Raw genomic sequence first — 114757 nt, forward strand, 5'->3', positions numbered from 1 at the left:
TTGTCATGCAGCTCCACCGATTTTGAGAACGACAGCGACTTCCGTCCCAGCCGTGCCAGGTGCTGCCTCAGATTCAGGTTATGCCGCTCAATTCGCTGCGTATATCGCTTGCTGATTACGTGCAGCTTTCCCTTCAGGCGGGATTCATACAGCGGCCAGCCATCCGTCATCCATATCACCACGTCAAAGGGTGACAGCAGGCTCATAAGACGCCCCAGCGTCGCCATAGTGCGTTCACCGAATACGTGCGCAACAACCGTCTTCCGGAGCCTGTCATACGCGTAAAACAGCCAGCGCTGGCGCGATTTAGCCCCGACATAGCCCCACTGTTCGTCCATTTCCGCGCAGACGATGACGTCACTGCCCGGCTGTATGCGCGAGGTTACCGACTGCGGCCTGAGTTTTTTAAGTGACGTAAAATCGTGTTGAGGCCAACGCCCATAATGCGGGCGGTTGCCCGGCATCCAACGCCATTCATGGCCATATCAATGATTTTCTGGTGCGTACCGGGTTGAGAAGCGGTGTAAGTGAACTGCAGTTGCCATGTTTTACGGCAGTGAGAGCAGAGATAGCGCTGATGTCCGGCAGTGCTTTTGCCGTTACGCACCACCCCGTCAGTAGCTGAACAGGAGGGACAGCTGATAGAAACAGAAGCCACTGGAGCACCTCAAAAACACCATCATACACTAAATCAGTAAGTTGGCAGCATCACCCGATTTTCTGCGGGCTTATCTGCGTCAATTTTGCCGAGCTGCGCCAGGGCCTGCCGGGCTTCACCCCCGCCCGTTACGGGAGCGGCATCGCGCTCGCGGTCATCTCGGTTATCTGCTGGGCCTGGTATGCGCTGCGCAACGCCCGCTGGCTGCGGGAAAACCCCGACAAACACCCGATGATGTGGGCGACCGCGCAGGGGCTGGTGACGCTGCCGGTTTCACTGGCGGGTTATATTGCGGCGTGCCTGTGGCTGGCGGCGGGCGACAGCGGTTTCGCGCTGCCCTTCGGCCCGCGCCCCGGCGTGTTTATCGCGCTGATGGTGGCTATCGCGCTGTGCTGCTCATGGATTGGCGCGCTGTGCTGGAATATCGCAAGCCAGCGTCTGCCGACGGTGATCCTCGGGCCGCTGATTGTTTTCGAAACGCTGGCCGGGCTGCTCTATACCTTTTTGCTGCGCCAGAGTATGCCGCCGCTTCTCACCCTGACCGGCATCGCGCTGCTGGCGCTGGGCGTGGTGATGGCGGTGCGGGTAAAGATCGTGCCGGTAGCGGCGCGCGCCGCGCAGGAGACGCCATAAAAAAAGGCCCGTCAGTGACGGGCCTTAAGGCTCAGAAGTTTTCCCAGTTGTCGCTGCCGCCGGCCGGGGCGGCTTTCAGGCTCACCGCAGGCTCCGGCGCACTGAAGGATGACGCCTTCGGCGCGGCGCTCGCCATGCGGGACTGGGCGCGGTTGAGTTTAAACACCGCGACCGCCTCGTTCAGTTTGCCCGCCTGATCTTCCAGGGCGGCAGCGGCGGCGGCGGATTCTTCCACCAGCGCGGCGTTCTGCTGCGTCACTTTATCCATCTCGGAGACCGCAAGGCCAACCTGGTCGATGCCACGGCTCTGCTCATCGGACGCGGAGGCGATTTCGCCCATGATATCGGTCACGCGCGTTACCGCACCGACCACTTCTTTCATGGTTTCACCCGCTTCACGCACCAGCTGCGAACCCGCGTCAACGCGGTTGCCGGAGTTCTCGATAAGCGCTTTGATCTCTTTCGCCGCCTGGGCGCTGCGGCTTGCCAGCGTGCGAACTTCACCCGCCACGACCGCAAAACCACGGCCCTGCTCACCGGCGCGCGCCGCTTCCACCGCCGCGTTGAGCGCGAGGATGTTGGTCTGGAACGCGATACCGTCAATCACGTTGGTTATCTGGGCAATCTGGTTAGAGCTGGCGGCGATTTCATCCATGGTGCGCACGACGCCATCCACGACTTCACCGCCTTTCAGCGCGGTTTCCGACGCGGTACGCGCCAGCTGGGTCGCCTGACGGGCGTTATCAGCGTTCTGTTTCACCGTTGTGGTGAGCTCTTCCATGCTGGCGGCGGTTTCTTCCAGCGACGCGGCCTGCTGCTCGGTGCGCGAAGAGAGATCGTTGCTGCCCGCAGAGATTTCGCTCGCGCCGGTAAAGATGGTGTCGGTGCTGTCGCGCACGGTGCTGACCGTGCGGGCCAGCGACTGCTGCATGTCGTGTACGTTGCGCGCCAGCAGCGCCATTTCGTTATTGCCGTCGGCGTCGATAGGCTGCGTCAGATCGCCTGCGGCAATTGCGCGGATGTGCCCCATGACGTCATGCAACGGCAGCAGGAGCACGCGGCGCATCGCCACCCAGCTAATCACAATCACAGCCAGCACCAGCACCATAATGGCGGAGAGGATCCACATAATGCGCTGGTACTCGCTTTCGTTATCCTTCACGCCCTGGCTGGCCAGCTTCGCCTGCTCGGCACGCCACTCGCGGTAGACCACCTGCATCGCGTTTTGCTTCTTCTCGGCGTTCTGCTTGAACATCTCTTCAAGCTTGCCTTCCGCCAGCAGCTTGTTCATCTGCGCGAGCGTCGAAGAAAAGATGCGATACTGCTCTTCCAGACGGTCAACGAGCGGTTCATTCATGCCCGGCGTTTCCGGCAGCGCAAAATATTTATCGTAATGACTTTTCGCGTCCGCCAGCTGCGTATTGGCCGTGTTGACCAGTTCGGTCAGCTGACCGCCGTTGATCTGGTTCGCCATGCTGCTTTGCAGGCGCAGCATGCCGCGGTTCAGCGTGACGTGCGTCTGGTTGAGGCTATTCCACGCGTCGGTAAATTCCGCCACGTTCTGGCTGGAGAGTTGCGACACGTTAAAATTGTCTTTGTCGTTATTGAGCGCGCTAATAAAGATGCCCGCTGCGATAAGCTGCATCGCACCCAAAACGATCAGAACAGTAATTAAAAGGGTTATGACTTTTATACGTTTAAACATGAATGGCCTTAGTGCTGGTGTAATCTGATGTGTATCTATCGGCAGGACATTCGGATTATTTAACGCGCCAGCCCCGGCGCAGCGCGGTTTCCAGTTATTTCCTGATAGCGATCAGTAGCTTAGTCATGAAAATATTTTTGTGACGCACCTCTCATTTTAATCCCCCTCCCCGAAAGGGTTATAGCCTGTTTTTAAAGATGCATTTAATATACATCTTATATAAATGATGAGGGCACTGTTGCAAATAGTCGGTGGTGATAAACTTATCATCCCCTTTTGCTGATGGAGCTGCACATGAACCCATTCAAAGGCCGGCATTTTCAGCGTGACATCATTCTGTGGGCCGTACGCTGGTACTGCAAATACGGCATCAGTTACCGTGAGCTGCAGGAGATGCTGGCTGAACGCGGAGTGAATGTCGATCACTCCACGATTTACCGCTGGGTTCAGCGTTATGCGCCTGAAATGGAAAAACGGCTGCGCTGGTACTGGCGTAACCCTTCCGATCTTTGCCCGTGGCACATGGATGAAACCTACGTGAAGGTCAATGGCCGCTGGGCGTATCTGTACCGGGCCGTCGACAGCCGGGGCCGCACTGTCGATTTTTATCTCTCCTCCCGTCGTAACAGCAAAGCTGCATACCGGTTTCTGGGTAAAATCCTCAACAACGTGAAGAAGTGGCAGATCCCGCGATTCATCAACACGGATAAAGCGCCCGCCTATGGTCGCGCGCTTGCTCTGCTCAAACGCGAAGGCCGGTGCCCGTCTGACGTTGAACACCGACAGATTAAGTACCGGAACAACGTGATTGAATGCGATCATGGCAAACTGAAACGGATAATCGGCGCCACGCTGGGATTTAAATCCATGAAGACGGCTTACGCCACCATCAAAGGTATTGAGGTGATGCGTGCACTACGCAAAGGCCAGGCCTCAGCATTTTATTATGGTGATCCCCTGGGCGAAATGCGCCTGGTAAGCAGAGTTTTTGAAATGTAAGGCCTTTGAATAAGACAAAAGGCTGCCTCATCGCTAACTTTGCAACAGTGCCGGCAGAGCTTTCAATAGCGACGAAGATACTGTTTAAATCAGCATTCAGCCTGTCGTTGGTGTTAGCTTTAGCGGCAACGTTGCAGAACAGCTGGCTCGGGTATATGAAGTAACCTTTAGTCCTGATGGCATCGTCTTTGATGTCATCGGTAATGATGCTGTCATCAAGTGCTGCATAATGTATGCTCTCATCCCCTGCTTCCATGTAGCTGGAAAAATTCTCACTGATGAAGCGGTAGAAAAGTGCACCGAGTACATACTGTTTAAAATCCCATCCGTCTACGGAGCCTCTGACATCATTGGCAATGGCCCAGATTTGACGGTGTAGCTCTGCACGCTGCTGAAGGCTTGTCATTTTGTATCCTGTTGTATGATTCTTAAGTACTGTTATTGGCCCGATTTTATCGCAATTTCATATTGATGACAGGCTTTGTATGTCATACGTTGCACTGAGAGTTCGTTTGCCCGGTTGTGTAGCCAACACTCTTTCAGTCAGGCCAGTAGAAACGTTGTGCTGACGATAAATACTGAAGCCCCAATACTATCGGGGCTGAACGTTCAGTCGGTGAGAATTTCTTCATCCGTATCCATTGTGGATGGTGATGAATCTATTTTTGTTGTAAGAAATACCCGATTCAGCAGTCTTTGCTTCAGGGCGTTTCTTCGCTCATTGTAGAATTCCGGGAAGCGACTGAACTCAATATTGTCATCTGAAACTAACAACATTGATGGCGTATAGTTGTTTGATGAATGAGATAGCCATTGTTTCAGGGATGTATCCTGTTTACTTATATTCTGAGAGTGATTCAGTAAATGAAGATTCGGTATGGTGTCCCAGTGTTCCGGGTTTTCATAAAAGCCTAGATTTTTTGGTGAATTCGCAACATAATCTAATTTTTTAAGATATTTCTTTGAAAAATGATTTCTTGGGTGAAGGTGATCAATATGAAACACCTCGGTCGGATTCATTTCAGGGAACAGAAGATGCAATAGTGCGCGGCAACGACCTTCGCCATATCTGATATTGAGAAGGCTTTCGATGTATTCGTCGTCAAATCTGAGGTCCTTATTCGAGCCTTTATATCTGTCAATAATCTTCTCAAGAGGAAAATGAATATCTGAAAGACTATTTTTCATTACATCTCTGATGCTCGTGAGTAGCGCATCGGCCTGGCTTCCAAAGATCCCTTTCAGAAGTACCATGTAAAACCACTGGCTAATTACTGAGCGTTCATTGTGGTTTTTATTCAGGAGATTAATCGTTGTATATAATGGATATCCACTGGTTTGCTTTTTGTAAAGCCAGTAGACCACAGGAATGACTGCATTTTTAGATATCAAAGACTGTGGATTGATGCCGAATCGCCTGATAAGAATAAAGGTCTCCTTGATACAGGATTTTATTTCAGACCATTGCTGTTGTATCTTACCGACCTCCTCTGAAGTGAAGTTTTTTACTTTGAACCGGACGTCAGAGTCAATAAGCATCAGGCTGGTTTTTAAGAACCAGTCTCTTTCAATATAAAACCCCATCTCGTTGTTCTGATAAATATTTTTTGTCAGTTCATCCAGTTCTCTTCTGAAATCCCCCTGCCAGTGCGCTACCGCTATTGACATCAGTAAGTCGGAGAACTCAAGTTTTGTGCCCCCGCTGTTCGTGCGTATGAAAACATCCAGCACATGGTCAATATCCTGACTACTCTCATTGAAGTAGTGGATGATGTTCTCAGTTCTTATTTTTGTATAAAGTCTCAGCAGAGTTTTTCTGGAAAACTCACTGGAAATGAGTCCTCTTTTTTCGAGTTCTGGTTCGACAACGTTAAATAAAATATCATCCGGAGAATCATGTTGCTCGTATTTGAATATTTCGTGCAGGCAGAACCAGTGATGTTTGTTGTCTGTAAGTGAATCAGCGTATTGCTTCTCGGTGAGGAACCTGAAGTTGTACTTCATCATGAGTTCGTCGTCTGACTTAAGTGGCGCTGTTAAATCGACGTAAAGCTTTCTGGGTGGCAGGATGCGATCATCCTGTGCCGAAGGCCACCACATCCGGGGCTGTTTATACGCATACGTTCCACACAATCCAATATATAATGATGTGAGACGCTGCTGACCATCAATCACCGCCTTGAAATCATGAAATCCAGCATTTGTTGCTACGCAGGGGTTTTCTTCATTAAATCGCTGACAGTATTCTTTCAGGAATTCATAGAATTTGTAATCGTTTTTAATACTGGCACTACGGATATCCCACATCATGAAAGAGTTTATCGGGTAGTCTCGCATGATGGAATCAAACAGCAAACATATTTGACTGCTGCTCCAGACGAACTTCCTCTGAATTGCAGGCAGAAGATAGTGGCGTAAATTAATTGAATCTATCGCTTGTTTTATCGTTATTGCTTTTTCATACTGGCCAGCCATCATAAACCTCATATGTTATATTAGCTGGCCTATTTTAATTTATTGCGTGTCGGTAGTACAGTCTTTGTACAAACTAATTTATGCAATGGAAAAGCTGACGGCTCGGTTTGTGTTTTTCATTCGGGTAGACTCGCATTGCGGATGCACAAAGTGATGAAACCTGTCTTGCTATATTTTTACCGAAGTTAACAAGAAGGCCGTGCTTTATTTTTTCACCCTCTGCCCTGATGCTGATGATAAAGCTGAACTGATATACGATTACCTCAATGAGGTCATTGCCAAATGTTATAATGGCGGCGTTGTTTATTTCATGTTCATAATCCCTCAGGTCAGTGTTAAGTCTTGCGGTCGCATCTACAAGTGCGTATTCTTTATCGATAATCATAACTTTCTCACTTATCATGTTAATGTGATTTAATCATCACTAATAATATGTTGTGATTTTAATTACGATTATTCGTCTGTTTACTCCCGTAATGCATTATCTGATGAATAATGTTCATGTGGGGTAAGGCTTCCATAAAGTCAGACTGTTCAATCAGCGAAATGAGTGTGTTATCGATCTCAAACGTTGTATCCGGTAATACCTCAACCAGCCTGATTCGGGACAGGGAAATAACGAACACGCCCGATGACGTACATCCGGCAAGAAACCACTCCGCATGGCTGCAAAGCAGACGGTAGGGATGAACGGTATGGCTGACGTTTTCGTCGGTTCTGATACGCACCCGGGTCTGGTTAAGTATGGCGAGCGTCAGTCTGCTGAAATCACCGAACAGCGTGGGTTTCTGGCGCGGCTCCGGTAGCATAATCCTGTAGGGCGAGGGGCGTTCCCCGTCAAGCATCAGGCTCAGCAGTTTGGCGTCCATCGCGGGTAACAGACGGTCAAGATGCAGCAGTCTCGCCAGTATCTTCATATCCCGTTCCGTGCGGCGACGAAAGTAATGCGAAGCAAGCTGATACACGCCGTTGCTCTGTTCAATATCAAGGTACGTCAGACGGACGTTGAAATCCCGTCGCAGCGTTCGCGTCGTCACTCCAAATTCTTCTGCCAGCGTCCCGATATGCAGCTTTTCACCCTGAAACAAACGGCTCAGGATGATGGAAAGGCGGGTTGCCAGTCTGTCATGTTCGTTTTCTTGTGTTATCAGCGTCATACATCATTTCCGAATTTAGCCGGGAAATAATGCCAGCAGTAGCGGACAGGATTTGTCCGCCCTCTGAAGTTTTTTAAAGTCTGAATACCTTAAATGTAAGTGCTAAACGTCAGTATTCTCAGGTGAATAAAGATGCTTCTGGCGCATGTAGGCAATAAAAATGCAGGATGGTAGCGTCACCCGGTATGCGGGACCGGCTAAATCAATCAGCAGCCAGAGAGAACTGAGCACCCAGCCCACGGGACCGGCAAAAGCGCCCATGGTACGCGTCAGCATGGCATTTCCTGCAACGGTCAGCCCTCTGCCTAACAGGGCTTTCGCCACACCATTTGTGACAACAAGTGCCATCTGATAGGCCGCAAACCCGGATGTTTTTATCCCCGCCTGGATTGCCATGGTCAGCAACTCCGGCGTGGGGTTGCTGTAGCCTGTCTGCAATTCTTCCGCCACGGTCTTTAGCTGGTCAGGCGTCATCTTCTCAAGACTTTTCTCCAGGATCTTCATCAGCAGATTCATTTCAATGGTTTCAACACTGGATTTGTTGTTGTAGTTCACCTTCATTTTATCGCAGGCATCGGTGAGAATTTCCCGGTACAGCACCCCTTTACCCCAGCGGAGCAGCGTGGCAAAGCTGTTCGCCCCAAACGTCTGAACCTCGGCGGCAATGGCATCCCAGTAGCGCGGGTGGTTGGGCTTGTGTTTTTTATACTGAGGATCATAGGTCAGCGTTTCCGTGATGCGTGCCAGTCCGTCTTTCGGATCGCAGATAAGCACAGAAACCAGTAAATCCAGATCGTCACGATGGCAGTGGCGCAGAAACTCAAGGTCGGGGTCGTGTCGGTAGGTAGCCATATTTCACCTCATTGCAGATATTGGACCTGACAGTTTAAGGAAGCCACCGGACAGGGCTTGTCCGCCTGAAAAACAAAAAAGTAAAAAAAACCTGCCCGAAAGCAGGTTTCTGTTCACCGGATAGAGGTATAACGCGTCGGGATTACTTTCCGCGCCATTCCTTTTCCACTTTATCCGCAAAGGCATCGCACTGCCGGGCATATTCCGGGTTATACAGAAGCTCCGACTGCGAAAGTTGCATGGCGGTCATGCTGCCGTTACGGGCATTTGATTCGAGCCAGGTTCTGCCATAGGTCTTGTTCATCACCTGAAGTACCCTGTTGAATACCGGTCCGTTGATGCGGGCATTGAGATTGACGCCTTTTAACTGAAGGCCGCTGTCGCTGGTCTGGGTCAGGCGGGTGGAGTACATCGCGCAGAAGGTCGAATTGGTAATCATCTGAGCGTCAGCCTGCTCGTCGGCGAACGCGCTGTGGCTGAAGGCGGAAAGCAGAATTGCGGCGGTTAACAGTTTTAAAATTTTCATCATGTTCCCTTATGGATTGAAAAGCGGAGACAGCCTGCCATACGGAGTGGTCAGGAGATGTCCGACAGAGAAAAAAGTCAGGGTTTCAGCGAGGGAGCCAGTCGCCAGCGGTGAGGGCCAGCGGATTCCAGCACAAAGGCCAGTTGAGCGAGGTCCCGTCTTGCTGTGCGGGGAGACACGTCAAACTGCCGGATGATGTAGCGAACAGATATTGTCTGACCGTAAAACAGCACCATGGTCAGCCGGATAAGCCGTTCTCCCTGTCCGGTGACACGTTGCCTGCAACGGCTGGCTTTCATCGTTGCCATACGCGCCATCGGTCCCCTTTCTGAAAAGAATCAAGGTGTCTGGCAAGCCAGATATCAGGGCACGAATCGCCGGTAACGCAGCGGGCAGTAAACCGGTGGCAGTTAAAGTCGAGCAGGCTATAAGGATAGCGCTGACCCACTGCCGCCTTTGCCCGTTCAGCGGCCTGCGCACAACCCTGAGGCGTCAAATCCATACAGTCGGTATACACCGAGATAGCGGAGTTCCAGCCATCGAGCCGGTCAAGAAACCCTTTAGCCTTACTTTTGATAACGGTTCCATCGCCATCAAGATGAACAATATCGCCGTTACCCACATAGATACCGCTGTGTGCGGCAAGGCCAAAAAGCAGTTCGCACTGCACGATACCACCGTAAGCCGGTTCATCGACGCAGGAGAGAATGCAGTTATCGATAAAAGAATCCACGAAGTTCAGCAGCAGAAGCCGGTACATAACAATCAATTCCTTACTACGGGGGAGAGGGGGGATGCGGGGGAAACGTAGTGAACACTCAGCTTTCCCACAACGTACGGACCGTGAAAACCCCCATATCGTGGTAAGCCATAAAGTTACTTTCCCATAGCGACCAGAACTCACGGGCGTCGACATGAGAGATATCGCCACAACGGGAAAGCCACGTGTATTGTTGCGTCCAGCTCACATCGACATCTTTTTCAAGCTCAGGCCATGGATGCCCTGCATAGTGAAAATCGGTGACGTAATCGAGCTGCCAGTCTTCTCCGGCAGGGATGAGGCGTATTTCGACCGGATGCCAGCCGCCCTTTTCCGGTGAGTATTCAGGGTCACGGAAGTTAATGGTTAATCCGGTGATGGGGTGACGATGAGGCGGTTTTTGCGCGAGGATATCCAGAAGCAGTTGGGTAAACGACCGGGAGAGAGGCAACACATAGCCGCCCTGCAATATTACGGGTGATGACATAGTGAATTTCCTGATTTTTGGTTAACAGAACACAGAAAAAGCGGGGTTAGTCCTGGCTGAGCGCAGCAAGCTGCGTCATACGATGCTGCCAGTCGGCATAGCAGCGGTGCATAAAGAGTCTGCTGCTGTCCGCTTCGATAAGGCAGATATCCGGACTTCTGAGCACAGCAGCAAGAAACCCGGCGTTATTGGTGCTGCCCTGACCAAACAGTGGGCGAAATACACGGGACGGAAAGCTGTCTGGCTGCTGTTCCAGAATGGCGTGAATCGCATCAAGCGCTATCCATTCACGGGAGAACAGGCCCCCTTCGCCATTGGCGGTTAAACGCAGGGCAAGGCTTCCGGTTTCACCCTCTTTACCCAGCTCATACGTCAGCAGACCCTTACTGTGGGGACTGATTTTCTCGGCGTCCCCACTGTAGAACACGGTATAGTTTTCGGTGACGGCGGCTTCGGTAGCGATTTTTTTCTTACTCATGGTTCAGCGCCTCAATCAGGTTCCGGAGTTGAGTGATAACGGTTGTGTCCGGGAACACCAGATAGATACCCTGTCCGTTATCGCAGACGATGCCGAGCAGGAGATACCAGCCATCATCAAGCGCGGTGACGTATTCAGGGTTAGCCAGTGCCACTGCCAGCAGCGGGTCTTCGGGGAGTGTGTCATCGTGGTTGAGATGCCAGAGCAGGGTTCCCGTTTCGTTCCAGAAGGCGGTAAACAGGTCGATATCATCGACGGGTCCAAGAATTTCATTGCTGAGGGACGCCAGTGCGGAGGCGGGCAGGTTGAGAAGGGGAAGACTGGTGGGGGTCGTGAGTTTAAACATGATTATCTCCATAAGTAATTGATTCATATTGATAATATGTTTTCAAATGACTTTTAGTTACATTTTTTTTACGTTGTTTGCTTGTTCTGGATTATGCCCTTAAATTTAGTGGTGGGCTGGCGTTAAATCCCGTTTTTTTCCGATTTGCAGCATTTTGTAAGCAAATTAGCATGAGCTGTTTTAACTGAAAATGAGAGAACGCTTGCGCACAATTGCTATTGATTTTCTTACTTATTTTCTCAATCACAAAACGCCTTAAATAGTTCAAAAAACAAGCAACACCCCATAATCGATATTATTTATGGAGAGAAACGACGTTCAGGCCTGAAAGTGGGGGAGTGGCACTTTCAGGAGATTAAGGGGGCAAACAGGCCTCTTTAACGCGTGCTTTTCTCACCAAAATGTCAGAGTCGGTGATTTGCACTTCAGTATTTCTGCCAATACTATTCGCTTCATGTGCTGGCCAGCATCTAACTCAATACCCTTAATTTGTATTAATTGAGCGAGATGTATGCATTATGAAACCCGATAGTTCTTTAAACCTAATAACGCTGACAATGAAACAGAATGATGTTGATTCTGTGGATGGTCGTTTTTGTAAGTCAGCGCAAAACATCAAAACCAGCGTTGACGTTGATGATTGCTGTGTTGAACCAATGGCCCGACATCGCAGCCCAAAGAATCAAAGAGAGGCATTCACTAAAGCTTTTTTTGATGAGTGTAAAACCCGTGCAATACAAACTGGCCGGACTATCGAAGCCAGCGATACAAAATGTACCGGGCTTAAGGCTATATTCCACTCATCCGGACGCATTAAGTTTATTGTCCGCAAAAGTATTCGCGGAAAGAATGTTTACGTTGCAGTAGGAAGTTACCCTGAATTTTCCATTAATAACGCAAGGGAACATGCCTTTAAAATAATTCAGGAGCTTAAGGCTTCCGTTGAGACTTATGGTGAGCGTTTTCTTACGCACAGCAAAATAACGTTTAATGAACTTGTGGAACAGTATGTGAAATGCGTACTTAACACGGGCGTTAAGCGTTCAGCTAACACCGACCTTTCTAAGATCCGTAAATACCTGCGCCCTCTTCTCGGTGACAAAAAGCTGGCAGGTATGACGGAGGCAGATATTCTGAGCTATCTGCATAATCTCGATCTCAAGCCTGCCACCCGCAACCGCCATCTGGCGCTCATTAAAGCGGTGTTTACCTGGGCTATACGCATGGGATACATCAGCCGCTCTCCGGCGCTTTATATCAAAGCGCTGCCTGAAGTGACGTCAGATCGCCGCGCCATGGATGACTCCCAGCTTCAGCGCTGGATGGAAGTCTGTGAGTGCTGGCGTAATGGTAAACCCGATCATGAAGCCCTTGCTCTTCTCATGTTCCTTGCCCTGACGGGGCTGCGTCTGGGGGAAACCCGTCACCTTCGTCTTGAAGATGTGGACTGGAGCCGCAAGGTTATCACCCTTCGCCATACCAAAAACGGCAAACTACGCCGTGTACCGGTATGTGATAAGGCTTTCGTTCTTCTGACAGAACAGCGTCAGCATCTGGGTGATGAAGGCTGGGTATTTCCGGGCAAGGGAACCGACAATCCGGTTGCTGAGCCACGTCGCCTGCAAAAACGACTTTGTGAGGCTGCGGGTATTCCACCGTTCACCATCCATGAGATGCGTCATACCTTTGCGACAAAGCTCATTGAGAGCGGGGCCGACATTCACACCATCAAAGATTTATTGGGTCACAGCACTATCAAAGTAACCGAAATATATGTGCACAGTTCGCCCGCGCGTTACCACGAAGTCGTTAACCGGGCGATGGGGTAACAACCTTCACTCAACGGTATGGTTTTTAACTATGGTTCTGATGCACCCGTTTTCTGACGGTGGCGTAATTTGATGGTAATACACATGAATAAAAAAGTGACAACTAATGTTCCTAAGGTTTCCGGGATTAAGCGTATTCGCGTTTTTGCTGACCGCGATAAAAATTTCACCAAAATGTCGGAGGCAATTATCAGGCGTGCTGAAAAGACTGAAGTCGGTGAAGATGATATCGCTTCACTCGGTATTAGTGATGGGCTGCCACGGCATTATGTGAATACGGCTGATGGCCTTTTCTACATCGGTGGACAGAAACCTGTGCTGGTTTGCGGTACGCCAGTTGTGCCTGTCGCCCTGTTTTGCGGGAAAGATAAGGAGTCCAGTCTTGGGATTCGCCTGATGACCGGTAACGGGCTGGGTAAGTATGTTAAGGCCCTGGTGCGCTTTGAGGATATTGTTCAGAGCGGTGCTCAGGTAGTAGGCAAACTGGCAGATCGTGGATTTTGTGTTGGCTCCTCTCCACAGCAGTTTGCCCTTTTTGACCGTTTTCTTCAGCGCTGCCGGAGTTTACCGCTGCCTGTCTATCTGATGGCAGATGCGATGGGATTCGTTTCGGAGGATATGGCCTTTTTACATGGTCATGAGCCCGTTGTGACCTCTCTGACCGGGTTTGATTATCTGCTGCCGGGATTCCGCGTGCGTCCCGGACTGCACAAAGGTGGGGCTCTGGAGGAGTGGATTAACCTCATCCGGGAAAATGTCCATGGCTGGGCGCAGACCTTTGCGCTGAGTGCGTCCTTTGCTTCGATGCTTCTGGTTCCTGCCGGTATGGATGTGGGCATGTTTCATTTTCACGGCGTATCCACCACCGGTAAAACGCTTCTCCTGATGCTGGCTGCATCGGTCCATGGTGATGGCAGCGAGCCGGGTAGTGGGGGGAATGTAAATATTATTCGCTGGAATACCACGCCTAACGCGATGGAGCGCCTTCTCGCTGACTATTCCGGTCTGGTCGCCTGCGTCGATGAACTGGGTGCGAGTAATCATAAGCAACTTTCCTCACTGCTTTACAACATTACGTCAGGTACGGCAAAAGAGCGCCTGAACCGTGGCCTGACGGCAGATGAGCCGTTTAAATGGCGCATGTTTATTCTCTCCACCGGTGAGATGTCAATCTCCGAAAAGCTGGCTGAACAGAAAGCCGTGTTACAGGGAGGGCAGGAGCACAGGGCCATCAGTATGGAACTGTTGCCTGAGGATGCTCAAAAACCGGATGAACCGGTATCAGAAACACGTGCCCGTGCAGATGCACTGAAGACGGGGCTGGCAGAGGCTTATGGTTATGCCGGGCCTGCATTTATCGGCAAACTGTTATCCGGGAAAAATACGGCTGGCGGTCTTCGCACCTACGCAGAGTTTTCATCCTGGCTCCAGGAACAGACAGATGATTGCTGTAACGCACTGGAAGAGGCCCTGAGGGATGAGGGGCGTGATATTACCCGCGTTCAGCGGCGCGGACTGAAAAGATTTGCGCTGGTATGGCTGGCAGGAGAGAAGGCGCTGAAATATGGCCTTTTACCTTTCGAAAGCGATGCGGTGGCTGAATCCGTTATGTCCGCTGCACGACGCTGGCTGGATGATAACCAGAATCAGTATAACCCGGTGCGTAACATGCTGGAGGAGCTTCAGCTGACGCTGGTGACAAAAAGCAGCAGGCACTTTATCACCCTGCGTGACGAACATGCCCGATGCCCGGGAGATATGTGGGGATTCGTCCATTACAAAACCGGCGACTTCCTGATTTATGAATCGGTGTTTGAAAAGCTCTGTTCTGAAAAGGGACTTAAGACCGTTGATGTGGCCAGACCGTTAGAGCGTTCCGGTTATCTGCTTGGCGAAAGTGCCGGACACTATAAAAAAAGAGCGCTGAAGACGATGGCGCAGTCTTACTACCAGGTCAAAAAAGCGTTTCTGAAATGCAATGTGATGACCGAATTTTAACCCTGAATAAAACCATTTTGACTGAATAACAACCAATAGAAGGTGATGTATGATTTTTGAATCAGACCAGTACTATGACGGTTTTCCTCACGCTATCAGCAGCGAAAATGAAGAAAAAACCTCATTCAATGATTACGCTCTGGTTAACACACTGGCGGAGTGCCTTTATCACGGCATTTCTCGTGAAATCTTCGATGGCAGCGAGCCTGCGCTCCGGGCCGTCATTGCCAACGGTGAGATTAAATTCCTGGCTCGTTATACGCTTAGAGGGGCCTGCTATTATGAACCCCTCGGCAGGTTCCCTCGTATGTCTATTAAAGACGCGCGCGAGTGTGCACGTGAACTCTATAACAGATTTGATGATAACCGGGTGCCGGATGAAGAATATGGGGCCATCCCGTTCTGACTGATGGCTGAACAGTAAAAAAAAAGCAGGGGCACTTGCCTCTGCTTTTCTGTTATCACAAGGACGGTAGCTGAGCCGTTATCCTTTCCGCCAGTAACTGACTGGTGTTCTGTAAGCGCTGAGGATGAAGATGCGCATACCGTTGTGAAGACTGACTGCTGCGGTGCCCCAGTTGAGCCTGAACGTCATACAGTGTTCCGCCGTAGGACACGATGAGGGCGGCAACCGAATGGCGGCAGGTATGAATACACACTTCCTTGTCGAAAATTCCCGCCCGACGCACGATACGCTGAAAGGCTTTAACCGGGTTACTCAGCGGCATTCCCTGTTTTTTACCAATAAACAACCACGGATTTCCCCGCTGCGTTGGCAGCGTTCTGATTACGTCCATCGCCAGTGAGTTAAGGTGAACAATCCGTCCATAGCCATTCTTGGTTTCAGGGAGCCACAGGGTGCGTTTAACCGGGTCAACATGCTCCCACTTAGCCAGACGCAGCTCATCACGACGAAGGCCGGTCAGTAACAGCAGTTTGACATAGCGGGCAGCTACAGGGCTGGTATCGTTATCGGCGGAGAGAAAAATACGACGAATTTCGTCCTCGGTAAAATAACGCTGTCGGGCGTTGTTCTCCCTGAGTAGCTGTACCACCCTTGCCGGATGAACAGAGGTCATGCTTTGCCTTCCGGCCCATGTAAAGACGGCTTTAATGAGTACGATGACACGGTTACAGGTAGCCGCTGACAGGGAAGTACTTAACGTCTGCTGAAGGCGCAGAATGCTCGCTGGTGTGATATCGCTCAGCAGCCTCTGACCAATGGCGGGACGGATATGATCGCGGTAGCGCTGAACATCCTTTCCCCAACTGCGTTTAGCGGATTTTGCCCATGGCAGATAATGCTGATTAAAGAGTTCATCGAACGTCAGCTCCATTCTCTTGTTTTCACGCTCCTGCTTAGGGTCAGTGCCGGTGGCAAGGGAACGTTTGTGTTCTATGGCAATCTGACGAGCAAGATTGACGTCCACTTCAGGCCAGTGACCAATGGCGATGGCGCGTTTTCGTCCATGATAAAGGTAGCGTAGCAAAAACTTTTTACGACCTTCTCTTCTGCTGACCAGACACTTGAGGCCGGAAATCTCGGTGTCGCTGTATTCGGCATCGGTACTGCGTGCATCGGATGTGTTAGGGGGCAGGGATTTAATGAGCTGATTAGTAAAACGGAAGCGTTTCGGGCTGGACATATAACCTCCTGTGACTGGTTTAAAGAACGTCAGGGTTGACCCATCCCCGGTACGGCACTTTTTATGGCTAAGCTGACTTTCTGGCGTGGCGAAGGATATGCAGGTGCCACATGAGATGAATGAAGACGAGAAATGCAGTAAGAACAAGCTTTACGGTCCAGTTCTGGTCTTAATGGAAAAAACACCGGTGGGGGATGTATTCAAAAAAATAATATGTGCTTTGATTGATTTTAATTACATATATGGTCGACATTATCCAGAAATACCTTATTGGAGAGTATGTGCTTATTTTGAGAGCATGCCTCTGCATTAATGATTAATGATTAATCATTAATTTAGTAGGTATTGTTTTTTATAGGGCTACATTTTTTAATTTTGGTGTTGTAGGTTTATTTCATGATTATGTGGAATACATCGTCTTTGTTCTGACCCCCCTATCTCAGTTGATATAGTTGTTTTTTTTGGGAAGGGAGGGCTTGTGGGTTGATTTTAAATTTAATTTTCATTATCTTCTTAAGGTAACCTCATATCAAAAGGACAATGTCAATGAAGTTTTTCTCCACTGGTTTCTATGTTTCGAATGATGTTTTATTTGACGATGTATTCAATGAGTGCTTTTCTTGGATTCATGAATCACCACACACAAACTTTATACCTGCACAATTGGCGTGTGACTATCTTAGTGAAGATTTTTATGTAGAGTCAAGTAATGAAAGGATTGATGTAATTACTCATGGCAACCAAGATGTTCAGTTAGGTTGCTTCAGATATTCTAAAATTTCCGAACCACACAAATGGGTAACTGATATATCTATAAATAAGAACTTAATAAATAATACGGTATGGATCCAAGTTGAATCAAGTGTGGTTAGTCAGGAGGCTGCGTATTTAGCACCTCAACCTAAAAAACCTTTGATAGTAATTAGGTTGATAGATAAATTTTCTGGTGGTTTGGATGATGCCTTCAAAACATCAATAGAACCTGATTACCTTTCGAATTCTGAAGAGCATTTAAAGTTGGCGGCAAAAGTTATCAATGGAGAAACTGAAAACAGGCTGCCAATAATCTATGTCAGTTCGAAATATTTTTACAATGAACATCCTCATAACATTATTCCTGAGCGATTAGCAAGAAAGGTGTGTGGCATAGCTCATGTTCTAATTGAACCTCGTGAGAAAATGTTTTCAATAAAACTAAAAAGTGAGACAAATTCTAAAAATGCTTACGCAGGTGCAGTCGGAATTTACTGGCCGCGAGGACAAAATATCTCCTTTTACCGTCGGGGTGAGAAAACAGCGAAGGAGTTTGAAGATGAATTATTTGATGATGTCGTAAAAGCCACATCTACAATGGCTCCCGTCTCTGAGGGGGGATGGAGTGAAATACAAAAAAGAAGAACTAAGGATTCTATTAATACACTTAAGATTAGAGGTGAATACACAAGTGAATTGATGGGTTTGTATGAGGCCGATAATGTTGCAAAAGATGAAACAATAGAAGAACTCAAAAGTAATATATTATCTTTAGAATATCGTGTTCGAATGCTTCAATCACAAGCTTCAGCTCAAGGAAGTATAGTAATGAATGCAGGGGAAGAAACTGACTTTTTCAATGGTGAGATCAAAGATGTAATAATAGAAGCACTGAAGGTTGCTATTGTGAATACGAAAGAGGGTAGTCGAAGTAATCATATATTATCTTCTTTAATTTCCAATAACCCTCAAACTATGGAAGCAAATTCGCGTCAAACTCATTTGAAAAGAGCACTTAATGGCTACAGGAGTATGGATAAGGCAACGTCAAGGCAGCTTAAGGAACTTGGGTTTGAGTTGTCTGAGGAAGGTAAGCATTGGAAGTTAGTATATAATGGTGATTCCAGATACTCTTACATTCTTCCTAAAACAGGGAGCGACTATAGAGGATCTTTGAATGCTATTTCTGATATAAGTAATATTATTTTCTAACAAAATCTAGCCCCTTATAAAGGGGCTGGGTTATGGCTATTTTAAATCGGTAATACACATTGTTTAATGTAAGTATTACAGTTCAAAGTTTATGTTCAGGTAAGGAATTCCGATGGGGCTGAGTCATTTTTTAATGACGTGGAAAGCGGGGGATTTTGCTGATGCGAAGAATCATAAGGTGAAAAAAAGGAATATTACAGGTGGAGTAGATGGTGGAAACACCCGACTGACAAGGGGAGTTGATAACGCTGAGTTCTTCCCCCTTGCCTGAAGAGGAGTCTCCCCGGTCTTCCCCCGGGGGTAATGGAAGGTAATTTGTTGTTAAATAAAGTAAATTATGAAATCCCCCATTTCCCCCGTATTCTCTGCTTCATTATGAATAATCTTAGAGAAAGGAACCGTAGAGGACCGTAGAAAGACCGTAGCAGTGGGGTAAGGAAGAGACACATCAGAGGGTGTTGAGGTGTGTAAAAGTAACGAACATCTGCGAAAATAGCGAGAAATCCAGCAAACAAATAACGTGTTGCAACGACCAGAAATCTACCGTAGCCAGAAAAGGAAAAAGCCCCGCTTTGCAGCGAGGCCTTATGAATATTGGTGCCCGGACTCGGAATCGAACCAAGGACACGGGGATTTTCAATCCCCTGCTCTACCGACTGAGCTATCCGGGCAACGGGGCGCATTAAACCGTATTCACGTCTGTCAGTCAATCAAATTTCTGGAAACATTGTTCAACCGCTTAATATTGCGGCAATCTGCATGGTTATGCCTGAAGTTTGCACAAATCTATCCGGCAGAGGCGACGAAAACAGGTAATGCTCGCTTAGGTCAGCGCACCGCCCATTCGGCACTGGGCAAAGCGCAGGATATCTTCAGCCAGGCGGTGTGCCGTTTCGACATCAGCATGGCTACGATTAACCAGCATGCGGCTCAGGCAGCCTTCCAGCACCAGTTCCATCTGTTTGGCGACCATTGCCGGGTCGTCAACTTCCAGCGTAGTCAGCAGCTCATGGGTGAAGTCATGTGCCGCCTTTTTTTGCTGATCGGCTAACTGATGGATCGGATGCCCGGGATCGGGGTAAAACGTACAGGCGGCGATGAACAGACAGCCGGGATAGCGATTATTGCTCACGCATTCGGACAGCGCAGTGTAGCGCGCCAGTAATTTCTGCTCAGCGCTCAGCGTGTCATCCAGCAAAAGCTGACGCCGCCAGATATCCACCCGCTGGCTGAGGTAGCGTAGCGCATCGTACAGAATGGCCTCTTTATCGGGCCAAAAGCGCTGCAGTTCATCCAGAGGATAATCGATGCGTTCGGCCACCATTTCCAGCGTGGTATTGGCTATCCCTTGCACCTCAAGTAATTTCAGGGCTTCTCCCAGGACATCTTCACGTTGCACGGTATTCTCCTCCGTATTTCCTGTTGCAAGTGTCGCTCACGGTTGGCGATCGCGCAAATGTGCGCTGAAGGTCGCGGCATCCATAAAGCCCGTAACCCGAGCTTCCGGGTGCTCTTTCCCATCGGCATCAAAGAACAAGATAGTCGGCAAACCTAAAACCTGTAGATGTTTCAGGAGAGCGACATCCTGGGCATTGTTTGCTGTCACATCTGCCTGCAATAGCACCGTGTTGCCTAGCGCTTGCTGAACCTGCGGATTACTGAACGTGTACTTTTCAAATTCCTTACAGGCTACACACCAGTCGGCATACAGATCCAGCATGACTGGCCTGCCTTTAGCTTGCGCCAGTGCTTGATTTAACGCATCTACCGATGCCACCGGCGTGAAGTTAAGATGTGCCTGGGTTTGAGCATGTGGTGCGCCGAACGCCCAGTCTTGCAATGGACGCACGCTTACCAGTGCTGCGGCTAACAGGACAATCTGCACGATACGCATCCAGGCGTGCTTTGCCTGTAGGCTGGTGATGAACGCCCAGCCAAAGAACGCGACGGCTAGCAGTGACCATAAGCGAACGCCCCACTCGTCGCCAACGATACGTTCGAGTAAGAAGACGGGAAGCGCCAGAATGACAAAGCCAAAAGCGGTTTTGACATGTTCCATCCATGGGCCACTTTTAGGCAGCAGGCGGTTGCCAAATACGGTAATCAGCATCAGGGGGAATCCCATCCCCAAAGCATACAGATACAGTGTGCCGCCTCCCAGCCACATGTTCCCGCTCTGAGCGATATACAGCAAAATCGCGCTTAGCGGGGCCGTTGTGCAAGGAGAACAGATGAGGCCAGCAATCGCCCCCATCGCAAAGACGCTGCCGGGAGATCCGCCTTGCTGGCGGTTACTCATTAGCGTGAGGCGCGTTTGCAGCGATGAGGGCAGTTGCAGCGTGAACAGGCCAAACATTGACAGAGCCAGCAGCGTAAAGATGACGGCAAGGCCAATCAGGACGTAGGGATGCTGAAGCGCGGCCTGGAACTGCAAACCGGCGGCTGCAACAACCAAACCCAGCGCGGTATAGGTGAGCGCCATCCCTTGAACGTAGATAAAAGTCAGCAGCAGTGCCCGTCCGGTTGATAAGCGTTGCTTGCCACCCAGTACGATACCGGAAATCAGCGGATACATCGGCAGTACGCAAGGCGTAAATGCGATACCAATTCCGATCAGCAATGCCCACAGCGCGGAGAAGGGGAGTTGGGCCGTGGGCTGCGGTTTCTCTTGCGGATCTGCAGTGGCTGGGGCTGGCGCAGGGGCCGCCGCAGAACCGGCAGACACTTCACTTAATGGCACCGTTTTTGTTTCTGGCGGATAGCAAAATCCAGCGTCGGCGCAGCCCTGATATGTGATCGTTAATGTTGCGCCAGACTTAGCCTGATTGACCGTGATCGGGACAGTCAGCTGTTTACGGTAAATCTCACTTTTGCCGTAAAACTCATCTTCATGCCAGACGCCTGGCGGCAGTTTTACCTCAGCAATATCGGCCTGAGATGGCGTAATGTTTATCTGTTTGCGATACAGATAGTAGCCATCTTTAACCTGCCATGTGAGGTTCAGATCGTGTTGGTTTTGCTGAAAATCAAAAACAAACGCCCGATCGGCAGGAACAAACTGCGAGCGGCCAGGCGCGTCAAATAATCCGGCAAAGGTAGATGTGCTGCACAGCAGCAGGATCAGCGTAAGGATGCGTTGAGCCATGAGCGGTAATCAAAGTCTCCGTGAGTGACGGGTAAAACCAGAAGTTCAGGCGTTTGATACGGATGATGTGACTTCAGGCAATCGAGAAGGGCTTGCTGGTGTGTGACGGTGGTTTTTAAAATCATCTGGACTTCATATTCCTGTTCCAGTTTGCCTTCCCAATAGTAGAGGGAGGTCGCACCGGGTAGCAGGGTCACACAGGCAGCCAGCTTCTCCGCCAGCACTTTGGCGGCGAGATCCTGGGCGGTTGCTTCATCCGGGGCGGTACAGAGCACCACAACGGTATCGGGGATGGAAATATCCTGACTCTTTACATCAAGCATAAACACCTCGAAAGAACAGAGTAACCAGCAAAAGAATGGTCACTATACAACGGACGAGGGAAGGATGTTAGTTAAAGCGGGGTGGGGAGGAGGAACTGCAGGGCGCCCAGGCACCCTGCAGGAAAAACTTACAGCATGAAGCTGCCCAGCAAGAAGCCGAAGCAGACAGCCAGAACCACACCCAGAGTACCCGGGATGAAGAACGGATGGTTAAAGACGAATTTACCGATGCGAGTTGTACCGGTGTCATCCATCTGAACTGCCGCAACCAGAGTTGGGTAGGTTGGCAGAATGAACAGGCCAGAAACCGCGGCGAAAGACGCAACAGCAGTCAGTGGGGAAACGTTCAGAGCCAGAGCCATCGGCATCAGTGCTTTAGCGGTTGCAGCCTGAGAGTACAGCAGTGCAGAAGCAAAGAAGAAGATGACAGCCAGCAGCCACGGATGACCCTGAATTACGCTACCTGCAGTATCTTTGATCCAGTCAATGTTGTGAGATACGAAGGTATCACCCAGCCATGCAACACCCAGGATACAAATACAGGCGCTCATACCGGCTTTGAAAGTGCTGGAGTTCAGGATGGAGTCAGTTTCAACGCGGCAGATGATCGTGGTCAGCGTCGCGATGCTCAGCATGATGATCAGGATTGCGTTGGTGGTGTTCATCAGCGGTTTAGCGACCAGACCGAGGCTTGGGCTGTTGACGATCGCATATACGACGACACAAACCACGCCCAGCAGGAACAACCAAACAGAAGTTTTTGCGCCAGCTTTGATTTCAACTTGTCTTTCACCACGCAGTTCAACCAGGCCTTCTTCCAGACGCTTACGATAAATCGGGTCGTCAGACAGTTTGGAGTTGAACAGTGCAGTTACCAGGAAGGACATGACCAGAACAGCCAGCAGGGTGGACGGAATGACCACGGACAGCAGATGAATGTAGCTGATGCCATGACCTTCCATTACGGAAGACATGTAAACCACGGCTGCGGAGATTGGAGACGCCGTAATCGCAATCTGTGCAGAAACCACTGCAGTAGAGAGCGGGCGGCAAGGTTTGATCCCTTGTTCTTTCGCAACTTCGGCGATAACTGGCAGCGTTGCCAGAGAGATGTTGCCGGTACCTGCGAAGATGGTCAGGAAATAGGTCACGATAGGTGCAAGGATCGTGATGTATTTCGGGTTTTTACGCAGCAGTTTTTCAGTTTGATGAACCAGATAGTCCAGACCACCTGCAATCTGCATAGCTGAAATGGCAGCGATAACCGCCATGATGATGGAAATAACATCGAACGGGATATTACCGGGTTTTACGCCGATAGCGGCGAGAACCAGAACACCCAGCCCACCTGCAAATCCAATACCGATACCCCCAAGTCTGGCACCTAAAAAGATTGCCAGCAAAACGATGATAAGTTCTAAAACTATCATATTAGCCTTCCTTGTTGTTTAACAAGTTGATATTAAATTGTTGTTTTTAAGTAACTTCGAGTAAGAAAAAAGGCACGTCATCATGACGTGCCTTCTCCGGTACTACCCTACACGATTACTGTTCGCTTTCATCAGTATAACGTTTTGCTTTATAAGCAGGGTGCATCAGGTTCTGTGCAGAGAAGATATCGTCCAGTTCAGACTCGGTCAACAGACCGCGCTCCAGGACAACTTCACGTACGCTCTTACCGGTTTCGGCACAAATTTTACCGACGATGTCGCCGTTGTGGTGACCAATGAACGGGTTGAGGTAAGTAACGATGCCGATGGAGTTGAATACAAACGCTTCACAGACTTCTTTGTTAGCAGTGATACCACTAACGCATTTTTCCAGCAGGTTGTAGCAAGCGTTGCTCAGAATGTGAATGGATTCAAACATTGCCTGACCAATGACCGGCTCCATTACGTTCAGCTGCAGCTGACCAGCTTCAGATGCCATGGTTACAGTGATGTCGTTACCGATGACTTTGAAGCACACCTGGTTTACGACTTCCGGAACAACCGGGTTCACTTTAGCTGGCATGATAGAAGAACCAGCCTGCAGTTCCGGCAGGTTGATCTCGTTCAGACCTGCACGCGGACCAGAGGAGAGCAAACGCAGGTCGTTACAGATTTTGGACATCTTCACAGCCAGACGTTTCAGTGCGCCGTGCACCATAACGTATGCGCCACAGTCAGAAGTTGCTTCAATCAGGTCTTCTGCCGGAACACAGGCGAAGCCGGTGACTTCAGCCAGTTTCTGTACTGCCAGCGGAGAGTACTCTTTCGGCGTGTTCAGACCAGTACCGATTGCTGTCGCGCCGAGGTTAACTTCCAGCAGCAGCTCAGCGGTACGGCTAATGTTTTTCACTTCTTCTTTCAACAGTACGCTAAAAGCATGGAATTCCTGACCGAGGGTCATCGGTACAGCATCCTGCAGCTGGGTACGACCCATTTTCAGGATGTCCTGGAATTCAACAGCTTTTTTCTCGAAGCCTTCACGCAGCTGGTTCAGTGCATCAACCAGTTTGATGATGGATGCGTATACAGCGATACGGAAGCCAGTTGGGTATGCGTCGTTGGTAGACTGACATTTGTTAACGTGGTCGTTCGGGTTCAGGTACTGATACTCACCTTTCTGGTGACCCATCAGTTCCAGACCGATATTGGCCAGAACTTCGTTGGTGTTCATGTTGACGGAGGTACCCGCACCACCCTGGTAAACGTCTACCGGGAACTGATCCATGCATTTTCCGTTATTCAGGACTTCATCACACGCCGCGATGATGGCATTTGCCACACTCTTAGGAATGGTTTGCAGCTCTTTGTTGGCCATAGCCGCTGCCTTTTTAACCATTACCATACCGCGAACAAATTCAGGAATATCGCTGATTTTGCTGTTGCTAATGTAGAAGTTTTCAATCGCTCTCAGAGTGTGGACACCATAGTAAGCGTCCGCTGGAACTTCCCTGGTACCCAACAAGTCTTCTTCGATACGAATGTTGTTTAACATGTGAACCTTCTTTTTCAAGCTGCCAATGATTTGACTAAACACACAGGATATATGTGATTTCGATTGTTTCTCGACCGACGATTATCCCCTGCATCGGTCTGATACCCGAGATCATATGCTGGTTAAGGATTTCTACCGTAATCTGGATCACTTAAAGCGTGGAATTTACCCCTTATTTATTATTCTGTGAAATGGATCACCCCTTTGTGATTAACCCCAAATATTAGTGTACAAGGCACTTGAAATTTTGCTAACCACCACAATATCAAATCGATGCGATTAACATAATTTTTCGAACGGAAGTTGAACAAAACGGCTGTTATTAACAGGAGATCCCTTTGCGCTGGATACCATTGCTTGCCATTTTTCTCTATGTTTACATAGAGATATCTATTTTTATTCAGGTTGCCCATGTGATGGGCGTCCTGATGACGCTGATTTTGGTTATTTTTACGTCGGTTATCGGTATGTCTCTGGTTCGTAATCAGGGATTTAAGAACTTTTTACTGATGCAACAAAAAATGGCGGCTGGTGAAAGTCCGGCTGCAGAAATGATCAAAAGCGTATCATTGATTATCGCTGGCCTGTTGTTGGTGCTGCCTGGTTTTTTCACCGATTTCCTCGGTCTTCTTCTTTTATTACCCCCGGTGCAAAAACATCTGACGATGAAACTGCTGCCACATTTGCGTTTTTCGCGTATGCCTGGCGGTGGTTTTAGCGCCGGAACCGGCGGCGGTGAGACTTTTGATGGTGAATTTCAGCGTAAAGATGACAAGCGCGACAGCATCGAACATAAAGACGATCGTCGGGATTAAGCATCAGTATGTAGGCCGGATAAGCGTTAGCGCCATCCGGCAAAAGTGTTTATCGGCCGGATGATGGCGTCAACGTTGCCTTTTCCGGCCTGCGGGGTAAAAACAGCCACAGCCCTGCCAGCATAATCAACGCGTACAGACTCTTCCAGCCGACCATCGCCAGCAGCAACAGACACAGCAGACCGCCAATGACCGCCAGCGCGCGATAATGCCCTTTTAGTAATCGACAACCCGCCAACATGCACAGCAAATAAATCATAATAAAGATGCCGTTGGCGTAGACGATTAACGCATCGAGATTGATTTGCAGCATATAGATGCACAGAGTACTGACTACGCAGCAGCCCAATACGGCGTTTAGCGCATTGCGAGGAAGGTGGCGGGGGGACAGACGAGCCAGATAACTCTCCGGCTTATACTGGGCTTGCGACCAGACCAGCCGGGCGAAACTTTGAATATAAATGTTGAGGCTGGCAAAACAGGCCAGATAACCAATGATGCAGGCCACCCACAGTGCCTGTACGCCAAACAGCTGCACGACGATTTCAGGCAATGATGCCGCCGCCGCCATTTGCTCGCCGTAAGCACCAAAATGGAGAACGACGACGGTGCATGCCCAATAAACAGACCCTGCCAGCAGCAGGCCAATCATCAGCGCGCGTGGGAAGTCTCGTTCCGGATTTTTGAATTCGGACGCCAGGTGGGCAAACGCTTCAAGGCCGACAAAACACCAGAACATCACCGACAGCGCGGCGAACAGGCCAGGAAGCTCGATGTCGGTAATTGCAGGGAAGGGGATTTCGCCTGGTTTCAGATCGCCCGCCCACCAGATAGCAACAATGAGGGCAACAATCAGTCCGGCAATGACCGTTTGCAGATTAGCGCTTGAGCTTGCGCCGCGGGAGCCGATGTACCAAACCAATGCCAGCGTACCGAGCTCAGCCAGCAGAAGCTGCTCGTCATGCCAGCCAAACATCGCCTGACCGAATCCGGCGGCGATATGCAATGCCGCAGGCAAGCCGACAGGAATGACCGACAAAAATAACCATCCGGTGACGCGCTCCAGGCGCGAACCAAAGGCCATGCCGACAAAATGCGCCACACCGCCTGCGCTGGGAAAATGACGACCCAGTACGGCGAAGACAATCGCTACGGGAAAGACCAAAACAATCAGCGCCGGCCATGCCCACAGGCTGTTGTTGCCCGCAACCAGTGCGGCCAGCGCGGGGACGGCAAAAACGCCTGTACCCAACAATGATGTCGACAACAGGCCAACGCCCTGAGCCAGTCCCAGCTCTTGTTTCAGTCCGCTCATAAGTTGTTATCCGGTTATGCCCATTGACCGGGCTACAGCGCAGATTTTTGATGGTATCACAATCAGATTTGCTTATGACGACGTGACTGAAATCGTTATGAAATGTGAGGTGCGTCGGCGTTTTGACGGGATTTTCTGCTGATAAAAAATTTTTTTCGCTTGCCCCCTTGAAGGCACAAAACCCCATCCCCATCTCTCTGGTCACTAGCCGGGAAACCGTTTACGGGCCGGCGTCACCCATAACTGATAAAGACTTTCTCAAAGGAGAGCTATCAATGAGTATTCGTCCGTTACATGATCGTGTGATCGTCAAACGTAAAGAAGTTGAATCCAAATCTGCTGGCGGCATCGTACTGACTGGTTCTGCAGCAGGTAAATCAACTCGTGGCGAAATCATCGCTGTCGGTAAGGGTCGCATCCTGGACAACGGTACCGTACAGCCGCTGGACGTGAAAGTCGGCGATATCGTTATTTTCAACGATGGCTACGGTGTTAAATCTGAGAAGATCGACAATGAAGAAGTGTTGATCATGTCTGAAAGCGACATCCTGGCGATTGTTGAAGCCTAATCCGCGAACGACACTGAACATACGAATTTAAGGGAAAGAGAAAATGGCAGCTAAAGACGTAAAATTCGGTAACGACGCTCGTGTGAAAATGCTGCGCGGCGTAAACGTACTGGCAGATGCAGTGAAAGTTACCCTCGGTCCAAAAGGCCGTAACGTAGTTCTGGATAAATCTTTCGGTGCACCGACCATCACTAAAGATGGTGTTTCCGTAGCACGTGAAATCGAACTGGAAGACAAGTTCGAAAACATGGGTGCGCAGATGGTGAAAGAAGTTGCCTCTAAAGCGAACGACGCTGCAGGTGACGGTACCACCACCGCAACCGTACTGGCTCAGTCCATCATCACTGAAGGTCTGAAAGCCGTTGCTGCGGGCATGAACCCGATGGATCTGAAACGTGGTATCGACAAAGCTGTCGCTGCTGCTGTTGAAGAACTGAAAGCATTGTCCGTACCGTGCTCCGACTCTAAAGCTATTGCTCAGGTTGGTACCATCTCCGCTAACTCCGACGAAACCGTAGGTAAACTGATCGCTGAAGCGATGGACAAAGTCGGTAAAGAAGGCGTGATCACCGTTGAAGACGGTACTGGTCTGCAGGACGAACTGGACGTGGTTGAAGGTATGCAGTTCGACCGTGGCTACCTGTCTCCTTACTTCATCAACAAGCCGGAAACTGGCGCAGTAGAACTGGAAAGCCCGTTCATCCTGCTGGCTGACAAGAAAATCTCCAACATCCGCGAAATGCTGCCGGTTCTGGAAGCTGTAGCGAAAGCAGGTAAACCGCTGCTGATCATCGCTGAAGATGTTGAAGGCGAAGCGCTGGCAACTCTGGTTGTTAACACCATGCGCGGTATCGTGAAAGTCGCTGCGGTTAAAGCACCTGGCTTCGGCGATCGTCGTAAAGCAATGCTGCAGGATATCGCTACCCTGACCGGTGGTACCGTTATCTCTGAAGAGATCGGTATGGAGCTGGAAAAAGCAACTCTGGAAGATCTGGGTCAGGCGAAACGCGTTGTTATCAACAAAGATACCACCACCATCATTGATGGCGTGGGCGACGAAGCTGCAATCCAGGGTCGCGTGACTCAGATTCGTCAGCAGATCGAAGAAGCAACTTCCGACTATGACCGTGAAAAACTGCAGGAGCGCGTAGCGAAACTGGCAGGCGGCGTTGCGGTTATCAAAGTTGGTGCTGCGACTGAAGTTGAAATGAAAGAGAAGAAAGCCCGCGTTGAAGATGCCCTGCACGCTACCCGTGCTGCGGTAGAAGAAGGCGTGGTTGCTGGTGGTGGTGTTGCGCTGATTCGCGTAGCGTCTAAAATTGCCGGCCTGAAAGGTCAGAACGAAGACCAGAATGTAGGTATCAAAGTTGCGCTGCGCGCAATGGAATCCCCACTGCGTCAAATCGTACTGAACTGCGGCGAAGAGCCGTCTGTAGTGGCTAACACAGTGAAAGCTGGTGACGGTAACTACGGTTACAACGCTGCAACTGAAGAATACGGCAACATGATCGACATGGGTATCCTGGATCCAACCAAAGTAACCCGTTCTGCTCTGCAGTACGCGGCTTCTGTTGCGGGTCTGATGATCACCACCGAGTGCATGGTTACCGACCTGCCGAAAGGCGATGCGCCTGACTTAGGTGCTGCCGGTATGGGTGGTATGGGTGGAATGGGCGGCATGATGTAGTGCGACGAGAGTCGCATTCCTCTGCGTAACTAACTGAATAAACAGAGAAATTCCCTCTCTAACAGTTAGCTTACGTGCCCCAGGAGAGCGGGGCTAGTCCCCGCTCCCGAAAGCCGTTTAGCGTAGCCGAAGGTGAGCCGTTTCGACGGTGGAATACGCCCCCGAAGTTTGGGTAACCTTTCAGTGATGAGCAGTAACGCGCCCATTACTTTCACTCAGTTATCTGCAGCGGTTAATTCTGCGCGGAGTGCCCGTCAGGGCTGACGTCGGTGAATCCCAAATCGACGTTACATCTCAACGATTGTGACACCTCGTGTCATACATCTTCATTTCATCCTTTCATGGATTCATGAACAGGGCGGGATCGTTTTGCTCGCGATCTTCACAAGAGGAATGCAGCGCAAGCTGTACGGGTGATTGTTCTGTCGCTATTTCCTGAGCAGAAATAGCGAAGAAGAACCCGTTGTTCAGCCAACGGTAGCCTAAGGATAGTGCGTCACTGGTAACGGTGAGGTGCGAAGCTTCCTGACAACGTACTCCCGCGCAAGCGGCGGCTGGTATCCGCGAGGACGCCATCTGGATTGGTCTAACGACATGACCATGAGAGGCCAGGCTGTATCGTAAGGTTAACGTACGTGAACTGCTGTTAAACACCGTCAGCCGCATTGAGCGTAAGTCGTTGATACGCTTTGACCAAAAGGTGGGTGAACAGGTTATCTCTTTTACATCTGGGGATACGCTGATGTTGTTTCACCGGTGGATAGGCAGAACCTAACCGATACGTGTCATCTGTATGGAACTCGGTAAGCCCGTATATCCGCCTCATCGAGGCAGGGGAGCCGTAAGGCAAACTGTTGGGTATGCGGGTAGAGGAGGCCGGAGAAAGCAAATGCCGCGCTGTAATGGTGCGGACAGAAGCATGAAACAGGGCTTCACCGGAAACGGGGCAGACTTCCGGCTGGTCTTAAATCGCAGTAAGGCTTGTAAAGCCTATTGAATGTACCCCGAGGGGCGAAACGTGATTTCTCCCTCGGGGGAATCCACGTCCGTCCTCAGGGTGCTCTGCACGAGCATTCAGGAGGATAGCAAGGTGAATACCGGAACGCGAGTTGAATCGCAGGCGGTATCTGCATCTTCCCGCCCGGAAAGGTGGCACGCCATTAACTGGCGCAAAACCTCAGAAGCGGTGAGAAAGCTACAGGTACGCATTGCGAAGGCGGCGCAACAGCAGGAGTGGCGGCGGGTAAAAGCGCTGCAGCGAATGCTGACCCGTTCGCTGGCGGCTAAGGCATTAGCGGTCAGGCGAGTCACGGAAAACCGGGGCAGGGATACCCCCGGAGTGGATGGAAAGTTATGGAATACCCCGAAAACCAAATGGGAGGCTATCTTCGATATGAAGAGAACCGGATATCACCCTAAACCGCTGCGGCGGGTGTATATCCCGAAGTCGAACGGCAAGTTGCGTCCGCTCGGGATTCCGACCATGAGAGACAGAGCCATGCAGGCGTTATATCTGCTGGCGCTGGAACCCGTGTCGGAAACAACAGCCGACCGCAACAGTTATGGTTTTCGTCCGATGCGTTCAACGGCGGATGCTATTGAACAATGCTTTGTAGTGCTCAGCCGGGGCAACTCGGCGCAGTGGGTGCTGGAGGGCGACATCAAAGGGTGTTTCGATAACATCAGTCATGACTGGCTACTGGCGCATATCCCGATGGATAAGCAGGTGCTGGGTAAATGGCTGAAGGCAGGTTACATGGAGTCTGGTCATTACTATGCAACCGGTGCGGGAACGCCTCAGGGCGGCATTATCTCGCCGGTACTGGCCAATATGGCGCTTGATGGACTGGAAGCGGTGCTTGAATCCCGATTTGGGGTGAAAAATACCAAAGCCAGCTACAAGACCAAGGTCAACTATGTGCGTTATGCAGACGACTTTATCATCACCGGTATCTCGCAAGAGTTGCTGGAGAATGAAGTTAAACCTCTCGTTGAGGCCTTTATGGTGGAACGGGGGTTGCAACTGTCGCCGGAGAAAACGGTGATAACGCATATTGAGCAGGGTTTTGACTTCCTCGGTCAGAACGTGCGCAAGTATCGCGGGAAAATGCTGATAAAGCCTTCCCATAAGAACCTGCGAACGTTTCTGGTGAAAGTGAGGGACATTGTGAAGCGTCACCCGACGCAAACGCAGGACTGGCTGATACGCCAGCTCAATCCGGCATTACGGGGTTGGGCGAACTATCACCGGCATGTGGTGGCGAAGGAGACGTTCAGCTATGTCGATTACCGTGTCTGGAAGCTGCTCTGGCGCTGGTGTTGCAGGCGGCATAAAAACCGCAATAAACGCTGGGTGAAAAATAAATACTTTCATACGGTAAATAACCGTCGCTGGACGTTTCAATGGCGGGAGGATAAGGAGAGTCCGGTGACTTTAGTCTATGCAAAAGACACCGTCATTAAACGACATACCAAGATAAAGGCGGAGGCTAACCCTTATCTGTCTGAATGGGAACCGTACTTTGAGCAACGCCTTGAGCGTCGCTGGAAGGAAACCATGCAGGGCAGGAAGAAGTTGCTGGCGCTCTGGCTCAGGCAGGAGAAACGCTGCCCGCTCTGTAACCAGTTAATTACGATGGAAACAGGCTGGCACGTTCACCATAAGCACCAGAGGCATCTGGGCGGCGGTGACGAGCTTGAGAATCTGGAAATGCTGCATCCGGGCTGCCACATCCAATGGCATGTTGAAAATACTGATGAGAAGGGGGTTGAAATTGAAACGTAATACCACAATTTCGATAGGGAATTCATATAGGTTGAGCCGTACGTTATGGATGGAGTCACAACCTGTATCCCTGCCTGTTCTCTGGGGATATTTGGTAGTTATCTGACCAAAGAATGGAGCCTTAGCATGGGTAAAAATCAACATGTAGTGAAACGGGATGATGGTTGGGCTGTACGTGGTGAGAAAAACACTCGCGATACGTCGCATCATCGTACGCAGCAAGAAGCTTTTGAGGCTGCACGCGATATTGCGAGAAATCAAAAGAGTGAAGTTCTTATTCATGGGGAGAACGGGCAAATTCGTGAAAGAAATTCTTACGGAAATGACCCATATCCCCCAAAAGGCTAACCATCTCTGCCGGTTCAACCCGTCGGTTGAACTTATTAAGGCTTGAGCCGTATGCGGGGAAACTCGCATGTACGGTTCTTAGGGGGCGGCGGCGCAGTAATGCGCTGCTGCTACCCGACATTGCCCACACCCTGCATCCTTCAGGCCGCAGATGCGTTGGCTGCGTTTGCTAACCCCAGTCACTTACTTGAGTAAGCTCCTGGGGATTAACAAACTGGCCGCCTTCCTGCAACCAGAATGATTTGGGTGCTCATCTCCCAGAATTGAGAAACCCTCGGGCAGAAATGTCCGGGGGTTTTTCTTTTGGTCATCTTTTTAGTATATGATTCAGCTACGGACAAAACGTCCAACTAATTGATTATGGGGAATGACATGCACGTGAAATATTTAGCAGGGATCGTTGGTGCCGCGCTACTGATGGCGGGTTGTAGCTCCAGCAACGAACTGAGTTCTGCCGGGCAAAGCGTACGTTTTGTTGAAGACAAGCCTGGTGCAGAGTGCCAATTGATAGGCACCGCAACCGGTAAGCAAAGCAACTGGCTTTCAGGCCAGCACGGCGAAGAGGGCGGCTCAATGCGTGGCGCAGCAAACGATCTGCGTAACCAGGCTGCGGCAATGGGCGGTAACGTGATTTATGGCGTCAGCAGCCCATCGCAGGGAATGCTGTCCAGCTTTGTTCCTACCGCCAGTGAGATGATTGGTCAGGTTTATAAGTGCCCTAACTGATTACACTTCATCCTTCAAGCTGCCTCTTTGTTGACTGCGCTATGAAACCCCAGTCACATAGTTATCTATGCTCCTGGGGATTTCTTCGCTTGCCGCCGCGATGCAGATTGAATGATTTTGTGTAATAAAGTGGCCTGGACAGGCTCATGCAATCGTAGGCCTGATAAGCGCAGCGCCATCAGGCATTCTGAGTTTTATGCGCAGACTGAACGCGTAAATGATGCAGTGCGCGCAGGCACTGATCCTGATTGAGCTTTTGCGCCTTATCACCCGTCAACGTTCTGACAAACACCTGGCACGGTACACCGGCAAGTTTTTTCAGCCGCGGGCTGAAGTCGAGAAGGCGGCGAGTAATGGCTTCGGCTTCTTTGCTACCGGAAAGGGCGCGAGTTTTCACTACCGAACCACAGAACTGGGCTTTTCCTTTATCATCTTTATAGCGGTAAATAATCGCCAGATAATGATTAAACAGGTTATGTTTCCATTCGGGTTGTGTATAAGAGTCGTATTCCAGATTGTCGTTTTGCTGACAATCAACATCGTACAGCGGCAGGAAATCCAGCAGCGATGTTATTCGTAGCGCGAGTTCTCTCATGCCAGCATTATTTATTGCGTGAATAATTGCATGCGCCAACACCTGAATCTGTAATTCATTAACCAGTAATTCGCATGTTTGTCCGTCATGTAACGTCAGAGAAAATGTTAAATTCTCGCCTTTGTCATCCACTAACATCAGCGAATTTATGCGACGGTTAATATCCGCATTTTTTAGTTCATCTTCCTGAATTGACGGAATATTCTCGTGCATTTTTTTGCTGGCTTTATCGCATGTCTTTTCATATTGCATACGCTCGTCTTTGTTTAGCTGAGAAATGGCGAACAGCCGGCTCTCCAGCGCGATAAGCAGGTCTCTAAGTCCAAGTGGAGAGAGAAAAAAGAGAGATTCTTTGTTTCTTGGTTCTTTTATTTTTAATGCCATGGCAACAAATTCATTCTTTTGGCGAATAATGCCAGTATTAATGCCCTTAATACTTATAGCCATAAAAGGTTCTCCTTAACCATATATTTATTAATATTCTGCATTTGAAACTATTGATAATGTTTACGAATGAATGATTGAACTGCGCTAATTAAAATAGCACAGATTAAAAGCGAGGCTCCACTTGTGGAGATTCAAATAATAATTAATCGTGGTGAGTGTCCGGAATCGGACACTCAGTAATGGCTATTGTTGGCGTAACTGCAGATCCAGCGGTGTTTTACTTGGCTCTCCACCAATTTCACGCGCCAGTTTGGGGACCATATAGCCGGAAACTAGCGTCAGAAGCTCACGCATAATGCGACGCGCTTCATCGTCGCTGACCATAAAGTGTGCGGCACCCTGCACTTTATCCAGCACGTGCAGGTAATAGGGCATCACACTGGCATCAAACAGTGCGTTGCTAAGGTTAGCCAGGGTTTGTGCGTTATCGTTTACGTCACGCAGCAATACGCTTTGGTTGAGTAACGTAACGCCCGCGGCGCGCAGACTGCTCATCGCCTGGCGAAACGTCTCATCAATTTCATTGGCATGGTTAATGTGATTGACCAGCAGAATCTGCAAGGAGGAGTGCGCAAAACGCTCGACCAGTCCTTCTGTAATGCGCGCCGGGATCACTATTGGCAAACGGCTGTGAATACGCAGACGCTTAATGTGCGGGATAGCTTCCAGTTGCGTGAGCAACCAGTCCAGTTCGTGGTCCTTGGCCATTAACGGATCGCCACCAGAGAAGATGATTTCATCCAGCTCAGGGTGCGCGTTAATGTAGTCGAGGGCGACCTGCCAGTTGCGCTTATTGCCTTGGTTTTCGGCGTATGGGAAGTGTCGGCGGAAGCAATAGCGACAATTTACCGCGCAACCGCCTTTAACCAGCAGCAGTGCCCGATTGCGATATTTATGCAGCAGACCGGGAACCACGCTGTGCTGTTCTTCCAGTGGGTCGGTTGAGTAGCCTGGCGCGGCCACAAACTCTTCCTGGGCAGTCAGCACCTGACGTAAAAGCGGATCGTCCGGGTTGCCTTTCTCCATGCGGGCAATAAACGCACGCGGCACGCGCAGGGCGAAAAGCCGTCTCGCGTCGCGTCCGGCCAACAGTTTTTCATCTGCATCTATGTTCAAAAGATGCAGAAGTTCATCGGGATCGGTCACAACATCGGCAAGTTGCGATAACCAATCTTCTCTGGATGGGGTATTTAGGGTTACAATATGCGCCATTTTGTGGCTTAGCTACCAGTTAACAATTTTCAGAGGGCCTTATGGCAACGTACTATAGCAACGATTTTCGTGCTGGTCTTAAAATCATGTTGGACGGCGAACCTTATGCGGTTGAAGCCAGCGAATTCGTTAAACCAGGTAAAGGCCAGGCGTTTGCGCGCGTTAAGCTGCGTCGCCTGCTGACCGGTACTCGCGTAGAGAAAACCTTCAAGTCTACTGACTCCGCTGAAGGCGCAGACGTAGCCGACATGAACCTGACCTTCCTGTATAGCGACGGTGAGTTCTGGCACTTTATGAATAACACCACTTTCGAACAGTTGGCTGCAGACGAGAAAGCGGTAGGCGATAACGCCAAATGGCTGCTGGACCAGGCTGAATGCATCGTGACCCTGTGGAACGGTCAGCCGATCTCCGTAACTCCGCCGAACTTCGTTGAGCTGGAAGTTGTTGAAACCGACCCAGGTCTGAAAGGTGATACCGCTGGTACTGGCGGCAAACCGGCTACCCTGTCTACCGGCGCAGTCGTTAAAGTTCCGCTGTTCGTACAGATCGGCGAAGTGATCAAAGTGGATACCCGCTCCGGCGAATACGTTTCTCGCGTAAAATAAGTCTTCCATTTGATCTTATGGCGCAGGTTGCTGCGCCATACTTTTTCCAGGGCAGGAATGATGAAACGTCTTCTCGGTCTTGTAATGCTACTCCTTTTCACCAGCACCCTCCTGACGGGATGCAATACCGCGCGCGGCTTCGGTGAAGACATAAAACATCTTGGCAATTCAATTTCTCACGCCGCCAGCTAATCCTGTCATATAGTCTTAAAAACGGTTGTTTATCCATCACACTCCCGGATCTTGTCTATTATTAAGTAGCTATACACAAACAATATTGGCTAGAAAAGGAAGACGTTATGGTTAAGAAGACAATTGCTGCGATCTTTTCTGTGTTGGTACTTTCTTCCGTTTTAACCGCGTGTAATACCACACGAGGCGTAGGACAGGATATTTCTGAAGGCGGTAGCGCCATTTCTGGTGCAGCGACAAAAGCTCAGCAATAATGAAGAACGGTACGACGTCGTGTCGTACCGTTAATCACCCTTCCCTGGGAGTGAAAGGAACGGCGAGAAGCGGTTCCCCAGGTGCAGTTTCATACGGATATTCCGCTTATAGGTGTAGACCGTTTTGCCATGAATGCTGAGCGCGGCGGCAATGGCATTGTTACTCACACCATCCATCCACATTGATAATACTTTCTCCTCCTGCGGCGTAAGCAAAGGCGTGGCATTTTTGGCTATTTCTAATGCGGGGCGAACCTGAAGCGCTTCCTGAATTGTGTGGGAGAGTGTGTTCAGCGTGGTGTGCTTGGTCAAGACCGAATGGGCTACGGATTGAGAGGGCACGATGGGGGCATGCTGTCTGTCTGCTGATTGCAGTAAAATTAGTGGGATGACGCCACAACTCATAAAAAAAGGTTTAATTGGCGGACTGGAGTGCGTCTCGCTAATAAAACTGTATAAATCCGCGATCACCAGATGCGGTTTCCATTGCAAAATATGCTCTTTTGCTAACAGGAGATTATTGATTCCTGATACCAGAAATGAGGAGCTGAACCTGCCAGAATGATTAAGCAAGGCCTCTATCCCTGTGCGGGTAAAGTGGCACCGGTCAATCACTAAAATTTTAAGCATAAACGTTTCGCATTCAGAAGAGGGGCAATCGACTTTCTGGTTTCAGAAAGCCCTTCATCATAGAGAACTCCGATGAGTGCCAAATGCGGGAACTACGCCGCTAATTATGCTTAATTCTTGCTTTTAGCAGGCAGTGAATAAAAAGGTTGAAATTCATTTTCTTCCGGGCAAAAATGCCATTTCACACATCAGCTTTGCAGGACGACCTGCAAACGCTTCTTTCACCGGGGACGGCCCCATTGTTCTGGAGCCTGATATGTCCTGGATCGTTTTATTAATTGCAGGTTTGCTCGAAGTCGTCTGGGCGATTGGCCTGAAATACACCCACGGTTTTACGCGTCTTACGCCAAGCATTATCACTATTGCGGCGATGATCGTCAGTATCGCCATGCTCTCCTGGGCAATGCGCACGTTGCCTGTAGGAACCGCTTATGCGGTCTGGACCGGTATTGGCGCTGTTGGGGCGGCCATTACAGGAATTTTGCTGCTGGGTGAGTCTGCCAGCCCGGCACGTTTGCTGAGCCTTGGGCTGATCGTTGCTGGCATTATTGGTCTGAAGCTGAGCACTCACTAAGCGCCGGGCTGTTTCACCCAAATCAGTTTATTCACCTCAAACCCTTCCCGGGTCGCGATGGCTAACATTTGCTGTTTCATTTCATCTGAAATAGTAGGGGTCCGTGAAAGGATCCACAGGTAGTCGCGATCCGGACCACAAACCAGCGCGTGACGATATTCCCGGTCGAGTGCAATTACGTTATACCCGCCATAGAAGGGGCCGAAGAACGAAACCTTAAGCGCGGCTCTGCTTGGGTCGCCGGTGAAATAGGCTTTCCCTTCCGTTTTCTGCCACATCTCCCTGTCAGGGTTATAGCCCTTATTAATAACGTTGATGCCGCCGTCGTCGCGCAAGCTGTACGTTGCGGTCACTTTATCCAACCCGCGCTCGAAACGATGGTCGAAGCGCGCAATTTCATACCAGGTTCCCAGATAGCGTTTGGCATCAAAGTTATTTACCACGGTAACGCCTTTCGGCGGTGTCGGGGAGCTGCACGCGACAACCAGGAATGCAGCCGTAACTGCAGCAACGACGGGCAAAATGCGCATGGGATTTTCCTTGCTGTATTTTTGTTAAGTGTAGATGACAACAGGAAAAAAAGAGAAAGAAAGGAGGCCCAATATCCTGGGCCTCATCGTCAGTTATTGCAGCTTTTCAAGAATGCGCCAGGCCGCCTCGACACGGACAGGGTTAGGATAGCTTTTGTTTGCCAGCATCACGATGCCAAGGTTTTTTTCTGGAACGAAGGCTACGTAGCTGCCAAATCCACCAGTGGAGCCCGTTTTATGCACCCATGAGGCTTTCACTGCGGGGGCGGGCGGGTTTACCTCAACGGCGGGAAGCGCTGCCAATGCCACTTTGCTGTCGCTGCCGTTGATGATCGAATCAGCTTTCAGCGGCCAGTTCAGCATCTCCCAGCCTAATCCCTGGTACATATCGCCAATACGCCAGTAGCGAGACTGCGCGAGCGCAATGCCCTGCTGGAGCGTTTTCTCCTGAACGTGGCTGGCATCCATGTTGGCCTGAACCCAGCGGGCCATATCAATAACGCTGGATTTCACGCCATAGGCTTCGGCGTCAAGTTGTCCCGGAGAAACGTGTACGGGCTTCCCTTCGCGATAGCCCCAGGCATAATCTTTTTGTTCGTTCTGCGGAACCGTAATCCAGGTATGCGCCAGTTTTAATGGTTGCAGGACGCGTCTGGTCATTGCCTCTTCGTAACTCATTCCTGAGGGTTTCACCGCCAGCGCGCCAAACAGACCAATGCTGGAGTTAGCGTAAAGTCGCTTAGCGCCCGGAGTCCATTGCGGCTGCCAGTTTTGATAAAAATGCAGTAATGCGGCTTTATCCGTAACGTCATCGGGGATCTGCAGCGGTAGGCCGCCTGCCGTATAGGTGGCTAAGTGCAGCAGGCTGATACCCTGCCACTGTTTGCCTGTCAGTTCTGGCCAGTATTTCGTGACCGGATCGCTGAGCTTAATTTCGCCGCGGGCGATAGCATCGCCGCCCAACACGCCGTTAAACGTCTTACTAACCGATCCTAGCTCAAACAGCGTTTGCTGCGTGACTGGGTGGTTATTGGCGATATCGGCTTTACCCCAGGTGAAATAATAGGGTTTTCCCTGGTAGATAACGGCAACGGCCATACCCGGAATAGCCTGCTCCTGCATCAACGGGGTGATGGTGCGATTAACGATATCGGCAATCTGTTGTTCTGTTTTTGCGGCAGCAAATGTGGAGAAAGAGGCTGTCAGCAGCAGAGCGCAGCATAACGATTTTTTCATCATGAAATCAGTTCCGTAATTAAAAGCAAAAAGGTGTCCGGGCCCGTCAGACGCAATCAGTGTGTTTGATTTGCACCGTGTTGACAAACGGTTAAATTTAGCAGCAGATATAAGTTTTTCTAACAGGCCGGATGATGACGCGTAGCTATATCCCTCTTAACTCGCTGCGGGCTTTTGAAGCCGCCGCCAGACATCTCAGTTTTACCCGCGCCGCGATTGAGCTCAACGTGACGCATTCTGCCATCAGTCAGCATGTAAAAGCGCTGGAGCAGCAGCTAAATTGTCAGCTTTTTGTGCGCGGTTCTCGTGGATTAATGTTGACGACTGAAGGGGAAAGTCTGTTACCTGTACTTAATGACTCTTTCGATCGTATGGCGGGGATGCTGGATCGTTTTGCTACCAAACAGACCCAGGAAAAACTTAAAATTGGCGTGGTGGGGACCTTTGCGGTTGGGTGTCTGTTTCCTCTACTGGGCGATTTTAAGCGCAGTTACCCGCATGTTGATTTGCATATTTCTACCCATAATAACCGCGTGGATCCCGCTGCCGAAGGGCTGGATTATACCATTCGCTACGGAGGGGGAGCCTGGCACGATACCGACGCGCAATATTTATGTAGCGCGCTGATGTCTCCACTGTGTTCGCCAACATTGGCTTCGCAGATTCAAACGCCTGCGGACATCCTGAAATTTCCGTTATTACGATCGTATCGGCGGGATGAATGGACGCTTTGGATGCAGGCCGCCGGAGAGGCGCCTCCGTCACCGACGCACAACGTGGTGGTGTTTGATTCGTCCGTCACCATGCTGGAAGCCGCGCAGGCGGGGATCGGTGTGGCAATTGCGCCAGTCAGAATGTTCACGCATTTACTCAGTAGGGAACGAATCGTTCAACCGTTTTTAACGCAGATTGATTTGGGAAGTTACTGGATAACGCGTTTGCAATCGCGTCCGGAGACACCCGCGATGCGTGAATTTTCCCGTTGGTTGACAGGAGTGCTGCACAAATAAAAAGGCCCGCCAATGGCGGGCCTGATTATTAACGCATGTACTTAGATGGTCAGAATACCAATAGCCGTTACAACGGTCAGGATTGCTGCCAGTCCGTAGAATACCCATTTGCCAGCAGGCACGTGGATTTTCAGGTCATGCATCGCGTGGTGCATACGGTGTAAACCACACCACAGCGGCAGAACGATCATCAGGAACAGAAACGCACGTCCGATGAAGCTCTGAGCGAATGCCAGTACGCGTTCATAGCTGAAAGCATCAGGAACAAAGCCCAGCGGCAGCATAATGCCTACCAGCAGGATCATTACCGGCGCAATGATTGCGCTCCACATACCGCCTGCACCAAACAGGCCCCAGAATACGGGTTCGTCAGAGCGTTTTGGATTTGGATTAATCATTCCGGACTCCTTACCAGAACAGGGCAACAAACAGTATGACTACTGTCGCAACCACAGTAACTGCCCAGAGACCTTTGATGATCGGCTCTGGCCCCATTTTTTCGTCTTTTACGATGATGTTGGCAGCTTTTGGCGCCAGCTCAAACCAGGTTTTGGTATGCAGCAGCGCTGCTGCCAGGGCGATAATGTTAAGGATTACCACCACCGGGTTTTGCAAAAAGGCGACAAAGCCCATCCAGGACTCTGCACCATGCTTGAGTGCAAACAGGCCGATAATCAGTTCAATGCTGAACCAGACTGCCGGAACCGCCGTGCCTTCACGCAGCATGTAAAAACGATAAAATGGCAGCTTTTTCCACCAGGTGGACGTCATTGGCCGCACATAGGCTTTACGTTTAGTCGTCATCGTGCACTCCTTAGCGTGGTTTCAGGGTAGCGATAAGAAAGTCTTTTGAACTTTCAACTTTACCCTGCTGAATGGCCGCAGCCGGATCGACGTGTTTCGGGCAGACTTCGGAGCAGTAGCCCACGAAAGTACAGGTCCAGACGCCGTTCGGGCTGTTCAACTGAGCCATACGCTCCTTCTTACCGTGGTCGCGGCTATCTTCGTTGTAACGATGCGCCAGCGTAATCGCAGCCGGTCCAATGAACTCAGGGTTCAGGCCGAACTGCGGACACGCGGCATAGCACAGACCACAGTTGATGCAACCGGAGAACTGATGATACTTCGCCATCTGCGCCGGAGTCTGGGTGTTTGGACCCTGATCCGGTGTACGCGGGTTACCGATAATGTACGGTTTGATCGCTTCCAGGCTTTCGATAAAGTGCGTCATGTCGACGACCAGATCGCGCTCAATCGGGAAATTGCCCAGCGCTTCAACCTTCATGCCGTTGGTGTAATCACGCAGGAAGGTTTTGCACGCCAGTTTCGGTACATTGTTGACCATCATGCCGCAGGAGCCGCAGATCGCCATACGGCAGGACCAGCGGTAGCTCAGGTCCGGTGCCAGGTTATCCTTGATGTAGCCCAGCGCATCCAGCAGTGACGTGGTTTCATCATAAGGAACTTCGTAGAAAGCACTGTGCGGCGCGGTATCGGTTTCCGGGTTATAGCGCACCACCTCAACTTTCAGGTTTTTCATCTCAGCCATTCGCCTTCTCCTTCTTATCGGCTGCTTCCGCTTCGCCACCGTAAACACGTTTAGCCGGTGGCAGAGTGGTGATTTTCACGTCGCTGTATTCCAGGCGAGTCGTGCCGTCAGCATCGCGGAAGGCGAGGGTGTGTTTGAGGAAGTTCACATCGTCACGCTCGGTGCAGCCTTCATCCAGACGCTGATGCGCGCCGCGGGATTCTTTACGTGCCAGAGCGGAGTGCGCCATACATTCAGCAACGTTCAGACCGTGACCCAGTTCGATGGTATACAGCAGGTCGGTGTTGAAGACGCTGGAGGTATCAGTGATACGTACGCGCTTGAAGCGTTCCTGCAGTTCCGCCAGCTTATCAACGGTTTTCTGCATGAGTTCCGGCGTACGGTAGATACCGCAACCTTCTTCCATGGACAGGCCCATTTCGTCACGGATCTTAGACCAGTTTTCGTTACCTTCCTGGTTAACCAGATCTTTCAGACGTTTTTCAACGCCAGCAACCTGTGCATCAAGAGCGGCACTGTTTGCAGCGCCAGCCGTTGCAGCGCGTTCTGCAGCCTGCTCACCGGCCATACGACCGAAGACCACCAGTTCAGCCAGGGAGTTAGAGCCCAGACGGTTAGCGCCATGCAGACCAACAGAGGAACATTCGCCGACAGCGAACAGACCTTTAATGCGGGTTTCACAGTGCTGATCGGTTTCGATACCGCCCATGGTGTAGTGCGCGGTCGGACGTACCGGGATCGGCTCTTTAACCGGATCGACACCCACGTAAGCTTTCGCCAGTTCGCAGATGAACGGTAAACGTTCGAGCAGTTTTTTCTCGCCGAGGTGACGCAGGTCGAGGTGAACCACATCGCCACGCGGAGTGGAAATGGTGTTGCCTTTGCGCCATTCGTGCCAGAACGCCTGAGAAACTTTGTCGCGCGGACCGAGTTCCATGTATTTGTTTTTTGGCTCGCCCAGCGGGGTTTCCGGACCCATGCCGTAGTCTTGCAGATAACGGTAGCCGTTTTTGTTAACCAGAATACCGCCTTCACCACGGCAGCCTTCAGTCATCAGGATACCGGAGCCTGGCAGACCTGTTGGGTGATACTGAACGAATTCCATATCACGCAGCGGAACGCCGTGGCTCAGCGCCATGCCCATACCGTCGCCGGTTACGATGCCGCCGTTGGTGTTGTAACGGTAAACACGACCTGCGCCGCCCGTTGCCATCACGACAGCGTTAGCACGGATTTGCACCAGCGTGCCTTCCATCATGTTCATGGCAACCAGACCACGAGCATGGCCATCGTCAACCAGGATATCCAGAACGAAGTGTTCGTCAAAGCGCTGAATCTGCGGGAACTGCAAAGATGTTTGGAACAGCGTATGCAGCATGTGGAAGCCGGTCTTATCCGCGGCAAACCAGGTACGCTCGATTTTCATGCCGCCGAAGCGACGTACGTTGACGCTACCGTCTTCACGACGGCTCCATGGGCAGCCCCATTGTTCCAGTTGCGTCATTTCAGTTGGGCAGTGGTGGACAAAGTAATCCACGACATCCTGCTCACACAGCCAGTCTCCGCCTGCTACCGTATCGTGAAAATGGTAGTCAAAGCTGTCATGATCCTGCGCGACAGCAGCAGAGCCGCCTTCGGCAGCAACGGTATGGCTGCGCATTGGGTACACTTTTGAGATCAGTGCGATTTTAGCGTTGGGATTTGCTTGTGCGGCAGCAATTGCAGCACGTAATCCCGCGCCACCGGCGCCTATAATGGCAAGATCGGCTTGAAAGGTTTGCACGACATTCCTCCAGATTGTTGTTATTTCATCCCTGCCTGAATCAGATGCTTCATCGGCTTCAAACAGGTTATGAACGCGTTTCCACTGCTCCTTTATAGGTACAATAGTATAGTCTTAGGGATGTGTGGGAAATTTGACGTGTTCGATTTTTTTAGCGTATCAGAGGGGGGAATTATCATTGAATTTGATTAATTTAATTACTAAACCACCCTGTGTCGCTTTTTTTATCCAATTGCCAGTGCTGATTACTGGTGCGCGAAATTTGTCTCGTTAGCGCGATACGAGTAGACTTCGTGCCCTTGTCTTAAATCGGAGAAACAACCATGAGCGAAACGGCAACCTGGCAGCCGAGCGCGTCCATCCCCAATCTGTTGAAACGTGCAGCAATTATAGCGGAGATTCGCCGCTTTTTTGCCGATCGTGGCGTGCTTGAGGTTGAGACCCCTTGTATGAGTCAGGCAACGGTGACGGACATCCATCTGTTCCCGTTCGAAACGCGTTTCGTCGGCCCTGGGCACTCCCAGGGAATGAATCTCTATTTAATGACCAGCCCTGAATACCATATGAAGCGCCTGCTGGTGGCAGGGTGCGGCCCAGTGTATCAATTATGCCGCAGCTTCCGTAATGAAGAGATGGGGCGTCATCACAACCCTGAATTCACCATGCTTGAGTGGTATCGTCCGCATTACGATATGTATCGCCTGATGAATGAAGTGGATGATTTGCTCCAGCAGGTGTTGGACTGTTCGCCTGCGGAAAGCCTTTCTTACCAGCAGGCCTTTCAGCGCCATCTGGAGATTGACCCGCTGTCTGCGGATAAAACCCAACTGCGGGAAGCGGCGGCGAAATTGGATCTCAGCAATATCGCTGATACCGAAGAAGACCGGGATACCTTACTGCAACTGCTGTTTACGATGGGCGTTGAACCGCATATTGGTAAAGACAAACCGACGTTTGTGTATCATTTCCCGGCCAGCCAGGCATCACTGGCGCAAATCAGTACCGAAGATCACCGCGTGGCTGAACGTTTCGAGGTTTATTACAAAGGTATTGAGCTGGCGAATGGTTTCCATGAATTGACCGACGCGCGCGAACAGCAGCAGCGATTTGAACAGGATAACCGCAAACGCGCCGCACGTGGCCTGCCGCAGCAACCTATCGATACCAACCTGCTGGAAGCGCTGAAAGTGGGCATGCCGGATTGCTCAGGCGTGGCGCTGGGTGTTGACCGTCTGGTGATGCTCGCGCTGGGCGCAGAGAGCCTGGCCGAGGTAATCGCATTTACAGTCGATCGCGCATAACTTACTCTTCTGCAATACAAAGTGGCGGCTTAATCGCCACTTTGTAGCATATTTTTTCATTTCCCCTCTAATAGCCACAATTTACACCTGGATATTTGATATCGTTTAGGTATCAATTCTGTGTTGATTTTTTTATCGCTGAACTCTGCAAAGAGAGCAGTGCCAACCGGTGAGCGGCGTTTGTTAAACGCTTGCCAGAGTAAGGGATGGTTTAATGACCCAAACAATAAAAAAGATGAGCCTGATAGGTCTCATTCTCATGATATTTACGTCAGTTTTCGGTTTTGCTAATAGCCCCTCCGCGTTCTATTTAATGGGGTATAGTGCAATACCGTGGTATATATTTTCTGCATTATTATTCTTTATTCCATTTGCTTTAATGATGGCGGAAATGGGTTCTGCCTATCGGAAAGAAGAGGGGGGAATCTATTCGTGGATGAATAATAGCGTTGGACCGCGTTATGCGTTTATCGGCACGTTTATGTGGTTTTCTTCTTATGTGATATGGATGGTAAGCACCGCGGCGAAAGTCTGGGTACCTTTTTCAACCTTCTTGTTTGGCGCAGACATGACGCAGCACTGGCGTATTGCAGGGCTTGAGCCTACGCAGGTTGTCGGGTTGCTCGCCGTCGGTTGGATGATCCTGGTGACCTGCGTGGCATCCCGGGGTATTAATAAGATTGCGCGTATTACGGCTGTAGGTGGAATTGCCGTAATGTGTCTTAATTTAGTTCTGTTGTTAGTGAGTGTCGCTATTTTGTTATTAACTGGTGGCCACTTTGCACAGGATATTAATTTCATCTCCTCGCCTAATCCCGGATATCAGTCCGGACTGGCAATGTTGTCATTTGTTGTGTTTGCCATTTTTGCTTACGGCGGAATTGAAGCTGTGGGGGGACTGGTTGATAAAACAGAAAAACCAGAAAAGAACTTTGCTAAAGGCATTGTTTTTGCCGCTATTGTCATTTCTGTTGGTTATTCACTGGCCATCTTTTTATGGGGCGTTAGCACTAACTGGCAACAGGTATTAAGTAATAGCTCAGTTAACCTCGGGAATATTACCTATATCCTGATGAAAAGCCTCGGAATGACGTTGGGTAATGCGCTACATCTTTCCCCTGATGCCGCAATGGTGATGGGCGTATGGTTTGCACGTATTACCGGGCTTTCCATGTTCCTTGCCTACACCGGCGCTTTTTTCACCCTCAGTTACTCACCGCTGAAAGCGATTATTCAGGGCACGCCGAAGGCGTTGTGGCCCGCGCCGATGACCAAACTGAATGCCGTAGGGATGCCGACGACGGCAATGTGGTTACAGTGCCTGCTGGTGAGCCTGTTTATCCTGTTGGTTTCATTTGGTGGCGATACGGCTTCAGCGTTCTATAACAAACTGACGCTGATGGCGAACGTCTCGATGACGCTGCCGTATCTGTTCCTGGCGCTGGCGTTTCCGTTCTTTAAATCCCATCCGGGTCTGGAAAGGCCGTTTGTTGTATTTAAAACCCGAGCGGCGACGTTGCTGGCAACGGGAGTGGTCGTGCTGGTGGTGACGTTTGCCAACGTGTTCACTATCATCCAGCCGGTAATTGAAGCCGGAGACTGGAACAGCGCACTGTGGATGACCGGCGGTCCGATCTTCTTCTCACTGCTGGCGATGGCGATTTATCAGAACTACAGCCGTCGCACGATCAACGAGCCTGAGTGGGCGGTGGAATAAACGACCTGCCTAATCCGGCCTACAAAGTAGCATCTTCGTAGGCCGGATTAGACCCAACGGGTCGCCATCCGGCATTTCTTGCCTGCATTGTGCGTTACAAACTCCCTGCCGGGCGACTACCTCTTCCTGCAGAACTTAATGTTCTCCCTGTTTGCTTACCGCCGAGGCTCTCCAGACGCATCTGGAACGGAGGGAACGGCATATCAATACCGTGCTCGCGGAAGCCTGCCAGAATCAGTTGGTGGATTTCATGGCGCAGCGGCATGCGATGCCCCATCTCTGCGGCATAAATACGCAGTTCGAAGATTTGAATCCCCTGCTGCAGGTCAACCAGAAAGACTTCAGGTGCCGGATTATCGATAACCAGAGAACAGCGCTGCGCGGCAGTCAGCAGGATCTGCGTAACCTCCTCGCTGTTCGCCTCCGACGGTGCCGGGATGGTTAACACCACACGGGTAACGGAATCGGATAACGACCAGTTGATAAACTGTTCGGTGATAAAGGCTTTGTTGGGCACGATGATCTCTTTGCGGTCCCAGTCGCTGATAGTGGTGGCACGGGTATTAATCTTCGTCACGCTACCGGTAAGATCGCGAATCGTCACCGTGTCGCCAATGCGGATTGGTTTTTCAAACAGGATTATCAGGCCGGAAATAAAGTTGGCGAAGATCTCCTGCAAACCAAAGCCCAGACCAACACCGAGAGCCGCCACCAGCCATTGCAGTTTGGACCATTCAATACCGATCATCGAGAAGCCAACCAGACCGCCAATCAGCATCAGCAGATACTTGGTGATGGTGGTGATGGCATAACCGGTACCGGGGGTTAAATCAAGATGTTGCAGTAGTGCCAGCTCCAGCAACGCGGGCAGGTTGCGTACTAACTGGGTGGTGATGATAAACACCAGAATCGCGATAAGCACTGCGCCCAGCGTTATCGGTTCTAAGCTTTCCACGCCCTGAACCGTGGAGGTGACATCCCACAACGAGATGTTTTCCAGGAAGCCGAAAGCGGAATGAATTTCTGACCACAGTACAATGACCGAGAGCAGGGCGATAAGCATCAGGATAGAACGCACCAGGCGCAGCGATTGTGCGCTGATAGCATCCAAATCCACTTCGCTTTCATCAACGTCAATCGCGCCTTCAAGGCTGGTGGAATGCGGTGGTTCTTCTTCACCTCGCGCGCGCTGCGCCAGCATTTCAGCGCGTCGATGCTTGGCGCGGTCAAACGCCAGGCGGCGGCGCTGAATTAGCATCCAACGGCGGATAACGTGATACACCACCAGCAATAAGAACCAAATCGCTACGGACGTTTCCAGACGCGCCAGCAAGGCTTGTGACGTAGCGAGATAGCCCACCGCTGCGGCGAGAATAGCAATCAGCGGCGCACCCATCAGCAAATTCCACAGCATGCTGTTGACCATGTTATCGCTGTTGCCCTCTTTATCGAGGTACAGCGGTATCCCGGCGCGTTTCAGGCTCAGGGTTACCACCGCCAGCGCACCGCAAATCAGAATAAAGCACAGACGACCCAGTGAGGCGGAGAATTCCCGGTCATTGAGGTTATCAAACATAATCACCGCCATGATCAGCGGGACGATCAGCCCGATGCTCATCAGGTAATAGTGCATGGCTTTCGCGACGCGGTTCCGTGGCCAGCCAAAGTGGGCAATGAACAGACCATTGGGGCGCGCAAAGGTGGCGCAGATCATTACCGCCCACAGCATGGGCACCGTGGCGGTAACGCCATCGCCGATCGCGACAGCCAACGGATAAGGCCAGGCTTCCTGCAATCCGTAACCGAGCGTTGCCCACAGCACCGGCAACGGAGAAGCGACGAGTATTGACCAGAATACCGTGCGTATTGTCAGCCAGAAGTGGTCCTGGGTGACTTTCCCGACCCGCGCGGACGAGCGTTCAAGGAAACGGGTGAAGTGCTTGCGCGAAGAGAGGCTAAAGCCAACCAGCACCAACGCCGCGAACAGCGGTAGCAGCGTTTCTTTGCTGGTCAGCATCATGATGCTGGCCTGGCCCAACTGATTAAACGTATCTAATGAAATCAGACGCCGCAGATCCTGAACGATGTCGACAGGCCAGGAGAGGGAGATAGGGCTAACGTCTGACGTCCAGAACAGGTAGCGGTGCGTCGCTTCGTTGACCTCTTTTAGCGCATCTTCCAGTTGGCTGTTGGAAACTTTGAGCTTGGTCAGCTCAAGGATCAGCGTATCGCCACCCTGTAACAATGAGTTCAGCAGCTCACGCTGGGTCCGTAGCTGGGCGTTGAGGATGCTGCTCTGTTCAGCGGTCAGCGGTTGTCCATCGGCCTGATGAATCTGACGCAGCTGCGGCTGTTTGTTGAGGAGATCCTCATAGCGCATGCGGTGTACGCGAAGCTGCGCCATTTCGGTATCCAACTGCTGAGGTTTAGGCATTTCCGGCAGACGGGATACCTGCGCTCGCAGCGCTTCTCCCAGCATATTTGAAACCCCAAGCCACTGAGACTGCTCTCGCAGCGTATTCAATGCCTGACGCACCTGCAGCGTTTGGCTGGCGGCCTGACGCTGCTGCGAAGCGACCAGGTCCATACGCTGTGCTTGCTGGTTTAAGGCCTGAGACAGCTCGCGGTTCACCTTGAACTGGTCGACAATGCCTTCCGGCAGCCCCGCGCTGTTTTCCGCCAGCAGTTCGGTGCTTTCCAGCGCTCGCTCAGCTTCACGCTGACGTTGACTGTTGAGTTGATTGCGCAAAGCCTGCAGGTAAGTGTCGAGTTGTTGACTCTGTTTTTCCGCCAGTTCGGAGCGCATACGCGCCAGTTCCTGACGGTTATTGGCAGAAAGCTGCGCCAGCTCCAGTTCATCGACCTGGGCTTTAAGTTTGGCGGATTCAGCCTGCATCGCCTGATTCTGTGCGGAATTGCCGTTGGCGGTACCAATGCGTCGCTCAAGCTCATTGAGCTGGCGGCGGGCATCGGTTTGCTGTTGAGGAAGCTGGCTTAACGAGTCGGCGATTTCCCGGGCGCGATCCTGCTCCTGCTGGGCCTGACGACTCTTTTCCAGCAGTTGGCTGCTAACCTGGAGGATCTCCTGGTTTAACGCATCGGTAGTGAGTCCGGTTGGCACATTGCGCGGTTCATCACGCAGGTTGCTAAGCTGCGCGCGTAACGTTGCGGACAGCTTGGGGAAGTTATCAATAACTTGCTGGTATTGCTGGGCGCGCTCGAGAGAGCCTTTACGCTCCTCAAGGGCATTCAGCGCGGACTGGAGCGCCTCAACGGTTTCTGGCTGAGCGGGTTTTGCCGCCTTTGCTTGCTCCAGTTCCTGGGTGAGTTGTTTGGCATCGGGGGCCGTCGCAGCGTACGCCCCCAGGCTGAGGCACCAGGCCATCAGAAAAGTGATAATCAGGCGCACAGCAGCGATTCCTATGTTTAACTTTCGTCTTTTTTGTCGTCAACCAGCGGGCTGGCATCGTGTTCTGCTTCGATCTCTTCTTTCGCCAGCGGGGCCGGTTCTGCCTCTGGCGTCACGAAAGTCTCGGTCGAGATGGCCATTGGCTGGCCGATTTTAGTCACGGAAAGATCCTGCAATTGCTCAACCAGGTTAACTTTGCCAGGTGCGAACAGGTTGATGACGGTGGAACCGAGCTTAAAGCGGCCCATTTCCTGACCTTTCAGCAGCGCCACCGACCCTTCGCTTTCGCCTTCCGGCCAGGTCCAGCGCTTGATGACGCCTTCTCGTGGTGGGGTAATGGTGCCAGCCCATGTGGTTTCAATGCTGCCGACGATGGTCGCGCCGACCAGAATCTGCACCATCGGGCCAAATTCGGTATCAAACAGACAGATTACACGTTCGTTGCGGGCAAACAGGTTCGGTACGTTTTGCGCAGTCAGGATGTTTACAGAGAAGAGATCGCCCGGCACGTACATCATTTCACGCAGGATACCGTTACACGGCATGTGTACACGGTGGTAATCGCGTGGAGACAAGTAAGTGGTTACAAACGTACCGTTGCGGAATTTATCCGCCATCTGGTAGTTGCCAGCCAGCAGCGCTTCAAGGGTATAGCTGTGCCCTTTAGCCTGCAGCAGTTTGTCTTCTTCGATGTTACCTAACTGGTTGATCACGCCGTCAGCGGGCATGACCAGTACGTTTGGATCGGTGTTAATCGGGCGTGCATCGTCGCGCAGCGGGCGAACAAAGAAGTCGTTAAAGGTGCGATAGCTGGCGGTGTCCGGCTTTTGCGCCTCTTTCATATCGACCTTGTAATATTTCACGAACAGATCGATAACCAGTTTGGTCAGCCATCCCGCTCGTTTGCTCGCACCCCAACCCGCCAGGCGAGTGAGCCATAGTTTCGGCAGAATGTATTGTAGCGAAAGCTTAAATGAGTTTAACAAGGTAGCCTCCAGGCCATAATTTGTTCCCGATCCGGCATACGGGCCGGATCCTGAAAAAAGGGGGACGATTCTAGCGATGCTTAGCTTAGTTGTCAGTTGTCTGTATCAGAAAAGTTTTTACGCGTTTTTACCTGCGCCATGCTTTCCAGGATGCGGTGATAATTTTCAAACCGGGTTTCGGCTATGGCCCCTTTTTCTACAGCCTCACGGATAGCGCAGCCTGGATCGGTATCATGCTTGCAGTCGCGGTATTTGCAATGGCCCAGATAGTCATGAAATTCGACAAAGCCATGCGTGATTTGTTCCGGCTCCAGATGCCACAGTCCAAACTCACGCACGCCAGGGGAGTCAATAACGTCGCCGCCGTGCGGGAAATGATACAGGCGAGAGGCCGTGGTGGTGTGCTGTCCAAGGCCGGAGTTGTCAGAGACATCATTGGTCAGGATCTCTTCCTGCAGGCCGAGGAGATTATTGAGCAGGCTGGATTTACCTACGCCCGATTGACCGGCAAAAATGCTGATGCGATCGGTTAATGCTTCTTCAAGCGGTTTCAGGCCGTCTTTTGTGCGGCTTGATACCATCAACACCCGATAGCCAATGTTGCGATAGATATCCATCTGTTCGTTAACGAAGGCCATGCCTTCATCATCCAGCAGATCGATCTTATTCAGCACGATAATCGGTTCAACGTGTAGCGTTTCGCAGGCTACCAGATACCGGTCGATAATATTGAGTGACAGCTCGGGTAAGATGGCTGAGACAATAACGATCTGGTCGATGTTGGCGGCAATAGGCTTTACCCCGTCGTAAAAGTCGGGTCGTGTCAGTACCGAGGTACGATCGTGTACCGCTTCAACGATACCTTTGACATTCACGCCTTCAGCTGCCGCTTTACCCGGGCGCCAGACTACGCGATCGCCGGTCACCAGCGAGCGAATTGTACGGCGGATGTTGCAACGGTGAATTTCACCGTCAGCAGACTCTACGTCGGCATGCATGCCAAAACGGCTGATAACGATGCCTTCGGCGGTTTCGCCAAACAGGTTGTCGTCGTAGTCGGGCTTCTCCGTGGACGTTTTAAGACGACGCTGGTGATTGGCGTTCACACGGCGCTGTTGGCCTTTGGAGAGTTTATTCTTACTCAATCGGACTGGCTCCTGGTCGCCCATGATGGGCAAAACATTTATGATACACACAATTTTAGATCAATGTAGTCACACTGAATGTGACGCTGAAGGGTGGAAAATAGCATGAGTGCCAATGAAAACAACCTGATTTGGATCGATCTGGAGATGACAGGTCTGGATCCCGAGCGCGATCGCATTATTGAGATCGCCACGCTGGTGACGGATGCCAACCTGAATATTCTGGCTGAAGGACCGACAATTGCGGTGCACCAGTCCGACGAACAGCTGGCATTAATGGATGACTGGAACGTACGTACGCATACCGGTAGCGGGCTGGTGGAGCGCGTGAAGGCGAGCACCATGGGCGATCGTGAAGCTGAACTGGCCACGCTGGCTTTTTTGAGAGAGTGGGTTCCGCAAGGGAAATCACCTATCTGCGGCAACAGCATCGGGCAGGATCGTCGTTTCCTGTTTAAATACATGCCGGAGCTGGAGGCGTATTTCCATTATCGCTATCTGGACGTCAGCACGCTCAAAGAACTGGCGCGTCGTTGGAAGCCGGAAATCCTTGCGGGCTTCACCAAGCAGGGAACACATCAGGCGATGGACGACATTCGTGAATCTGTTGCTGAGCTTGCTTACTATCGCGAACATTTTATTAATCTTTGATTTTGTTCTCCGGTGGCTTGCGTCACCGGTTTTTTGACGCTAAATTGTTCAGCTTGATTGTAAATTAATCACTTGAACGAATTTTCGAAAAAAACGCTTTCAGGGGGGTTGCAGCTAAACGGATTTCTCGTATAATGCGCCTCCCGTAACGACGCAGAAATGCGAATTACGACAGCAACAAAAGCAGTACAGATTTGCGGGAATAGCTCAGTTGGTAGAGCACGACCTTGCCAAGGTCGGGGTCGCGAGTTCGAGTCTCGTTTCCCGCTCCAAAATTTGAAAATGCTTGTAAAGCACAGACCACCAATCGCAGGATTTCGAATTGCGACAAGGCGGCAACTGAATGAGTCCTCAGGAGCTTACTAAAGTAAGTGACTCAGGCGAATGAAGGCAGCCAACGCAGTAGCGGTTCGAAAGACGAAGATTATGCGGGAATAGCTCAGTTGGTAGAGCACGACCTTGCCAAGGTCGGGGTCGCGAGTTCGAGTCTCGTTTCCCGCTCCAAAATTTGAAAGTGCTTGTTAAGCACAGACCACCAAATCGCAGGATTTCGAATTGCGACAAGGCGGCAACTGAATGAGTCCTTTGGAGCTTACTGAAGTAAGTGAATCAGGCGAATGAAGGCAGCCAACGCAGTAGTAGTTCGAAAGACGAAGATTAAGCGGGAATAGCTCAGTTGGTAGAGCACGACCTTGCCAAGGTCGGGGTCGCGAGTTCGAGTCTCGTTTCCCGCTCCAAATTCTTACCCCAATAAAAATATCCACAACGAATAATTGCGTTGGGGACGTTTTTTTTCGTCATTGACATACTCTTGTAAACAGACTTATCCACAGGTTCGGGTATTATTCCTGGAATGCAAAAAACTTCGCCGGGTGAATAGTATCATTTTAACCATTTGAAATTACTGGTTTAATTATCATTTCAAATTGTTAATGCGATCACTTGACGATTTTTTCCCTCTTGAATATCAATGTGTTTTTATTTTTATACACAAGCTGTGGATGACTTAAGCATCGCGCGGCAGACCCTTCTCAATGACCCTGACCAAACGTTGTTTCTGCGGTAGCTGCACCTCAACTACGCAGGTATTTCGCTTCTCAATTTGCTGAGCAACCGCCCACTCTATGTGTTCGTCGAGAAGTGGGTGCTCACCTCTGCGACTTTCCAGTGCGCGAAGAATGGCTTCATTCCAGGGAGCATTACCCAACGCAACGGCGATATTTCGCAGCCAGCGCAGGTGGCCAATACGACGAATGGCAGACCCCTCCGTGACTTTTAAAAACCACGCTTCGCTCCAGCTAAACAGCTCTATTAACTCCGGAGCATGAAGCTGCTTGCGCGGGTTGAAGTCATCCTCTGTCGTCAACTGTGAATAGCGGTTCCACGGGCAAATAAGCTGGCAATCATCGCAGCCGTAAATTCGATTCCCCATCAAGGGACGAAATTCTTCCGGGATCGCGCCTTCCAGTTCGATAGTGAGATAAGAGATACAGCGGCGCGCATCCACCGTGTAGGGTTCAACGATGGCCCCGGTGGGACAGATGGTCATGCAAGCGACGCATTTCCCGCATCCTTCTTCTGCTGGTTGGTCGACCGGTAAGGGTAAATCGATCAGTAATTCCCCGAGGAAGAAAAATGAACCGGCTTCGCGATTGAGGATAAGTGAGTGCTTACCTGTCCAGCCAAGCCCGGCTTTTTCCGCTAACGGACGCTCAAGAATGGGCGCAGAATCGACAAAAGGTCTAAAATTCAGCGAAACGCAGTGCTGTTGAATCATCTCCCCCAGCTTTTTTAAGCGGTTACGTAGCAGCTTATGGTAGTCGCGGCCAAGCGCGTAACGGCTGACGTAACCCAGCGAAGGGTTCTTCAACGTGCTGGCGAAGGCCGCATTGGCAGGAAGATAGTTCATACGTACGCTGATGACACGTAGCGTACCGGGCAATAATTCGTGAGGTCGGGCGCGCATCATGCCGTGACGGGCCATCCAGTCCATCTCGCCGTGGTATTGTTTATCCAGCCAGGCCTGCAGTTTGGGCTCCGCTTCGCTGAGGTCGGTATCGGCAATACCGACCTGCTGAAAGCCAAGCTCCAGCCCCCACTGCTTAATATTTTGCGCTAACTGATTGAGATCGAGGGGCTCTGACATGACGGACCATACAATGAAGAAAAACCCCGCAAGTATACCACACTCCATCTGGCACGCCGATGACATCAGGCGGATGGAGCGAGAGGCGGCAGACAGTTTAGGGCTGGCGTTGTACGAACTGATGCAACGGGCGGGAGAGGCGGCGTTTCAGATCACTCGTGAGGCTTATCCGAACGCCCGGCACTGGCTGGTGCTATGTGGTCATGGCAACAACGGCGGCGATGGTTACGTAGTAGCAAGACTTGCCAAAGCGTTGGGTCTTGAGGTCACGTTGCTGGCACAGGAGAGTGACAAACCGCTCCCCGAGGAGGCGCAGCATGCGCGTGATGGCTGGCTTAACGCGGGTGGCGTCATTCACGCGGTTGATATCAATTGGCCAGATAACGTGGACGTGATAATCGACGCGCTGACAGGCACTGGCTTAAAACACGCACCGCGTGAATCTCTGTCAGTATTGATTGAACGTGCCAATTCTCACCCAGCCCCCACCGTGGCGATAGATATTCCCTCCGGCCTGCTGGCGCAGACGGGAGCGACGCCGGGCGCGGTCATCAACGCAGCGCATACCATTACCTTTATTGCACTCAAGCCGGGCCTGCTCACCGGTAAAGCGCGCGATGTCACCGGGCGTCTGCATGTTAACGCACTTGGGCTGGACGACTGGCTGGCGGGGCAGAATGCACCAATTCAACGTTTTGATGCTCAACAGCTTGCGCACTGGCTAACGCCGCGTCGACCCACCTCGCACAAGGGCTCCCACGGTCGGCTGGTGATTATCGGCGGTGACCACGGAACGGCAGGCGCAATACGCATGGCCGGGGAAGCCGCGCTGCGTGCAGGCGCCGGGCTGGTCAAAGTGCTGACGCGCAGTGATAACATTGCGCCTATTTTGACAGCCAGACCGGAACTGATGGTCGATACGCTGACGCCGCAGACGCTGGAAGAGAGCCTGGCGTGGGCGGATGTAGTGGTGATAGGCCCCGGGCTTGGTCAGCAGGAGTGGGGCAAAAAAGCGCTGCAAAAAGTGGAGAATTTTCGCAAACCGATGCTTTGGGATGCGGATGCGCTGAACCTGCTGGCAATCAACCCCGATAAACGTCACAATCGCGTGATCACGCCGCATCCAGGTGAAGCCGCGCGACTGCTGGGTTGTTCCATTGCAGAAATTGAAGACGATCGCTTACTTTGTGCACAACGTCTGGTAAAACGGTACGGAGGCGTGGTGGTGCTGAAAGGCGCGGGTACGGTTGTTGCTGCTGAACAGGCGGAGTTGGGTATTATTGATACTGGCAATGCCGGGATGGCCAGCGGCGGAATGGGGGATGTACTTTCCGGTATTATTGGCGCATTGCTCGGACAGAAGCTTACCCCGTATGATGCAGCATGTGCGGGATGTGTTGCGCACGGAGCGGCGGCGGATGTGCTGGCGGCGCGTTTTGGTACGCGCGGCATGCTGGCGACAGATCTCTTTACCACGCTACAGCGTATTGTTAACCCTGATGTGATTGACGTTTATCATGATGAATCGAGTAATTCCACTACCTGATGAGCAGGCGACTTTAGACCTGGGACTGCGGGTAGCCAAAGCCTGTGACGGCGCGACGGTTATATATTTGTACGGCGACCTGGGGGCGGGTAAAACCACCTTTAGCCGGGGATTTCTGCAGGCATTAGGTCATAAAGGTAATGTAAAAAGCCCCACCTACACGCTGGTTGAACCCTATTCACTCGATAACATGATGGTATATCACTTCGATTTATACCGACTTGCGGACCCAGAGGAGCTGGAATTTATGGGGATCCGCGATTATTTTGCCAAAGATGCCATCTGCCTGGTGGAATGGCCGCAACAAGGTAAAGGTGTACTGCCAGACCCGGACGTCGAAATACACATTGAATACCAGGCGCAAGGTCGAGAGGCGCGTGTAAGCGCAGTCTCCTCATCAGGTGATTTATTGCTGGCGCGTTTAGCCGATTAACCTTAAGGGTGGCGGGATGATTTATCGCATCAGAAACTGGTTGATGGCAACCCTGGTCCTGCTGTGCGCGCAGGCAGGGGCCGCCAGCCTCTCCGATCTTCAGGTATCTAATGGCGATCAGCAGGCGCGGATTACGCTGAGCTTTATTGGCGATCCTGAATATGCCGTTTCGCAGGACGGGAAACGAACCGTCGCGCTGGATATTAAACAAACCGGAGTGATTCAGGGATTACCGCTGCTGTTTAGCGGCAATAATCTGGTGAAATCTATCCGTTCCGGCACGCCAAAAGATGCGCAGTCTCTGCGACTGGTGGTGGATTTAACCGAGAACGGTAAAGCCGAAGCAGTAAAACGCCAGAACGGCGGCAATTATACCGTCGTGTTTACCATCAACGCTGATGCGCCACCGCCTCCACCTCCCGTGGTTGCAAAGCGTGTTGAAGCGCCGATTGTTGCCCCACGTCCTGTCGAGCCAGCGCGCAATCCATTTAAAGCGGAAAACGATCGCACTACGGCTGTGACTAACAGCAATACCTCCACGCGCCCTGCGGCGCGCGCCAGTTCCAGCAACGGCGATAAAGTGGTGATTGCCATTGATGCCGGACACGGTGGACAGGATCCTGGCGCTATTGGTCCTGGCGGCACGCGTGAGAAAAACGTCACGATTGCCGTGGCGCGCAAGCTGCGCAGTTTGCTCAATGATGACCCGATGTTTAAAGGCGTCCTCACTCGTGATGGTGATTACTTTATCTCGGTGATGGGGCGTTCAGACGTCGCGCGTAAACAAAACGCCAATTTCCTGGTTTCTATTCACGCGGATGCCGCACCAAACCGTGATGCCACAGGTGCTTCCGTTTGGGTGCTGTCAAACCGTCGGGCGAACAGTGAGATGGCCGGCTGGCTGGAACAGCACGAGAAGCAATCGGAGCTGTTGGGCGGCGCGGGCGATGTGCTGGCAAACAGCCAGTCCGATCCTTATCTCAGCCAGGCTGTACTGGATCTGCAGTTCGGTCATTCGCAGCGCGTCGGGTATGATGTGGCGACCAGCATGATCGGCCAGTTAGAACGTATTGGTTCGATGCATAAGCGTCGTCCAGAACACGCTAGCCTCGGCGTACTGCGTTCGCCTGATATCCCGTCAGTGCTGGTTGAAACCGGCTTTATCAGTAACAACAGCGAAGAACGTCTGCTGGCGAGCGATGATTACCAGCAGCAGCTGGCTGAGGCGATTTACAAAGGATTGCGTAACTATTTCCAGGCGCACCCGATGCAAACCGGGCCGCAGGGCGCACCGGCGCAAACCGCCAGCGCCATATCGCCGGGTAACATGTTAACAAATTAAGGATTAGCCATGCCGATTCAGGTTCTACCGCCACAGCTGGCGAACCAGATTGCCGCAGGCGAGGTGGTAGAGCGGCCTGCGTCAGTGGTGAAAGAGCTGGTGGAAAACAGCATTGATGCCGGTGCGACGCGCATTGATATCGATATTGAACGCGGCGGCGCGAAGCTTATCCGTATTCGTGACAACGGCTGTGGGATTAAAAAAGACGAGCTGGCGTTGGCGTTGGCGCGTCATGCCACCAGTAAAATAGCCTCGCTTGACGATCTTGAAGCCATCGTGAGCCTCGGATTTCGCGGCGAAGCGCTGGCCAGTATCAGCTCCGTGTCTCGCTTAACCCTGACGTCGCGTACGCAAGAACAACCCGAAGCCTGGCAGGCGTATGCCGAAGGGCGTGACATGGATGTCACAGTTAAACCCGCTGCGCATCCGGTGGGAACCACGCTGGAGGTGCTAGATCTGTTCTACAACACCCCGGCGCGGCGCAAATTTATGCGCACCGAGAAAACCGAATTTAATCATATCGACGAGATTATTCGCCGCATTGCGCTGGCACGTTTTGATGTGACGATAAATTTGTCGCACAACGGCAAAGTGGTGCGACAGTACCGGGCAGTGGCCGCGGATGGGCAGAAAGAGCGCCGACTGGGTGCGATTTGCGGCACGCCATTTCTGGAGCATGCGCTGGCGATCGAATGGCAGCATGGCGATTTAACATTGCGTGGCTGGGTGGCCGATCCTAACCACACAACGGCAGCACTGGCAGAAATCCAGTACTGCTATGTGAATGGTCGGATGATGCGTGACCGGCTGATCAACCATGCTATCCGCCAGGCTTGTGAAGATAAGCTGGGAGCCGATCAACAGCCCGCATTTGTGCTGTATCTGGAAATCGATCCGCATCAAGTGGATGTCAACGTACACCCAGCTAAACATGAGGTCCGTTTCCATCAATCCCGCCTGGTGCACGATTTTATTTACCAGGGCGTGTTGAGCGTCCTGCAACAGCAGCTTGAAACGCCGCTGCTGTTGGCTGATAACGACGAACCCGCCCCAAGGCACATCCCGGAAAACCGCGTAGCTGCTGGACGCAACCATTTTGCCGAGCCTGCTCCCGCGCGTGAACCTGCGACACCGCGGTACTCAGCATCCGCTGGTGCTGGAAGTGGCAGTAGCGGTGGCAGTAGTAGTGGCGGTGGCCGTCAGGCGGGAGCCAGTTGGCCTCATGCTCAACCCGGATACCAAAAGCAGCAGGGCGAAATCTATCAGCAACTGATGCAGACGCCGGCTCCAACGCGGAAAACGCCGGTCTCTGAAACGTCATCGACGCCTCTGACTGGCAGTAGTCAGGGCTTTGGCCGGGTGCTAACGATTGTTGGTGCAGACTGCGCGTTACTCGAGTGCGATGGCCATATTCAGTTGTTGGCATTGCCGGTGGCTGAGCGTTGGCTGCGTCAGGCGCAGTTAACGCCGGGTCAGGGAACGGTTTGTGCTCAACCGTTACTGATCCCTTTACGTCTAAAAGTGACCGCCGATGAAAAAGCGGCACTGCAAAAAGGACAGAGCCAACTGGCTGAGTTGGGCATTGAATTTCAGCTGGATGCGCAGCATGTGACCATCCGGGCTGTGCCTTTACCCTTACGCCAACAAAATTTACAAATCTTGATTCCTGAACTGATAGGCTACCTGGTGCAGCAATCCGTATTCGAGCCGGGCAATATTGCACAGTGGATCGCACGTAACCTGATGAGCGAGCATCCACAGTGGAGCATGGCACAGGCGATTACGCTGTTAGCGGATGTTGAGCGGCTCTGCCCACAACTCGTGAAGGCACCGCCGGGTGGTCTGTTACAACCTGTTGATTTACATTCGGTAATGAATGCCCTGAAACATGAGTGATACCCGTAAGGCGAGCCTGCCAAAGGCGATTTTTTTGATGGGGCCAACGGCCTCCGGTAAAACGGCATTAGCAATTGAATTGCGTAAAGTTTTGCCTATAGAGTTGATAAGCGTTGATTCCGCCCTTATTTACAAGGGGATGGATATCGGTACAGCCAAGCCTGATGCAGCTGAATTACAGGCCGCGCCGCACCGATTGTTGGATATCCGCGATCCGTCGCAAGCGTACTCCGCTGCGGATTTTCGTCGCGATGCGTTAGTCGAGATGGCCGACATCACCGCCGCGGGGCGTATCCCGTTGCTGGTGGGCGGCACAATGTTATATTTCAAAGCCTTGCTTGAAGGACTGTCGCCGTTACCGTCGGCGGACCCGGAAGTCAGGGCCAGAATTGAGCAGCAGGCGGCAGAGCAGGGTTGGGACGCGTTACACCGACAGCTTCAGGACATCGATCCCGTGGCTGCGGCGCGTATTCATCCAAATGATCCGCAAAGACTTTCCCGGGCACTGGAAGTTTTTTTCATTTCGGGTAAAACTTTAACGGAGCTGACGCAAACGTCAGGAGATGCTTTGCCGTATCAGGTGCATCAGTTTGCAATCGCCCCGGCGAGCCGTGAACTGCTCCATCAGCGAATTGAGCAGCGTTTTCATCAGATGTTAGCTTCAGGTTTTGAAGCAGAAGTCCGGGCGCTTTTTGCCCGTGGAGATTTGCATACGGATTTGCCTTCCATTCGTTGTGTAGGGTATCGCCAGATGTGGTCATACATTGAAGGTGAAATTTCATACGATGAAATGGTTTATAGAGGTGTTTGCGCCACGAGGCAGTTGGCGAAGCGACAGGTAACCTGGTTGCGTGGTTGGGAAGGGGTGCACTGGCTTGACAGTGAAAAGCCTGACCAGGCGCGAAACGAAGTATTACAGGTTGTTGGTGCTATCGCGAACTGAATGTGTACAATTGAAACGTATCGTGCGCAATTTTTCAGAATCGAAAGGTTCAAAGTACAAATAAGCATATAAGGAAAAGAGAGAATGGCTAAGGGGCAATCTTTACAAGATCCGTTCCTGAACGCACTGCGTCGGGAACGTGTTCCAGTTTCTATTTATTTGGTGAATGGTATTAAGCTGCAAGGTCAAATCGAGTCTTTTGATCAGTTCGTGATCCTGTTGAAAAACACGGTCAGCCAGATGGTTTATAAGCACGCGATTTCTACTGTTGTCCCGTCTCGTCCGGTTTCTCATCACAGCAATAATGCCACCGGCGGCACAGGCAGCAACTACCATCACGGTAGCAACGCGCAAGGTTCATCTGCGCAACAGGACAGCGAAGAAACCGAATAAGGTTATTAGCTGTTTTACATACGGGGAGCCAGCGATCCTGCGTTCCCCGTTGATTTATATTAAGGGGTTGACGCTTGTTTGACCGTTATGATGCCGGTGAGCAGGCGGTACTGGTACACATCTATTTTTCGCAAGACAAAGATATGGAAGACCTCCAGGAGTTTGAATCTCTGGTTTCTTCCGCCGGTGTCGAAGCAATGCAGGTGATTACCGGGAGCCGTAAAGCACCGCACCCGAAGTATTTTGTTGGTGAAGGTAAGGCAATCGAAATTGCCGAAGCCGTAAAAGCGACTGGCGCTGCGGTGGTGATTTTTGATCATGCTCTAAGCCCTGCCCAGGAACGTAACCTGGAACAGTTGTGCCAGTGTCTTGTTATCGACAGGACTGGTCTCATTTTAGATATTTTTGCCCAGCGTGCGCGAACCCATGAGGGTAAGTTGCAGGTTGAGCTGGCGCAGTTGCGCCATATGGCTACGCGTCTGGTCCGTGGCTGGACTCACCTTGAACGGCAAAAGGGCGGGATTGGTTTGCGCGGCCCGGGTGAAACCCAGCTCGAAACCGACCGTCGTTTGCTGCGTAATCGCATTTTGCAGATACAGTCGCGCCTGGAAAAAGTTGAAAAGCAACGTGAGCAGGGGCGACAGTCGCGCAAGAAAGCGGATGTCCCAACCGTATCACTGGTGGGATATACCAACGCCGGAAAATCCACCCTGTTCAACCAGATCACCGAAGCCCAGGTCTACGCAGCGGATCAGCTGTTTGCGACCCTGGACCCGACGCTACGCAGAATAGACGTTGCGGACGTGGGTGAGACAGTGCTGGCGGATACCGTTGGGTTTATCCGTCATTTGCCGCACGACCTGGTGGCGGCGTTTAAGGCCACCTTGCAGGAAACACGTCAGGCGACATTGCTGCTGCACGTTATTGATGCAGCAGACTTTCGTGTGCAGGAAAACATTGAGGCCGTCGATACGGTGCTCGAAGAGATCGATGCGCATGAGATCCCGACTCTGCTGGTGATGAATAAAATCGATATGTTGGATGACTTTGAGCCGCGTATCGACAGAGATGAAGAGAATAAACCCATTCGCGTTTGGGTATCAGCGCAAACGGGGATTGGTATACCACAACTTTTTCAGGCTTTGACTGAGCGACTTTCCGGTGAGGTGGCGCAGCATACGTTGCGTTTGCCGCCGCAGGAAGGGCGTTTGAGAAGCCGGTTTTATCAACTTCAGGCAATAGAAAAAGAGTGGATGGAGGAGGACGGCAGCGTAGGTCTGCAGGTTCGTATGCCGATCGTAGACTGGCGTCGCCTCTGTAAACAAGAACCGGCACTGGAAGACTATGTTGTCTGATCTGACGGATATGGCCTGAAGATTTTTTCGCCTCTATACCTTGTGGATTTTGTGCGGCAGGAAGGCGGCAAGTCCTGAAATCTCCAGGAGCATAGTCAACTATGTGACTGGCGTTGAGGGACGCAGCCAACGCAACGGCAGCGCAAAAGACGCAGGTATAGCATCGCATAACAAATATGGAGCACAAAAATGGCGTGGAATCAGCCCGGTAATAACGGACAAGACCGCGACCCCTGGGGAAGCAGCAAACCTGGCGGCAACCCTGAGGGAAATGGAAACAAAGGTGGTCGCGAGCAGGGACCTCCCGATCTGGACGATATCTTCCGCAAACTGAGTAAAAAGCTCGGTGGTCTGGGTGGCGGTAAAGGTACTGGCTCTGGAGGCGGTAGTTCATCGCAAGGCCCGCGTCCGCAACTGGGCGGTCGAGTCTTTACTATCGCAGCGGCCGCTATCGTCATTATCTGGGCGGCCAGCGGTTTCTATACCATTAAAGAAGCGGAACGCGGCGTGGTGACACGCTTCGGTAAATTCAGCCATTTGGTTGAACCGGGTCTGAACTGGAAACCGACCTTTGTCGACGAAGTGACACCGGTCAACGTTGAAGCCGTGCGTGAACTTGCCGCATCCGGCGTCATGCTGACTTCTGACGAAAACGTCGTGCGCGTCGAAATGAACGTACAGTACCGCGTGACCGATCCGCAGCGTTACCTGTTTAGCGTAACCAGCGCGGATGACAGTCTGCGTCAGGCTACTGACAGCGCCCTGCGTGGGGTTATCGGTAAATACACCATGGACCGTATCCTGACCGAAGGGCGTACCGTTATTCGTAGCGACACCCAACGTGAACTGGAAGAAACGATCCGTCCGTACAACATGGGTATCACCCTGCTGGACGTCAACTTCCAGGCTGCACGTCCGCCGGAAGAAGTAAAAGCCGCGTTTGACGATGCTATCGCAGCACGTGAAAACGAACAGCAGTACATCCGTGAAGCGGAAGCGTACACCAACGAAGTTCAGCCGCGTGCAAACGGTCAGGCGCAGCGTATTCTGGAAGAAGCACGTGCGTATAAGACTCAGACCATCCTGGAAGCACAGGGTGAAGTGGCTCGCTTCGCAAAAATTCTGCCGGAATATAAAGCCGCACCGCAAATTACCCGCGAGCGTCTGTATATCGAAACCATGGAAAAAGTGCTGAGCAATACCCGCAAAGTCCTGGTTAACGATAAAGGTAGCAATCTTATGGTTCTGCCGCTGGATCAAATGCTGAAAGGTGGTAGTGCGCCAGCAACAAGGACTGACAGCAGTTCAAACCTGCTGCGTCTTCCGCCAGCAACGACTTCCAGCACTGGAGCAAGCAACACTTCGTCCACCAGTCAGGGCGATATTATGGACCAACGCCGCGCGAATGCGCAGCGTAACGACTACCAGCGTCAGGGGGAATAACGATGCGTAAGTCAGTTATTGCGATTATCATCATCGTTCTGGTAGTTCTGTTCATGTCTGTCTTTGTGGTCAAAGAAGGCGAGCGCGGTATTACTCTGCGCTTTGGTAAAGTTCTGCGTGACGATGAAAACAAGCCGCTGGTCGTTGCACCAGGCCTGCACTTCAAGATTCCGTTTATTGAATCTGTGAAGATGCTGGATGCGCGTATTCAGACCATGGACAACCAGGCCGATCGCTTTGTTACCAAAGAGAAGAAAGACCTGATCGTTGACTCCTACATCAAGTGGCGCATCAGTGACTTTAGCCGTTACTACCTGGCAACGGGCGGTGGCGATGTTTCTCAGGCGGAAGTCCTGCTGAAACGTAAGTTCTCTGACCGTCTGCGTTCTGAAATTGGTCGTCTGGACGTGAAGGACATCGTTACCGATTCCCGCGGTCGTCTGACCCTGGAAGTGCGTGACGCGCTGAACTCCGGTTCTGCTGGCACGGAAGATGAAGTGGCAACTCCGGCAGCAGATAGCGCGATTGCCGAAGCGGCTGAACGTGTTCAGGCTGAAACGAACGGTAAAGTACCGGTCATCAATCCGAACAGTATGGCGGCATTGGGCATCGAAGTGGTTGACGTGCGTATTAAGCAAATCAACCTGCCTGCTGAAGTGTCCGAGGCTATCTATAACCGTATGCGCGCTGAGCGTGAAGCGGTAGCGCGTCGCCATCGTTCACAAGGCCAGGAAGAGGCGGAAAAACTGCGTGCAACGGCTGACTATGAAGTCACTAAAACGCTGGCAGAATCTGAGCGTCAGGGCCGTATTATGCGCGGTGAAGGCGATGCAGAAGCCGCTAAGCTGTTTGCCGATGCGTTCAGTCAGGATCCTGACTTCTACGCCTTCATCCGTAGCCTGCGTGCTTACGAGAAGAGCTTTGAAGGGAATCAGGACGTGATGGTCATGAGCCCGGACAGCGATTTCTTCCGCTACATGAAGACACCAAATACCGCGACACGCTAATCGCGTTCCAGCGGTTTTAAAGCAGCAAAACCACCGGCATCTCCAGGGATGCGGTGGTTTTCTTTTTATATAAGGGCGATGGATGAATTCAACAATTTTGCTGGCGCTCGCGCTGGTTTTGGTGCTGGAAGGGCTGGGTCCGATGCTTTATCCCAGCGCATGGAAGAAAATGATCTCCGCAATGGCGCAACTTCCCGAAAATATTTTGCGTCGTTTTGGTGGAGGTCTTGTGGTTGCGGGCGTTGTGGTCTACTACATGTTGAGGAAAACGATTGGCTGATCAATAAGTAGACTAATTTGCGGATTTTCGCATGCAAAAAGTGCTGTATATCTGAAAAAGCGGTGGTAGAATCCATTTTTAAGCAAACGGTGATTTTGAAAAATGGGTAACAACGTCGTCGTACTGGGCACCCAATGGGGTGACGAAGGTAAAGGGAAGATCGTCGATCTTCTGACTGAACGGGCTAAATATGTTGTGCGCTACCAGGGTGGTCACAACGCAGGCCATACTCTCGTAATCAACGGTGAAAAAACCGTCCTCCATCTTATTCCATCAGGCATTCTTCGCGAAAACGTAATCAGCATCATCGGTAACGGTGTTGTTCTGTCTCCGTCCGCGCTGATGAAAGAAATGAAAGGACTGGAAGATCGTGGTATCCCGGTTCGCGAGCGCCTGCTGCTGTCTGAAGCTTGTCCGCTGATCCTTGATTATCACGTTGCGTTGGATAACGCTCGTGAGAAAGCGCGTGGCGAGAAAGCGATCGGTACTACCGGTCGTGGTATCGGTCCAGCTTATGAAGACAAAGTAGCTCGTCGCGGTCTGCGTGTTGGCGATCTGTTTGATAAAGCAACTTTCGCTGAAAAACTGAAAGAAGTGATGGAATATCACAACTTCCAGCTGGTGAATTTCTATAAAGTTGAAGCAGTTGACTACCAGAAAGTGCTGGATGATGTGATGGCTATCGCCGACATCCTGACCTCAATGGTTGTTGATGTTTCCGATCTGCTGGACCAGGCGCGTAAGCGTGGCGATTTCGTCATGTTTGAAGGTGCGCAGGGTACGCTGCTGGATATCGACCACGGTACCTATCCGTACGTAACGTCCTCCAACACCACCGCAGGTGGCGTGGCAACCGGCTCCGGCCTGGGTCCACGTTATGTGGACTACGTTCTGGGTATCATCAAAGCTTACTCTACTCGTGTAGGTGCGGGTCCGTTCCCGACAGAGCTGTTTGATGACGTTGGCGAGTTCCTGTGCAAACAAGGTAACGAGTATGGCGCGACCACCGGTCGTCGTCGTCGTACCGGTTGGCTGGATTCCGTTGCTGTACGCCGTGCAGTACAGATTAACTCCCTGTCTGGCTTCTGCCTGACCAAACTGGACGTACTGGACGGTTTGAAAGAGGTGAAAATCTGTGTTGCTTACCGTATGCCGGATGGCCGCGAAGTAACGACTACTCCGCTGGCAGCTGACGACTGGAAAGGTATCGAGCCGATTTACGAAACCATGCCGGGTTGGTCTGAATCCACCTTCGGCGTGAAGGAACGTAGCGGTCTGCCGCAGGCAGCGCTGAACTACATCAAGCGTATTGAAGAACTGACCGGTGTGCCGATTGATATTATCTCAACTGGCCCAGACCGTACTGAAACCATGATCCTGCGCGACCCGTTCGACGCATAATTCTGGTTATAGCGTAGCGTCAAACGGCGCTGCGCTTGCACTAATTTAGGCCGGATAAGGTGCTTTGCATCAGAATCCGGCTTAAAATCACGTAAGTTCCTCGCTTTTTTCCTTCCCGAACTGAAATAAATTAGCGACCTGGCTGGTGGCTGGTTTATCATCAATGTAATTAATACTACCAGGTTTATCCGTTTTATCCCTTTTCCTGAGGTTGATGTGCAGTTAACAAGTTTCACCGATTACGGATTACGTGCGCTAATCTACATGGCGTCACTTCCCGAAGGACGTATGACCAGTATTTCTGAGGTGACAGAAGTCTACGGCGTGTCCCGTAATCATATGGTCAAAATAATCAATCAACTTAGCCGGGCGGGCTTTGTTACTGCTATTCGAGGAAAAAATGGCGGTATCCGCCTGGGTAAACCCGCTAAGGATATTGGTATTGGTGATGTGGTTCGCGAGCTGGAACCCTTATCGTTGGTCAACTGTAGCAGCGAGTTTTGCCATATTACCCCAGCCTGTAGACTCAAACAGGCGCTTTCTAAAGCAGTGCAAAGTTTTCTCACGGAACTGGACAACTACACACTTGCTGATTTGGTTGAAAAGAATCAACCGCTTTATAAATTATTGCTGGTGGAGTAACGACTCCCGCCAGCAGCGATGATGACGGAGGAACCGACATGTCACAAGATCCTTTCCAGGAACGCGAAGCAGAAAAATACGCGAATCCTATCCCGAGCCGGGAATTTATCCTCGAACATTTAACTAAACGTGAAAAGCCGGCCAACCGCGATGAGCTGGCCGCTGAACTCAATATTGAAGGTGAAGAGCAGCAAGAAGCGCTGCGTCGTCGCCTGCGCGCGATGGAGCGTGACGGACAACTGGTCTTCACCCGTCGTCAATGCTATGCGCTGCCGGAGCGTCTCGACCTGCTGAAAGGTACCGTTATTGGCCACCGTGATGGCTACGGCTTTCTGCGCGTTGAAGGCCGCAAAGATGACCTGTATCTGTCCAGCGAGCAGATGAAAACCTGCATTCATGGCGATCAGGTGCTGGCGCAGCCGTTGGGCGCGGACCGTAAAGGTCGCCGCGAAGCGCGTATTGTGCGCGTACTGGTGCCGAAAACCAGCCAGATTGTCGGCCGCTACTTCACCGATGCTGGTGTTGGGTTTGTCGTCCCAGACGACAGCCGCCTGAGCTTCGATATCCTGATCCCGCCGGAAGAGGTAATGGGCGCTCGTATGGGTTTTGTGGTCGTGGTTGAGCTGACCCAGCGCCCGACTCGCCGCACCAAAGCGGTGGGTAAAATTGTTGAAGTGCTGGGTGACAACATGGGAACCAGCATGGCCGTTGATATGGCCCTGCGTACTCATGAAATCCCATATATCTGGCCTCAGGCGGTTGAGAAACAGGTCGCCGGACTGAAAGAAGAAGTGCCGGAAGAGGCGAAAGTAGGACGTGTCGATCTGCGCGATCTGCCGCTGGTGACTATCGATGGCGAAGATGCGCGCGACTTCGACGATGCGGTTTATTGCGAGAAGAAACGCGGCGGTGGTTGGCGTTTATGGGTGGCGATTGCTGACGTAAGCTATTACGTTCGCCCGCCGACTCCGCTGGACCAGGAAGCTCGTAGCCGTGGCACATCCGTTTACTTCCCGTCGCAGGTTGTTCCGATGCTGCCGGAAGTGCTGTCTAACGGATTGTGTTCACTCAACCCGCAGGTGGACAGGTTGTGTATGGTCTGTGAAATGACCATTTCGTCGAAAGGCCGTTTAACCGGCTTTAAATTCTACGAAGCGGTCATGAGTTCCCACGCACGTCTGACCTACACTAAGGTCTGGCACATGCTGCAGGGCGACCAGGAGCTGCGTGAGCAGTACGCACCGCTGGTTAAACACATTGAAGAGCTGCATAACCTCTACAAAGTGCTGGATAAAGCCCGTGAAGAGCGTGGCGGTATCTCGTTTGAGAGTGAAGAAGCGAAGTTTATCTTCAATGCTGAACGCCGTATCGAGCGTATCGAGCAGACGCAGCGTAACGACGCGCACAAGTTGATTGAAGAGTGCATGATCATGGCGAACATCTCCGCGGCACGATTCGTTGAGAAAGCCAAAGAGCCAGCGCTGTTCCGTATTCACGATAAGCCGACGACCGAAGCGATTAACTCGTTCCGTTCCGTCCTGGCAGAGCTGGGGCTGGAGCTGCCTGGTGGCAACAAACCTGAGCCGCGTGATTACGCTGAACTGCTGGAGTCGATTGCTGACCGTCCTGACGCAGAAATGCTGCAAACCATGCTGCTGCGTTCGATGAAGCAGGCGATTTACGATCCGGAAAACCGTGGTCACTTTGGCCTGGCGTTGCAATCTTATGCGCACTTTACTTCACCGATCCGTCGTTACCCGGATCTCTCCTTGCACCGGGCGATTAAGTATCTGCTGGCGCAGGAGCAGGGCCATAAGGGCAACACCACGGAAACCGGTGGCTACCATTATTCGATGGAAGAGATGCTGCAACTGGGTCAGCACTGTTCGATGGCCGAGCGCCGTGCTGATGAAGCCACGCGCGATGTCTCTGACTGGCTGAAGTGCGACTTCATGCTGGACCAGGTGGGTAATGTCTTCAAAGGCGTGATTGCCAGCGTGACCGGATTTGGTTTCTTTGTCCGTCTCGATGAACTGTTTATCGATGGTCTGGTGCATGTCTCCTCTCTGGATAACGACTACTATCGTTTCGACCAGGTTGGGCAGCGCCTGACGGGGGAATCCAGCGGCCAGATGTATCGCCTGGGCGATCGCGTGGAAGTTCGCGTGGAAGCAGTCAACATGGACGAGCGTAAGATCGACTTCAGCTTGATCTCCAGCGAACGTGCGCCGCGTAATGAAGGTAAAACCGCCCGCGAAAAAGCCAAAAAAGGCGATGCGGGTAAAAATACCGGTAAACGTCGTCAGATGGGCAAAAAGGTGAATTTCGAGCCGGACAGCGCTTTCCGCGGCGAGAAGAAAGGCAGAGCCAAACCTCAGGCGGAAAAGAATGCGGCTGAGAAGAAAGGCGATAAAAAAGCGAAAAAGCCCTCGGCAAAAACGCTTAAAATTGCTGCCGCCACTAAAGCTAAACGTGCGGCGAAAAAGAAAGTCGCACAATAACAGCCATAGACTGTAAGTCGGGCAACCTTCGCGTTGCCCGGCGTTACGCATAAACTATTAACGAGTACATTCATGAGTGAAATGATTTACGGCATCCATGCGGTGCAGGCCCTGCTGGAACGTGCGCCTGAGCGCTTCCAGGACGTCTTTATTCTCAAAGGTCGTGAAGATAAACGCCTGCTGCCACTGATCCACGCACTGGAAGCACAGGGTGTTGTCATTCAACTGGCTAACCGTCAGTTTCTGGATGAGAAAAGCGAGGGTGCGGTACATCAGGGGATTATTGCTCGCGTGAAGCCGGGCCGTCAGTATCAGGAAAACGATCTGCCGGATCTGATTGCTACGCTCGATCAGCCGTTCTTATTGATCCTCGATGGCGTCACCGATCCGCATAACCTGGGCGCATGCCTGCGTAGCGCCGATGCCGCTGGCGTACATGCTGTAATCGTACCGAAGGATCGTTCCGCACAGTTGAATGCGACGGCGAAAAAAGTGGCCTGTGGTGCGGCAGAAAGCGTACCGCTGATCCGCGTGACCAACCTGGCGCGCACCATGCGTATGCTGCAGGAAGAGAATATCTGGATCGTCGGAACCGCAGGTGAAGCCGACCATACTCTCTATCAGAGCAAAATGACCGGTCGTCTGGCGCTGGTGATGGGCGCAGAGGGTGAAGGTATGCGCCGTCTGACCCGCGAACACTGTGACGAACTGATCAGCATCCCGATGGCAGGGAGCGTTTCGTCATTGAACGTTTCAGTTGCGACGGGTATCTGCCTGTTTGAAGCCGTCCGCCAGCGCGGTTAAACTTATTTTTCAGACTAAGTCACCCGGATTCGGGTGGCTTTTTTTTATTTTAAACGAGTATGATAAAGGGTAGAAAATGATATTCATTTCATTTATTTCTAATTAAATTATATATGGATAATATATGGCATGGACTCCGCAGTTGCTTGCTGAAGCAGTACAAACTCTTCCTGAATTAAATATAGATATTGAATATAACGAGCAATCATTAATTATCAAAATGAATGATTATGGTGATTTATCACTCGGTATTTTATTCACATCCCGCCAGATAATTATTGAAACAGTTATTTGTCCTGTCTGCAGTATTAATCAGCAAAATGAATTCAATATTTTCTTATTACGTAATCAGAAACTCCTTCCTCTGTCTTCCGTGGGGATTTCTCGCGTTCAGCAGGATGAATATTACGTCGCATTTGGAGCACTTTCGCTTAATTCATCACTGGATGATGTAGTGCTGGAGATGACTACGCTTGCGGAAAACGCGCTAGATCTGGCTGAAATCACTGAAGAATACACTCACGAATAACAAGGAACGCTATTTATGGGAATTTTAAAAAGCCTGTTTACCCTCGGCAAGTCCGTACTTTCTCAGGCGGAAGAGTCAATTGAAGAAGCGCAGGGGGTCCGCATGCTGGAGCAGCATATCCGTGATGCGAAAGGTGAGCTGGATAAAGCCGGAAAATCACGAGTAGACTTGCTGGCGCGCGTGAGGCTGAGTAATGACAAGTTGAACGATCTGCGTGAGCGTAAATCTAGTCTGGAAACACGAGTGTTGGAAGCGCTGAGTAAAAACGCTAACCCGTCACTAATCAACGAAGTTGCAGAAGAAATTGCCCGCTTAGAGAATGTCATTGCTGCAGAAGAGCAAGTACTCGCTAACCTTGAAGTGTCGCGGGATGGCGTTGAAAAAGCGGTGAGTGCAACCGCACAACGGATTGCACAGTTTGAACAGCAGCTTGAGGTGGTAAAGGCGACGGAAGCGATGCAGCGCGCCCAGCAGGCAGTGACTACCTCGACCGTAGGCGCGTCTTCGAGTGTGTCTACAGCCGCAGAGTCGCTCAAGCGTTTGCAAACGCGACAGGCTGAGCGTCAGGCCCGTCTGGATGCCGCTGCGCAGCTGGAAAAGGTTGCGGATGGGCGTGACCTGGATGAGAAGCTGGCCGAAGCCGGCATTGGGGCGAGCAATAAAAGTTCGGCTCAGGATGTACTGGCACGACTGCAGCGTCAGCAAGGCGAGTAAACGTCGTGAAATGCGCCAGCCTCGAAAGAAGGCTGGCAGATCATTAAGGGAAAATCATGATGAGTTTTTTCCAGCGCTTATTCGGTAAAGAGGCTGCTGTTGCGCCAGCTCGCGGGCCGTTAGGGTTACATCTGAATGCTGGTTTTACGCTTAACACGCTGGCATTTCGTCTGCTTGAAGAGTCACTATTGATCGAATTGCCTGGTGAGGAGTACACCGTTGCAGCCGCCAGCCACATTGATTTAGGCGGCGGAAGCCAGATTTTTCGCTACTACACGTCCGGAGAAGAGTTTCTGCAAATCAATACCACGGGCGGCTCAGACATCGATGATATCGACGATATCAAATTCTTTGTTTATGCGGAAAGTTACGGGATTTCGCAGAAAAAACACTGGCAGTCTGCCATTAGCCCGTCCGTAATAGGGACGCCGACGCTGAGCTGGCAGGAAGAGCGCTGGCAACGCTTTTTTAACGAGGAAGAACCGGGGAATATTGAGCCGGTTTATATGCTGGAAAAAGTAGAAAATCATCAGCATGCCATATGGAATGTACATAATTTTACCATGGGCTATCAGCGACAGGTTACAGATGATACCTGGGAATACCTGCTGTTGAACGGTGAAGAATCGTTTAATGAGCTGGGAGAGCCTGAATGGGTATTCTCGCGGGCGCTGGGTGTAGATATTCCATTAACATCACTTAATGTAATTGGTTAATTTCAGGGAAGGTTACACAATGCACATACTGGATTCATTGCTGGCTTTTTGCGCCTATTTTTTTATTGGCGCAGCCATGGTGATCGTTTTTCTGTTTATATACTCAAAAATTACGCCGCACAATGAATGGCAACTGATTAAAAATAATAATACAGCAGCGTCACTGGCCTTTAGCGGCACGTTGCTGGGCTACGTTATTCCGTTATCCAGCGCGGCAATTAACGCCGTCAGCATTCCGGATTATTTCGCCTGGGGCGGCATCGCGTTGGTGATACAACTCGTCATTTACGGCGGTGTGCGTTTATACATGCCGGCACTGAGTGAAAAAATTATTAATCATAATACTGCAGCGGGATTATTTATGGGGACCGCCGCCCTGGCGGGGGGTATTTTTAACGCCGCCTGCATGACATGGTAATGGACGATCATGGCAAGAAAACGTAAATCCGGAAACAAAAACAGGGGGCAAGGGCATTCTGCCATCACGCGAATTGGGCGTCCGGCGAACCCCTTTGCAAGAAAACGCAGCCGTTACAGTGGAAAATACCTGACGCTGGCCATTATGGGCGGAGCGGCATTTTTTGTCCTCAAAGGATGTGCTGATGACGGCAATAACGATGGTGATGGTACCTTTTACTCCGCGGTGAGTGAATGTATTGACGATGGCAATAGCGCCACCGTTTGTGCCGATGGCTGGAACAATGCGAAAGCAGAGTTCTACTCTAACCTGCCAAAGCAAATGAGCAAGCAGAGCTGTCAGACACAGTTTGGCGACTGTTATCTCGACAGCATCGATCAAAGCTGGGTGCCGATATTCTCCGGTTTTTTACTCAGCCGCGTCATTCGCAAAAATCGCGACGAACAATATGTTTATAGCAGCGGCGGTTCTTCCTATGCTTCGCGCCCGGTCTGGCGTACAACTTCCGGGGATTACAGTTGGCGTTCCGGTAGTGGAAAACATGATACTGCAACCAGCCATAGTTATACGACGAAGAAAGTCTCGACGGTTTCACGCGGCGGCTACGGGCGTTCGTCCAGCGCGCGTGGGCACTGGGGAGGTTAACGATGCTGCGACATGATGTCCCTGTTCGTCAGGATTTGGACCGGATCGCCTACGATCACGGCTTTGATTTTCATATTATCGATAACGAGATTTACTGGGATGAGAGCCGGGCTTACCGCTTTACGCTCCGGCAAGTGGAAGAGCAGATCGAAAAACCCACTGCGGAACTGCACCAGATGTGTCTGGATGTCGTCGAACGAGCAGTTAACGACGAACAGATTATGCAGCAACTGGCGATCCCGCCGCTGTATTGGGACGTTATTGCCGAAAGCTGGCGCAATCGCGATCCCTCCCTGTACGGCCGCATGGATTTTGTCTGGTGCGGAAATAACGCCCCGGTCAAGCTGCTGGAGTACAACGCGGATACACCAACGTCGCTTTATGAGTCAGCGTATTTCCAGTGGCTATGGCTGGAAGATGCGCGTCGCAGCGGGGTGATCACACGCGACGCCGACCAGTACAACGCCATTCAGGAGCGGCTAATCTCCCGTTTTGCTGAGCTTTATAGCCCGGAGCCCTTCTATTTTTGCTGCTGCGAAGATACTGACGAAGATCGTACCACGGTGCTGTATTTACAGGATTGCGCACAGCAGGCGGGGCAAGAGTCACGGTTTATTTACGTCGAAGATCTGGGGCTTGGCGTTGGCGGTGTTCTCACGGACCTGGATGATAACGTCATTCGTCGCGCCTTTAAGCTCTATCCCCTGGAGTGGATGATGCGAGATGAAAATGGCCCCTTGCTGCGCCATCGCCGCGAACAGTGGGTTGAGCCGTTATGGAAGAGCGTACTCAGCAATAAAGGGCTGATGCCATTGCTGTGGCGATTTTTTCCCAACCATCCCAACCTGCTGCCCGCCTGGTTTGACGGTGAAACACCACAAATTGCAGCTGGTGAAAGCTATGTACGCAAACCGATATTTTCCCGTGAAGGGGGAAATGTCACCATTTTTGATGGTCAGCAGCAGGTCGTTGAGCATGCCGAGGGTGATTACGCCGAAGAACCGATGATCTATCAGGCATTTCAGCCATTACCGCGCTTTGGCGACAGCTACACGTTGATCGGTAGCTGGATCGTGGATGATGAAGCCTGTGGTATGGGGATCCGCGAGGATAATACTTTGATCACTAAAGATACTTCTCGTTTTATTCCTCATTATATTGCTGGCTAACCGTACTTTTGTGATCTCCCTCCGTCGCGAATAATGTGGTTCTGACCATACTTAAAGCGACGGCCATTGACGGAGGGAGACACAATGCACTGGCAAACGCATACCGTTTTTAACCAACCTGTACCGCTCAATAACAGTAACTTATATTTGTCCGATGGCGCGCTGTGCGAAGCGGTTATCCGCGAAGGCGCTGGTTGGGACAGCGATCTTCTCGCCAGTATTGGTCAGCAGCTAGGGACTGCCGAGTCGCTCGAACTGGGCCGTCTGGCCAATGCTTTTCCACCTGAACTGTTGCGCTACGACCCGCAGGGGCAGCGGCTGGATGATGTGCGTTTTCATCCTGCCTGGCATTTGCTGATGCAGGGATTGTGCGCCAACCGCGTACATAATCTGGCCTGGGAAGAAGATGCGAGGCAGGGAACATTTGTTGCACGGGCCGCGCGTTTCATGCTGCATGCGCAGGTTGAAGCTGGCACGTTGTGTCCGGTGACCATGACTTTTGCCGCCACGCCGCTGTTACTTCAAATGTTACCCGCCCCCTTTCACGACTGGCTTACGCCGCTGCTAAGCGACCGTTATGACTCGCATTTACTGCCCGGAGGGCAAAAGCGTGGGCTGCTTATCGGCATGGGCATGACCGAGAAGCAGGGTGGTTCAGATGTGCTGAGCAATACCACTCAGGCAGAACGTCTTGCTGACGGCTCGTATCGGCTGGTGGGACATAAGTGGTTTTTCTCCGTGCCGCAAAGCGATGCCCATTTAGTGCTGGCCCAGGCTAAGGGAGGATTATCCTGCTTTTTTGTGCCGCGATTTTTACCTGACGGGCAGCGTAATGCTATCCGTCTTGAGCGACTGAAAGATAAGTTAGGCAACCGCTCCAACGCCAGCTGCGAGGTTGAATTCCATGAAGCGATTGGCTGGCTATTGGGTGAAGAAGGGGAAGGTATACGCCATATCCTGAAAATGGGGGGGATGACGCGTTTTGACTGTGCGCTCGGCAGTCACGGTATGATGCGACGTGCTTTTTCCGTCGCGATTTACCATGCTCACCAGCGGCAAGTTTTTGGCAAGCCATTGATTGAACAACCGATGATGCGCCAAGTGTTAGGTCGGATGGCGCTCCAACTGGAAGGTCAAACGGCGTTACTGTTTCGACTGGCGCGGGCCTGGGACCGTCGTGCTGATGCTAAAGAAGCGCTGTGGGCCAGGTTGTTCACGCCAGCGGCGAAATTCTCCGTTTGCAAAAGCGGTATGCCATTTGTGGCAGAAGCGATGGAAGTGCTGGGTGGGATTGGCTATTGCGAGGAGAGCGAGCTGCCGCGTTTGTATCGTGAAATGCCGGTAAACAGTATCTGGGAAGGCTCTGGCAACATTATGTGCCTTGATGTATTGCGGGTACTAACCAAACAACCCGGCATATACGAGATGCTCAGTGAAGCCTTTGCGGAAGTCAAAGGGCAAGACCGACATTACGATCGAATGGTGCGTCAGCTCCAGCAGCGTTTACGTAAACCCAGCGAGGCATTGGGGCGGGAGATTACGCAGCAGCTTTTCCTGCTTGGTTGCGGAGCGCAGATGTTGCGCTATGCCTCTCCACCAGTGGCGCAGGCCTGGTGCCAAATTATGCTTGATACGCGGGGGGGACTACGATTGTCTGAGCAGGTGCTGAACGATTTGCTTCTGCGGGCAACTGGGGGATTACGGTAATAATATGCCTGATGGCGACGCTTTCGCGTCTTATCATGTCTACAGTTCACTGTAGCTCAGATAAGTTTACGCCATCCGGCAATATGTTAAGCATAGAGTATGGCCTGTACGCGCCAGTTGTCGGGCTGCTGATCTTCGTACATTTGAATGATCCGATACCATGAGGCACCTTGTTCATCCGCTTTTAACGCGACAACACGTTCTACATCCTGCGGATTTCCTGCAATGTTACTGACAGATATCTGGCCAATTTCGTTCAGGCCAGTAACACAGTCAGCACTGGCGAATTCGGCAGACTGCGCCGTAGTACCTACCAGTCCGGCAGAAAGCAGCAGTGAGGATAAGGCAAGTGATTGTTTCATCGTCAGCTCCATTATTCGTACCCCTACACACGGCAGGGCATTCCATCGCGATAATAAACCTCAAGCTTCCTGCTGTTGGTTTATTGTGCACAGGTAAACGCATAGGGGCGCAAAGCAATGTAAAGCTGACTAAATTTCAACCCAATGTTATTTACGATACAAAATAGCCTGTGAATACCATTGGCCTGTCACGATAGTTTCATCCACTAATAAAACCACGTAGTAATCAGCTTTAGCCGCGGCGGCTTTGGCACGGATCTCTGCCAGCGCATCATCCGGAGAGCCTCTTACCAGCGCGCTAACCGTCCCTAATCGCTGTAACCCATTACTCTGGTCACGGCGGATCTCCTGCGGGTGGTCGGCAACGGGCGGTGCGGGTTGCGGCGTTCCCTGTAGCACGCTACAGGCGCTTAAAAACATAACCAACAACAAAGAGGCAAACCGACGCATAACTCTATCTCGTTTCCTGATAGCCATAGTGTAGTGCCTTATTAATTTCCCTTTAGGGGAATGTTCCCGAATTGTTATCTCTCACGCGATTTTCGAATGAAAATGTTGCGAAAGCGTAACCCAGTTCTCAACATTATGAATCATTGCCGAACACATTCGCTTGCGTTAAGTATTGCTGCATGGCATACCAGAAAGAAAGAGGCGACAAATGATCGAAATTGAAACACGACAGTTGGCGGGTATACCTGTCCTGCACGCCGTTCCGGCTGGCAAACGCGAATGTTCACTCCCTTGTGTTATCTTCTATCACGGGTTTACCTCTTCAAGCCTGGTTTACAGCTATTTTGCCGTTGCGCTGGCTCAGGCCGGGTTCCGTGTCGTCATGCCAGATGCGCCCGACCATGGCGCTCGCTTCAAAAGCGATGCCAGGGTGCGAATGCGCCGCTTCTGGCATATTTTGCAGCAAAATATGCAGGAGTTTACGACGTTACGTGCGGCGCTGGAGGCGGAAAATTGGCTTTCAGATGAGCGGCTTGCCGTCGGTGGGGCGTCGATGGGGGGAATGACAGCATTGGGCATAATGGCGCGCCATCCTGAGGTTAAATGTGTAGCCAGCCTGATGGGTTCAGGCTATTTTACCCGGCTTGCGCAGACGCTTTTTCCCCCTTTACTGGTTCAGACCCCAGAGCAGCAGGCGGAATTTGATGCCGTTATCGCCCCGCTTGCCGAATGGGATGTTACGCATCAGTTACCACGCCTCGCTGACAGGCCGTTGCTGCTGTGGCATGGACAGGATGATGATGTTGTACCGGCTGTTGAAACCTTCCGCTTACAGCAAGCGCTGATTCAGGCAGGTTTGGACAACAATCTGACCTGCCTGTGGGAAGCGGGCGTACGACATCGCATCACGCCAGAAGCGTTGGCCGCAACAGTGACGTTTTTCCGCCAGCACCTTTAAACGCGCATAATGCTCACGCCCTGAGCTTCAAGCTGTTGCAGAATCTCAGGGTTTGCATTTTTGCCAGTAATCAGCATGTCGATTTGGTCGGCGCGACTGAACAGCATTCCCGCACGTTCACCGACTTTACTGCTATCGACCAGTACCACCAGTTTGCCCACCACGTTAAGCATCTTCTGCTCGGCCATCGCGGTCAGCATATCCGTTTTATACAGTCCGTCCGCGGTCAACCCTTTGCCACTGGTGAACATCCAGTGCCCGGCATACAGGCTATTTTCACTGCCTTGCGGGCTAAGCGTGATGGATTGGCTTTTGTTATATTGCCCTCCCATGATGATCACGCTGTCATGCTCCTGGTCGATCAGATAGTTCGCCAGCGGCAGATAATTAGTGATGATCTGCACCGGCTTGCCGCACATTTCGCGACCCAGCAGAAAGGCGGTCGATCCGCAGTTGATCACCACGCTTTCACCTGCATTCACAAGCTGGGATGCCGCCTTGGCAATGCGAACTTTTTCATCGTGGTTCTGTGCCTGGTGCAGATTCATTGGCGTCCAGCGCGGTCGCTGCTGGGTAATAGCTTCTGCGCCGTTGCGGACTTTCTTGAGTTTGCCGCTTTCATCGAGTTTGTTGATGTCCCGGCGTGCTGTGGCGGGTGAAATCCCCAGACGCTCAATCACGTTCTCAACGGTAACAAAGCCCAACTGCGCCAGCATATCCAGCAGTATTTGATGTCTTTGTGCTTCAGTCATGAGCTATTCCGATACAAATTGATTTGAAAAGATGATATTTGAAATAGCCTGGAAATACTAAAGTAAATGGGAAAAAATGCCGGGATGGCCCGGCATTTTGTGTGGGTCACAAGAACGATTTAAACGGTAAATCCGGTTCAATCGTGAAGCAGTCGTCAAAGCCGCGCGGATAGTGATATTCAAAGTTATCTTTGTCCAGCGGCCAGGTGAACTTGCCACCCACCTGCCAGATAAAAGGCTTAAAGCCATACTTCAGCCGATCTTTTTTCATCTCCCAAAGTACGCGGATCTCCTGAGGATCGGCCTGGAAGTTTGACCAGATATCGTGATGGAAAGGGATCACCACTTTTGTATTCAGGGCCTCCGCCATACGCAGCATGTCGGAACTGGTCATTTTGTCCGTAATACCCCGTGGGTTCTCGCCGTAGGATCCGAGCGCGACGTCGATCTGGTGCTCATTGCCATGCTTTGCATAGTAGTTGGAGTAGTGTGAATCACCGCTGTGATAAAGCGTACCGCCCGGCGTTTTGAACAGATAGTTTACGGCGCGGGCATCCATACCATCCGGCAGCACGCCTGCCGCTTTTTGATCGGCAGGAAGCGTGATCAATGCCGTACGATCAAACGCATCAAGCGCATGAATTTCAATATCTTTCACTTTCACCACATCGCCAGGTTTTACCACGATGCAGCGCTCTTTTGGTACACCCCAACCGATCCACAGATCCACACAAGTCTGCGGTCCAATAAACGGCACGTCGTCGGCACAGTTCTGCATGACGGCTGCCGCAACATTTACGTCGATGTGATCGTTATGATCGTGCGTGGCCAGCACCGCATCGATCTGACGAATGGCAAACGGATCAAGAACAAACGGCGTGGTGCGCAGGTTTGGCTGCAGCTTCTTCACGCCCGCCATGCGTTGCATCTGGTGACCGGTTTTCATCAGCGGGTTACCGTGACTCTGTTTACCCGTACCGCACCAGAAATCGACGCAGACGTTAGTTCCGCCTTCAGACTTTAGCCAAATACCGGTACAGCCAAGCCACCACATAGCGAAAGTGCCAGGTGCGACCTGTTCCTGCTCGATCTCTTCATTGAGCCAGCTTCCCCACTCCGGGAATGTGCTCAGAATCCATGATTCACGCGTGATGCTTTTTACTTTACTCATCGCAATTACCTTCATGTTTGTTCAAGTTGAATCAAATTATGATTTGTTTTGATTGATACTGACATCATTTTCTCAAGAAGGCAATGCGCTGATTTTTGGTGTTGAATGGGAAAATGTGAACAAATTACAACGTGACAAGATGGTTTATATGAAATGTATTTTTGTATTTTATTGTTTTAAATGAATTTATTTTGACGAGTATGAATTTGAAGTAAATCCACTCTGCAAGTAAGAGAATTATTTGCGTACTTCATCACATTTAATCAAATTCAATCTTGTTGTGATTACTTTTGAAAATTAGAGTGAGGGCACAACATCCTGGGCATCTGTAATGAATGTTCAGCAACTTCGTCTACTGGAGATCGTTATGGAGATCCTCTACAACATCTTTACCGTCTTTTTTAATCAGGTCATGACCAATGCACCGTTGCTGTTGGGTATTGTGACCTGCCTCGGCTACATCCTGTTGCGTAAAAGTGTCAGCGTCATTATCAAAGGCACGATCAAAACGATTATCGGTTTTATGTTATTGCAGGCAGGGTCGGGCATTCTGACCAGCACGTTTAAACCGGTGGTGGCGAAGATGTCTGAGGTTTACGGTATCAATGGCGCGATCTCCGATACCTATGCCTCCATGATGGCAACCATCGAACGAATGGGCGATGCATACAGTTGGGTAGGGTACGCCGTACTGTTAGCGCTGGCGCTGAACATTTGTTACGTACTGCTACGGCGTATTACCGGCATTCGAACCATCATGCTGACTGGGCACATCATGTTCCAGCAGGCGGGGCTGATTGCTGTCTCTTTCTACATCTTTGGTTACCCGATGTGGACCACCATCATCTGTACCGCGGTGCTGGTGTCGCTCTACTGGGGCATTACCTCCAATATGATGTACAAACCGACGCAGGAAGTAACTGACGGTTGCGGTTTTTCCATCGGTCACCAGCAGCAGTTCGCCTCCTGGATTGCTTACAAAGTCGCGCCGTATCTGGGTAAGAAAGAGGAGAGCGTAGAAGATCTCAAGCTGCCAGGCTGGCTGAATATCTTCCATGACAACATCGTTTCCACCGCGATTGTGATGACCATCTTTTTCGGGGCGATCCTGCTCTCTTTCGGCATTGATGTGGTTCAGGCGATGGCGGGTAAAACCCACTGGACGGTGTATATCCTGCAAACCGGTTTTTCGTTTGCTGTCGCTATCTTCATCATCACCCAGGGTGTACGTATGTTCGTTGCTGAACTTTCAGAGGCGTTCAACGGTATCTCTCAACGTCTGATCCCCGGCGCGGTGTTGGCTATCGACTGCGCAGCCATTTACAGCTTTGCCCCCAACGCGGTGGTCTGGGGCTTTATGTGGGGCACCATCGGCCAACTGATTGCGGTAGGTATTCTGGTTGCCTGCGGCTCTTCCATTCTGATTATCCCTGGCTTTATCCCGATGTTCTTCTCGAACGCCACCATTGGCGTATTTGCTAACCACTTTGGCGGCTGGCGCGCGGCGCTCAAGATTTGCCTGGTGATGGGGATGATCGAAATCTTCGGCTGCGTTTGGGCGGTGAAACTCACCGGTATGAGCGCCTGGATGGGCATGGCGGACTGGTCAATTCTGGCACCGCCGATGATGCAAGGCTTTGCCTCCATCGGCATTGTGTTTATGGCCGTCATTATTCTGATTGCACTGGCTTATATGTTTTTCGCAGGACGCACGTTGCGCGCTGAGGAAGACGCAGAAAAACAACTGGCAGAACACTCTGCTTAATAAGGAGTTCCGATTATGACCGTACGTATTCTGGCTGTGTGTGGCAATGGGCAGGGCAGTTCCATGATCATGAAAATGAAGGTGGACCAGTTTTTAACCCAGTCAAATATTGACCATACGGTAAACAGCTGCGCCGTGGGTGAATACAAAAGTGAACTGAGCGGCGCGGATATCATCATCGCCTCTACGCATATCGCCGGTGAGATTACCGTTTCTGGCAATAAATATGTCGTTGGCGTACGCAACATGCTGTCTCCTGCCGATTTTGGGCCAAAACTGCTGGAAGTGATCAAAGCGCATTTCCCGCAGGACGTGAAGTAAGGGGCGGCATATGAAATTACGTGACTCGCTAACAGACAATAATTCCATCCTTTTGCAAGCCGAGGCCAGTACCTGGCAGGAAGCGGTAAAGCTTGGTGTGGATCTGTTGGTTAAGGCCGATGTGGTTGAACCACGCTACTACCAGGCCATCCTTGATGGCGTTGAGCAGTTTGGCCCGTACTTTGTGATTGCGCCTGGCCTGGCAATGCCGCATGGCCGTCCGGAGGAAGGGGTCAAGAAAACCGGTTTTGCGCTGGTGACGCTGAAATCACCGCTGGTGTTTAACCACGAAGATAACGACCCGGTCGATATTCTGATAACGATGGCGGCAGTTGACGCCAACACACATCAGGAAGTGGGCATCATGCAGATCGTGAATCTCTTTGATGACGAAGCCAATTTCGACCGTTTACGCGCCTGTCGCACCGCGCAGGAAGTGTTGGATTTAATTGATAACGCCACTGCGGCGGCTGTTTAAAAGGATACCAAAATGTCATTACCTATGTTGCAGGTTGCGCTGGATAACCAATCAATGTCTTCTGCGTATGAAACGACGCGTCTGATTGCCGAAGAGGTCGATATCATTGAGGTGGGAACTATTCTTTGCGTGGCAGAGGGTGTGCGCGCCGTTCGCGATCTGAAGGCGCTTTACCCGCATAAAATTGTGCTGGCGGACGCCAAAATTGCCGATGCGGGAAAAATCCTCTCCCGCATGTGTTTCGAAGCCAACGCTGACTGGGTCACCGTCATCTGCTGTGCGGATATCAACACCACCAAGGGGGCACTGGAGGTAGCGAAAGAATTTAACGGCGACGTGCAGATTGAACTGACCGGTTACTGGACCTGGGAGCAGGCCCAGGAATGGCGTGACGCAGGGATTGGGCAAGTTGTGTATCATCGCAGTCGTGATGCGCAGGCGGCGGGCGTGGCGTGGGGAGAAGCGGATATCAGCGCAATCAAACGCCTGTCCGAGATGGGCTTTAAAGTCACCGTCACCGGCGGTCTGGCGCTGGAAGATCTGCCGCTGTTCCAGGGAATTCCGATTCACGTATTTATTGCCGGTCGCAGCATTCGCGATGCCGCCTCTCCGGAGGAAGCGGCCCGTCAGTTCAAACGTTCTATCGCCCAGCTGTGGGGATAAGGAGCGACTATGTTGTCGAAACAGGTCCCGCTCGGTATTTATGAAAAGGCACTCCCCGGCGGGGAGTGCTGGCTGGAGCGTTTGCAGCTGGCGAAGGAACTGGGCTTTGACTTTGTCGAAATGTCGGTTGATGAAACCGACGCTCGCCTGGCGCGTCTTGACTGGAACCGCGAGCAGCGACTGGCGCTGGTGGCCGCTATCGCTGAGACAGGGATACGGGTACCGTCCATGTGCCTGAGCGCTCATCGTCGTTTCCCGCTGGGTAGTGAAGATGATGCGGTACGTGAACAAGGGCTGGAGATCATGCGTAAAGCCATTCAGTTTGCGCAGGATATCGGTATTCGCGTTATTCAACTGGCGGGTTACGACGTTTATTACCAGCAGGCCAATAACGAAACGCGTCGTCGGTTTCGCGATGGGCTGAAAGAAAGCGTAGAGATGGCGAGCCGTGCACAGGTGACGCTGGCGATGGAAATCATGGATTATCCACTGATGAATTCGATCAGTAAGGCGCTGGGATACGCCCACTATCTCAACAATCCGTGGTTCCAGCTGTATCCCGATATCGGCAATTTGTCGGCGTGGGACAACGATGTGCAGATGGAGCTGCAGGCGGGAATGGGTCATATCGTTGCCGTACACGTGAAAGATACCAAACCCGGTGTATTCAAGAATGTGCCGTTTGGTGAAGGGGTTGTCGATTTCGAACGTTGTTTTGCGACGCTCAAACAGAGTGGGTATTGCGGGCCATACCTGATTGAGATGTGGAGTGAAACGTCGGACGACCCGGCACGTGAAGTGGTGAAGGCGCGCGACTGGGTGAAAGCGCGTATGGCCAGCGCCGGTCTGGTGGAGGCGGTATAATGCAAAAACTCAAACAGCAGGTTTTTGAGGCCAATATGGATCTGCCGCGCTACGGGCTGGTGACGTTTACCTGGGGTAATGTCAGCGCCATCGACCGCGAACGCGGGCTGGTGGTGATTAAGCCCAGCGGCGTCGACTACCATACAATGACAGTGGACGACATGGTAGTTGTGGATCTGCACGGCAACGTGGTGGAAGGACGCTATCGTCCTTCTTCCGATACCGCCACCCATCTGGCGCTGTATCGTCGCTATTCCTCTCTTGGCGGCGTGGTGCATACCCACTCAACCCACGCGACGGCATGGGCGCAGGCAGGTCTGGCAATACCCGCGCTCGGTACGACGCATGCGGACTACTTCTTTGGTGATATTCCCTGCACCCGGGCGTTAACTGAAGCGGAAGTTCAGGATGAGTATGAGCTGAATACCGGCAGAGTGATTGTTGAAACGCTGGGGGAGGTGGAACCTTTGCATACGCCAGGCGTAGTGGTGTACCAGCATGGCCCGTTTGCCTGGGGCAAAGATGCTCACGACGCGGTACATAACGCGGTGGTGATGGAAGAAGTGGCAAAAATGGCATGGATTGCGCGCGGTATTAATCCGGCGCTCAGCCCCATCGACAGTTATCTGATGAATAAGCACTTCATGCGTAAGCACGGCCCAAATGCCTATTACGGGCAGAAGTAGGAATAAACGTTCCGGAGCCAACTCTTCATGGGGATGAGATCGGTCTGGCTTCGGGATTGTTTTGCAAAAAAAGCCCCCAGTGAAGGGGGCAAGTCAAACTGTGGCAATGTTCTCGTTGGTTATTTCTGGTGTTAACGATAAATATCTGCACTGGCGTGCATATTTCCGTTACTACCGGGTTCCCTGGTGAGGATCACGTGGTAGTAGGTTGCGCCTTGCGCATCGGTCTCTTCATTCAGGGCCTGAGTGGCTTCACTTTCAGTGGCGAAGTTATGATTTATGTAAATGACGCCTAAGCTCTGCACATCATCCATGTTCCTGGCCTGATGGTTATCAATTTTGATGGCTGCCGTTGCATTTGCACTGAGCAAAAGCACAGCCAGAAGGGTCAAAACACGGGCTCGCATATGTACCTCCTCGACTGCGGTCTCTGGTTGCCTCTCTCCTGTGAGTGATTAACTTCTGATGTAATTTTAACCGCTACCAGCGCAGTCGATAGCGACCATTTCTGATGCAGTTGTTCAAAAAATTACCGCATAGCCATCTTTTCTTTAATTAACAGTCTGCTGGTGTATACCGCTGCGGTGAAAAAATACCTGCCTTTCGCGCATAAGCTCTTACCAAATAGTCAATTTAATCGGTTGAGTACGCCGTTTATAGTGAGCCGGATAATTAATATAACTTTATGATAATAAGGCAAAAACTTATGGATACTTCATTCATGGATTTCAGCTATTTCGTGGTTATGTTTATGGTCGCGCTGGTGGCTGGCTTTATTAACGTGGTGTCGGGCGGTGGTGGATTTCTCTCTATTGGCGCACTCTTAATTTCTGGTTTACCCCCGGCTAATGCGCTGGCAACCAATAAAATTCAGGCTCTGGGTAGCTCTCTGACCTCTGGAATTTACTTTTTACGCCGGGGACATATCAACGTGCAGGAGCACAAGTATGTGTTTTTATCTGCCTTTATCGGTTCTGCGCTGGGAACGACGCTTATCCAGTTCATTGAACCGGAACTGCTGAAGAAACTGCTCCCAATCCTGATTATCGCAGTCGCCATTTACTTTATTTTTGCGCCAAACCTTAGCGAACCGAAAAGAAAGCAGCAGGTATCCCTGTTTCTCTTCTCGTTGATCGGTGGGGGATGTATTGGTTTTTATGATGGCTTTCTCGGTGCTGGGGCAGGTTCCTTTTATACCCTCAGCTATATCCTGCTGTGGGGATACAGTATTGATAAAGCGCAAATCCACTCGAATTTTATTAACCTGGCGTCGAACATCGCCTCGATTTTGTTCTTCATTTTCGGTGGTAAAATGATCTGGTCGCTTGGGCTGGTGATGTTTGCAGGGCAATCCCTTGGCGCACGTCTTGGTGCAACAGTCGTACTGACGCGCGGTAAGAAAGTCATCCGACCCATGATTGTCATTGTCTCCATTTGTATCAGCATCAAAATGCTGCTGGATATGTATTAATAGCGACATGATAAATAATCGTACAAGCACCTTGAGTTTACCTGCTGACCCCAGTATTATGACGCGTCATTTTTCAGCCGACCTTTAACACGTTCCTTGCCTCCATGGGCCTCGGCTGACCCAGACAGGAGGCTGAATAATCCGTAAGGAGCAATTCGATGCGTCATTACGAAATCGTTTTTATGGTCCATCCTGACCAGAGCGAACAGGTTCCGGGTATGATCGAACGCTACACTGCTGCCATCACTGGTGCAGAAGGCACGATCCACCGTCTGGAAGACTGGGGCCGCCGTCAGCTGGCTTACCCGATCAACAAACTGCACAAAGCTCACTACGTTCTGATGAACGTTGAAGCGCCGCAGGAAGTGATCGATGAGCTGGAAACTACCTTCCGCTTCAACGATGCCGTTATCCGCAGCATGGTTATGCGTACTAAACACGCTGTTACCGAAGCATCTCCGATGGTTAAAGCGAAAGACGAGCGTCGTGAACGTCGCGATGATTTCGCTAACGAAACCGCAGATGATGCTGAAGCTGGGGATTCTGAAGAGTAATTTCTGATGACCAACCGTCTGGCGTTGTCCGGCACTGTGTGCAGGGCCCCCCTTCGAAAGGTCAGTCCATCAGGAATTCCTCATTGCCAGTTCGTGCTTGAGCATCGTTCTGTGCAGGAGGAAGCCGGGTTTCACCGGCAGGCGTGGTGCCAAATGCCCGTTATTATTAGCGGACACGAAAACCAGGCCATTACTCACAGTATAACGGTCGGTAGCGCAGTGACCGTTCAGGGGTTCATCTCTTGCCACAAAGCAAAGAACGGCCTGAGCAAAATGGTTCTGCATGCCGAGCAGATTGAATTGATAGATTCTGGAGACTAGCCATATGGCACGTTATTTCCGTCGTCGCAAGTTCTGCCGTTTCACCGCGGAAGGCGTTCAAGAGATCGACTATAAAGATATCGCTACGCTGAAAAACTACATCACCGAAAGCGGTAAGATTGTCCCAAGCCGTATCACCGGTACCCGTGCAAAATACCAGCGTCAGCTGGCTCGCGCTATCAAACGCGCTCGCTACCTGTCCCTGCTGCCGTACACTGATCGTCATCAGTAATCGGTCACGGTCCATTAATACGACTTTGAGAGGATAAGGTAATGCAAGTTATTCTGCTTGATAAAGTAGCAAACCTGGGTAGCCTGGGTGATCAGGTTAACGTTAAAGCGGGCTATGCTCGTAACTTCCTGGTACCACAGGGTAAAGCTGTTCCTGCTACCAAGAAAAACGTTGAATTTTTCGAAGCGCGTCGCGCTGAGCTGGAAGCTAAATTGGCTGACGTTCTGTCCGCTGCTGAAGCTCGTGCTGAGAAAATCAACGCACTGGAAACCGTAACCATCGCGTCTAAAGCTGGCGACGAAGGTAAACTGTTCGGTTCCATCGGTACTCGCGACATCGCTGACGCTGTAACTGCAGCTGGCGTTGAAGTAGCTAAGAGCGAAGTTCGTCTGCCGAACGGCGTTCTGCGTACCACTGGCGAGCACGAAGTGAGCTTCCAGGTTCACAGCGAAGTGTTTGCTAAGCTGACTGTAAACGTAGTTGCAGAATAAGTTTTTATTCTGATGACCGCGTAAAAGCGCCGGCCCTGTGCCGGCGTTTTGCTTTTCTGTTCCCCCGCTTTTCTCTCTGGCTATTCTTTATCCTTTTCGGGATAATCAAAAAAATAAAACATTATTTCAAAGTGGTGATGGAATGGAACCAACGCACCAACCTCTGTTTGCGCGTAAAAATGTTGTCTACCTGAGCGCGGCGTTCTGCTGCCTGCTGTGGGGGAGTGCCTATCCGGCGATCAAAAGCGGATATGAGATCTTCCAGATTGCCACGGATGACATTCCCTCAAAGATTGTCTTTGCCGGATATCGCTTTCTGTTTGCGGGATTATTGCTGCTACTGCTGGCGGTAGCGCAGCGTAAACCGATTGGCCGGTTAAGTCCGCGTCAGTACGGCCAACTCACGCTGTTGGGGCTAACGCAAACCTCGCTGCAATACATCTTCTTCTACATTGGCCTGGCGTTCACGACGGGAGTGAAAGGGTCCATCATGAATGCGACCGGGACCTTCTTCAGCGTGCTGCTGGCCCATTTTATCTACCATAACGACAAACTGAGTTACAACAAAGCGCTGGGCTGTATTCTCGGCTTTACCGGCGTAATGGTGGTGAACTTTAGCAGCGGAATGGATTTTAGCTTCAGCCTGTTAGGTGACGGCTCAGTAGTGATGGCAGCTTTTATTCTCTCTGCTGCCACGCTATATGGAAAACGTATTTCTCAGACGGTGGACCCGACGGTAATGACAGGGTACCAGTTGGGCGGTGGCGGCCTGGCGTTGGTTATCGGCGGCTACGCTTTTGGCGGCACGCTAACCGTACACGGTGCATCTTCGGTGGCGATTCTCGGCTACCTGACGTTACTCTCTTCGGTCGCTTTCGCCTTGTGGAGTATTCTGCTCAAGCATAATCGCGTGGGGATGATTGCGCCGTTTAACTTCCTGATCCCGGTTTCGGGAGCAGTACTGTCGGCAATATTCCTCGGTGAAAACATTCTGGAATGGAAATATGCGGTAGCGCTGGTGCTGGTGTGTTCGGGGATCTGGTGGGTGAACAAGGTGAAACGCTGACGTTTCACCTTGATGCCTGATGGCGCTATCGCTTATCAGGCCTGGAATCGCGGGGTCACAGCGCTTAACGGGCGCGGATAAAACTGCCGTTAGGCTGGCGGGTAAACAGTACTTGCTGACCATTCCCGGTATCAATGGTTAATCCCGTCACCACGCCATTGGCATTCTGCCTGATCTGTATCATCTGACCGTCTTTCAGATTGCTCAGTGGTTTTCCGGCGCCTTCAACCTGTGCCATCGCATACACATCGGTTGGCGGGAGGTTATGGTCACGGAATACCTGCGCCAGCGTTTTACCTGAGTCTACGCGGTAGGAGCGCCACTGCTGGTCAATTCCGCTATCCTGTTGGAAAGGTTGTGTCTGCGGCTGAGATTGCTGGACCTGAGGCTGGGCATCAGGTTCTCCTTCCTGGATTGGCTCTGGCGCAACCGGAGCGACCTGGCCGGGATCATTTTGCGGCGCGACGAGCTGTGCCTGCAGTTGAGCCTCGGTCGGTGGCTGCGACTGTGACTGTAAATCCAGCTGGGCAGTACGCGTCACCACAGGGGCATCGCTGGTGTCACTGGAAGGGAGCAGGAAACCTATCACCAACACAATAGCGGCAATAATAATGCCGCGGCGGTGCATAGGCGGTAGCGGGTCCATAATGCGAAAATTGTCCGGTGCATGCCAGATTTTCGCCAGGGTTGGTTTTAATTCAAAGCGCCCGGGCATGGCTTTCCTCCTGCTCCGCGTCTCGTTCCTCGATCATAGAGTATAGATGGCTAACGCTATGATGTTCGTCATATTACCCGCTTTCGTGACGTCAACGCGGGATATTCCTATTGTTTATGTTTCCTCGCGATTTGTCATCTGTTCCCGAGACAAAGTTTTACCGGATGCGGCATGGCTGATATGCTGCCCGCTACTTTACATCCGATGAAAGGAAATATGATGGCTAACCCGACTTTTGACACTATCGAAGCGCAAGCAAGCTACGGCATTGGTTTGCAGGTAGGACAACAGCTGAGCGAATCCGGACTGGAAGGACTGTTGCCTGAAGCGCTGGTAGCGGGTATCGCTGACGCGCTGGAAGGTAAGCACCCGGCAGTGCCGGTTGATGTTGTGCATCGCGCACTGCGTGAAATCCACGAACGCGCTGATGCAGTACGTCGCGAGCGTTTCCAGGCTATGGCGGCTGATGGCGTCAAATATCTGGAAGAAAACCGTGAGAAAGACGGTGTGAACAGCACTGAATCTGGTTTGCAGTTCCGTGTTCTGACCCAGGGTGAAGGTGCTATTCCGGCACGTACTGACCGCGTTCGCGTGCACTACACCGGTAAACTGATCGACGGTACCGTGTTTGACAGCTCTGTCGCACGTGGCGAACCAGCTGAATTCCCGGTTAACGGCGTAATCCCAGGCTGGATTGAAGCGCTGACCCTGATGCCGGTAGGTTCCAAATGGGAACTGACTATTCCTCAGGAACTGGCTTACGGCGAGCGTGGCGCTGGCGCGTCCATTCCTCCGTTCAGCACGTTGGTGTTCGAAGTTGAGCTGCTTGAGATCCTGTAAGCAGTGATTTCTGTTCCCCCCAAGGCCGGGGGGAACAAAAAAATAGCGTGAAAAGCTATAGTTACGTCGTTGTCGATATTTTATCTTGCAAATGCCCCATCAGCGTGTATTTTTGTGAGCTGATTCGCGCTATCAGAGTGATATGACACTCACTTTAAACATTAAATTAACATTATATCTAAATCTTAGTATTCATCCCGCCAATTCTTACCTAATATCGATGAGTCCTGATAACAGGATCGTCGTATCATAGACACACTAAAGGCCGTAGAGCCTGAACAACACAGACAGGTACAGGAAGAAAAAACATGGTAGATCAGGTAAAAGTCGACACCGCTGAAGAGGCGTCGTCTGAACAGTCGCTACGGCGCAATCTCACAAACCGTCATATTCAACTTATTGCCATTGGTGGCGCTATCGGCACCGGCCTGTTTATGGGCTCCGGTAAAACTATCAGTCTCGCCGGACCGTCGATCATCTTTGTTTATATGATCATCGGTTTTATGCTGTTTTTCGTCATGCGGGCAATGGGGGAATTGCTGCTCTCGAATCTGGAGTACAAATCGTTTAGTGATTTCGCCTCCGACCTGCTCGGGCCATGGGCCGGGTATTTTACCGGTTGGACCTACTGGTTTTGCTGGGTCGTTACCGGGATGGCAGACGTGGTCGCGATTACCGCGTATGCGCAATTCTGGTTCCCCGAACTGTCAGACTGGGTCGCCTCGCTGGCGGTGATCGTGCTGCTGCTGAGCCTCAACCTCGCCACCGTAAAAATGTTCGGTGAGATGGAGTTCTGGTTTGCGATGATCAAAATCGTTGCCATCATCGGCCTGATTGTCGTCGGTCTGGTGATGGTGTTGACGCACTTCCAGTCGCCAACCGGCGTTCAGGCATCGTTCACGCACTTGTGGAATGACGGTGGCTGGTTCCCGAAAGGTCTGAGCGGCTTCTTTGCCGGCTTCCAGATAGCGGTGTTCGCGTTTGTGGGTATTGAGCTGGTGGGTACGACTGCAGCGGAAACCAAGGATCCGGAAAAATCGCTGCCGCGCGCCATTAACTCGATTCCAATCCGTATCATCATGTTCTACGTGTTCGCGCTGATCGTGATTATGTCCGTTACGCCGTGGAGCTCGGTAGTGCCAACCAAGAGCCCATTCGTTGAACTGTTTGTGCTGGTTGGTCTGCCTGCTGCGGCGAGCCTGATCAACTTTGTGGTGCTGACTTCAGCTGCCTCTTCTGCAAACAGCGGCGTGTTCTCTACCAGCCGTATGCTGTTCGGTCTGGCGCAGGAAGGCGTTGCGCCTAAAGCGTTTGCCAAGCTGTCTAAACGCGCAGTTCCGGCGAAGGGTTTAACCTTCTCCTGTATCTGTCTGCTGGGCGGCGTGGTGATGCTGTACGTGAACCCGAGCGTGATTGGCGCCTTCACCATGATCACCACCGTATCGGCGATTCTGTTCATGTTCGTCTGGACCATCATTCTTTGCTCATACCTGGTGTACCGCAAGCAGCGTCCTCACCTGCATGAAAAATCAATCTACAAGATGCCGTTAGGCAAGCTGATGTGCTGGGTATGTATGGCGTTCTTCGTCTTCGTACTGGTACTGCTGACGCTGGAAGATGATACCCGTCAGGCGCTGATCGTCACGCCGCTGTGGTTCATCGCGCTGGGTCTGGGCTGGTTGTTTATCGGTAAGAAACGTATGGCAGGTACGCGATAATCGCTAAGCAGTGAGATGTAGGCCGGATAAGGCGTTTACGCCGCATCCGGCATATGCCGCCGGCGCTGCGTTTATCAGGTCTACGTTCTGACACAAAAAAGGCCACATATGCAGTGGCCGAATTCGGACTTCAGAAAGGCGCTCTCGGGCGCCTTTTTTTATTCACCTGCGAGGGCACGCGGGAACAAAACATTGTTTTCCAGGCTGATGTGTTCCATCAGGTCGTCGATCATCTCGTTAATGCCGTTATACATGGCTTTCCAGGTAGTGCAGGCCTCTGGTGGCGGCGTTACGTTATGGGTGATGTGTTTGATCACTTCTACCAGTTCACCCGCATCGTCATGTTCGCTTTCCATCACGCTGATTGGCCCCATCGCCTGGCTACCCATGCCCTGTTTGATCATCGGGAACAGGATCTGTTCTTCTTTCATCATGTGGCTGGACAGCTCTTCATGCAGCATGGTCAGGTTTTTCGCCAGACCGCGCGGTACGTTCGGTTTGTCTGCGTGAACGCGTTCAACTTTAGTGGCCTGCAGGATCAGCTCCGGCAGCTGTTCGCGGTGTCTGTCGTGATAACGCACGATGATATGGTCGATGATTTCAGCCAGAGCCACGGTACGCCAGTCTTTCTCCAGCGGCTGTTCAGCCAGCTGCGCAAGCTGCGCCTCAATAACGTCTAAATCCAGCTCTTTACGCGCGGCAGCGCGTGCCAGCGTTTGCTTACCGCCGCAGCAGTAATCCATATCGTATTTACGAAACAGGGCCGAAGCGCGAGGAATAGAGAGCGCCAGTTCACCTAAAGGTTGATCGCGATATGACATTGCCGTTACCTCATTCTCAATAATATAAGATGTATTTTAAATGCAACTTATGGCAAAGGATATAACCCTTTCGGGGTGGGGTGTTTTGTGATGGACGTCACGAAAATTTCTTATCTCGTTAAGATGCTGAATCTTATTGGAAAGGAGAGGTACGGTGAAAAAAGCCGCACGACAGGATTAAATAAGCGCACGCCGCTGCCGATAGTTAGACCTCAGACAATACCTGCATAATAAAAGGCTACAGATGTTCAAACGAATCAAAGTGATAACCTTACTTATCACCGTGTTACTCGCGCTGGGCGCAATGCAGCTCATCTCCGCGGGCGTCTTTATTGGCGCACTCAATAACGATAAGCAGAACTTTAACGTGTCTCAACTTTCCAGCCAGAACGTGGCCGAGTTTACCGATGCGTGGATTAGCCTGAACCAGGCTCGCGTCACGCTCAACCGGGGCATGCTGCGTTTACAGGGAACGATGGCCAGCGAGATTAACGGCGGTCAGTTGCAGGAGCTGGTGAACACGGCAAATCGCCTGTTGGCCGAATCGAAAGATCATTACGATAAATACTACGCTCTGCCGGAAACGCCTGGGCTGGATGAGCATCTGGCCGATCGACTGGAAGAGCAGTACGGCATCTATTCTGCGACGCTGGCAAAAATGAACGTGCTGCTGGCTGAAGGAAAGCTGGAAGAGATGTTCAAGCAGAATGCCGAGCAAAAGCAAACGGCCATGCAGGAAGTTTATCGGCAATGGCGTAGTGCGCAAACGACGCTGGCCACTGCCGGAGTGCAGGACAATGAGAGTGATTACCAGAAGATAATCTGGCTGCTGTCCGCGGTGATGCTGATTGTCGTCACCGTGATTATCGCCAGTTGGCTGGCGATGCAGCGAGTGCTGCTCAAGCCGCTCCACGAGGTGATGGGACATATTCGCCACATTGCCGCAGGCGATTTGACGCACCCCATCAGCGCCGATGGCAGTAATGAAATGGCGCTGCTGGCAAGCAACGTCCGTGACATGCAGCAGGCGCTGGCGAATACGGTCAGCGTGGTGCGTGACGGGGCCGATACCATCTATACCGGCGCGGGTGAAATCGCCGCAGGCAGTAACGATCTCTCTTCACGTACCGAGCAGCAGGCCGCCTCTCTGGAAGAGACTGCTGCCAGCATGGAACAACTTACCGCAACCGTGAGACAGAACGCAGATAACGCGCGTCAGGCGACCAGTCTGGCAAAAAATGCTTCACAAACGGCGCAAAAAGGCGGAAACGTGGTCGATGGTGTGGTGCGTACGATGGATGAAATCGCCACCAGTTCCAGCAAAATCGCGCAAATTACCAATGTTATCGACGGCATTGCCTTCCAGACCAATATCCTTGCGCTAAACGCGGCGGTGGAAGCGGCGCGTGCGGGCGAGCAGGGACGCGGATTTGCCGTGGTCGCAGGCGAGGTTCGGACGCTGGCGCAGCGTAGCGCTCAGGCGGCGAAGGAGATCAAAGCGCTGATTAATGACTCGGGGAATCGGGTCAATGCCGGCACGGCGCTGGTGCATGAAGCGGGCGAAACGATGGCGGAAATAGTTAGCGCCGTGACCCGCGTGACCGACATCATGGGGGAGATTGCCTCAGCTTCTGATGAACAAAGTCGGGGTATCGATCAGGTAGGCCAGGCGGTTGCCGAAATGGATCGCGTGACCCAGCAAAACGCCTCGCTGGTAGAAGAGTCCGCTTCCGCCGCTGCCGCGCTTGAAGAGCAGGCCGCGCGGTTGAACCAGACGGTAGCGGTGTTTAAAGTGTCGCGCCGGATGGCGGCGTAAACGCCTTATCCGGCCTACATGAGATCGTACAATCCTTGTAGGCCGGATAAGCAGCGCCATCCGGCACATTATGATTGTGAAACCACCACGACGCTCGGTTTCTGTGGCTTGGCTCTGACGGCTATCACCACCCCAACCATCAGCAGCGCAATTCCGCTAACCGTCAGCAGAGGTGGAAATTCCTCGCGCAGAATAAAGGTGTACAACAGGCCAGCCAGCGTTTCGAAGACAATCAGCGGGCCGAGGATCACCGTCGGTAATTTTTGGCTGGCGACGTTCCAGCACAATGCGCCAACCCACGAACACAATACCGCAATGGCTATCATCAGACCGATAAACACGCCCGGACGCGGACCGAAGGGCAGAGCGAAGTCCGGCGTTTGCCCGTTAAGCCACAGGCAGGCGGCAATGTAACCGACCAGAGAAACAGGCAACGTTACCAGAGCTTGGGCCGTCGCCCACATCATCGGGTGCTTATCCGGATTCTCGCGCAGCCAGCGGGCATTACGCAGCGCATACCATGCCCAACACACCACCGAGACAAGCGCCAACGCGATGCCGGAACCATAACGCCAGCCACTAAAGTCTGGTAACCCCTGATTCAGCTCCGAGATATTCACGCACAGCAGTCCTATACCAATCAATACCAGCGCAGGCGACAGACGCCACCATGATAATTTGCCGTCACGCTGGCTGTAGAGCAGGTTAGCGAAGACCGGGATCACCACCGGTAATGTACCAATAATCATCGTGGAGACCGGTGCGCCGGTGCGCTGGATGGCGCTTGCCAGGCAAACGTAATAAATCAGATTCCCCATCATTGTTAGCGTCAGCGCAGTTACCCAGTCTTTCCGCACAAGTTGACGCAGGCGCGCACGTCCCAGCCAGGCAATCGGCAATGCGATCAGCCCCAGCGCCAGATAACGCCCCATCGACTGCAATACCGCCGGGTATTCCGGTACGATCAGCGGTCCAACAAAAATTAATCCCCACATCAGCCCGGCCAACAGGGCATACAACACACCGCTAATCATTTTTGACATCCACATCGTTTAACAATGAGTCGAGTGTAGGCAGGAAAAATGCCGCCGTATTGTATGAGATTGCTGATCAACGCCGGACGACTTGTTTCTGATAACGTACCGGCGTAATGCCGTAGCGATGGGTAAACGCGCGGGTGAGATGCGACTGGTCGGTGAGGCCGGTTGCGGCGGCGACCTCTGCGGCGGGCATACCGTAAGTGAGAAAACCTTTGGCTCGCCATAGGCGGATCGCCATCAGCATCTGGTGCGGCGTGACGTGGAAATGAGATTTAAACTGGCGCTGAAAATGCCAGGGACTCAGCGATGCAACCCGCGCCAGCTCGTCGAGCGTGACCGGATGCATATAATTATCGTGCAGATACTCGCGTACCCGTTCAAAGCGATGCGCCCCCTCCGTCAATACCGGCGCATGGCGGGCCAGTGGCTGGAACGTGTCGATCAGATCGAGTAGAAGTCCTTTTTGCGCCAGCGGATCTTCCGTGTTCCACAGGCTGTGGATCAGCGAGCAGATCTGGCGCGAGCGCAGCGGATCGTGACGCGTTACGTCATGAAACCACCAGTGGCGGATCCCGGTGACCTCTTCCAGAAGGTAGGGTTCAAGATAAATCATCCGATAGCGCCAGCCGTCGGCGGTTTCGGCTTCGCCGGTATGCAGCTCATCGGGATTCATGGTGACGACGGAATGGGCGGGGGCAACATACTGCGTGCCGCGATAGCGAAAACGTTCGGCTCCGGCTTCTATCGCGCCAATGCCAAACGCTTCATGGGTGTGCGGCTCGAAAGCGTAACGCGAGATGTGCGCATGATACAGCTCAACGCCCGGCACCTGCGCCAGATGGCGAAAGCGGGCGCTGTCTTTCTCATCAATAAACTGCTCAGGTACACCTTGCACGTTTTCTCTCCCCACGCATCATCCTGTCATTATCAGAGAGGATGCGCGGGGATGCCACCACAATTAACTAATTTTTAACACTTACACGATGCCTTTGACACTGTCAGCCAACGAGGTGGTCGGGCGACCAATCAGTTTGCTCAGCGTATGGCTGTCGTCGAACAGACCGCCTTTGGAGGCGCCAGTGTCTGAGTCAGCCAGCATGTCCGCCAGCCCGGCAGGCAGGCCTATACCTTTAAGTGCGGCGGCAAAATCTGCTTCGCTCAGGTTCTGATACACCACTTTTTTACCACTCTGTTTTGCCAGCTCGGCAGCCAACTGGCTCAGGGTCCAGCCTGCGTCGCCCGCCAGCTCATAAGTTTTACCGGAATGAACGTCTTCACTGATGACGCGCGCGGCGGCAGCGGCATAGTCGGCGCGGGTCGCTGAGGCGATTTTGCCTTCACCTGCAGCCCCGATAAACACGCCGTGTTCCAGTGCAGCCGGTGCGCTGGCGAGATAGTTTTCGGTGTACCAGCCGTTACGCAGCAGCGCGTATGCGATACCGGATTCAGCCAGCATCTTCTCGGTTGCCACATGCTCATCAGCCAGCCCCAGCGGGGAGGTGTCGGCGTGCAGCAGGCTGGTGTAGGCGATGAATTTCACGTGCGCGGCTTTCGCTGCGTTAATCACGTTGCGATGCTGCGAGGCGCGTTGTCCCACTTCGCTGGAGGAGATTAGCAGTAGCTTGTCGATACCCTGTAAGGCAGCCGTCAAGGCGGCTTCATCGCTGTAATCCGCCTGACGAACGGTAATGCCCTGCTGGCTAAGCGCCGTCGCTTTAGCGGGATTACGCACAATTGCCACAATCTGGCTGGCAGGAACGGTTTTCAGCAGAGATTCAATAACATGTTGGCCCAGTTGGCCGGTGGCGCCGGTAATTGCGATCATGGAGTGACTCCTTGGTATTGGTCTTGTGTTTAATCACGCTAACACCTAAACTTACTTTTAGTAAGTACGCACAAAAAGGTTAGTATGAAAATGACAGCTTCGACGCTCTCCCAGCAGTTACGCGATGGCAACTTGTTTGCCGAACAGTGTCCCTCCCGCGAGGTGTTAAAACATGTCACCAGCCGCTGGGGCGTGTTGATTCTGGTGGCGCTGCGCGACGGTACGCACCGTTTCAGCGATTTGCGCCGTAAGATGGGCGGGGTCAGTGAAAAGATGCTGGCGCAATCCCTGCAAGCGTTAGAGCATGACGGGTTTATCAATCGGGTGTCGTATCCGGTGGTACCGCCGCACGTGGAGTATAGCCTGACGCCGTTGGGTGAGCAGGTGAGCGATAAAGTCGCCGCGCTGGCGGACTGGATAGAACTGAATTTGCCGCAGGTTTTAGCGCAGCGGGACGAACGGGCTGCGTAGTTTTGTAGGCCGGATAAGACGCTATTGCGCCGCATCCGGCACGAAAATTACTTACTTAAATCCAGCTGATAAATAGCGAAACCGATGTCATCGGTCGCGACTTTCTTCAGCGGATACTGGCCTTTCTCTTTAATAAATGCCGCGGCTTTATCAGACGGTGATGTTTCAAAGCGAATATCCAGTGGTGTGTCGCTATGAATTGGCGCCAGACGCCAGTTGTTATCTGCCGCCGGGTGAATTTCACCGGTACGCTTCGTCTCTGCACCAATCCACGCCGCCAGCACCGAGCGGTTTTCATCCGGAGAGGCAAACGCGATGTGGCTGTCGCCGGTTCCGGCAAACTTACCGCCGTAGGCGCGGTAGTTGTTGGTCGCGACGAGGAAGGTGGCATTCGGATCGATTGGTTTGCCGTTAAAGGTCAGATTTTTAATACGTTCCGCTTTCGGGTTAATGGTCTGACATTCACCGTCGTAGCGGGCGGGTTGTGAAACATCAATCTGATAATTCACGCCGTCAATCACGTCGAAGTTATAGGTACGGAAGCCATCCCAGTTAATCAACGACTGTGGTTTGCTGCTGTGGATATCAATCTGATTGAACTGCCCGGCGGAACATTCCAGCCATTCTTTCACCTCTTTACCGCTGGCTTTCACCACCACCAGAGTGTTGGGATAGAGATACAAATCAGCGGCGTTACGGAAGGTTAACTGACCTTTTTCGACTTCTACGAAGCTTGCCGGATCGTTCTTGCGTCCACCGACCTTAAACGGCGCGGCGGCGGAAAGTACCGGCAGTTTTGCCAGATCCGGATCGCCCTGAATAAAGTGTTCCACATAGGCTTTCTGCGCGTTGTTCACCACCTGTACGGTCGGGTCATCCTGTACCAGCGCCAGATAGCTGTACATGTTGTCGGCGGATTTACCGATCGGTTTGCTGACAAACTCACGCGTGGCGTCGTGATCGGCTTTCAGGATCTCAACGATTTTTTTGTCTTCTGCTGCCAGTGATTTTTTTGCTACGGCGTCATAGATCGGGCGCGCCTCGGCTTTCGCCTGAGTGACCTGCCATTTACCGCTGTCGTTATTCAGCACTAAATCCACCACGCCCAGGTGATCGCCCCACATACCCGGCATCACCGCAGGAACCCCATTCAGCGTACCTTTTGTGATATCTGCGCCTTTAATATTGGCAAAGTCTTTACCCGGGAAGACGGCGTGAGCGTGACCAAACATAATGGCATCCACGCCCGGTACTTCACTGAGGTAATAAACGGAGTTTTCCGCCATCGTTTGATATGGGTCGGCAGAAAGCCCGGAGTGAGCAACCACCACCACGACATCGGCGCCTTTTTCTCTCATTTCCGGAACGTATTTGCGTGCGGTTTCCGTAATGTCGTTCACCGTCACTTTACCGCTGAGGTTGGCTTTATCCCAGGTCATAATCTGCGGTGGCACAAAGCCGATATAGCCAATCTTCAGCGTTTGCTTGTTCCCTTCCTTGTCGACCACCTCAGTGTCTTTGATCAAGTAAGGCGTAAATAGCGGCTTCTTGGTCTTAACGTCGATGATATTGGCGTTAACGTAAGGGAATTTCGCCCCGGCCAGCGCGTTGTGCAGATACTCCAGACCGTAGTTGAATTCATGGTTGCCGAGGTTACCCACCGCGTAATCCAGGGTATTCAGCGCCTTATATACCGGGTGTGTTTCGCCCGCTTTCAGCCCCTTGGCCGCCATGTAATCCCCGAGCGGGCTGCCCTGAATCAGATCGCCATTATCAACCAGCACGCTGTTTTTGACTTCACCACGCGCAGCGTTGATCAGACTTGCCGTACGTACCAGACCGAATTTTTCAGTCGGTGTATCTTTGTAATAATCGAAATCCATCATATTGCTATGCAAATCAGTGGTTTCCATTATACGCAGATCGACGGTCGCGGCATTGACGCTGGCTGCAATCAGCGTTGCCAGAAGCGTTGCACTAAACTTAATCATCAGGGGCATCCTTTTAAGATCTAAGCCACAAAAGAAAATGTATATAAATCTTCTTGCTTACAGAACTGTGAATCATGACATGAATATAGCGTTTAAAACCGCAGACGCTATCACAGTTGGCGGATCCCCTGACGATCGGGTATAAGTAAAACAACGAGTTAACACCACTGACAGAAACGAGGTGGAGAATGCTAGAACATGTATGCCAGCTTGCACGGAACGCGGGCGATGCCATTATGCAGGTCTACGATGGAATCAAACCGATGGAGATTACCAGCAAGCAGGATGATTCTCCGGTCACGGCGGCAGATATCGCCGCACATACGGTGATCCTCGAAGGATTACTGGCGCTGACGCCGGATATTCCGGTTCTGTCTGAAGAGGCGCCTCCTGGCTGGGATGTTCGCCAGCACTGGCAGCGCTACTGGCTGGTGGACCCGCTGGACGGGACCAAAGAGTTCATTAAGCGTAACGGTGAGTTTACCGTCAATATTGCGCTGATCGAGAAAGGAAAGCCGGTTCTGGGCGTGGTTTACGCGCCGGTAATGAAAGTGATGTACAGCGCAGCAGAAGGTAAAGCGTGGAAAGAAGAGTGCGGCGTACGCAAACAAATTCAGGTTCGTGACGCGCGTCCGCCGCTGGTGGTGATTAGCCGCTCGCATGCCGACAATGAGTTAAAAGAGTATCTGCAACAGTTGGGCGAGCACCAGACCACGTCGATTGGCTCATCGCTGAAGTTCTGCCTGGTGGCGGAAGGGCACGCGCAGCTGTATCCGCGTTTTGGGCCAACCAACGTGTGGGACACCGCCGCTGGCCATGCCGTTGCCGCCGCAGCCGGAGCGCACGTTCACGACTGGCAGGGGAAAACTCTGGATTACACCCCACGTGAATCGTTCCTCAACCCCGGCTTCCGCGTCTCTATTTACTGAGTAATTTATGCAGCAGGGCAATCACCTGCTGCACCTCTTCCTGCGTTAATGCGCCATCTTTTGCCCACTGCACGCGTCCGTCCTTGTCGAGAACGACAATTGCTGAACTCTCTTCATCAAGTTGCCAGGCTTTACGCGCAATGCCATTGCTGTCGACAATGAATTGCGACCACGGGTAGAGCTTCTTATTGCTCTCCAGACTGCTGCGCACAAACATACCGGAGCCGGGAATGGCGTCATCTGTGTTGACGATAGTGGTGGTCTGGTATTTGTCGTGCGGCAGGTTGGCGGCTTTGATTGCCTCGATCAGCGTCGCATTTTTCTCTTTGGCGGAGGTGCGTCCGGCAATGTGTTGCACAATTCGCACTTTGCCTGGCAACTGCGCGCTATTCCAGCTTTTGTAGCTAAACTTATCGTTATCGAGAATCAGTTCGCCGCGATCGGCGATCCCCACCGGCGGTACGCGCTGGTCAGTCTCAAACTTATGTGCGGAGGCAATCATCGGCAGTAGCAGGCACGACAGCGCCAGCAGTTTTCGTAAGGTCATAGTTTTTCCTTCTCTCTTTTATTTTGCAGGTGATCCGACCACTTGGGTCTGGAATTTAATCATATGTGCGAATGATGCTTTTTCCCGCAAGCGCGATGCCAGTTTGCGGACGGGCGCACAAATCCTGCGAAAAATGAAGGCTTATACTGAAGACAGCGAAGCGTTGAAAAGATAATTCTGAATAATTGTAACTTGAAGGTAAATAAACTTATACACGCTGGAAACATCAACGAGATAGTCTATAGTCATAGGGCATTAAAATTTGCGCCTGAGGATTGTCGGACCGATTGTGGTACCGCAAAGGCGTAATGCTCAGCAGGAGACAACAATGAAAATTTTCCAACGATACAACCCGCTGCAGGTGGCGAAGTACGTGAAGATCCTGTTTCGTGGACGGTTATATATCAAGGATGTAGGCGCTTTTGAATTTGATAAGGGTAAGATTCTTATCCCAAAAGTGAAGGACAAACTGCATTTTTCCGTGATGTCCGAAGTTAACCGTCAGGTCTTGCGTCTGCAAACTGAGATGGCTTGATCAAAGTGCTATGCAGTAGTTAAAAAAACGGCTCCTGATGGGAGCCGTTGATGTTTCTGTAGGGCGTTAAGACGCCTTTGCCTCTTCTTTTGCATCTGGCAGTTTTGGTACCAGAACAGTAGGTTTGCTGTCCAGACGCGTCACCAGCAGCTGATCGATCTTGTAGTTATCGATATCCACCACTTCAAATTTGTAGCCTGAATACTTCACCGAGTCGGTGCGTTTCGGGATTTTACGCAGCATGAACATCATAAAACCACCAATGGTTTCATAGTTGCCAGACTGCGGGAATTCGTCGATATCCAGCACGCGCATCACGTCATCAATCGGTGTACCGCCGTCGACTAACCATGAGTTTTCATCACGTGCCACAATCTGCTCTTCCAGACCCTGACCTACCAGATCGCCCATCAGCGTCGTCATAACGTCGTTGAGGGTGATAATCCCCACCACCAGCGCGTACTCGTTCATGATGACGGCAAAGTCTTCGCCTGCGGTTTTGAAGCTTTCCAGCGCTTCAGAGAGCGTCAGCGTGTCCGGGACGATCAGCGTATTGCGGATCTGTACTCCGCTGTTCAGCGCCATGCTTTGGTTCGCCAGTACGCGGTTGAGGAGATCCTTTGAATCAACATAACCAATGATGTGGTCGATATCTTCGTTACACACCAGGAATTTGGAGTGAGGATGTTCCGCCACCTTGTTTTTCAGGCTTTGCTCATCTTCATGGAGATCGAACCAGATAATATTCTCGCGCGAGGTCATTGAAGACGGGACGGTACGGGATTCCAGTTCGAATACATTTTCAATCAGCTCATGCTCCTGCTTGCGCAGAACACCCGCCAGCGCACCCGCTTCGACTACGGCGTAAATGTCGTCCGAGGTGATGTCGTCTTTACGCACCATTGGGATCTTAAACAGACGGAAAATGTTGTTTGCCAGACCGTTAAAGAACCATACCAGCGGGCGGAAGACCAGCAGGCAGAAGCGCATCGGGTTGATGATACGCAAAGCCACAGCTTCTGGCGCAATCATACCGATGCGTTTCGGGGTTAAATCCGCGAACAGGATGAACAGGCCAGTAACCAGCGAGAACGACAGAATAAAGCTTAACTGTTCGGACAGCTCTGGAGTGAAGTACTTCGAGAAAAGGCTGTAAAACGCCGGGGAGAATGCTGCATCACCGACGATACCGCCGAGAATGGCGACCGCGTTAAGGCCAATTTGCACGACGGTAAAAAACATGCCGGGGTTTTCCTGCATCTTCAAAACACGTTGTGCGTTTACGTTGCCTTCATCGGCAAGCAGTTTAAGTTTTATTTTGCGTGATGCAGCAAGCGAGATCTCAGATATCGAGAAAAACGCACTCACGGCGATCAGGCAGAGAATGACTAAAATACTGTTTAACATATCTTATCCGACCGTTCAGGTCAGATCCTCGGAAGGGAGAAGTTGATAAATCCGTGTGAAATACACATTGAAAACCGGCTCGTGGAAGTGAGCCGGTAAATTCAGAAGCTAGTATAGCGTAAGGCACTGTAAAGTCGCCAGAGGGGGAAATTATCCTTGTGGCGGCAGGCAAACACCAATACCACCAATGCCACAATATCCGTAAGGATTTTTGTGCAGATACTGCTGGTGATCGTCCTCGGCATAATAGAACGGGGTTGCCGTAGTGATTTCCGTGGTAATGGTGCGCTCGTCGCCTGCGGCGGTCATTGCTGCCTGAAAACGCTCAAGGCTGGCCTGTGCGGCGGCGGTTTGTTCCGGCGTTAACGGGTAAATGGCGGAGCGATACTGCGTGCCCTGGTCGTTCCCCTGACGCATGCCTTGAGCCGGGTCGTGATTTTCCCAGAACACCTGCAGCAGTTGTTCGTAGCTGATAACATGCGGGTCATAGACGATGCGTACCGCTTCGGCATGCCCGGTATCGCCAGAACACACTTCCCGATAGGTTGGGTTTGGGGTGTAGCCGCCGGTGTACCCGGCCGCCGTGCTGTAGACCCCTGGCAATGACCAAAATAAACGCTCAACGCCCCAGAAGCATCCCATGGCGAAATAAGCTATCTCCATACCGTCGGGCACATTGGTCATCGAATGTTGGTTAACCGCATGCAGCGTTGCCACTGGCATCGGGGTGTTGCGTCCAGGTAGGGCATCTGCTTGAGTAACAAGATGCTTTCTATCAAATAAACTCATGGCCGTTCTCCCGAAATCAGTCATTTGGGTTAAGGTTGTAACGAGACGCGTCTTTGCCCACAATAAACGGCGTGAATACGTCTAGAGTTAAACATAAGAAATATTTGGGTTGTCGTCTGTTTTTCAACTCTTATTGTTGATTTTTTGTTAAGCCGAGGAACGGCATAGTATTTTTTTCCAGGGGTGGGAAAAAAGGATATTCAGGAGAAAATGTGCCACATATCCGTCAGTTATGTTGGGTGGGATTACTGTGCTTAAGTGGCTCCGCCGCCGCCGCGAATGTTCGCTTACAGGTCGAAGGATTATCAGGACCGCTGGAGAAAAACGTCCGTGCGCAGCTGTCCACGATTCAAAGTGATGAAGTCACTCCAGACCGACGCTTTCGTGCGCGCGTTGATGATGCCATCCGCGAAGGGCTAAAAGCGCTGGGCTACTTTGAGCCGACCATTGATTTTGAACTGCGTCCACCGCCGGCGAAAGGCCGCCAGGTGCTGATTGCCAAAGTGACCCCCGGCGAGCCGGTGCTGATTGGTGGCACTGAGGTGATTTTGCGCGGTGGCGCGCGTACGGATAAAGATTATCTGGATCTGCTGAAAACGCGCCCGGCAATCGGCACCGTGCTGAATCAGGGGGACTATGACAACTTCAAAAAGTCACTCACCAGCGTGGCGCTGCGTAAAGGTTATTTCGACAGTGAATTTAATAAAAGCCAGCTTGGAATAGCGCTTGAGCGTCGCCAGGCGTTCTGGGATATCGATTACAACAGCGGCGAACGCTATCGCTTTGGGCATGTCACTTTTGAAGGCTCGCAAATTCGCGATGAGTATCTGCAAAATCTGGTGCCCTTTAAAGAAGGTGAAGAGTACGAGTCGAAAGATCTGGGCGAACTGAACCGTCGTCTGTCGGCGACCGGATGGTTTAATTCCGTGGTCGTCGCACCGGAGTTTGATAAAGCCCGCAAAACCAAAGTGCTGCCGCTGAAAGGCGTGGTCTCACCGCGAACCGAAAACACCATCGAAACCGGGGTCGGCTATTCAACTGACGTCGGGCCACGGGTGAAGACCTCGTGGAAAAAGCCGTGGATGAACTCCTACGGCCATAGCCTGACGACCAGCGCCAGTATCTCGGCGCCAGAGCAGGTGCTTGATTTCAGCTATAAAATGCCGCTGTTAAAGAACCCGCTGGAACAGTATTACCTGGTACAGGGCGGCTTTAAGCGTACCGATTTAAACGACACCGAGCAGGATTCCACAACGCTTGCGGTTTCCCGCTACTGGGACCTCTCCAGCGGCTGGCAGCGCGCGATTAACCTGCGCTGGAGTCTCGACCACTTTACCCAGGGTAACGTCACCAACACCACTATGCTGCTCTATCCGGGCGTGATGATCAGCCGGACGCGCTCACGCGGCGGCCTGATGCCTGTCTGGGGCGACTCTCAGCGTTATTCCATTGATTACTCCAACACGGCCTGGGGTTCAGACGTTGATTTCTCCGTCTTCCAGGCGCAAAACGTTTGGATCCGCACGCTGTACGACAGGCATCGCTTTGTGATGCGCGGCAACCTCGGCTGGATTGAAACCGGAGACTTCGACAAAGTACCGCCGGACCTGCGTTTCTTTGCCGGGGGCGATCGCAGTATTCGCGGCTACAAATACAAATCTATTTCGCCGGAAGGCAGCGACGGCAAGCTGAAAGGGGCCTCTAAGCTGGCAACTGGCTCGCTGGAATACCAGTACAACGTGACCGGTAAATGGTGGGGCGCGATGTTTGTCGATAGCGGTGAAGCGGTCAGCGATATTCGCCGAAGCGATTTCAAAACCGGTGCCGGGGTCGGCGTACGCTGGCAATCACCAGTGGGACCTATCAAGCTCGACTTTGCCGTCCCGGTCGGCGACAAAGATGAACATGGTTTACAGTTTTACATCGGTCTGGGGCCTGAATTATGAGTTTATGGAAGAAGATAAGCCTCGGCGTGCTGATTTTTATCCTGCTGTTGTTAGGCACGGTGGCGTTCCTCGTCGGTACCACCTCGGGCCTGCATCTGATCTTCAAAGCAGCTAATCGTTGGGTTCCGGGGCTGGAGATTGGTCAGGTCACCGGCGGCTGGCGGGATCTATCACTGAAAAATATTCGCTACGACCAGCCTGGCGTGGCGGTGAATGCTGGTGAAGTGCATTTGGCCGTGGGGCTTAACTGTCTGTGGGACAGCAGCCTGTGCGTCAACGATCTGGCGCTGAAAAACATCAACGTGGCGATCGACAGCAAAAAGATGCCGCCATCCGCGCCGGTAGAGGAAGAAGAGAGCGGTCCGCTTAATCTTTCCACGCCTTACCCCATCACGCTTTCGCGCGTGGCGCTGAACAACATCAATATCAAAATCGATGACACCACGGTTTCAGTGCTGGATTTTACTTCCGGCCTGAACTGGCAGGAAAAAACGCTGACGTTGAAGCCAACGTCATTACAGGGGCTGCTGATTGCTCTGCCTAAAGTGGCGGAAGTGGCACAGGAAGAGGTTGTCGAACCGAAGATTCAAAACCCGCAGCCGGATGAAAAGCCGCTCGGCGAAACGCTAAAAGATCTGTTCTCAAAGCCGGTACTGCCGGAAATGACCGATGTCCATCTGCCGCTCAATCTCAATATTGAAGAGTTTCGCGGCGAGCAGCTGCGCGTGACTGGGGATACGGATTTAACGGTACATAGCATGCTGCTGAAAGTGAGCAGCATAGACGGCAACATGAAGCTCGACGCGCTGGATATCGACTCGAATCAGGGAACGGTAAAAGCCAGCGGCACGGCGCAACTGACCGACACGTGGCCGGTTGATATTACGTTAAACAGCACGCTAAACATCGACCCGTTAAAAGGCGAAAAGGTGAAGCTGAAGGTTGGCGGCGCGCTGCGCGAACAGCTGGAAGTCGGCGTCAATCTGTCTGGTCCGGTGGATATGGACCTGCGTGCGCAGACGCGCCTGGCAGAAGCCGGATTGCCTCTCAACATTGAGGTGGTGAGTAAGCAGGTTTACTGGCCGTTTACCGGTGAGAAACAGTTCCAGGCCGATGACATCAAGCTCAAACTGACCGGCAAGATGACCGACTATACGCTGTCGATGCGTACCGCCGTGAAAGGTCAGGATATTCCTCCGGCTACTATCACGCTGGACGCCAAAGGCAACGAGCAACAGATCAATCTCGATAAACTCAGCGTTGCGGCGCTGGAAGGGAAAACTGAGCTGAAAGCGCTGGTGGACTGGCAGCAGGCGATCAGCTGGCGCGGGGAGCTAACGCTGGATGGTATCAATACCGTGAAAGCGATCCCGGACTGGCCGTCAAAACTGAATGGCCTGGTGAAAACGCGCGGCAGTCTGTACGGCGGAAGCTGGCAGATGGAGGTTCCGGAGCTGAAGCTGACCGGCAACGTGAAACAGAACAAGGTCAATGTGAACGGTTCGCTGAAGGGGAATAGCTACCTGCAGTGGACGATCCCGGGCCTGCATCTGGAGCTGGGACGTAACAGTGCGGACGTAAAAGGCGAACTGGGGGTTAAAGACCTTAACCTCGACGCGACGATTGATGCCCCAAGCCTGGATAACGCGCTGCCGGGGCTGGGCGGTACGGCGAAAGGGCTGGTAAAAGTTCGCGGTACGGTTGAAGCACCACAGCTGCTGGCGGATATTACCGCCCGTGGTCTGCGCTGGCAGGAACTTTCCGTTGCTCAGGTGCGCGTCGAAGGCGATGTGAAATCGGCCGAGCAAATCGCCGGTAATCTCAACGTTCGCGTAGAGCGGATTGTACAACCTGACGTGAATATTGGTCTGGTGACGCTCAACGCCAAAGGCAGTGAAAAGCAGCATGAGCTGCAGTTACGCATTCAGGGTGAGCCGGTTTCCGGGCAACTGGATCTTGCCGGGAGCTTTGATCGCAAAGAACAGCGCTGGAAAGGAGGGTTAAGCAATACCCGTTTCCAGACGCCGGTCGGTCCGTGGTCGCTCAACCGGGCTATCGCGCTGGATTATCGTAATCAGGAACAGAAAATTAGTATCGGGCCGCACTGCTGGAACAACCCGAATGCGGAGCTGTGCGTACCACAAACCATTGATGCCGGTGCAGAAGGTCGCGCGGTGGTGAACCTTAACCGCTTCGACCTGGCTATGCTAAAACCGTTTATGCCGGAGACAACCCAGGCCAGCGGTGTGTTCACCGGCAAAGCTGATGTGAGCTGGGACACCACCAAAGAGGGGCTGCCACAGGGGCAGGTCACCCTGAGCGGACGTAACGTCAAGGTCACGCAAAGCGTGAATGATGCCCCGCTCCCCGTAGCGTTTGAAACGCTGAATCTGACCGCCGACCTGCACAATAACCGTGCCGAGTTGGGCTGGCTGATTCGTCTGACCAACAACGGGCAGTTTGACGGGCAGGTGCAGGTAACGGACCCGCAAGGGCGTCGTAATCTGGGCGGTAACGTCAATATTCGCAACTTCAATCTGGCGATGGTGAACCCCATCTTCTCGCGCGGTGAAAAAGCGGCAGGGATGATCAACGCCAACCTGCGGCTGGGCGGAGATGTGCAAAGCCCGCAGTTGCTCGGACAGCTGCAACTGAGCGGTCTGGATATTGACGGTAACTTCATGCCGTTTGACATGCAGCCAAGCCAGTTAGCTGTTAACTTCGCCGGAACACGCTCAACGCTGGCGGGCGTGGTGCGTACGCAGCAGGGCGAAATTAACCTGAGCGGCGATGCCGACTGGAGTCAGATAGACAACTGGCGGGCGCGCGTTGCGGCTAAAGGCAGCAGGGTACGTATTACCGTACCGCCGATGGTCCGCCTGGATGTATCGCCGGACGTGGTCTTTGAAGCTACACCAAGCCTGTTTACTCTCGATGGCAACGTGGATGTGCCGTGGGCGCGTATCGTGGTACATGACCTGCCGGAAAGCGCGGTTGGGGTTTCCAGCGATATGGTCATGCTTAACAACAATCTGCAGCCCGAGAAACCGCAGACCGCCGGTATTCCGATCAACAGCAACCTGAACATCCACGTTGGTAACAACGTGCGTCTTGACGCCTTTGGTCTGAAAGCGCGTCTGACGGGCGATCTGAAAGTGGTGCAGGATAAGCAAGGTCTGGGGCTTAACGGGCAAATTAATATCCCGAGCGGTCGCTTCCACGCCTATGGTCAGGATCTGATTGTGCGTAAGGGCGAGCTGTTGTTCTCCGGTCCGCCGGATCAGCCGTTGCTCAACATCGAAGCGATTCGTAACCCAGATGCCACCGAAGACGATGTGATCGCTGGCGTTCGCGTCACCGGTACCGCCGATGAACCGAAGGCGGAGATCTTCTCCGACCCGGCAATGTCGCAGCAAATGGCGCTTTCCTACCTGCTACGTGGACAAGGGCTGGATAGCGAACAAAGCGATAGCGCAGCGATGACTTCAATGCTTATTGGTCTGGGGGTTGCACAAAGTGGTCAGGTTGTGGGTAAAATCGGGGAGACATTTGGCGTAAGCAATCTGGCACTGGACACGCAAGGGGTGGGCGACTCATCTCAGGTGGTTGTCAGCGGATACGTACTGCCAGGTCTGCAGGTGAAATATGGTGTGGGTATATTTGACTCCTTAGCGACACTCACGCTACGTTATCGTCTGATGCCTAAGCTATATCTGGAAGCAGTGTCTGGCGTAGATCAGGCACTTGATTTGCTCTATCAGTTCGAGTTTTAGCAATGCGAATATTTGTCTACGGCAGTTTACGAACCAAACAAGGCAACAGCCACTGGATGACCAATGCCCTGTTGCTGGGAAATTTCAGTATCGATAACTACCAGTTGTACAGCCTGGGCCACTATCCAGGCGCGGTTCCGGGAAATGGAACAGTACACGGGGAAGTTTATCGTATTGATAACGCCACGCTGGCAGAGCTTGACGCTCTGCGTACCCGCGGCGGTGAATACGCACGCCAGTTAATTCAAACGCCGTACGGAAGTGCATGGATGTACGTGTACCAACGTCCGGTTGATGGCTTAACGCTGATTGAAAGCGGTAACTGGTTAGACAGAGACCAGTACTGATATATCGCCTACCAGAATAAACAACGCCGCCTTCGGGTGGCGTTGTTTATTAAAGGCTTAAAACTCCACGCGCGCGCCGAGGTTATAGCGGCGGCCTTCCACCTGCGCGGATTCATTCCATGCAGTCGTCAGTTTCGGATCCTCATCCAGCACGTTGTAGATCCCTGCCATCAGCTGCGTGTGCTTATTGAGCTTATAACGTACGCCTACGTCGACCATCGTGTAGTCATCGTACTTATAGTTATTGCCGCTGTTGCGGTTACTGCTGCGGTAATTCACCGTACTCCATACGTCCAGACTCTGCGTTGCCGCCCAGTTCAGCGACAGGTTCGCCATATGGCGCGGATAATCGTTGAGCGCGTAGCCTTTGTTTACGCCGCTTTTCTGTTCGCTGTGGTTCCAGGTGTAGTTAGCGTTGGCTTTCACATCGGCGCTAATCTGCCAGTCGGCATTCAGTTCTATACCGTACACGTCCGCCTTGCTGACGTTGAAGTATTTACTGACGGAGTCCGCCTTGTAGCCATTCACGGAGCACTGATTCGTCGATGTGGTTTCGCAAATGGTTTGTTCAGCAATTTTGTCTTTGAACTGCGTATAGAAGACGGTGCTATCCAGTGACAGCGCATTCCCCGTCCAGTAGAGGCCCAGCTCAGAGTTAACGCTTTGTTCTGGTTTCAGATCGTCGTTACCGACGGTCAGGAAGGGATAAGGTACAGTCGAGCCGTATGGGGTGACAAAGTCGCTGGATGTCGCACGCAGCTCAGGTTTTTTATAACCTGCGGAAACGCCGCCCTTCAGCGCCCAGTCATTGCTGAAGGCCCAGTTACCGTACATTTTCGGCGTAATATGTGTGCCAAAGTTATCATCCTGGTCCATACGCGCTGATGTGGTCAGGATGAAGTCGTCAATGCTCCAGCCGTCTTCAGCAAACAATGCCCAACCGTTACGGCTGATTTTTGTCACTGGCTCAGATCCGGGCAGCGTTTTGTTGGCCACATCAAAGCGGTCATTCAGCTCTTCGCGGGTGAAATTCGCCCCAACGGTCAGTTTATGGTTGTCGAGCGTGAAGGTGGTTTGCGAATTGGCGACGTAGTTCTCCATCTGCACATACTGCGGCGACTGGCTGTCATAAACGTACTTCGAACGGCCTTTTTCATAGTTTATGTAGTTGGTCGTTGCGATGGTGTCGTCGGCATACCAGCCGGTATGCGTTAGGGTGGCGGCGTTACGATCGAACAGCCATGACCACGGCGCGCCGCGCTTCTGGGTACGGTTTTTCTCCTGCTCACCGGTGACCACATTGAGGTCGAACAGGTTATTTTCGCTAGCGGCCAAGCCCAGCGTCATATCAACGGATTTACGGTTGTGTTTGCCGAAATAGTTATTGCGATCGTCATCGCGACGGTCGAGCCAGTCGGCCGCTACGCTAAGGCCGAGAACATCGGGCACAATCGGCCCCATGGTAAACAGATTCATCTGGCTGGTATTACCCAAATACTGGTGTTCCTGAAGCCAGGTATTGGCGGCAATTGCCGTTGTCCACTCTTTTGCACCATACGGTTTTTTAGTAATCACGTTGACCACACCGCCGATGGCATCTGATCCGTACAGCGAGGACATGGGCCCGCGGATAACTTCGATACGCTCAATGGCCTCCATCGGCGGTAAGAAGTTGGCTTCAGTACCGATGTCATGCCCGTAAGGGCGAGATTCACCGGTATTTTGTTTGACGCTGTTGACCATAAACGCGGTATAGGACGGGTCCATGCCGCGGATCATAATGCTGCCAGCGTTCATGCCGCTGCTGTTAGTGACCGAGACGCCAGGAAGGTTTTTAATCGCTTCACCAATGCTACGGTCCGGCTGAATATCCAGCGTTTTACGATCGATAACGGAAATGGTGGCTGGCGCTTCGCGCTTTTGCTGCGAGAACCCGGATGCGGTGATCACCATTTCATCTTCGCTATTGCGTGAGGTTTCGGTGAGTTCTTCTGCATGAGTGGGGAAAATAACACCGCCTGAGAATGCAACGATCCCTGTCAGCGTAATAAGTTGACGCGTTTTCATAATATAGACACCTGAAAAGTAAAAAATAAAAGCATCACCTTGCAGCCCAGAAAAGCTGCAAGGTGTCAGAAGCGTTTTTAATTATTAATATTTGGAGAGGTCGATTTTCAGCACGTAGTCGGGCTTCACACCTGCCATTTTTTCCGGCTGTTTGACGCTGACATACAGGGTGTTGGCATCAGACGAGAGCGCCAGGCTGTTAGGTAACGCATTGGTTTCAATGCTTTGTTTTACCTGATAAGTCTTGCTGTCCACAATGCTGATGCGTTTTGCATTTCGGTGGGTGATATACACTTCCTGGCGTTTTTCGTTATATATCACCGCCAGCGAGTTGATAACCTTAATGGGGGCAATAACCTTACCGGTATTAATATCAACAACCAGTACATCCGCTAAATCAGGATCGGTCAGGAATGCGCGATTATTTTTTGCATCCAAAGCAATATTCAGGAAAAAATGTTTTTTGCCTGGCTCAATGCTAAAGCGGCTAATAATTTGATGGTTGGTGGTATCCAGTGTAATAAGTTCGTTGCGGCCATTTACGACATACAGGCGGTTCTTATTTGCATCGACGGCCATGCCGGTCGGATACTGGCCCATGTTTTCAAGGGTAGCGATTTTCTCGCGCTTTTGCGTATCCACCACCCAGACAATGCCTTTTTCAGCCACGCCGGAAACGTACAGGCGGTGATGCTGTTTATCGAGCACCATTTCGCGGGTATGGACAATTTCTTTCGGGTTTTTGGCTTCGCTCAGTTGCAGTATCGCCAGCTCTTTACCGCTGCGGGTATCAATGAGCGTGACGGAACCCTCCAGCGTGTTACCCACGTACAGCACCTGATTTTCTTCATCCAGGGCAGTGGCAAAGGCACGACGGCTGGTTTCGATAACTTCAGTCGTGGTGAGTTTCTCCAGATCGAGTTTATAGATAAGCCCGCTGGTTTTATCTTTATCAAACGACGGCGACGAGGCAGCAAAAAGCGCATTCTGCTGGCTATCAACCGCCAGTTCATACACGCCGTTGCCAACGTCGCGGGTCAGAAAATCTTGCTCAGGTAGCGTCTGCGCCCCGCTGGACAGGCTGGTAAATAACAGTGCTATGGCGAGAGCCACGCAGGAATAGCGTTTCAGGGACTTCACATTGTGGAGGTTCATTGACTTTTATTCACATTTATTTACATGCCGAGAATGATAATGAGATCTAATCTCATTCGCAATTAACATAAATGAAATGTGACTACCCAATCTGGTAGGTCAAAAAGAAAACAGCGAAGGGGAGGGGGAAAAGAAAGTAGAAATTAAAAAACCCTTACTAACCAGGGGCTGGCGTTCAGGGCTTTACGCTAACGCGAACTTACTTCTTCGCGCGCTCGAAGGAAGCAACGATTTCAGCTTTAGCAGCTTCAGCGTTGTCCCAACCGTCAACTTTCACCCATTTGCCCGCTTCGAGATCTTTGTAGTGTTCGAAGAAGTGGGTGATCTGCGCTTTCAGCAGTTCCGGCAGATC

114 protein-coding genes, 4 tRNA genes and 1 pseudogene (1 of these 119 cut by a window edge) are annotated in these 114757 nt (G+C 51.8%); 67 read left to right on the forward strand and 52 right to left on the reverse strand.

What is annotated here, in order from left to right; genetic code table 11:
* Window positions 1-658, reverse strand: a protein-coding gene (locus OGY72_RS17630; RefSeq protein ID WP_249362192.1) for an IS1-like element IS1A family transposase whose coding sequence is annotated in 2 segments (ribosomal slippage) — window positions 1-409 and window positions 409-658 — 659 coding nt annotated over the 2 segments. Because the reading frame shifts where the segments join, the coding sequence is not laid out codon by codon here. This gene is flagged as partial in the annotation.
* A 57-nt stretch (window positions 659-715) separates the two neighbouring features.
* On the opposite strand from OGY72_RS17630, the pseudogene OGY72_RS17635 reads away from it, so the two are divergent.
* Window positions 716-1291 (forward strand): annotated as a pseudogene (locus OGY72_RS17635) (DMT family transporter); the annotation flags it as partial.
* A 31-nt stretch (window positions 1292-1322) separates the two neighbouring features.
* On the opposite strand, the gene OGY72_RS17640 reads toward OGY72_RS17635, so the two are convergent.
* The gene (locus OGY72_RS17640) at window positions 1323-2996 is read right to left on the reverse strand and encodes a methyl-accepting chemotaxis protein (RefSeq protein ID WP_286548542.1); all 1674 of its coding nucleotides are present in this window, start codon (window positions 2994-2996) and stop codon (window positions 1323-1325) included.
* 294 nt (window positions 2997-3290) lie between these two features.
* Between OGY72_RS17640 and OGY72_RS17645 the strand changes: the two genes are divergently transcribed.
* Window positions 3291-3995, forward strand: coding sequence for an IS6-like element IS26 family transposase (locus OGY72_RS17645; protein ID WP_001067855.1), 705 nt, complete (start codon window positions 3291-3293; stop codon window positions 3993-3995).
* On the opposite strand, the gene OGY72_RS17650 is transcribed toward OGY72_RS17645, so the two are convergent.
* From OGY72_RS17650 to OGY72_RS17700, 11 genes are all read right to left on the reverse strand, one after another.
* Window positions 3886-4401 (reverse strand): type I restriction-modification system subunit M N-terminal domain-containing protein, encoded by a 516-nt coding sequence (locus OGY72_RS17650; protein ID WP_286548560.1) that lies wholly within the window; start codon window positions 4399-4401, stop codon window positions 3886-3888. The genes OGY72_RS17645 and OGY72_RS17650 overlap by 110 nt on opposite strands.
* A 203-nt stretch (window positions 4402-4604) precedes the next feature.
* Window positions 4605-6473 (reverse strand): DUF262 domain-containing protein, encoded by a 1869-nt coding sequence (locus OGY72_RS17655; RefSeq protein WP_286548562.1) that lies wholly within the window; start codon window positions 6471-6473, stop codon window positions 4605-4607.
* A gap of 70 nt (window positions 6474-6543) precedes the next feature.
* On the reverse strand, window positions 6544-6855 hold the full coding sequence (locus tag OGY72_RS17660; RefSeq protein WP_000582609.1) for a hypothetical protein: 312 nt from the start codon (window positions 6853-6855) through the stop codon (window positions 6544-6546).
* Between the two features lie 58 nt (window positions 6856-6913).
* Window positions 6914-7627: a helix-turn-helix transcriptional regulator gene (locus OGY72_RS17665; RefSeq protein WP_182966429.1), complete on the reverse strand. Its 714-nt coding sequence runs from the start codon at window positions 7625-7627 to the stop codon at window positions 6914-6916.
* A gap of 102 nt (window positions 7628-7729) precedes the next feature.
* Complete coding sequence (locus tag OGY72_RS17670; RefSeq protein WP_000257250.1) at window positions 7730-8479, reverse strand: YaaW family protein; 750 nt, start codon at window positions 8477-8479, stop codon at window positions 7730-7732.
* A 142-nt stretch (window positions 8480-8621) separates the two neighbouring features.
* Window positions 8622-9008 carry a hypothetical protein gene (locus tag OGY72_RS17675; RefSeq protein ID WP_223863122.1) on the reverse strand — a complete coding sequence of 129 codons (387 nt, stop codon included), beginning with the start codon at window positions 9006-9008 and terminating at the stop codon, window positions 8622-8624.
* Window positions 9009-9082: 74 nt separating this feature from the next.
* The gene (locus OGY72_RS17680) at window positions 9083-9322 is read right to left on the reverse strand and encodes a DeoR family transcriptional regulator (RefSeq protein WP_042080396.1); all 240 of its coding nucleotides are present in this window, start codon (window positions 9320-9322) and stop codon (window positions 9083-9085) included.
* A complete protein-coding gene (locus tag OGY72_RS17685) occupies window positions 9301-9765 on the reverse strand; it encodes a lecithin retinol acyltransferase family protein (RefSeq protein WP_023293479.1) in 465 nt (154 codons plus the stop codon). Before OGY72_RS17685 ends, OGY72_RS17680 begins: the two co-directional genes overlap by 22 nt.
* A 58-nt stretch (window positions 9766-9823) precedes the next feature.
* Window positions 9824-10252: a DUF2787 family protein gene (locus tag OGY72_RS17690; RefSeq protein WP_049012548.1), complete on the reverse strand. Its 429-nt coding sequence runs from the start codon at window positions 10250-10252 to the stop codon at window positions 9824-9826.
* Window positions 10253-10298: 46 nt separating this feature from the next.
* Entirely contained in the window at window positions 10299-10730 is a 432-nt protein-coding gene (locus OGY72_RS17695) for a hypothetical protein (RefSeq protein ID WP_286548566.1), read from the reverse strand.
* On the reverse strand, window positions 10723-11076 hold the full coding sequence (locus OGY72_RS17700) for a hypothetical protein (protein WP_053520775.1): 354 nt from the start codon (window positions 11074-11076) through the stop codon (window positions 10723-10725). The genes OGY72_RS17695 and OGY72_RS17700 overlap by 8 nt, the downstream gene beginning before the upstream one ends.
* A 567-nt stretch (window positions 11077-11643) precedes the next feature.
* Between OGY72_RS17700 and OGY72_RS17705 the strand changes: the two genes are divergently transcribed.
* The 4 genes from OGY72_RS17705 to OGY72_RS17720 all read left to right on the forward strand — a co-directional run bounded on the left by OGY72_RS17705 (window position 11644) and on the right by OGY72_RS17720 (window position 15309).
* Window positions 11644-11943 carry a hypothetical protein gene (locus tag OGY72_RS17705; RefSeq protein ID WP_286548568.1) on the forward strand — a complete coding sequence of 100 codons (300 nt, stop codon included), beginning with the start codon at window positions 11644-11646 and terminating at the stop codon, window positions 11941-11943.
* A gap of 131 nt (window positions 11944-12074) precedes the next feature.
* A complete protein-coding gene (locus OGY72_RS17710) occupies window positions 12075-12905 on the forward strand; it encodes a tyrosine-type recombinase/integrase (protein ID WP_437263556.1) in 831 nt (276 codons plus the stop codon).
* An 84-nt stretch (window positions 12906-12989) separates the two neighbouring features.
* Entirely contained in the window at window positions 12990-14903 is a 1914-nt protein-coding gene (locus OGY72_RS17715; protein ID WP_286548576.1) for a DUF927 domain-containing protein, read from the forward strand.
* Window positions 14904-14952: 49 nt separating this feature from the next.
* Window positions 14953-15309 (forward strand): Arm DNA-binding domain-containing protein, encoded by a 357-nt coding sequence (locus OGY72_RS17720; RefSeq protein ID WP_048994182.1) that lies wholly within the window; start codon window positions 14953-14955, stop codon window positions 15307-15309.
* 55 nt (window positions 15310-15364) lie between these two features.
* Here OGY72_RS17720 and OGY72_RS17725 read toward each other — a convergent pair whose 3' ends face one another.
* The gene (locus tag OGY72_RS17725; protein WP_045332297.1) at window positions 15365-16549 is read right to left on the reverse strand and encodes a tyrosine-type recombinase/integrase; all 1185 of its coding nucleotides are present in this window, start codon (window positions 16547-16549) and stop codon (window positions 15365-15367) included.
* A 546-nt stretch (window positions 16550-17095) separates the two neighbouring features.
* On the opposite strand from OGY72_RS17725, the gene OGY72_RS17730 reads away from it, so the two are divergent.
* Window positions 17096-18514 carry a hypothetical protein gene (locus tag OGY72_RS17730; RefSeq protein ID WP_286548579.1) on the forward strand — a complete coding sequence of 473 codons (1419 nt, stop codon included), beginning with the start codon at window positions 17096-17098 and terminating at the stop codon, window positions 18512-18514.
* Window positions 18515-19109: 595 nt separating this feature from the next.
* On the opposite strand, the gene OGY72_RS17735 is transcribed toward OGY72_RS17730, so the two are convergent.
* The 6 genes from OGY72_RS17735 to aspA form a co-directional block, all read right to left on the reverse strand.
* Window positions 19110-19185, reverse strand: a tRNA-Phe gene (locus OGY72_RS17735).
* 152 nt (window positions 19186-19337) lie between these two features.
* Window positions 19338-19913: a transcriptional regulator gene (locus OGY72_RS17740; RefSeq protein ID WP_008785982.1), complete on the reverse strand. Its 576-nt coding sequence runs from the start codon at window positions 19911-19913 to the stop codon at window positions 19338-19340.
* A 36-nt stretch (window positions 19914-19949) separates the two neighbouring features.
* Entirely contained in the window at window positions 19950-21659 is a 1710-nt protein-coding gene (locus OGY72_RS17745; RefSeq protein WP_286548582.1) for a protein-disulfide reductase DsbD, read from the reverse strand.
* Complete coding sequence (cutA, locus tag OGY72_RS17750) at window positions 21635-21982, reverse strand: divalent cation tolerance protein CutA (RefSeq protein WP_003025447.1); 348 nt, start codon at window positions 21980-21982, stop codon at window positions 21635-21637. The genes OGY72_RS17745 and cutA overlap by 25 nt, the downstream gene beginning before the upstream one ends.
* 128 nt (window positions 21983-22110) lie before the next feature.
* Window positions 22111-23412, reverse strand: a complete 1302-nt coding sequence (gene dcuA / locus OGY72_RS17755; RefSeq protein WP_003830670.1) for an anaerobic C4-dicarboxylate transporter DcuA — start codon at window positions 23410-23412, stop codon at window positions 22111-22113.
* Between the two features lie 115 nt (window positions 23413-23527).
* Window positions 23528-24964 (reverse strand): aspartate ammonia-lyase, encoded by a 1437-nt coding sequence (aspA, locus tag OGY72_RS17760; RefSeq protein ID WP_181509694.1) that lies wholly within the window; start codon window positions 24962-24964, stop codon window positions 23528-23530.
* 338 nt (window positions 24965-25302) lie between these two features.
* Here aspA and OGY72_RS17765 point away from each other — a divergent pair, with 338 nt between their 5' ends.
* Window positions 25303-25779, forward strand: coding sequence for an FxsA family protein (locus OGY72_RS17765; RefSeq protein WP_003025457.1), 477 nt, complete (start codon window positions 25303-25305; stop codon window positions 25777-25779).
* A gap of 49 nt (window positions 25780-25828) precedes the next feature.
* On the opposite strand, the gene yjeH is transcribed toward OGY72_RS17765, so the two are convergent.
* A complete protein-coding gene (gene yjeH, locus OGY72_RS17770; protein ID WP_286548583.1) occupies window positions 25829-27094 on the reverse strand; it encodes an L-methionine/branched-chain amino acid transporter in 1266 nt (421 codons plus the stop codon).
* 275 nt (window positions 27095-27369) lie between these two features.
* Here yjeH and OGY72_RS17775 point away from each other — a divergent pair, with 275 nt between their 5' ends.
* Both OGY72_RS17775 and groL read left to right on the forward strand, forming a co-directional pair.
* Window positions 27370-27663, forward strand: coding sequence for a co-chaperone GroES (locus tag OGY72_RS17775; RefSeq protein ID WP_000027827.1), 294 nt, complete (start codon window positions 27370-27372; stop codon window positions 27661-27663).
* Between the two features lie 43 nt (window positions 27664-27706).
* The gene (gene groL, locus OGY72_RS17780) at window positions 27707-29350 is read left to right on the forward strand and encodes a chaperonin GroEL (protein WP_003830576.1); all 1644 of its coding nucleotides are present in this window, start codon (window positions 27707-27709) and stop codon (window positions 29348-29350) included.
* Window positions 29351-29689: 339 nt separating this feature from the next.
* Here groL and OGY72_RS17785 read toward each other — a convergent pair whose 3' ends face one another.
* The gene (locus OGY72_RS17785) at window positions 29690-30004 is read right to left on the reverse strand and encodes a hypothetical protein (protein ID WP_286548584.1); all 315 of its coding nucleotides are present in this window, start codon (window positions 30002-30004) and stop codon (window positions 29690-29692) included.
* Between the two features lie 436 nt (window positions 30005-30440).
* On the opposite strand from OGY72_RS17785, the gene ltrA reads away from it, so the two are divergent.
* The 3 genes from ltrA to OGY72_RS17800 all read left to right on the forward strand — a co-directional run bounded on the left by ltrA (window position 30441) and on the right by OGY72_RS17800 (window position 33209).
* On the forward strand, window positions 30441-32135 hold the full coding sequence (gene ltrA / locus OGY72_RS17790) for a group II intron reverse transcriptase/maturase (RefSeq protein WP_286548587.1): 1695 nt from the start codon (window positions 30441-30443) through the stop codon (window positions 32133-32135).
* A 126-nt stretch (window positions 32136-32261) separates the two neighbouring features.
* On the forward strand, window positions 32262-32483 hold the full coding sequence (locus tag OGY72_RS17795) for a DUF2188 domain-containing protein (protein WP_213786488.1): 222 nt from the start codon (window positions 32262-32264) through the stop codon (window positions 32481-32483).
* Window positions 32484-32855: 372 nt separating this feature from the next.
* The gene (locus OGY72_RS17800) at window positions 32856-33209 is read left to right on the forward strand and encodes a DUF4156 domain-containing protein (RefSeq protein ID WP_003025468.1); all 354 of its coding nucleotides are present in this window, start codon (window positions 32856-32858) and stop codon (window positions 33207-33209) included.
* Between the two features lie 178 nt (window positions 33210-33387).
* Here the strand turns inward: OGY72_RS17800 and yjeJ are convergent, their stop codons facing one another.
* Both yjeJ and epmB read right to left on the reverse strand, forming a co-directional pair.
* Complete coding sequence (yjeJ, locus tag OGY72_RS17805) at window positions 33388-34251, reverse strand: YjeJ family protein (protein ID WP_149282147.1); 864 nt, start codon at window positions 34249-34251, stop codon at window positions 33388-33390.
* A gap of 183 nt (window positions 34252-34434) precedes the next feature.
* Window positions 34435-35463 carry an EF-P beta-lysylation protein EpmB gene (gene epmB / locus OGY72_RS17810; protein WP_063941665.1) on the reverse strand — a complete coding sequence of 343 codons (1029 nt, stop codon included), beginning with the start codon at window positions 35461-35463 and terminating at the stop codon, window positions 34435-34437.
* 41 nt (window positions 35464-35504) lie between these two features.
* Here epmB and efp point away from each other — a divergent pair, with 41 nt between their 5' ends.
* The 3 genes from efp (at window position 35505) to ecnB (ending at window position 36517) form a co-directional block, all read left to right on the forward strand.
* Window positions 35505-36071 (forward strand): elongation factor P, encoded by a 567-nt coding sequence (efp, locus tag OGY72_RS17815; RefSeq protein WP_003025478.1) that lies wholly within the window; start codon window positions 35505-35507, stop codon window positions 36069-36071.
* A gap of 57 nt (window positions 36072-36128) precedes the next feature.
* Window positions 36129-36263 (forward strand): lipoprotein antitoxin entericidin A, encoded by a 135-nt coding sequence (gene ecnA / locus OGY72_RS17820; protein WP_003830568.1) that lies wholly within the window; start codon window positions 36129-36131, stop codon window positions 36261-36263.
* Between the two features lie 107 nt (window positions 36264-36370).
* Window positions 36371-36517 (forward strand): lipoprotein toxin entericidin B, encoded by a 147-nt coding sequence (gene ecnB, locus OGY72_RS17825; protein ID WP_003025482.1) that lies wholly within the window; start codon window positions 36371-36373, stop codon window positions 36515-36517.
* 30 nt (window positions 36518-36547) lie between these two features.
* Here the strand turns inward: ecnB and OGY72_RS17830 are convergent, their stop codons facing one another.
* Complete coding sequence (locus tag OGY72_RS17830; protein ID WP_003830562.1) at window positions 36548-37147, reverse strand: LuxR C-terminal-related transcriptional regulator; 600 nt, start codon at window positions 37145-37147, stop codon at window positions 36548-36550.
* Window positions 37148-37403: 256 nt separating this feature from the next.
* On the opposite strand from OGY72_RS17830, the gene sugE reads away from it, so the two are divergent.
* Window positions 37404-37721 carry a quaternary ammonium compound efflux SMR transporter SugE gene (gene sugE / locus OGY72_RS17835; protein ID WP_000118520.1) on the forward strand — a complete coding sequence of 106 codons (318 nt, stop codon included), beginning with the start codon at window positions 37404-37406 and terminating at the stop codon, window positions 37719-37721.
* On the opposite strand, the gene OGY72_RS17840 is transcribed toward sugE, so the two are convergent.
* Together OGY72_RS17840 and OGY72_RS17845 are read right to left on the reverse strand one after the other, a co-directional pair.
* Window positions 37718-38251 (reverse strand): lipocalin family protein, encoded by a 534-nt coding sequence (locus OGY72_RS17840; RefSeq protein WP_001221666.1) that lies wholly within the window; start codon window positions 38249-38251, stop codon window positions 37718-37720. The two genes, sugE and OGY72_RS17840, sit on opposite strands and share 4 nt — an antisense overlap.
* 93 nt (window positions 38252-38344) lie before the next feature.
* On the reverse strand, window positions 38345-39490 hold the full coding sequence (locus OGY72_RS17845; protein WP_063859836.1) for a class C beta-lactamase CMY-34: 1146 nt from the start codon (window positions 39488-39490) through the stop codon (window positions 38345-38347).
* 131 nt (window positions 39491-39621) lie between these two features.
* Here OGY72_RS17845 and ampR point away from each other — a divergent pair, with 131 nt between their 5' ends.
* Window positions 39622-40497, forward strand: coding sequence for a LysR family transcriptional regulator AmpR (gene ampR / locus OGY72_RS17850; RefSeq protein ID WP_126319885.1), 876 nt, complete (start codon window positions 39622-39624; stop codon window positions 40495-40497).
* Between the two features lie 41 nt (window positions 40498-40538).
* Here ampR and frdD read toward each other — a convergent pair whose 3' ends face one another.
* From frdD to frdA, 4 genes are read right to left on the reverse strand one after another with little or no spacing between them, the layout of a single operon-like run.
* On the reverse strand, window positions 40539-40895 hold the full coding sequence (gene frdD, locus OGY72_RS17855) for a fumarate reductase subunit FrdD (protein ID WP_003025535.1): 357 nt from the start codon (window positions 40893-40895) through the stop codon (window positions 40539-40541).
* Between the two features lie 10 nt (window positions 40896-40905).
* Entirely contained in the window at window positions 40906-41301 is a 396-nt protein-coding gene (gene frdC / locus OGY72_RS17860; RefSeq protein ID WP_003025537.1) for a fumarate reductase subunit FrdC, read from the reverse strand.
* A gap of 10 nt (window positions 41302-41311) precedes the next feature.
* The gene (gene frdB, locus OGY72_RS17865; protein WP_003025540.1) at window positions 41312-42046 is read right to left on the reverse strand and encodes a fumarate reductase iron-sulfur protein; all 735 of its coding nucleotides are present in this window, start codon (window positions 42044-42046) and stop codon (window positions 41312-41314) included.
* Entirely contained in the window at window positions 42039-43829 is a 1791-nt protein-coding gene (gene frdA, locus OGY72_RS17870; protein ID WP_003830519.1) for a fumarate reductase (quinol) flavoprotein subunit, read from the reverse strand. Before frdA ends, frdB begins: the two co-directional genes overlap by 8 nt.
* Before the next feature lie 323 nt (window positions 43830-44152).
* Between frdA and epmA the strand changes: the two genes are divergently transcribed.
* Together epmA and yjeM are read left to right on the forward strand one after the other, a co-directional pair.
* The gene (gene epmA / locus OGY72_RS17875; RefSeq protein WP_079939036.1) at window positions 44153-45130 is read left to right on the forward strand and encodes an elongation factor P--(R)-beta-lysine ligase; all 978 of its coding nucleotides are present in this window, start codon (window positions 44153-44155) and stop codon (window positions 45128-45130) included.
* Window positions 45131-45344: 214 nt separating this feature from the next.
* Window positions 45345-46847 carry a glutamate/gamma-aminobutyrate family transporter YjeM gene (yjeM, locus tag OGY72_RS17880; protein ID WP_063941663.1) on the forward strand — a complete coding sequence of 501 codons (1503 nt, stop codon included), beginning with the start codon at window positions 45345-45347 and terminating at the stop codon, window positions 46845-46847.
* 94 nt (window positions 46848-46941) lie between these two features.
* On the opposite strand, the gene mscM is transcribed toward yjeM, so the two are convergent.
* From mscM to rsgA, 3 genes are all read right to left on the reverse strand, one after another.
* Window positions 46942-50256, reverse strand: a complete 3315-nt coding sequence (gene mscM / locus OGY72_RS17885; protein ID WP_003830513.1) for a miniconductance mechanosensitive channel MscM — start codon at window positions 50254-50256, stop codon at window positions 46942-46944.
* A 17-nt stretch (window positions 50257-50273) separates the two neighbouring features.
* Window positions 50274-51242, reverse strand: coding sequence for an archaetidylserine decarboxylase (gene asd / locus OGY72_RS17890; RefSeq protein WP_003830511.1), 969 nt, complete (start codon window positions 51240-51242; stop codon window positions 50274-50276).
* 92 nt (window positions 51243-51334) lie between these two features.
* Window positions 51335-52387, reverse strand: coding sequence for a small ribosomal subunit biogenesis GTPase RsgA (rsgA, locus tag OGY72_RS17895; RefSeq protein WP_170974257.1), 1053 nt, complete (start codon window positions 52385-52387; stop codon window positions 51335-51337).
* A 105-nt stretch (window positions 52388-52492) separates the two neighbouring features.
* Here rsgA and orn point away from each other — a divergent pair, with 105 nt between their 5' ends.
* The 4 genes from orn (at window position 52493) to OGY72_RS17915 (ending at window position 53775) form a co-directional block, all read left to right on the forward strand.
* On the forward strand, window positions 52493-53038 hold the full coding sequence (orn, locus tag OGY72_RS17900; RefSeq protein ID WP_149282145.1) for an oligoribonuclease: 546 nt from the start codon (window positions 52493-52495) through the stop codon (window positions 53036-53038).
* A 196-nt stretch (window positions 53039-53234) separates the two neighbouring features.
* Window positions 53235-53310: transfer RNA gene (locus tag OGY72_RS17905), tRNA-Gly, on the forward strand.
* A gap of 156 nt (window positions 53311-53466) precedes the next feature.
* Window positions 53467-53542, forward strand: a tRNA-Gly gene (locus OGY72_RS17910).
* 157 nt (window positions 53543-53699) lie between these two features.
* Window positions 53700-53775 (forward strand) — tRNA-Gly (locus OGY72_RS17915).
* A gap of 269 nt (window positions 53776-54044) precedes the next feature.
* Here OGY72_RS17915 and queG read toward each other — a convergent pair.
* A complete protein-coding gene (gene queG / locus OGY72_RS17920; RefSeq protein ID WP_126319459.1) occupies window positions 54045-55184 on the reverse strand; it encodes a tRNA epoxyqueuosine(34) reductase QueG in 1140 nt (379 codons plus the stop codon).
* On the opposite strand from queG, the gene nnr reads away from it, so the two are divergent.
* From nnr to OGY72_RS18025, 21 genes are all read left to right on the forward strand, one after another.
* Window positions 55183-56730 (forward strand): bifunctional ADP-dependent NAD(P)H-hydrate dehydratase/NAD(P)H-hydrate epimerase, encoded by a 1548-nt coding sequence (gene nnr, locus OGY72_RS17925; protein ID WP_286548606.1) that lies wholly within the window; start codon window positions 55183-55185, stop codon window positions 56728-56730. The two genes, queG and nnr, sit on opposite strands and share 2 nt — an antisense overlap.
* Entirely contained in the window at window positions 56702-57163 is a 462-nt protein-coding gene (gene tsaE / locus OGY72_RS17930; protein ID WP_148362542.1) for a tRNA (adenosine(37)-N6)-threonylcarbamoyltransferase complex ATPase subunit type 1 TsaE, read from the forward strand. Before nnr ends, tsaE begins: the two co-directional genes overlap by 29 nt.
* A 16-nt stretch (window positions 57164-57179) precedes the next feature.
* The gene (gene amiB, locus OGY72_RS17935) at window positions 57180-58505 is read left to right on the forward strand and encodes an N-acetylmuramoyl-L-alanine amidase AmiB (RefSeq protein WP_286548610.1); all 1326 of its coding nucleotides are present in this window, start codon (window positions 57180-57182) and stop codon (window positions 58503-58505) included.
* 9 nt (window positions 58506-58514) lie between these two features.
* Entirely contained in the window at window positions 58515-60401 is a 1887-nt protein-coding gene (gene mutL, locus OGY72_RS17940; protein WP_286548613.1) for a DNA mismatch repair endonuclease MutL, read from the forward strand.
* Window positions 60394-61344: a tRNA (adenosine(37)-N6)-dimethylallyltransferase MiaA gene (miaA, locus tag OGY72_RS17945; protein ID WP_003830497.1), complete on the forward strand. Its 951-nt coding sequence runs from the start codon at window positions 60394-60396 to the stop codon at window positions 61342-61344. The genes mutL and miaA overlap by 8 nt, the downstream gene beginning before the upstream one ends.
* Window positions 61345-61428: 84 nt before the next feature.
* On the forward strand, window positions 61429-61737 hold the full coding sequence (hfq, locus tag OGY72_RS17950; protein ID WP_003025584.1) for an RNA chaperone Hfq: 309 nt from the start codon (window positions 61429-61431) through the stop codon (window positions 61735-61737).
* Window positions 61738-61811: 74 nt separating this feature from the next.
* Window positions 61812-63092, forward strand: a complete 1281-nt coding sequence (gene hflX, locus OGY72_RS17955; protein ID WP_003830495.1) for a ribosome rescue GTPase HflX — start codon at window positions 61812-61814, stop codon at window positions 63090-63092.
* A gap of 189 nt (window positions 63093-63281) precedes the next feature.
* Window positions 63282-64535: an FtsH protease activity modulator HflK gene (gene hflK, locus OGY72_RS17960; protein ID WP_286548619.1), complete on the forward strand. Its 1254-nt coding sequence runs from the start codon at window positions 63282-63284 to the stop codon at window positions 64533-64535.
* A 2-nt stretch (window positions 64536-64537) separates the two neighbouring features.
* Complete coding sequence (gene hflC / locus OGY72_RS17965) at window positions 64538-65542, forward strand: protease modulator HflC (RefSeq protein WP_003830491.1); 1005 nt, start codon at window positions 64538-64540, stop codon at window positions 65540-65542.
* 82 nt (window positions 65543-65624) lie between these two features.
* A complete protein-coding gene (locus OGY72_RS17970; protein WP_003025602.1) occupies window positions 65625-65822 on the forward strand; it encodes a DUF2065 domain-containing protein in 198 nt (65 codons plus the stop codon).
* A 102-nt stretch (window positions 65823-65924) separates the two neighbouring features.
* Complete coding sequence (purA, locus tag OGY72_RS17975) at window positions 65925-67223, forward strand: adenylosuccinate synthase (protein ID WP_003025606.1); 1299 nt, start codon at window positions 65925-65927, stop codon at window positions 67221-67223.
* Between the two features lie 216 nt (window positions 67224-67439).
* Entirely contained in the window at window positions 67440-67865 is a 426-nt protein-coding gene (gene nsrR / locus OGY72_RS17980; RefSeq protein WP_003830485.1) for a nitric oxide-sensing transcriptional repressor NsrR, read from the forward strand.
* A gap of 38 nt (window positions 67866-67903) precedes the next feature.
* Window positions 67904-70366, forward strand: a complete 2463-nt coding sequence (rnr, locus tag OGY72_RS17985; RefSeq protein WP_126319451.1) for a ribonuclease R — start codon at window positions 67904-67906, stop codon at window positions 70364-70366.
* A gap of 72 nt (window positions 70367-70438) precedes the next feature.
* On the forward strand, window positions 70439-71170 hold the full coding sequence (gene rlmB, locus OGY72_RS17990) for a 23S rRNA (guanosine(2251)-2'-O)-methyltransferase RlmB (RefSeq protein ID WP_126319449.1): 732 nt from the start codon (window positions 70439-70441) through the stop codon (window positions 71168-71170).
* Window positions 71171-71294: 124 nt separating this feature from the next.
* Complete coding sequence (locus OGY72_RS17995) at window positions 71295-71699, forward strand: YjfI family protein (protein WP_003830480.1); 405 nt, start codon at window positions 71295-71297, stop codon at window positions 71697-71699.
* Window positions 71700-71714: 15 nt separating this feature from the next.
* Entirely contained in the window at window positions 71715-72413 is a 699-nt protein-coding gene (locus OGY72_RS18000) for a PspA/IM30 family protein (protein ID WP_126957062.1), read from the forward strand.
* 56 nt (window positions 72414-72469) lie between these two features.
* A complete protein-coding gene (locus OGY72_RS18005; protein ID WP_003830476.1) occupies window positions 72470-73129 on the forward strand; it encodes a YjfK family protein in 660 nt (219 codons plus the stop codon).
* 19 nt (window positions 73130-73148) lie between these two features.
* Window positions 73149-73547 (forward strand): DUF350 domain-containing protein, encoded by a 399-nt coding sequence (locus OGY72_RS18010; RefSeq protein ID WP_003830474.1) that lies wholly within the window; start codon window positions 73149-73151, stop codon window positions 73545-73547.
* Window positions 73548-73556: 9 nt separating this feature from the next.
* Entirely contained in the window at window positions 73557-74192 is a 636-nt protein-coding gene (locus tag OGY72_RS18015; RefSeq protein ID WP_003830472.1) for a DUF1190 domain-containing protein, read from the forward strand.
* A 2-nt stretch (window positions 74193-74194) separates the two neighbouring features.
* Window positions 74195-75361, forward strand: coding sequence for a glutathionylspermidine synthase family protein (locus tag OGY72_RS18020; protein WP_003830470.1), 1167 nt, complete (start codon window positions 74195-74197; stop codon window positions 75359-75361).
* A gap of 84 nt (window positions 75362-75445) precedes the next feature.
* A complete protein-coding gene (locus OGY72_RS18025; RefSeq protein WP_286548630.1) occupies window positions 75446-77068 on the forward strand; it encodes an isovaleryl-CoA dehydrogenase in 1623 nt (540 codons plus the stop codon).
* Between the two features lie 86 nt (window positions 77069-77154).
* On the opposite strand, the gene yjfN is transcribed toward OGY72_RS18025, so the two are convergent.
* Together yjfN and bsmA are read right to left on the reverse strand one after the other, a co-directional pair.
* On the reverse strand, window positions 77155-77430 hold the full coding sequence (gene yjfN / locus OGY72_RS18030; protein ID WP_003830465.1) for a DUF1471 family protease activator YjfN: 276 nt from the start codon (window positions 77428-77430) through the stop codon (window positions 77155-77157).
* Between the two features lie 147 nt (window positions 77431-77577).
* On the reverse strand, window positions 77578-77907 hold the full coding sequence (gene bsmA, locus OGY72_RS18035; protein ID WP_057066585.1) for a biofilm peroxide resistance protein BsmA: 330 nt from the start codon (window positions 77905-77907) through the stop codon (window positions 77578-77580).
* A gap of 181 nt (window positions 77908-78088) precedes the next feature.
* Here bsmA and yjfP point away from each other — a divergent pair, with 181 nt between their 5' ends.
* Window positions 78089-78838, forward strand: coding sequence for an esterase (gene yjfP, locus OGY72_RS18040; RefSeq protein ID WP_063941654.1), 750 nt, complete (start codon window positions 78089-78091; stop codon window positions 78836-78838).
* On the opposite strand, the gene ulaR is transcribed toward yjfP, so the two are convergent.
* Window positions 78835-79590: an HTH-type transcriptional regulator UlaR gene (gene ulaR, locus OGY72_RS18045; RefSeq protein WP_003025646.1), complete on the reverse strand. Its 756-nt coding sequence runs from the start codon at window positions 79588-79590 to the stop codon at window positions 78835-78837. The genes yjfP and ulaR overlap by 4 nt on opposite strands.
* 106 nt (window positions 79591-79696) lie before the next feature.
* Window positions 79697-80761 (reverse strand): L-ascorbate 6-phosphate lactonase, encoded by a 1065-nt coding sequence (gene ulaG, locus OGY72_RS18050; RefSeq protein ID WP_003025649.1) that lies wholly within the window; start codon window positions 80759-80761, stop codon window positions 79697-79699.
* 367 nt (window positions 80762-81128) lie between these two features.
* On the opposite strand from ulaG, the gene ulaA reads away from it, so the two are divergent.
* The 6 genes from ulaA to OGY72_RS18080 are packed head-to-tail and all read left to right on the forward strand — an operon-like array spanning window position 81129 to window position 85538.
* Window positions 81129-82526 (forward strand): PTS ascorbate transporter subunit IIC, encoded by a 1398-nt coding sequence (gene ulaA, locus OGY72_RS18055; RefSeq protein ID WP_003830456.1) that lies wholly within the window; start codon window positions 81129-81131, stop codon window positions 82524-82526.
* Between the two features lie 15 nt (window positions 82527-82541).
* On the forward strand, window positions 82542-82847 hold the full coding sequence (gene ulaB / locus OGY72_RS18060) for a PTS ascorbate transporter subunit IIB (protein ID WP_003025655.1): 306 nt from the start codon (window positions 82542-82544) through the stop codon (window positions 82845-82847).
* Window positions 82848-82857: 10 nt separating this feature from the next.
* Window positions 82858-83325 carry a PTS ascorbate transporter subunit IIA gene (gene ulaC / locus OGY72_RS18065; protein ID WP_003830454.1) on the forward strand — a complete coding sequence of 156 codons (468 nt, stop codon included), beginning with the start codon at window positions 82858-82860 and terminating at the stop codon, window positions 83323-83325.
* A 12-nt stretch (window positions 83326-83337) separates the two neighbouring features.
* The gene (ulaD, locus tag OGY72_RS18070) at window positions 83338-83988 is read left to right on the forward strand and encodes a 3-keto-L-gulonate-6-phosphate decarboxylase UlaD (RefSeq protein ID WP_286548636.1); all 651 of its coding nucleotides are present in this window, start codon (window positions 83338-83340) and stop codon (window positions 83986-83988) included.
* A 9-nt stretch (window positions 83989-83997) separates the two neighbouring features.
* Window positions 83998-84852, forward strand: coding sequence for an L-ribulose-5-phosphate 3-epimerase (locus OGY72_RS18075; RefSeq protein ID WP_003830452.1), 855 nt, complete (start codon window positions 83998-84000; stop codon window positions 84850-84852).
* Window positions 84852-85538: an L-ribulose-5-phosphate 4-epimerase gene (locus tag OGY72_RS18080; protein ID WP_063941652.1), complete on the forward strand. Its 687-nt coding sequence runs from the start codon at window positions 84852-84854 to the stop codon at window positions 85536-85538. Before OGY72_RS18075 ends, OGY72_RS18080 begins: the two co-directional genes overlap by 1 nt.
* Window positions 85539-85669: 131 nt before the next feature.
* Here OGY72_RS18080 and yjfY read toward each other — a convergent pair whose 3' ends face one another.
* Window positions 85670-85945 carry a DUF1471 family protein YjfY gene (gene yjfY / locus OGY72_RS18085; RefSeq protein WP_003025668.1) on the reverse strand — a complete coding sequence of 92 codons (276 nt, stop codon included), beginning with the start codon at window positions 85943-85945 and terminating at the stop codon, window positions 85670-85672.
* A 299-nt stretch (window positions 85946-86244) separates the two neighbouring features.
* Between yjfY and OGY72_RS18090 the strand changes: the two genes are divergently transcribed.
* The 6 genes from OGY72_RS18090 to OGY72_RS18120 all read left to right on the forward strand — a co-directional run bounded on the left by OGY72_RS18090 (window position 86245) and on the right by OGY72_RS18120 (window position 89673).
* Entirely contained in the window at window positions 86245-87009 is a 765-nt protein-coding gene (locus OGY72_RS18090; protein ID WP_003830447.1) for a TSUP family transporter, read from the forward strand.
* 158 nt (window positions 87010-87167) lie between these two features.
* The gene (rpsF, locus tag OGY72_RS18100; RefSeq protein WP_003025672.1) at window positions 87168-87563 is read left to right on the forward strand and encodes a 30S ribosomal protein S6; all 396 of its coding nucleotides are present in this window, start codon (window positions 87168-87170) and stop codon (window positions 87561-87563) included.
* A gap of 6 nt (window positions 87564-87569) precedes the next feature.
* On the forward strand, window positions 87570-87884 hold the full coding sequence (priB, locus tag OGY72_RS18105; RefSeq protein WP_003025674.1) for a primosomal replication protein N: 315 nt from the start codon (window positions 87570-87572) through the stop codon (window positions 87882-87884).
* 4 nt (window positions 87885-87888) lie between these two features.
* Complete coding sequence (rpsR, locus tag OGY72_RS18110) at window positions 87889-88116, forward strand: 30S ribosomal protein S18 (protein WP_000135199.1); 228 nt, start codon at window positions 87889-87891, stop codon at window positions 88114-88116.
* Between the two features lie 41 nt (window positions 88117-88157).
* Window positions 88158-88607: a 50S ribosomal protein L9 gene (gene rplI, locus OGY72_RS18115; RefSeq protein WP_003025676.1), complete on the forward strand. Its 450-nt coding sequence runs from the start codon at window positions 88158-88160 to the stop codon at window positions 88605-88607.
* Between the two features lie 142 nt (window positions 88608-88749).
* Complete coding sequence (locus OGY72_RS18120; protein WP_008786017.1) at window positions 88750-89673, forward strand: DMT family transporter; 924 nt, start codon at window positions 88750-88752, stop codon at window positions 89671-89673.
* Window positions 89674-89737: 64 nt separating this feature from the next.
* Here OGY72_RS18120 and OGY72_RS18125 read toward each other — a convergent pair whose 3' ends face one another.
* The gene (locus OGY72_RS18125) at window positions 89738-90388 is read right to left on the reverse strand and encodes a LysM-like peptidoglycan-binding domain-containing protein (RefSeq protein WP_003830442.1); all 651 of its coding nucleotides are present in this window, start codon (window positions 90386-90388) and stop codon (window positions 89738-89740) included.
* A 219-nt stretch (window positions 90389-90607) separates the two neighbouring features.
* Between OGY72_RS18125 and bamJ the strand changes: the two genes are divergently transcribed.
* Together bamJ and cycA are read left to right on the forward strand one after the other, a co-directional pair.
* Window positions 90608-91228: a BamJ family beta-barrel-assembly machinery protein gene (gene bamJ, locus OGY72_RS18130; protein WP_032934269.1), complete on the forward strand. Its 621-nt coding sequence runs from the start codon at window positions 90608-90610 to the stop codon at window positions 91226-91228.
* Window positions 91229-91536: 308 nt separating this feature from the next.
* The gene (gene cycA, locus OGY72_RS18135) at window positions 91537-92946 is read left to right on the forward strand and encodes a D-serine/D-alanine/glycine transporter (RefSeq protein WP_003830438.1); all 1410 of its coding nucleotides are present in this window, start codon (window positions 91537-91539) and stop codon (window positions 92944-92946) included.
* Between the two features lie 158 nt (window positions 92947-93104).
* Here the strand turns inward: cycA and ytfE are convergent, their stop codons facing one another.
* Window positions 93105-93767 carry an iron-sulfur cluster repair protein YtfE gene (gene ytfE / locus OGY72_RS18140; protein ID WP_003025690.1) on the reverse strand — a complete coding sequence of 221 codons (663 nt, stop codon included), beginning with the start codon at window positions 93765-93767 and terminating at the stop codon, window positions 93105-93107.
* Between the two features lie 244 nt (window positions 93768-94011).
* On the opposite strand from ytfE, the gene OGY72_RS18145 reads away from it, so the two are divergent.
* Entirely contained in the window at window positions 94012-95583 is a 1572-nt protein-coding gene (locus OGY72_RS18145) for a methyl-accepting chemotaxis protein (RefSeq protein ID WP_286548641.1), read from the forward strand.
* A gap of 68 nt (window positions 95584-95651) precedes the next feature.
* Here the strand turns inward: OGY72_RS18145 and OGY72_RS18150 are convergent, their stop codons facing one another.
* The 3 genes from OGY72_RS18150 to OGY72_RS18160 form a co-directional block, all read right to left on the reverse strand.
* Window positions 95652-96617, reverse strand: coding sequence for a DMT family transporter (locus tag OGY72_RS18150; protein WP_063941648.1), 966 nt, complete (start codon window positions 96615-96617; stop codon window positions 95652-95654).
* Between the two features lie 76 nt (window positions 96618-96693).
* Window positions 96694-97518, reverse strand: a complete 825-nt coding sequence (locus tag OGY72_RS18155; RefSeq protein WP_126319443.1) for an AraC family transcriptional regulator — start codon at window positions 97516-97518, stop codon at window positions 96694-96696.
* A gap of 81 nt (window positions 97519-97599) precedes the next feature.
* On the reverse strand, window positions 97600-98448 hold the full coding sequence (locus OGY72_RS18160; RefSeq protein WP_126319441.1) for an SDR family oxidoreductase: 849 nt from the start codon (window positions 98446-98448) through the stop codon (window positions 97600-97602).
* Between the two features lie 90 nt (window positions 98449-98538).
* Here OGY72_RS18160 and OGY72_RS18165 point away from each other — a divergent pair, with 90 nt between their 5' ends.
* Window positions 98539-98919, forward strand: a complete 381-nt coding sequence (locus OGY72_RS18165; RefSeq protein WP_032934267.1) for a winged helix-turn-helix transcriptional regulator — start codon at window positions 98539-98541, stop codon at window positions 98917-98919.
* Window positions 98920-98966: 47 nt separating this feature from the next.
* Here the strand turns inward: OGY72_RS18165 and cpdB are convergent, their stop codons facing one another.
* A complete protein-coding gene (cpdB, locus tag OGY72_RS18170; protein ID WP_149384859.1) occupies window positions 98967-100910 on the reverse strand; it encodes a 2',3'-cyclic-nucleotide 2'-phosphodiesterase in 1944 nt (647 codons plus the stop codon).
* Window positions 100911-101098: 188 nt separating this feature from the next.
* On the opposite strand from cpdB, the gene cysQ reads away from it, so the two are divergent.
* Window positions 101099-101839, forward strand: coding sequence for a 3'(2'),5'-bisphosphate nucleotidase CysQ (gene cysQ, locus OGY72_RS18175; RefSeq protein ID WP_191234283.1), 741 nt, complete (start codon window positions 101099-101101; stop codon window positions 101837-101839).
* Here the strand turns inward: cysQ and OGY72_RS18180 are convergent.
* Window positions 101829-102386 (reverse strand): YtfJ family protein, encoded by a 558-nt coding sequence (locus OGY72_RS18180; RefSeq protein WP_003830421.1) that lies wholly within the window; start codon window positions 102384-102386, stop codon window positions 101829-101831. The two genes, cysQ and OGY72_RS18180, sit on opposite strands and share 11 nt — an antisense overlap.
* Before the next feature lie 328 nt (window positions 102387-102714).
* Here OGY72_RS18180 and OGY72_RS18185 point away from each other — a divergent pair, with 328 nt between their 5' ends.
* Window positions 102715-102921, forward strand: a complete 207-nt coding sequence (locus tag OGY72_RS18185) for a DUF1107 domain-containing protein (protein WP_003025710.1) — start codon at window positions 102715-102717, stop codon at window positions 102919-102921.
* 66 nt (window positions 102922-102987) lie between these two features.
* Here the strand turns inward: OGY72_RS18185 and paeA are convergent, their stop codons facing one another.
* Both paeA and msrA read right to left on the reverse strand, forming a co-directional pair.
* A complete protein-coding gene (paeA, locus tag OGY72_RS18190) occupies window positions 102988-104328 on the reverse strand; it encodes a polyamine export protein PaeA (RefSeq protein WP_003830418.1) in 1341 nt (446 codons plus the stop codon).
* Window positions 104329-104478: 150 nt separating this feature from the next.
* Window positions 104479-105117: a peptide-methionine (S)-S-oxide reductase MsrA gene (msrA, locus tag OGY72_RS18195; RefSeq protein WP_003830412.1), complete on the reverse strand. Its 639-nt coding sequence runs from the start codon at window positions 105115-105117 to the stop codon at window positions 104479-104481.
* 212 nt (window positions 105118-105329) lie between these two features.
* Here msrA and tamA point away from each other — a divergent pair, with 212 nt between their 5' ends.
* Genes tamA through OGY72_RS18210 form a run of 3 tightly spaced genes read left to right on the forward strand, consistent with a single transcriptional unit; the run spans window position 105330 to window position 111183 of the window.
* On the forward strand, window positions 105330-107063 hold the full coding sequence (gene tamA, locus OGY72_RS18200) for an autotransporter assembly complex protein TamA (protein ID WP_003025718.1): 1734 nt from the start codon (window positions 105330-105332) through the stop codon (window positions 107061-107063).
* Entirely contained in the window at window positions 107060-110836 is a 3777-nt protein-coding gene (gene tamB, locus OGY72_RS18205; RefSeq protein WP_279275250.1) for an autotransporter assembly complex protein TamB, read from the forward strand. The genes tamA and tamB overlap by 4 nt, the downstream gene beginning before the upstream one ends.
* A gap of 2 nt (window positions 110837-110838) precedes the next feature.
* On the forward strand, window positions 110839-111183 hold the full coding sequence (locus tag OGY72_RS18210; RefSeq protein ID WP_003025723.1) for a gamma-glutamylcyclotransferase family protein: 345 nt from the start codon (window positions 110839-110841) through the stop codon (window positions 111181-111183).
* 57 nt (window positions 111184-111240) lie between these two features.
* Here the strand turns inward: OGY72_RS18210 and OGY72_RS18215 are convergent, their stop codons facing one another.
* From OGY72_RS18215 to ppa, 3 genes are all read right to left on the reverse strand, one after another.
* A complete protein-coding gene (locus tag OGY72_RS18215; protein ID WP_286548647.1) occupies window positions 111241-113250 on the reverse strand; it encodes a TonB-dependent receptor domain-containing protein in 2010 nt (669 codons plus the stop codon).
* 84 nt (window positions 113251-113334) lie between these two features.
* A complete protein-coding gene (gene yncE / locus OGY72_RS18220; RefSeq protein ID WP_126319433.1) occupies window positions 113335-114405 on the reverse strand; it encodes a 7-bladed beta-propeller protein YncE in 1071 nt (356 codons plus the stop codon).
* A 199-nt stretch (window positions 114406-114604) separates the two neighbouring features.
* Window positions 114605-114757: the 3' portion of an inorganic diphosphatase gene (gene ppa, locus OGY72_RS18225; protein WP_003025726.1), read on the reverse strand. Its footprint extends 375 nt past the window's final position; the window shows 153 of its 528 coding nt (coding positions 376-528); its start codon lies beyond the right edge, outside the window — the gene reads right to left on this strand; it ends in the stop codon at window positions 114605-114607.

It is taken from the genome of Citrobacter sp. Cpo221, assembly GCF_030332345.1.
GTDB lineage: Bacteria > Pseudomonadota > Gammaproteobacteria > Enterobacterales > Enterobacteriaceae > Citrobacter > Citrobacter portucalensis.

Coding starts and splice junctions, on each gene's coding strand:
- OGY72_RS17680 (WP_042080396.1), bottom strand. CDS start 9,322: ATGGCGCGTATGGCAACGATGAAAGCCAGCCGTTGCAGGCAACGTGTC.
- cycA (WP_003830438.1), top strand. CDS start 91,537: ATGGTAGATCAGGTAAAAGTCGACACCGCTGAAGAGGCGTCGTCTGAA.
- miaA (WP_003830497.1), top strand. CDS start 60,394: ATGAGTGATACCCGTAAGGCGAGCCTGCCAAAGGCGATTTTTTTGATG.
- orn (WP_149282145.1), top strand. CDS start 52,493: ATGAGTGCCAATGAAAACAACCTGATTTGGATCGATCTGGAGATGACA.
- purA (WP_003025606.1), top strand. CDS start 65,925: ATGGGTAACAACGTCGTCGTACTGGGCACCCAATGGGGTGACGAAGGT.
- OGY72_RS17655 (WP_286548562.1), bottom strand. CDS start 6,473: ATGATGGCTGGCCAGTATGAAAAAGCAATAACGATAAAACAAGCGATA.
- cutA (WP_003025447.1), bottom strand. CDS start 21,982: ATGCTTGATGTAAAGAGTCAGGATATTTCCATCCCCGATACCGTTGTG.
- OGY72_RS17725 (WP_045332297.1), bottom strand. CDS start 16,549: ATGTCCAGCCCGAAACGCTTCCGTTTTACTAATCAGCTCATTAAATCC.
- dcuA (WP_003830670.1), bottom strand. CDS start 23,412: ATGATAGTTTTAGAACTTATCATCGTTTTGCTGGCAATCTTTTTAGGT.
- ulaB (WP_003025655.1), top strand. CDS start 82,542: ATGACCGTACGTATTCTGGCTGTGTGTGGCAATGGGCAGGGCAGTTCC.
- frdC (WP_003025537.1), bottom strand. CDS start 41,301: ATGACGACTAAACGTAAAGCCTATGTGCGGCCAATGACGTCCACCTGG.
- hflK (WP_286548619.1), top strand. CDS start 63,282: ATGGCGTGGAATCAGCCCGGTAATAACGGACAAGACCGCGACCCCTGG.
- OGY72_RS18215 (WP_286548647.1), bottom strand. CDS start 113,250: ATGAAAACGCGTCAACTTATTACGCTGACAGGGATCGTTGCATTCTCA.
- OGY72_RS17700 (WP_053520775.1), bottom strand. CDS start 11,076: ATGTTTAAACTCACGACCCCCACCAGTCTTCCCCTTCTCAACCTGCCC.
- bsmA (WP_057066585.1), bottom strand. CDS start 77,907: ATGGCTATCAGGAAACGAGATAGAGTTATGCGTCGGTTTGCCTCTTTG.
- OGY72_RS18180 (WP_003830421.1), bottom strand. CDS start 102,386: ATGACCTTACGAAAACTGCTGGCGCTGTCGTGCCTGCTACTGCCGATG.
- cpdB (WP_149384859.1), bottom strand. CDS start 100,910: ATGATTAAGTTTAGTGCAACGCTTCTGGCAACGCTGATTGCAGCCAGC.
- frdB (WP_003025540.1), bottom strand. CDS start 42,046: ATGGCTGAGATGAAAAACCTGAAAGTTGAGGTGGTGCGCTATAACCCG.
- OGY72_RS18025 (WP_286548630.1), top strand. CDS start 75,446: ATGCACTGGCAAACGCATACCGTTTTTAACCAACCTGTACCGCTCAAT.
- OGY72_RS18075 (WP_003830452.1), top strand. CDS start 83,998: ATGTTGTCGAAACAGGTCCCGCTCGGTATTTATGAAAAGGCACTCCCC.
- nnr (WP_286548606.1), top strand. CDS start 55,183: ATGACGGACCATACAATGAAGAAAAACCCCGCAAGTATACCACACTCC.
- msrA (WP_003830412.1), bottom strand. CDS start 105,117: ATGAGTTTATTTGATAGAAAGCATCTTGTTACTCAAGCAGATGCCCTA.
- hflC (WP_003830491.1), top strand. CDS start 64,538: ATGCGTAAGTCAGTTATTGCGATTATCATCATCGTTCTGGTAGTTCTG.
- OGY72_RS17745 (WP_286548582.1), bottom strand. CDS start 21,659: ATGGCTCAACGCATCCTTACGCTGATCCTGCTGCTGTGCAGCACATCT.
- paeA (WP_003830418.1), bottom strand. CDS start 104,328: ATGTTAAACAGTATTTTAGTCATTCTCTGCCTGATCGCCGTGAGTGCG.
- ampR (WP_126319885.1), top strand. CDS start 39,622: ATGACGCGTAGCTATATCCCTCTTAACTCGCTGCGGGCTTTTGAAGCC.
- tsaE (WP_148362542.1), top strand. CDS start 56,702: ATGATGAATCGAGTAATTCCACTACCTGATGAGCAGGCGACTTTAGAC.
- sugE (WP_000118520.1), top strand. CDS start 37,404: ATGTCCTGGATCGTTTTATTAATTGCAGGTTTGCTCGAAGTCGTCTGG.
- OGY72_RS18010 (WP_003830474.1), top strand. CDS start 73,149: ATGCACATACTGGATTCATTGCTGGCTTTTTGCGCCTATTTTTTTATT.
- hfq (WP_003025584.1), top strand. CDS start 61,429: ATGGCTAAGGGGCAATCTTTACAAGATCCGTTCCTGAACGCACTGCGT.
- OGY72_RS17660 (WP_000582609.1), bottom strand. CDS start 6,855: ATGATTATCGATAAAGAATACGCACTTGTAGATGCGACCGCAAGACTT.
- OGY72_RS17970 (WP_003025602.1), top strand. CDS start 65,625: ATGAATTCAACAATTTTGCTGGCGCTCGCGCTGGTTTTGGTGCTGGAA.
- OGY72_RS17665 (WP_182966429.1), bottom strand. CDS start 7,627: ATGACGCTGATAACACAAGAAAACGAACATGACAGACTGGCAACCCGC.
- ytfE (WP_003025690.1), bottom strand. CDS start 93,767: ATGTCATATCGCGATCAACCTTTAGGTGAACTGGCGCTCTCTATTCCT.
- ulaD (WP_286548636.1), top strand. CDS start 83,338: ATGTCATTACCTATGTTGCAGGTTGCGCTGGATAACCAATCAATGTCT.
- aspA (WP_181509694.1), bottom strand. CDS start 24,964: ATGTTAAACAACATTCGTATCGAAGAAGACTTGTTGGGTACCAGGGAA.
- OGY72_RS18165 (WP_032934267.1), top strand. CDS start 98,539: ATGACAGCTTCGACGCTCTCCCAGCAGTTACGCGATGGCAACTTGTTT.
- yjfP (WP_063941654.1), top strand. CDS start 78,089: ATGATCGAAATTGAAACACGACAGTTGGCGGGTATACCTGTCCTGCAC.
- epmB (WP_063941665.1), bottom strand. CDS start 35,463: ATGGCGCATATTGTAACCCTAAATACCCCATCCAGAGAAGATTGGTTA.
- priB (WP_003025674.1), top strand. CDS start 87,570: ATGACCAACCGTCTGGCGTTGTCCGGCACTGTGTGCAGGGCCCCCCTT.
- ulaR (WP_003025646.1), bottom strand. CDS start 79,590: ATGACTGAAGCACAAAGACATCAAATACTGCTGGATATGCTGGCGCAG.
- yjeM (WP_063941663.1), top strand. CDS start 45,345: ATGACCCAAACAATAAAAAAGATGAGCCTGATAGGTCTCATTCTCATG.
- OGY72_RS17795 (WP_213786488.1), top strand. CDS start 32,262: ATGGGTAAAAATCAACATGTAGTGAAACGGGATGATGGTTGGGCTGTA.
- OGY72_RS18020 (WP_003830470.1), top strand. CDS start 74,195: ATGCTGCGACATGATGTCCCTGTTCGTCAGGATTTGGACCGGATCGCC.
- OGY72_RS17715 (WP_286548576.1), top strand. CDS start 12,990: ATGAATAAAAAAGTGACAACTAATGTTCCTAAGGTTTCCGGGATTAAG.
- cysQ (WP_191234283.1), top strand. CDS start 101,099: ATGCTAGAACATGTATGCCAGCTTGCACGGAACGCGGGCGATGCCATT.
- yjeH (WP_286548583.1), bottom strand. CDS start 27,094: ATGAGCGGACTGAAACAAGAGCTGGGACTGGCTCAGGGCGTTGGCCTG.
- groL (WP_003830576.1), top strand. CDS start 27,707: ATGGCAGCTAAAGACGTAAAATTCGGTAACGACGCTCGTGTGAAAATG.
- OGY72_RS17675 (WP_223863122.1), bottom strand. CDS start 9,008: ATGATGAAAATTTTAAAACTGTTAACCGCCGCAATTCTGCTTTCCGCC.
- OGY72_RS17730 (WP_286548579.1), top strand. CDS start 17,096: ATGAAGTTTTTCTCCACTGGTTTCTATGTTTCGAATGATGTTTTATTT.
- OGY72_RS17800 (WP_003025468.1), top strand. CDS start 32,856: ATGCACGTGAAATATTTAGCAGGGATCGTTGGTGCCGCGCTACTGATG.
- OGY72_RS17645 (WP_001067855.1), top strand. CDS start 3,291: ATGAACCCATTCAAAGGCCGGCATTTTCAGCGTGACATCATTCTGTGG.
- rnr (WP_126319451.1), top strand. CDS start 67,904: ATGTCACAAGATCCTTTCCAGGAACGCGAAGCAGAAAAATACGCGAAT.
- OGY72_RS18000 (WP_126957062.1), top strand. CDS start 71,715: ATGGGAATTTTAAAAAGCCTGTTTACCCTCGGCAAGTCCGTACTTTCT.
- rlmB (WP_126319449.1), top strand. CDS start 70,439: ATGAGTGAAATGATTTACGGCATCCATGCGGTGCAGGCCCTGCTGGAA.
- OGY72_RS17830 (WP_003830562.1), bottom strand. CDS start 37,147: ATGCTTAAAATTTTAGTGATTGACCGGTGCCACTTTACCCGCACAGGG.
- OGY72_RS18160 (WP_126319441.1), bottom strand. CDS start 98,448: ATGATCGCAATTACCGGCGCCACCGGCCAACTGGGCCAACATGTTATT.
- OGY72_RS17695 (WP_286548566.1), bottom strand. CDS start 10,730: ATGAGTAAGAAAAAAATCGCTACCGAAGCCGCCGTCACCGAAAACTAT.
- ulaC (WP_003830454.1), top strand. CDS start 82,858: ATGAAATTACGTGACTCGCTAACAGACAATAATTCCATCCTTTTGCAA.
- OGY72_RS17690 (WP_049012548.1), bottom strand. CDS start 10,252: ATGTCATCACCCGTAATATTGCAGGGCGGCTATGTGTTGCCTCTCTCC.
- OGY72_RS18150 (WP_063941648.1), bottom strand. CDS start 96,617: ATGATTAGCGGTGTGTTGTATGCCCTGTTGGCCGGGCTGATGTGGGGA.
- OGY72_RS17670 (WP_000257250.1), bottom strand. CDS start 8,479: ATGGCTACCTACCGACACGACCCCGACCTTGAGTTTCTGCGCCACTGC.
- OGY72_RS18185 (WP_003025710.1), top strand. CDS start 102,715: ATGAAAATTTTCCAACGATACAACCCGCTGCAGGTGGCGAAGTACGTG.
- OGY72_RS18125 (WP_003830442.1), bottom strand. CDS start 90,388: ATGCCCGGGCGCTTTGAATTAAAACCAACCCTGGCGAAAATCTGGCAT.
- rpsF (WP_003025672.1), top strand. CDS start 87,168: ATGCGTCATTACGAAATCGTTTTTATGGTCCATCCTGACCAGAGCGAA.
- ulaA (WP_003830456.1), top strand. CDS start 81,129: ATGGAGATCCTCTACAACATCTTTACCGTCTTTTTTAATCAGGTCATG.
- queG (WP_126319459.1), bottom strand. CDS start 55,184: ATGTCAGAGCCCCTCGATCTCAATCAGTTAGCGCAAAATATTAAGCAG.
- OGY72_RS17995 (WP_003830480.1), top strand. CDS start 71,295: ATGGCATGGACTCCGCAGTTGCTTGCTGAAGCAGTACAAACTCTTCCT.
- rplI (WP_003025676.1), top strand. CDS start 88,158: ATGCAAGTTATTCTGCTTGATAAAGTAGCAAACCTGGGTAGCCTGGGT.
- OGY72_RS17720 (WP_048994182.1), top strand. CDS start 14,953: ATGATTTTTGAATCAGACCAGTACTATGACGGTTTTCCTCACGCTATC.
- ecnA (WP_003830568.1), top strand. CDS start 36,129: ATGATGAAACGTCTTCTCGGTCTTGTAATGCTACTCCTTTTCACCAGC.
- OGY72_RS17840 (WP_001221666.1), bottom strand. CDS start 38,251: ATGCGCATTTTGCCCGTCGTTGCTGCAGTTACGGCTGCATTCCTGGTT.
- yjfN (WP_003830465.1), bottom strand. CDS start 77,430: ATGAAACAATCACTTGCCTTATCCTCACTGCTGCTTTCTGCCGGACTG.
- ecnB (WP_003025482.1), top strand. CDS start 36,371: ATGGTTAAGAAGACAATTGCTGCGATCTTTTCTGTGTTGGTACTTTCT.
- tamB (WP_279275250.1), top strand. CDS start 107,060: ATGAGTTTATGGAAGAAGATAAGCCTCGGCGTGCTGATTTTTATCCTG.
- yncE (WP_126319433.1), bottom strand. CDS start 114,405: ATGAACCTCCACAATGTGAAGTCCCTGAAACGCTATTCCTGCGTGGCT.
- OGY72_RS18090 (WP_003830447.1), top strand. CDS start 86,245: ATGGATACTTCATTCATGGATTTCAGCTATTTCGTGGTTATGTTTATG.
- rpsR (WP_000135199.1), top strand. CDS start 87,889: ATGGCACGTTATTTCCGTCGTCGCAAGTTCTGCCGTTTCACCGCGGAA.
- yjfY (WP_003025668.1), bottom strand. CDS start 85,945: ATGCGAGCCCGTGTTTTGACCCTTCTGGCTGTGCTTTTGCTCAGTGCA.
- epmA (WP_079939036.1), top strand. CDS start 44,153: ATGAGCGAAACGGCAACCTGGCAGCCGAGCGCGTCCATCCCCAATCTG.
- mutL (WP_286548613.1), top strand. CDS start 58,515: ATGCCGATTCAGGTTCTACCGCCACAGCTGGCGAACCAGATTGCCGCA.
- OGY72_RS18015 (WP_003830472.1), top strand. CDS start 73,557: ATGGCAAGAAAACGTAAATCCGGAAACAAAAACAGGGGGCAAGGGCAT.
- amiB (WP_286548610.1), top strand. CDS start 57,180: ATGATTTATCGCATCAGAAACTGGTTGATGGCAACCCTGGTCCTGCTG.
- OGY72_RS18145 (WP_286548641.1), top strand. CDS start 94,012: ATGTTCAAACGAATCAAAGTGATAACCTTACTTATCACCGTGTTACTC.
- OGY72_RS17775 (WP_000027827.1), top strand. CDS start 27,370: ATGAGTATTCGTCCGTTACATGATCGTGTGATCGTCAAACGTAAAGAA.
- frdD (WP_003025535.1), bottom strand. CDS start 40,895: ATGATTAATCCAAATCCAAAACGCTCTGACGAACCCGTATTCTGGGGC.
- OGY72_RS18120 (WP_008786017.1), top strand. CDS start 88,750: ATGGAACCAACGCACCAACCTCTGTTTGCGCGTAAAAATGTTGTCTAC.
- OGY72_RS18005 (WP_003830476.1), top strand. CDS start 72,470: ATGATGAGTTTTTTCCAGCGCTTATTCGGTAAAGAGGCTGCTGTTGCG.
- efp (WP_003025478.1), top strand. CDS start 35,505: ATGGCAACGTACTATAGCAACGATTTTCGTGCTGGTCTTAAAATCATG.
- OGY72_RS17685 (WP_023293479.1), bottom strand. CDS start 9,765: ATGTACCGGCTTCTGCTGCTGAACTTCGTGGATTCTTTTATCGATAAC.
- OGY72_RS18080 (WP_063941652.1), top strand. CDS start 84,852: ATGCAAAAACTCAAACAGCAGGTTTTTGAGGCCAATATGGATCTGCCG.
- OGY72_RS17705 (WP_286548568.1), top strand. CDS start 11,644: ATGATGTTGATTCTGTGGATGGTCGTTTTTGTAAGTCAGCGCAAAACA.
- OGY72_RS17640 (WP_286548542.1), bottom strand. CDS start 2,996: ATGTTTAAACGTATAAAAGTCATAACCCTTTTAATTACTGTTCTGATC.
- OGY72_RS18210 (WP_003025723.1), top strand. CDS start 110,839: ATGCGAATATTTGTCTACGGCAGTTTACGAACCAAACAAGGCAACAGC.
- yjeJ (WP_149282147.1), bottom strand. CDS start 34,251: ATGGCTATAAGTATTAAGGGCATTAATACTGGCATTATTCGCCAAAAG.
- OGY72_RS17845 (WP_063859836.1), bottom strand. CDS start 39,490: ATGATGAAAAAATCGTTATGCTGCGCTCTGCTGCTGACAGCCTCTTTC.
- OGY72_RS17650 (WP_286548560.1), bottom strand. CDS start 4,401: ATGACAAGCCTTCAGCAGCGTGCAGAGCTACACCGTCAAATCTGGGCC.
- ulaG (WP_003025649.1), bottom strand. CDS start 80,761: ATGAGTAAAGTAAAAAGCATCACGCGTGAATCATGGATTCTGAGCACA.
- bamJ (WP_032934269.1), top strand. CDS start 90,608: ATGGCTAACCCGACTTTTGACACTATCGAAGCGCAAGCAAGCTACGGC.